Genomic DNA, 80907 nt, shown 5'->3' with positions numbered 1-80907 from the left:
AGCCTAAGTGCCCTGCAAACCCAACTGACTGCCGTTACTGCCATCACCGCTGTCCAGACGGGGCCCATCGACGATGCCCGCTTAAGCGAAAACGTGGTCAAAACCACCGGTTCCTACACCAACCCCGCCTGGATCAGCGCCCTGGATCCCACCCGCATCACCCAGACCAGCCTCCACCGCTTTGTCTCCGAGGCCGAGAAGGAGACCTGGAACCAGAAACCCGATCTGGCGCAGGTTAAACTAGCCATCAAAGACAGCACCCGCACTTACACCTTCGTCAATGCCGCCGTCACCAGCTCCGGCACCTCCACGACCGTCACCATTCCCGCCGGTGGCGGAACTTCCATGCCGGTCGATACTGTCCTGAGCACGGCATCGCCCAACGCCATTGCCAATGCCGCTGTTGCCAAAGCCATCAACCAGACCAATGCCAACGTGGCCACTAACTCGGCAGCCATCAGTCAGGCCAACGCTAGCATCGCCACCAATACGGAAGCCATTAATCAGGCTAATGCCAACATTGCGACAAATACGGCAACCATCAATCAGGCCAATGCTAGCATTGCGGCCAATACAGCGGCCACGGCTACCAATACAGCGGCCATCAATTTGGCCAACACCAATATTGCGACGAACACCATTGGTATCGCTACGAATGCGGCCAGTTTAAGCGCCTTACAAACGCAGGTGACGGCAGCCACCGCCACCCTATCAGGTCCGGTTGACGATGCCCGCCTAAGTGCCAATATTGTTAAAACGACGGGATCCTACACAAATCCGGGCTGGATAAGTGCCTTCGATGCTACCCGCATTACCCAAACCAGCTTATACAGGTTTGTCACGGATACAGAAAAAGAAGCCTGGAATAATAAACCGGATCTCTCGCAGGTTCGATTGGCGATCAAAGACAGCGTTCGCGCCATTACCTTCGTCAATGCAGTGGTCACCAGCAACGGAAATTCACTTACCGTAACGATTCCGAACGGGGGTGGCACTGGCAGTCCGACAACGATTGACAATGCCCTGAGTCCAACTTCGACCAACCCGCTTACCAATGCCGCCATTACATCGGCCTTTAATCAGGTCAATACCAATATAGCGGCCAACACGACCGCCCTGGCGAATAACACGACCGCCGTCAATCAGGCAAACGCGAACATCGCCAATTTATCAACTACCGTTGCAGCAAACACAGCTGGTATTACCAGCAACGCAGCTAGTGTCACTACCTTACAGACACAGCTATCCGTGGCTATGGCCCAGGTAGCCAGCCTGTCTGCCTTAGTCAGTCAATTGCAGCAGCAGATCGCCATTAGTTCAGGCACATTCACCATATCGACACCAACACTTACCGCATCTATTTCCAGTAATTCGTCTATTGTGCTTTCCTGGCCAGCGTCGACCAATGCGACTTCATATACGCTAGAGTCGGCGACGAATTCCAGCTTTACAGACAATCTGGCTCTGCTGTCTGTACTATCCGGTACCAGCTTCACGGCAACCGGGCTAACGGCAGGCGTAACCTATTATTTCCGAATAAAGGCGTCGGGCGGCTCCAACACGTCTCCATCCGGTTACGGCACCGTTTCGGCGACCATTTCAACCGTTCAGCCAACGCTCGATCCACCCACCAACGTGGTAGCAACGCCACTCACTACCTCGACGATTGCCATTTCGTGGACGGCTCCGGCCAATGCCACCGGTTACTCGGTCCGTTATGCTACGAACAGTAGTATGACCTCGGCCACCAGTATAACAACATCGGCCACCAGTACGACCCTGACGGGGTTAAGTCCGGCAACATCTTACTTTATTGATGTGTCGGCAACGGCTTCCGGCTTCACGCAATCGGCTACCAGCTCCATCGCCACGGCAACCACGAATGCACCCGTACCAACGCTGGCAACACCGACAAACATCGTGGCATCGGCAACGAGCGAATCAGCGATTGCAGTTTCCTGGACGGGCTCACTAAATGCCACCAGTTACTCGGTTCGCTACGCCACCAATAGCAGTATGACCTCGGCGACCACGGTTACCAGTGCTACCAATAACATTACGCTGACAGGCTTAACACCGGTAACGACCTACTTCATTGACGTGTCGGCCAGTGCTTCTGAATTTATGCCTTCAGCGCCCAGCCCCGTCGTCACGGCAACGACCAGTGCGATTACTCCAACGCTGACCGCACCCACCAACGTGGTGGCAACCCCACAAAGTACCTCAACCATTGCCGTGTCGTGGACGGCATCAGCCAATGCCACCGGTTACTCGGTCCGTTATGCTACGAACAGCAGTATGACCTCAGCCACCACCGTAACCACCAACACCACCAGCGCAACCTTGATGGGATTAAGTCCGGTAACGACTTACTTTATTGATGTGTTGGCCAGTGCCTCTGGCTTTATCTCATCGGTACCCAGCGCCGTCGTTACGGCAACAACCGGCGCGACGACCCCAACGCTGGCGGCACCCACCAATGTCGTGGCAACGCCACAGAGTGCCTCAACGATTGCCGTTTCCTGGACGGCCTCGGCCAACGCTACCAGTTATTCGATCCGCTACGCGCTCACGAGTTCGATGAGTTCAGCGACCACCATAACCACCTCCACCACCAACGCAACCCTAACGGGATTAACGCCAGCAACGACCTACTTTATCGACGTATCGGCCAGTGCGTCGGGCTTTGTTACATCGACCACCAGTGCAACGGCTTCGGCGAGAACCAATGATGCGCCGGTAACGCTGGCGGCACCCGACAACATGGTAGCAACCCCACAAAGTACCTCAACTATTGCCGTGTCGTGGACGGCCCCGGCCAACGCCACCGGTTACTCAATCCGTTACGCGACGAACAGCAGCATGACCTCGGCCACGACCGTAACCACGACCGCCACTAGCACGACACTAACGGGCTTGAGAGCATCAACGACTTACTTTATTGACGTGTCGGCAACGGCTTCGGGCTTTACCTCATCGGCACCTGCTTCGGCTACCGCACGCACCAGTGATGCTCCCGTAACACTGGCTACGCCCACCAATGTGGTGGCATCGCCCCTGAGCACTTCAGCGATTGCCATTTCGTGGGCAGCCTCTACCAGTGCCACCAGTTATTCGATCCGCTACGCGCTTACAAGTTCGATGAGTTCGGCCACTACGGTAACCAGTACCACCAATAGCTTTACACTTACGGAACTATTGCCCGGAACGACCTACTTTGTCGACGTATCGGCCAGTGCTTCGGGCTTTGTTACATCGGCCACCAGTGCAACGGCTTCGGCAAGAACGATTGGTATTCTGACACCCCCCACCAATGTGGTGGCAACGGCCCTGGGCGGATCGGCCATCAATGTTTCGTGGACGGCCTCTCCCAATGCTACCAGCTATTCGGTGCGTTACGCTACCAACAGCAGTATGACCTCGGCGACCACGGTTACTACTTCGACTACGAGCACAACAATTACGGGGCTAACAACCCTGACGACCTACTTTGTTGACGTATCGGCAACGGCTTCGGGCTACATCACATCGACCACGAGTCCAACGGCTTCAGCAACGACGACGGCGGCCTTTGTTGCTGAACGGACCTTCAGGCTGGCCTTCCAGGGCGCAACCTCCGGTGTTGCCACAGCGGGCTGGAACCAGATCAAGCCAACGGCCGCTCAGTTAACGACGCCCAACTCATACACGTCGGGCATGCTTCTGACAGAAAGCGGGGTTAGTTCGACAGTTTTTGTAACCCTGGAAAGCCCCTATACCCAGGCGACAGCCAGTAGTTTTATCGCCACGGCGGGAAGCATTTACCCACAAACAATCATGCAATCAGCCTGGCAGGTATCCTCTTCCAATCTGGCTGGCGGCCGATACAGCATTAATGGACTCACACCAGGCAAATATTATCAGTTGTACTTTTTGAGTGCCACCACCATAGCCAGTAACGCCACGGTGAGCTATACCATAAACGGGGTGGTTAAAACGATCAACGCAGGCTTTAATTCCGGTGTTGGCGGGGGAAGTGAATTTACGCCAAACAGGGCTCTGGTCACTTATTTCAACGTTCAGCCCGACGCCAATGGCCGAATTACCGTTTCCAATAAGTATGTTTCGGGAACTATATCTCCGTTTACCACCTGCGTAATTCGCGAATCCAGTGTCCCCCTTTAACCGTATGAAAAAATTCATTATCCTGTTCTTGCTCCTGGCTACTTTTAGCCAGGGGCAAGCCCAATCGATAAGAGGTTTGTTTAGTGTATCAGGTAGCCGTTATGGACGGAGCACCGTAGCGGGAGTAGCGTCCAATACCGTTACTATTACCGTCACTTACGCATCCGCTCCAACCTCCCCATCTGCCACATTTGCCGCTCTCAAGTACAATAAGCAAGCCTGGTTCCAGTACGAACGGGACGATTTGCTCTCCGGCACCTGGACTGACTATATTTTCTTCAACGGCGGGACAACGCCGGACGGACGAACCTATCCGGGCAAAACGTTTACGGATGGCTGTGGCAACAAAGTCAATTGGCGGGGCTCCGCAGTGGCCAATGCGCGGTCTAACTTCAACAATATGGACTTCTGGGGTGTAACGGGAAGACTAACGACGCAGCAGGTAGCCACGATGGTTAAGGTTGGGAAATGGGGAGTCATGAACCACGGCTACTACCACGAGCTTGCCACAACCAATAACTTCTACCCGCTTTCCGGCCCTACCTTTTCTCAGGCGGGCTGGAACATTGCCGAGAATCAGAAGTTTACGTACGCCAAGCTAAAGAGCCAGGATGTCGAGTACCTGATGCGGTGCGTCGTTGTGCCAACCAACTACGCCGGTTTCACCAGAGGAGCCGATTCACTCAAATACCTGGGATCGACCTCAACAAACGCCCTTGATGGCTACGAGGGATTTCCGCGTTTTTTCGATCTGAACACCGCCAACAATGGCGGTAACTTTGCTCAGGAAGAAACACTGCCCGTTACCGGCTACAGTAAATTCAATAACGCCGGTTTTATACAGTACACCCGCAATTTTCAGGACTCGTGGACACCCAATGTCATCAATACCCTCAAGGCCCAGTTCGTGGATTTACTGGCCAAAAGCAATGCCAACAAACATCTGGGCATGCGGCTCGGTACGCACACGGGCACCTACCCGGAAATGAGTAATTTCTTTAATTATGCGGACTCCATTGCCGCCGACCGAGTCTGGTTTGTAGGCATGACCGAACAACTCGAATACCGGGAAGTGAAACGACTGGCCCAAAGAACCCAATCCCTGAATGGAAATACACTGACCGTCCGGGTCGACCTGAGCGCCGTGCCGGACGTTACCCGCTTTCGCGACATAAGCCTGCTCATAACGGGAGGCCCCATTGCCCACGTTACCGTATCGGGTGCCGATGCATTCAGTTATGACACGGTAACGGGGCTGGTGAATGTATTTACCGAAAAGACAAAAGGGTTTCCAGTACCCCAATGATCACCTGGGCGTGTAGGTCAGCTGGACAACAACGCCCTGATTACCATCCTGATTGGACCGGCGCCAGCCAAGGGCCAGAGGCAAATGCTCCTGTAGATAGACCTCTACGCCCAGCACCAGTTGCCCGTACTCGTGCGTACCGGTGGCCCAGTCGCCCAGAAAGTGTACTTTCTGATACCATACCCCCGCATCGAACCCCATATGCCCACCCACCGTCGACCCTTCGGCCAGGTAACGCCGGTTGCCAGCATATCCACCAACGACTACCTGGTAGTGATCATCATGCAGGCCCGCACCCAGGTTGGCATAGCCCCAGCCTTCCCAGGAACTGCGCTGCCCGGTTGGAAACAGGTTGAGGCCCGTTTGTCCACCCAGCCCGATGTGCAACGCGTCGGTCAGGTTAAAGGTACGCTGGGCGTTGATCAGCAGCAGGGGGGCGTAGGGCACCTGAATGGTCGTGTCGTTGCGTAGCCAGGTACGCTCCTGCCGCTGGTAGTCGACATTGTACAGGTTTACACCAACCTCCCAGTCGCGGCCCAGACCATAGTCGACCGTTGTTGAGAACCGCATCTGTTCGCCGTTAATATCGACCTGCTGCTGCGCCATGATTTTATGTTTGGGCACAATGTCGGACGATGGAACGCTGAAAATAGTCTGTTGCGCCAGACCAGCCAGGCTCGAGCCGAGGAGTCCGGAAAGCAGAAAAAGTTTTTTCATGTTGAGCGTATTGAGAAAAAAACAGCCGGTTATTCGCCTGTTTCGGAGTGGGGAGCGTCCACCGGTTTGGATTCGGGCGAACCTTTCTGCCGTAGAAAAATGGATAAGACAACGATCGACAGTACCGACAGAAATTCGCTCTGCCAGTTTTGTAGGGATTGAAACCAGAATTCGCTGGTGCCCAGAAACTCCCAGAGCGAAAGCACTTCTGATTTCCCTTTCAAGGCCGATTCGGTATTATACTCCCGAACGCCCCCGTAGGCATGCAGAAAAAAGGAAATGCCAAAAAGCAGAAAGAAGGCGATGCTGAGCGAGTTTTTGTACAATTTCAGCACCAGACCGCCCTGCCGAACGGGCCAGGGTGCCCCGGCGCGGGTTGGCGATGGCTCCCGGTCCACTTCCTCCGGTTCGTCCAGACTCTTTGACTCCGACGATCCTTTCTGCCGGAGCCAGACCGTTAGCAGCACATACAACCCCATCTGTAGAAACTCACTTTCCCAGTTTTCGAAGACGGCTTCGATACAATGACCGCTGGTCAGGTAGGCACGAAACGGAATTTGTGGCCGCCCGTAATCGGTCAGGTCGCCGTTGAACTCGTGCCAGCCCACAACGATCTGCCCCGCCAGCGTAAGCAGGGTAATAAAGAGAAACAGCAGAGAAAGACCATTTTCGCGCAGGAATTTCTTCATCGACTGGTGGTTTGTTGAGCAGTGTAACAAGTGGCTAAAGCGGTTGTTTGTTTCAAAATATTCACCTCCGACATTCTGTTCGGCCTGTAAAGGCGTCTATATACGTTCAGACGCACACATCTTGCGCTTCCCCTCCAATCTAATCGGAGGCAACGTACCGAACCAATCCGTTAGCCCGTTGCCTCATTTCCCCCTGTTCAGAACAGGCCGCGGCTCATACCCGGCTGTTAAAACCACTAAAGAGGCTCTGAATACGCCTTTATTGAACCTTTCTCAACGATAAGAAAACGAATTTAACGTATGACACACCTCGTAGACAGCGGCCAACGCTCGCTGGGCGTCACGTTCCCCAATGAGCACGAAGCCACCATACAGGTATGGGCACCGCTGGCCAAATACGTAGCCATCAAAATATACGGACATCCAACAGCACTCCCCCTCACCTGTGAAGAACTGGGGTACTGGAGCCTGACCACCAGCCAGATCAAACCCGGCGACCTATATACCTTTAAGCTCGACGGGCAGGAAGAATATCCCGACCCGGTATCCCTTTGCCAGCCGCAGGGCGTACACGGACCCTCGCAGGCGGTCGATACAGGGATTTTTCGGTGGACGGATGATAGCTGGAAAAATCCGGCGCTGGAGAGTTATGTGCTGTATGAACTTCATACCGGCACCTTCACGGAAGAAGGCACTTTTCAATCGCTGGAGAGCAAGCTGGATTACCTGAAAGCACTCGGCGTAACGGCCATCGAGATCATGCCCGTCGCTCAATTCTCCGATTCGCGCAACTGGGGCTACGACGGCGTGTATACCTATGCCGTTCAGAATTCGTATGGGGGTGCCAATGGCTTGCAACACCTGGTCGACACCTGCCATAAAAAAGGCATTGCCGTGGTGCTGGACGTAGTTTATAACCACTTTGGGCCGGAAGGCAATTACCTCGGCAACTTCGGCCCTTACCTTACGGATAAATACTGCACGCCCTGGGGGAAGGCCGTTAACTTCGACGATGCGTGGTGCGATGGCGTTCGGCGGTATGTGCTCGAAAACGCCCTGATGTGGTTTCGGGATTTTCACATCGACGCCCTGCGGCTGGATGCCGTTCATGCCATCAAAGATTTCAGTCCGGTACATATCCTTCAGGAACTCCGTCAGAAAGTCGATGAACTCATGGCCGCCACCGGTCGCCAGCACTACCTCATTGTTGAAAACGACCTCAACGATCCGCGCTACATCGACCCGCTTTCTGAGCATGGTTACGGCATGGACGCTCAGTGGAACGACGAATTTCACCATGCCCTCCGGGTAGCCGCAGGCGAAGCGACAACCGGCTACTACGCCGATTTCGACGGGCTGAACCACCTGGCGAAATCCTATAAAGATGCCTACGTCTACGATGGTCAGTATTCCGTTGTCCGTAACCAGTTTTTCGGGGGTAAAGCCGCGAACAATCCCGGCAAGCAGTTTGTCGTCTTTTCGCAGAACCACGACCAGGTGGGCAACCGTAAACTGGGCGAGCGGTCGAGCCAGTTATACAGCTTCGACGCGCTCAAGCTGCTGGCCGGTGCGGTGCTGGTGAGTCCGTACATTCCGCTGTTGTTCATGGGCGAAGAGTGGGGCGAAACGAGTCCGTTCTTCTATTTTGTGAGCCATACGGAACCGGAACTGGTCGAAGCCGTTCGGCAGGGGCGCAAAGAAGAATTTGCCTCCTTTCACTCCAACGGCGAAGACGTGCCCGACCCGCAAAGCCGCGAAACCTACCAGCAGGCCAAAATCCAGTGGAAGCTCATCGACCAGAAACCGCACCGGATTTTACTGCACTACTACCAGACGTTACTGGCCCTGCGCCGGGAGTTGCCCGCCCTGGCTCACCTGGACCGGACCAGACTCAACGTCGATACCGATCCCAAAACCGAAACGCTGGTGCTGCATCGCTGGCACGACGACCAGCATGTGGTGTGCCTGATGAATTTTTCCAAACAAGCCCAATCCATCACCCTGCCAGCGGTTGGCGAACCCGACGCAAACTGGCAAAAATTACTGGACTCGGCCGATGAACGCTGGCAACCGGAATCCGCATCCGGCACCAGCGAGGCACCAGAATCGGTAACGAGCACCGGCACCGTTCTCTGTCCGCCCGAGTCATTTATTCTTTACGTACAACCTCATGAAAAATCCCGTTTCCACCTACCGGATCCAATTTCACAAGGACTTTACCTTTCGTGAATTTGAGCGAATCATCCCGTATCTGGACCAACTGGGTGTCCGTACGCTGTATGCTTCACCCATCTTTGAAGCCGTACCCGGCAGCTTGCACGGCTATGATTCGGTAAATCCCCAGCGCATCAACCCCGAAATTGGCACCGAAGAGGAACTGCGGGCCATCAGTCAGCAACTGACCCAGCGGGGCATGAGCTGGGTACAGGACATTGTGCCCAATCACATGGCCTTCGACCCGCACAACAAATGGCTCATGGACGTGCTGGAGAAAGGCCAACTGTCGCCCTACGCACCATTTTTCGATATCGACTGGCAAAGTCCCATACACAAAGGGCGGCTCATGGTTCCATTTCTGGGTTCTCCGCTGGATGAAGTCATCGACCGAAACGAACTCACTGTCGATTATCAGCAGGAGAAATTCGTCATTACCTATTTCGATACGACTTATCCGCTGAACTTACGGGCGTACACGACCATTCTGAAAGCGGGCAATGCCAACCCGGACAAGGACGTCCGGCAATTACTCAATAAAATTGAGAAGAGCCTGTCCGCCAAAAACCCGGACAAGTACACCCGACAAACGGACGAGTGCGTACTGGCCCTGACGGAATTAATGACCGGAAAAGACGGAAGATCGTATGTCAAAAGCTGTCTAAAAACGGTCAACAGCACCCCATCCTGCATCCGGGAAATCGTCGATCAGCAAGCGTACCGGCTGTGCTTTCACGGCGAAACCGATCATCAGATCAACTACCGGCGGTTCTTTACGGTCAACTCCCTTATCTGCCTCAACATTCAGGACCCGGTGGTTTTCGATGCGGTGCACCAGCTGCCTAAAATCCTGCTCGAAGCGGGCGTCTTTCACGGTCTGAGGGTCGACCACATCGACGGACTTCAGGACCCCAGCCGCTACCTCCGGCAACTGCGCCAACTGGCGGGACCGGAAGCCTATATCGTGGTCGAGAAGATTCTCCAGAACGACGAACCCCTTCCCAACAACTGGCCGGTGCAGGGTGCTACGGGCTATGCCTACCTCTCGATGGTCAATAACCTCTTCACCCGAACCGAGAGCGAAGCCAGCTTTACCCATTTTTACCACGCGCTACTAGGCGAAAAAATGGCCGTTCGGGAGGAGCTGCACGACAAGAAAGCCTACATTCTCTACCAGCACATGAATGGCGAATTGGAGAACCTGTACGGGCTATTCGAAAACCTGAAGCTGCTGGATGCGTCCGTAATGGCGAGCGTACCGGAGGGCAGCCTGAAAACGGCCATCGGCGAGTTTCTGGTTCAGTGTCCCGTGTACCGCTATTACGGGAATCAGATGCCGTTGAGTGAGGAAGAAGCCACCGCTGTACGAACCATTTTCAGCCGCATCCGGAAGAGCAAGCCCGAACTGGCTCCAGCCGTTGGTCTGCTGGACGAAGCCCTGTTACAAAATCCGGCCTCGGGTTCGGACGACTATCGGCAGCGGGCTTTACGTTTCTACCAGCGGTGCATGCAGTTTACGGGCCCGCTAATGGCGAAGGGCGTGGAAGATACGCTCATGTACACCTACACCCGCTTCATCGGGCACGACGAAGTGGGCGACTCGCCCGAGTATTTCGGTCTGACGGTGGAGGCCTTCCACCAGAAGATGCTGGACCGGCAGTCGCATTGGCCCCTGACGCTCAACGCTACTTCCACCCACGATACCAAGCGGGGCGAAGATGTGCGGAGTCGGCTGAATGTGCTCACCGATTTGACCGACGAATGGATTGCGGCCGTGCAGGAATGGCAACAGCTCAACAAAGACCTCAAGTCGACCGATACCGCCAGCGAAGCCATACCAGAAGCGCCCGACGCCAACGACGAGTACTTTATTTACCAGACACTGATAGGGGCCTACCCCATGCCGGGTCAGAAAGACCCCGATTTTGCAGACCGACTCAAGGAATATCTGCAAAAAGCCATGCGGGAAGCCAAACGCAACTCGACCTACGACGCTCCCAACGAAGCGTACGAAACAGCCACCCAAACCTTTGCCCGGCAACTGCTGGACCCGAAACGACCTTTTTGGGCTAGTTTCCAACAATTTCACCAGCGCATAGCCGACTTTGGCATCATCAACTCGCTGGCGCAAGTGCTGCTCAAATGCACCAGTCCGGGCGTACCCGATATTTACCAGGGTTGCGAAGGCTGGGACCTGAGCCTGGTCGACCCCGACAACCGGCGGCCGGTCGACTTTGCGCCCCGTCGGAAGGCACTGAACGAGTTGGCAACCCACGACCCGGAAACCCTGTTGGCTGACTTGTGGGACAGTCGCTACGATGCCCGGATCAAGCAGTGGCTGGTGCAAACCCTGCTCACCGAACGCAACCAGCACCCCGAGCTGTTTGCCCACGGGCATTACGTGCCGCTACAGGTAGCTGGTCACTACAAACAACATGTGCTGGCTTTCGCCCGCCGGTATCAACAACTCTGGTACGTGGTGGTGGTGCCGCTGGGTCTGGCGCGCCTGTGCCGACAGCAAAAAAAAGATGCCCTGGAACTGGCTTGGCTGGATACACGGGTCATTCTACCCGATGGCGCTCCCGCTTCCTGGCAGCACCGATTGACAAACCGGAAGGGCAAAGCCACCGATGGCATCCTCGTCGCCGATTTATTTGATAAACTGCCGCTAGCCGTACTCAAGCTGGAAAAACGACCAACGGAGCGCAGTGCGGGAATTCTGATGCCCATCACGTCGCTCCCCTCGCCCTTTGGCATTGGCGATTTCGGCCCCGAAGCACTGGCATTTGCCGACTTTCTCAGCCGAAGTCAGCAAACGTACTGGCAGGTGCTGCCCCTCAATCCGGTGGCGGGCGAGTGTGCCTATTCGCCTTATAGCGCCCTGTCGAGCATGGCGGGCAACCCGTTTTTGCTGAGCCCCGACTGGCTGGTTGAGGATGGATGGCTAACGGAGGCTGACCTGCAAGCCTGCCATCTGCCGCTTACCGCTGAAGTGGATTATAATGCGGTTTACCGGACAAAAAAAGAACTGCTGAAAAAGGCTTATAAAACGGCTAAACATCAGCCGAGTGATACCAACGACGACGCCTTTCACCGGTTTTGCGAGCGGGAAGCGGATTGGCTCGACGACTTTGCCCTTTACATCGTTCTGAAAGAACACCACGATAACCAGCCCTGGCACCGCTGGCCAAAACCGTATAAATCACGTCAGGCGAGAGCACTGAACCAGTTCAGAACCGAGCAGGCAGAGGCCATTCGGGAGGTAAAATGGCTTCAGTTTATGTTTGCCAGCCAGTGGGACAGACTAAAAACGTACTGCAATAGCCTGGGAATTCAGCTTTTCGGGGATTTGCCGTTCTACATGAATTACGATTCGGTGGATGTGTGGGCGAACCCGGAATTCTTCAGCCTTGATCAAGACAGCAACATGATTGGGGTAGCCGGTGTGCCGCCCGATTACTTCAACGCCAACGGCCAGCGGTGGGGGATGCCCGTCTTTCGGTGGGAAAACCTCGAAAAACAGGGTTACTCCTGGTGGATAGAACGGCTGCGGAAGAATCAGGAACGGTACGACTTGTTGCGGCTGGACCACTTTCGGGCCTTTGCCAGCTATTGGGAAGTACACCCTCACGAAGAGACGGCCATCCGGGGCGAATGGAAACCGGGGCCGGGAGCCGACTTCTTCCGGACGGTGCAACGTGAACTGGGCGAACTCCCTTTTGTGGCCGAAGACCTGGGCGACATCGACGCCGATGTGTACACCCTGCGCGACGAGTTCGGATTGCCGGGCATGAAAGTCATTCAGTTTGCCTTTGGCGAGGACATGCCCGAAACCGTGAACATCCCGCATCACCACACGCCCAACGCCATCGCCTATACCGGTACGCACGACAATAACACCAGCGTGGGCTGGTATCGGCAGGACAGCAGCCACGAACACCGCAGCCAGCTGGAACGCTACGTCGGGCATCCGGTATCGCAGCTCGATGTGCATCTGGTACTGGGTCGGCTGGTGTATGCCTCGGTGGCGAATATCGCCATTTTGCCCCTGCCCGATGTGCTGGGGCTGGACGAATCGGCCCGGCTAAACACCCCCGCTTCGGACGCCAGCAACTGGACGTGGCGGCTTCTTCCCGGACAGTTGGACCGAACCATAGAACAGCGCCTACGCGAGTGGACCAGCGTGTACGACCGATAGTTGTCCGGCACTTACCTGATCGTATTTACCTCATACACAACGTTATGTTAAAAATAGGCTATCACGCATCGCACGAGCAATTCAAACCCAGCACCTTACTGGACTATGTTCAGCGGGCACAGCAGGCGGGTTTTACGGCGGGCTCCTCGTCCGACCATTTTCATCCCTGGAGCAACCGCCAGGGCGAAAGCGGCTTTGCCTGGTCATGGCTGGGTGCGGCTTTACAGGCCACCTCACTGTCGTTCGGGGTAGTCAACGCCCCCGGCCAGCGGTACCACCCGGCCATTATTGCCCAGGCAGCCGCTACCCTAGCCGACATGTTTCCGGAGCGATTCTGGGTGGCGATGGGTACCGGGCAAGCCCTCAACGAAGCCATCACCGGCGACAAATGGCCCGCTAAAGCCGACCGGAACGCCCGTCTGAAAGAATGCGTCGACATTATCCGGGCGTTGTGGGACGGCGAAACCGTCACGCACAAGGGGCTGGTAACGGTTGAGGAAGCGACACTGTATACCCGACCTGCCGTAAAACCGCTGCTGTTCGGTGCCGCTGTAACCAGCAAAACCGCCGAATGGGTGGGGAGTTGGGCCGATGGCTTACTAACTATATCGCAGCCACTCGATCAGCTCCGGGAAGTTGTTGATGCCTTCCGGCGAGGGGGTGGCGTGGGTAAACCGATGCATTTGAAGGTACAGCTTTCCTACGCCAATACCCTGGAAAGCGCCCGGGCAGGGGCCTACGACCAATGGCGAGGCAACATTTTCCCGAACGGGATGCTCACCGACCTCCGCCGACCCGAGCAGTTCGATATGGCCGGTGAACTCGTCAATCTGGCCGAAGTCGATAAGATGGTCAACATTTCGGCGAATACAAGCCAGCATATGGCGTGGTTACAGGGGTATATCGACCTGGGTTTTGAACAGCTTTTTCTGCACAATGTTAACCTTGAACACGAACGATTTATCGACGATTTCGGCCAGTATGTACTGCCTGATCTATTGAGGCCGAGTTATGCCAGTCTATAAGCAACTTTAGCACTGACATCGCCTTATTATCTTAAAATCAATCACTCTATGAATTATTGGTCAATCAGAACGGGAATCCTTTGTCTGGGTTTGCTCAGCAGTTGCAAAACCGGTACCCGGGATATTGATTTCGTCAGCAAGCAGTTTGCGGCTACGTATAATATTGATTCAACGAAAGGCATCGACAGTACCAATCTCGCCAACCTGATGGGTTCCAGGGCCGTCTATAGCTTTGGCAAAGACGGCAAAGGCATGAATCACCTACAGATGGGCATGGTATCGAGAGATACGCCTTTCACCTGGAGGGTTCAACAGGACAGTCTGTACATCGACAAAAAAGGGTATTCCATCGAGAAAATAGATAAAGGATTCACGCTCCGCTCCGACTCAGCCAAGATTTTCCTCAGCCAGCAGCCCTGATTTTCGTGGCCTGTACCCGACAGCAAGATGCTGTCGGGTACTTAATTTGACTACCAATGGATTCCCAACAACTCAACGACGCAACGAAGTACAAAAACTGGCGGTCTCAATTGCTGAACAACCAGATTGCCATTAACCACATCAACCCGCTGTACATTCATCGGGCGCAGAAGGACGGCAGCATTTTGTACGCCCTGCTCGATCTGGATGCCACCCCCCCGGAAGTCACTACCCTTAACCCAATCTGCTTTCTGAAAGGCGATGCCGTTTCGATGCTGGTTGTCCTGATTGCCGAAGAGACGAACGAGAAATACGTGCTGCTGGTGAAACAACGGCGCATCTGCAACGGCGACTTCACCTACGAACACCCCGCCGGGATGATCGATGAGGAAGACCCGTCGCCCATTGAAGTGGCCGCGCGGGAACTGGGCGAAGAGGCCCAACTGGACGTTGACCCATCGGAGTTGACTCCACTCTTCAACAAGCCACTCTACTCGGCCACCGCCACCAGCGACGAAGCTCTGCACTTCTTTTACCTCGAACGATGGATGTCGCTGGCCGATATTCAGGCCATGAACGACAAATCGACGGGGGCCGAAGGAGAGAATGAGCATACGCAATTGTACATCGCCACCTTCCCCGAAGCGCATGGGCTGGTTAGCAATATTCATGGCGTGATGAGCCACTTGCAGTACCTGCAAAAAGTGGGTGATTTCGAAACGATGAAGAAGCTGCCCGGCTGATGATGGGTTTCGTGAGGTGTCAGTTTCTTAAAACCGACACCCCAGTTAAAAAAACCCAATTAACCAAGTAGCCCTATAAACATAGAAACAATACACATGAAATATGTTTATTTTGTCTACTGTATAATTAGGTGCCAGTACTACTCAACGTTAAAAAATTCATTTCACAACCATGACGGCATCGAGCCTATCAGGTAAGCAATCGCCGAGATACTCCACTTCAGCGATACTCGTAGCTACTATAATTCTGGCTTACTGCCTTTTCTGCGCCGTACAAGGTGGCGATTTCGATGTATTTTTAGATGCCGGGCATAAACTGGCCGGGCATCAGAATATCTATCGTCCCCCATTTGCCAAAGGACTTCAATACTATTACAGCCCATTCTTTGCGCTGGTATTACTGCCGTTCAGCTACCTCCCTTTTGTGATTCCCGAGGTAGCGTGGCTGCTGTTGTCGACCTTTCTTTTGTACAGAATATGGCTGTTGACGACCCGGTATTTGAACGTAACGGTGTTGACGCAGAAAGAAACCAAAATCTGGATATTCGTCGTTTTCTTTTTGTCGCTACGTTTTTTGCTGTACAACTATTCAATGATCCAGATGACCATTTTTCTAATGTGGGCGACATTGGAAAGCCTGGCCCTTTTTGAGAGAAACCGCCCGGTCGTTGGAGGAATATTGTTCGGGTTTGCCTGCACAACCAAGCTATTACCCCTTATTTTTTTACCGTACCTGATTTACCGACGGTACTTCACGGGCTTTGCCTACACCCTGCTGTTCTTTGGTTTCTTCCTGATCGCTCCTGCCCTCGTTTTCGGGTTTGAGTTCAACACCTTTCTGTTGAAAGAATGGTGGCTCGTTATCAATCCGGGAAATGCAGAAAACTCCATCGAAGCCGATTTAGGCACCCATAGTCTGGTTAGTTTGATTCCCGTTTACCTGACCGAAACGCACAACAAAATCAATATAGACCGGAATTTCCTAAGCCTCACGGCCGATCAGGCAGTGTTCGTCACCAACCTTATCCGGCTGGTTTTTGTAGCCGTAACCCTGTATTTTCTCAGAAGCCTTCCGTTCAAACGGAATACAAATAAACTTCAGACGGTTTGGGAGTGTTCGTACCTGTTTCTGGTCACCCCGTTATTGTTTCCGCATCAGCAGAAATACGCCTTTCTTTACATAGCTCCCGCCATTATTTATCTGGTGTATTACCTGCTTGTCTCATTCCGGATAAAGAGTCAAAACCGGTACCTTCTCCTGACTATTTTTGCTGTCAATGCGCTTGTTTTTACCCCGTTCATTTCGAGTGACCTCATGGGCCGGTATCCGTACGATGTACTGCAACATTTCCGGATACTCACCGTATCGACCATTGGGCTTTGCTTTATTTTAGCGTTTTGCACGGCACAAAAGCTCCGGCAGAAGCTGGATGTTCTGCAACCCGGCTCCAGTTTAACCCGCCAGCCGAAACCCATTGAAAGCCACCTGCGGGCCTAGGTCGCTCCTGCATGGCGGTATCGTTAAACTACGGGAAGGTATACGCTAAAGGTAGCCCCTGCTCCCGGCCGACTTGTTGCAGTGATATCGCCCCCGTGATTTGCTACCACTTTTTGGCAGATAGCCAGACCAACCCCCGTTCCGGCAAACTCACTCTTGCCATGCAAGCGTTGAAAAACCTGAAAAATGCGATCCACGTACTTTTCATCGAAACCGATGCCGTTGTCGGCTACGTCAATACGGTAGTAATTTTTGGCCGTACGGGCGGGCCTCACCAACAGCGGCAATTGGTTAATGGGCACCGTCTGAAGCCAGATGCCAACTTGGGGCCTACGTTCGGCATCCCGGAATTTCAGGGCGTTACTCAGCAGATTCTGGAAGAGTTGCTCCAGTTGCGACCGGTCGCCCTGGATGGTAGGCAAGTCGTCGACCTCAATGACCGCCCCTGTTTCTTGGATGCGTAAGTCGAGATCGATCAGTACGGTTTCCACCACATTGGCTAAGGAAACGGTTACCGTACTGGCCTGCCCGGTAGAGATGCGGGAGAAGCTCAGCAAATCCCGGATCAACGTAGACATCCGGCCCGCTGCCGACTGCATACGTTCCAGATACATAACGCCGGTGCCTAACTCGGCCCGGCACTGGTCTTTCAGCAAATCGCCAAACTGCTGAATCTTTCGAAGAGGCTCCTGCAAATCGTGGCTGGCCACGTAGGCAAACTGTTCGAGATTATTGTTCGACCGCATCAATAGTTCGTTAGACTCGGTTAGCTCTTCGTTGGAAGTTGCCAGTTCTTCATTGGCTGCAGCCAGTTCTTCGTTTACACTGGCCAGCTCGCTGGTACGCTCATAAACCTCCAGCTCCAGATGGGCTGACAACCGGCGGTAACGTTCCTCACTTTCCAGCAGTGCCTGCTGCACTTTTCGTTGCTGGGTAATGTCCTGACTCACGGTTGCAAAACCAATAACTTCGCGGGTCGTTTCATTTTTATTGACCACTGCGTTCCATTGCAGCCAGAACGGTTCACCCTTTTTGGCATTCTTGAACCGAAACTCATACGAGGTACGGCCTGTATGCAGCAGTTCGGCAAGGATTTTCCGGGCGGCTCCCCAATCTTCCTCATACAACATATCCCATATTGTTTTTCCCTCGATGGTATCCCACCCCAGCATCCGTAACGCTGCGGGGTTAACGTATTGAACCGACCCATCCAGGCCTGTCATGCCAATAAATTCATTGCTAACATCGAGGATGCCGATCAGTTTCTGCTGCTCGTTGAGAGACTGGGCCAGTTGCGCACGACTTTCTTCAACTTTCTGGCGGTCCATTACCTGCTCGGTCACATCCTGACAGAGCACCATAACGCCCGTAATAGTACCATTCTGCTCCCGATAGGGCTGGTAAGTCAGATTGAGAAAAGCTTCTTTTATACCGTCTTTGGTATAGATGTGGTAAGGATGCCCATAGAGGTAAAGTGGCTCGCCAGTTTGCCGCACCTGCTTTATAATGGGGCCAAAAACAGCCTCAGCTTCCGGTATACTCTCAAAAATAGGTTTGCCGAGTAATTGCTCGGACGTGCGGTCAATGAGTTGGGCATACGCTTTATTGACCACTTCCACCCGCATGTCCAGACCGGTCAGTACAACAATACCCACGGAGGCTTCCCGGATCAGGTTCTGAAACCGTTGTTCAGACAGCTTCAACTGACTGACCATTTTGAGCTGATTGGTGGTTTCGGTACAGGTCACCAGCACGCCCGCCACCTGGTCCGATTCATCTTTCACGGGACTGTAGCAAAACGTCCAGTAAGCTTCATCCAGCCGACCGTTGCGGTAGATCGGGATCAGCTGGTCTTCGCTCCAGACGGCCTCGCCCCCGTCGAGAACCTGATCGATCAGGGGCTTGATAACGGGCCATGTTTCGGGCCAGTATAACTCACCGGCTTTTCCGAGCGCACCGGGGTGTTTACCATTGTTGCCCAAACTGGGGCGGTACGCATCGTTGTAAAACTGAATCAGCGACTTGCCCCACCACAAGAGCATTGGAAACCGGGAGTTGAGGAGGATACTCACCGTTGTCCGTAAACTCTGCGGCCATTGCTCAGGCGCGCCCAGTGTTGTGGTCGACCAATCGAACTGCCGGGTGAGTTCACCCATTTCACCCCCTCCCGAGAGAAAAGGGTAATCGTCAGTTAAATTATACTTCTTCAATGGACTAACTTATAAAAAACTGCAAATTAATCGAGAATGAAAATAGGGAGAAAATAAATAGTCAATAACTGACTGTCTGGGATTAACCCACCAACCATAAGGTTTGATTAAACAGCAGACCCGAATGGTCTTCTTGTGAGGATTTGGGGTAGTTTCCGCTCAATAAGGGTCAACTTATCGTCGCCACACCGTGCCTAAAGCTGTAGTCAGACCCGAGGAAATACCCCCTGAAACCTGTCCCACTGGCTAAATAATCAACCGTAACAAAAGAAAAAGGATTGCAAAGCAGTTGTCAGCAGAGTGAGGCTGGTGAGTCCCTGCGCCGTACCCAACGGTATTCGTCGCGAAGTGACCAGCCGTCAACCCCTCACGGCTATTCAACTATGAGAAACACATACTCGCATCGCTGGCTGATTCTGGCCAGTATTTTCACCTTATTTATTGCGTTTACCACCTACGCTCAAACAATTAGCGGTCAGGTAACCGATGCCACCACGGGGGCCAGTTTGCCGGGTGTTTCGGTGCTGGTAACCGGCCAGACGGCCGGGGCCATTACCGATGCCAACGGGCTTTACAGCGTGTCGGTCAGTCCGGGTTCGTATACGCTCCGCTTCAGCTTTGTGGGCTACACGACCCAGAATATACCGGTTCAGGTTACCGCCGGAAACACTTCTACCGTGAGCGTAAAACTCGCGGAAGGGCTGGCAAGTCTCAATGAAGTAGTGGTGGTAGGATCGCGCTCGACCCAGGCCCGGACCAGCACCGAAACGGTAGCCCCGGTCGATGTTATTCAGTCGCGCGATTTACAGGCAACGGGCCAGATTGATTTGACCCAGCAGTTGAACTTCGTGGCTCCGTCCTTCAACTCCTCCCGCCAAACCGTGTCGGATGGTACGGACCACATCGACCCGGCTACCCTGCGCGGACTTGGCCCCGATCAGGTGCTGGTACTGCTCAACGGCAAACGGCAGCACAATCAGGCGCTTATCAACATCAACGGCACCATTGGTCGTGGCTCTGTCGGCACGGATTTAAACGCCATTCCGAGTTCGGCGATTGAGCGGATTGAAGTGCTGCGCGATGGCGCGTCCTCGCAATATGGTTCCGATGCCATTGCGGGCGTTATTAATCTCCGGCTGAAAGAGCGGCCCGGCACAACGGTCAATGCGCAGGTGGGGCAGTACTACAAAGGCGATGGTCAGGTGGCGCAGATTGGCATCAACCATGGCTTCAAAATAGGCGAAAAAGGCTTTTTGAGCCTTACGGGTGAATTTCGCCACCGGGGAGCCACTAACCGGGCGGGCGATTATACCGGGCCGGTTTACGTAAACTGGAACGTAGGGCAGCAAACGGGCGAAAGTGCCGCAGCTTACGTAACGCGTCGGCAGAACCTGTATCAGCAGGACCAGGGGCTGATTCAGCAGAACAATTTCAGCCTGAAAAACAACCTTCAGGTGGGCAACGCCCGCGTCGACAACGCCGGTTTCTTCCTGAACGCCCGCGTCCCGATTGCCAACAGCAATGCCAGTTTCTACGCATCGGGCGGGCTCAACTACCGACGCGGACTGGCAGCCGGTTTCTACCGCTATCCGTACCAGACCTCGCAGGTAATCACGGCCATTTACCCGAACGGATTCCTGCCTAATATTCAGTCGAGCATCAACGACCAGTCGTTGATGGTGGGTGTCAATGGCGAAACGAAGGGCTGGCGCTGGGACATCAGCAACGTGTATGGCGGCAACTCGTTCCGCTTCGACGTAACCAACTCCAACAACGCGTCGCTGGCGTATCTGGGCACGTTCAACAACCCGACTACATTCTATGCCGGTACGCTGAGCTTCTACCAGAACTCGGCCGATGTGAGTGCAGCCAAGGATTTCGGGAAGCAGCTGGGCCTGACGTCCTTTAACGTAGCCACCGGCCTCACCTACCGCAACGACCAGTACCGGATCAACCCCGGCGAAGCGGCTTCGTACCTCAACTTCAGTCCTACATCGGGGCAGATCGGCGGCTCGCAGGTGTTTCCGGGTTATCAGCCCGCCAACGCGGTCAACGCCACCCGGAACGTGTACGGCGGCTACATCGACCTGGAGTCGGACGTGACGACCCGTTTGCTGCTCAACGCAGCTGGTCGGTACGAATATTACAGTGACTTTGGCGGGAACCTCGCCGGGAAACTAGCGGCCCGTTACCGGTTCAGTGAAGCGTTCTCGCTGCGGGGCTCCATCAGCAACGGCTTCCGGGCACCTTCGCTGCACCAGCGGTATTTCAGCGCCATCAGCACGGTCTTCGTCTCGAACGGCACCATCCTGGAACCTCGCCAAACGGGAACCTTCCGCAACGACAGCCCCATTGCACAGGCCTTTGGCGTGCCTCCGCTGGGTGCCGAACGTTCCACCAACTATAGCATCGGCATCACCTCGCGGCCGTTGCCCAACGTGAGCGTTACGGTCGATGCGTACCAGATCAACATTACCAACCGGATTATTTACAGCAACCAGTTTTCGCGCGGCACGACAGGGGCGGGTTTGATCGTGGCCAATATCCTGAACGGGGCCGGGCAGACGGACGTGAACAGCGCCCAGTTTTTTGCCAATGCGGTAAACACCCAAACGCAGGGAATCGACGTGGTGATTGCCACCAACCCCCGACTCAGAACGGGTACGCTGGACATAACCCTGGCGGCCAACTTCAACCGGACGAAACTCGTAGGCGACATTCAGCGGCCTGCTAATGTGCCAACAGATGCCACCTTCGGCAATTTCCTGTTCAACCGGCAGGACAGCGCCCGGCTAACGGTGGCCCAGCCCAAGAGCAAAATACAGCTAGCGTTCAACTACCGGCTCCGTAAGTTTGGCGCCGTGCTGCGTTTCTCGCGCTTCGGTACGGTACAAGCCTACGACCCGGCCAACCCCGCCCTCGACGAGATTCAGAATCCGAAGCTCATCACCGACCTGAGTTTGTCGTACCGCATCCTGAAAAACCTCAACATGACGGTTGGGGCCAATAACCTGTTCGATATTTATCCTGACCCGCTGCGCGTAACCAACTACCCAACGCCGGAGCGGTACGGAGCCGCAGCGCTGGACAACTCATCTTTCGGGCGGTTCGTCTACAGCCGAAGTGCCACCCAGTTCGGGTTCAACGGCGGGTATTATTTCGTAAACCTGTCGGCAAATTTTTAAGCGATGTCTGTGGTGTCGGGTCTGACCGGGCTGGCGCTCCAGGACCAGACACCACTCAAATGAAAAAGGGTCTTAGCGTTCGTCACGTTAAGACCCTTTTTTCGTAAAAGTGGGGTCGGCGTGTTTCCACCCCTCAACGCGTTCGCGACTAACCTCATGAAACAACATTAACACGTCTTTTCCTCTCACGATCCTACCGGATGCTACGGGCCAAGACTCATTCGCTCTTATCAGTTATGACAATCGGGCTGCTGTTACATATGGTATTGAGTTGTACAAATCTGGTATCGCAGGAAGACGCTGTCAGGCGGGTCAGGCAGGGCGAAGTGTTTGTTATAGCTATCCCTTCGTCCATTGGTACGGGCTACACCTGGCAACTGGCCAGCCCTGCCGACCGCGCTTATCTCATGTTCATGTCGAAGCACTATAAAGCCGCCAATGACCTCGACGGAGGGTCCGGAACCGATCAGTTTACGTTTAGAGCGGTGAAAAAAGGGCAGGTCAAATTACGCTTCCAGTACGTACGCCCCTGGGAAAAGACGCTACCTAAAGACACACGCTATCAAACCTTTTCCATTACCATTTTTTAACCCAGTTTTTTAACCATAATCCATCTCATGAATTCTGTCTCTCTTCGCACCAGCTTAGTGGTTGCCTGCCTCCTGGCAACAAAAACCCTCTTTGCGCAGGCTCCAGCCGAGCTACCCCAAATATATAAGGCCCGTGAAGTTCAGGCTCCGGCCCAGCTCAAGGCCACACTTGCCGAACAGCGAAAGCTGATTGCCAGTCGCAGGCTTACCTTCCAGGTAGCCAACACTGGTGTATCGACGATAAGCCTGGACGTACTGGCGGGTGAAAAAAACGAACTATCCGATGCCGAACGCGCCCGAATAAAAACACAGGTGACCAGTGCGCGGCTCGATCCACGGTACAGCACGCTCCTCCAGGCCCTGCAAAAAGTTTGTTTTGCCACCAAACCGAAATACGATGCCCGGGTGGCTAATCTGGTATCGCCGGTTCGTAGGCAGCGATGCGGCAACTGCTGGGCGTATTCGGCCGTTGGGGCATATGAGTCAAGCTACATTAAAGTCAACAACACGGCCAGTACCGCCATCGATGCTTCCGAGCAGTACGCCGTCAGCTGCTCTGGTGGTGGCAGTTGTAGCGGTGGATTTGCCTACAAAGTGATGGAATGGCTGGTGAATCAGAATAAACGACTGGCTACAGAAGCTAACATTCCCGATACTGGCACCAACGGTTCGTGTCCGGCCGCAACACCCGTTACCGATTACCGGGCAATCGCCTGGGGCGTCGTTGACCCTTCCGGCGACATCAACAAAATTGCCTCGGTCGCCCAGATCAAAGCGGCCATCTGTAAGTATGGCCCGGTAGCGGCCAGTGTGAATGTGACGCCACTTTTTCAGAACTATGCCGGTGGTACGTTCAATGAAATGCCCAGCAACCCCGCTAACCCATCAACGAACCACGCCATCCTGATCGTAGGTTGGGACGACGTCCGCAAGGCTTGGCTCATGAAAAACTCCTGGGGCACCAACTGGGGAGAGAACGGGTACATGTGGATCGGCTACAACAGCAACAACATTGGCCGTCGGGCCGCCTGGATCGTAGCCAAAAAACGCACCCTGGTACTGGCGAATCCATCGGTAGTCGCTCAGAAATAGCGGATTGGTTATTCTTAACTAATGAACCTGTTTAAATTTTTATAGAATATGTCGAACGAAGAGTGGCTTCGAGGCTGTAGTACCGACCGGGACGGTCGGGTGAGAAGCGATTAGACACACGCCCGACCGGGACGGTCGGTACTACAGCCTCGAAGCCACCATTTTTGATAAAACAAAAAGTTTAAACGGCGTCAATAACTAATAACCATTAACCAAAAAAGCAGGAATGAGGTAGCCCGAACCGCTACCTCATTCCTGCTTTTTTTGCCAAACGATTTAGGAAGTACCGGGTATAGTATAACGTATTGGCAATCCAAAAAACAAATACGTTATGAATCCAGCTTCCCAAAATTTCGCATCGACCCAGCAGGACCCGCTGACAAAATATCCGCAGCCACCTTACTCCAACCAGGAACAGTCGGTACCCGGCACCGAAGCCGAAATGCAGCCCAAAGCCGATCATGGCGAAGAATCGTACCGGGGTTCCGGCAAGCTGACGGGCCGGAAAGCCCTCATCACCGGGGGCGATTCGGGGATTGGCCGGGCTGTAGCCATTGCCTTTGCCCGCGAAGGAGCCGATGTATTGATTTCGTACCTGAACGAAGACCAGGACGCCCGCGAAACGGCCCGATTCGTGGAAGAAGCCGGTCGGAAAGCCGTACTCGTTCCCGGCGATATCAGCGACGAAGCGCATTGTAAACAGCTTGTTCAGCAGGCAGTCAGTGAACTGGGCGGGCTGGACATTCTGGTCAACAATGCCGCTTTTCAGATGGCGCACGAATCGTTGCAGGACATTAGCAGTGAGGAGCTTGACCGCACCTTCCGCACGAATATCTTCTCGATGTTCTACCTCTGCAAAGCGGCCGAAGAACACATGAAGCCCGGCAGTACGGTGGTTAACACGACTTCCGTAAACGCGTATAAGCCCAGCCCGCAGTTGCTGGCCTATGCTGCCACCAAGGCCGCTATCCAGAATTTCACGGCCAATCTGGGTCAGGTATGGGCTGAGAAAGGCATCCGGGTCAACTGCGTAGCGCCGGGACCTATCTGGACCCCGCTCATCCCGTCGACCATGCCTCCGGAAAAAGTAAAAAATTTCGGGCAGGATGTGCCGCTAAAGCGAGCCGGACAACCCGCCGAGCTGGCCCCCATTTACGTACTGCTGGCCTCCAACGATTCCAGCTACATGACCGGCAGTACCGTTCAGGTAACCGGCGGTTCCCCAACGATCTAATGGTAGAATCGGCATGAGTTAATCCGTTTATTCACAAAGCGATTAGCTCATACCGATTTTAAGTCACCGTTAATTCTGGTTACGATGAAAATAGGCGAACGGTTGCTCAAACATCTCAACAAAAAGTACGAACCATCCCGAATGATCGCCTTTAGGTTTGGCCGATACGACGTTGCCACCAAAACGGATGAGGCAGGAAACCCTGTGCTTCTGTTTATCGGCAAAGCCGACGACCGGGGCATCATCAAAGGCGATCAGTTTACCCGCCGATTGCTAAAAGATGCCAGCGGAGCCATTGTCAAAGACCATTGGGACTATAAAGGGAAGGTATAAAACTGTATGTCAAGGCCGCATCGACCAGAACAGTCGATGCGGCAAAACAGGATCAATTGTATGAACATAACATTGAAAGTCTGGCGACAGAAAAACACCAGTACCCCGGGTAAATTAGTGGAGTACAAACTGGCGAATATTGACCCGGACATGTCGTTTCTGGAAATGTTCGACATTTTAAACGGCGAATTGACGAACAAAGGCGAGCAGATCATTGCCTTTGACCACGATTGTCGGGAAGGCATCTGTGGCTCCTGTGCCATGTACGTGAACGGACGAGCGCACGGTCCTCAAACCGGCGCGGCCGTCTGCCAGCTTTACATGCGCAGTTTCAACGATGGGGACACCATCATCGTGGAGCCCTGGCGGTCGCGGGGATTTCCGGTCATCAAGGACCTCTCCACCGACCGATCGGCTTTCGACCGGATTGTGCAGGCGGGGGGCTACATCTCCGTCAACACGGGAGCCGCTCCCGAAGCCAACGAAATTCTTGTCTCCCACGAGATTCAGGAGACGACGATGGATGCCGCTGCCTGCATTGCCTGCGGTGCGTGCGTAGCCGCCTGTAAGAATGCATCGGCCATGCTGTTTGTGAGTGCACAGGTCTCGCGTTTTGCCTTACTTCCTCAGGGGCAGTCGGAACGCCGTACACGGGCTGAGCGCATGGTAGCCCAGATGGATTCGGAAGGGTTTGGAGCGTGTTCGTTTACGGGCGCGTGTGCTGTAGAGTGCCCGGCATCCGTCTCTCTGGAGAATATAGCGCGGTTGAACCGGGAATACCTCGGCGCTAAAATCAGCTGATCGTACCGGGGCCAACCCAGCGTTTGACCCACCCGGCCGTTCCCTAACACATGCTTATTCTTTCTGGAATTTCTCAGCACCAGTTGGTTAGATCAACGAGTACACAAATAAACCATAAACCAATTCAACGTATGAAAACTTCAGTAATGACGGTCGCTCTGCTGGTAGCAGTAGCCATCGGCGCACAGGCCCAATCGGGTAGTAATACAGCCAATACCTCGGGCGGCACAACCGGCTCTGGTACTCACAAAACGAGCGGCACCAACTCGGGTCGTGGTACGGCGTCGGGTCAAACCGGTACATCAGGCACAAAAGGTCATAGTGCCGGATCGACCGTTGGAGCCGGAACGAGTGGTTCGGCATCCGGAGCCGGGATTGGCAGCAACAACGGCCAAACGGGCGCGGGTACTTCAGGGCAGGGATCGATGAGCAAAGGCAGTAAGTCGGGAAGCAAGAGCAAAGCCCACCAAAGCAGCGGTAACGGCAACGGCAGCACGTCGAGCGGTTCCGGCTCAGGTACGGGTAGCAACGGCAGTAGCCGTAAAAACAATCAGTGATCCTTACCCGAATCGACATGTTCTATCACGATAAGAAATTACAATACAAGGTTCGGGTCGACAAGCCCAATCCACAGTTTGCCCGAGCCTTGCAACAGGCCATTGGCGGCATTGAAGGCGAAATTCGGGTCTGCCTGCAATACCTGTTCCAGTCCTGGAATTCACGCGGTCCGCAACGTTACCGGGATATGCTGCTAGACACCGGCACCGAAGAAATGGCCCACATCGAGATGCTGGTTACGGCAGTGTCGCTCAATCTGGAAGGTGCCTCAAGCGGGGTGATCGAGAGCATTGTAGGTGGCGATTCGCTGATGGAGAAAATTGTGGGCGGTGGTGATCCCCGTCATTTTTTATCGGGTGGCCTGGGAGCGCTGGCGGCCGATGCCAACGGTGTACCCTTCAACGGCTCCTGGGTGGTAAGTTCGGGTAACATAGCCGCCGATATGTATGCCAACGTCATGGCCGAAGCAACCGGCCGTACGCTGGCCACGCGGCTCTATGAATTGACCGACGATGCGGGTATGAAAGACATGCTGGCGTTCCTGATTGCCCGTGACACCATGCACCAGCAGCAATGGCTGGCGGTGCTGGAGGAGCTGGGTAACGGCGACATCCGCAATGTGCTGCCCATTCCGAACAGCTTCCCGCAAAGCCAGGAGCACCAGGAGTTCAGCTATGCTTTCGTCAACACGAACATTGACCCTGACGAGCCCTCGGCGGGCCTGAATCGTCGCTGGACGCAGGGCCCCTCCTTCGACGGCCGCAGTGAGTTCCGCGAAATGAAAGCCCAGCCCATCGGTGGCGAGCCCAAACTAGCGCCCCCCATCCCGGAAGGCCACGCACAAGTAGAACAGATTGAGAAAGCCAACGTGAAAAGCTAGGCAGTTTCTTAGTAAACGCCAAAAGTCCCAATTGTCCAGCTTACCACTGGGTAATTGGGACTTTTGGCGTTTGGAGGAAACGTGTCTCGTTCACTATAGATGAACTGGGGGCGACAAAGGGAACGCCCCGATTAGGCTACTTAGTGCGCGTCAAAAAGAGCACAAAACCATCATGACTCTAAAATGAGCGTCTCGCGAAATGGAGCATTTTAATGAGATGAAGCTTTTCGATAGTAATCCAAAGCAAGCCGTAACATACGAGACAAAAATAGTCAGTTCAAACCAAATTTTGGTCAGTTCAAGTCACGTCTATTGAAGTAGCATAATTGATACTTTAATATTATAGGTCGTTTCCTTGTGAAGGACAGGAATATTGAATATATCCACTATTCCTGTCCTTACAGCTCACACCGGCGACCCGGCTTAAAGTCGGATGACACAGGTCACCCTGTGCCGGTGCGGCAAAGCATTGCGAAATGCAACTGTCCTGAACCCTTAAAAGTGAGCCAGTGAAAAGTAGAGTAAAAAACCTAAATTTCACTAGTAATTGGAAAGGGAAATGAAAGCAACCGCATCGGCGGTCCGAACGATTCACTGAATCGCAGATCGTAGCGATTCTCAAACAACAGGATAGCGGCCAAACGGTCGCCCAAATCACACGCGAACACGGTATTAGTGAGGCTACTTTTTATAATTGGCGAGCCAAATATGGGGGCATGCAAGTCTCTGAAGTCAAGCGACTCAAAGATTTAGAAGATGAAAATCGGCGGCTTAAAAAAATGTATGCTGAGCTAAGTCTACAGCACGAGATCACGAAGGAGGCCTTACAAAAAAAGTGGTAGGGCCTGCCGAACGTCGGGCATTGGTTAGATGGATGGTCACCGAAAAGAAGATCAGCCAACGCCGAGCCTGTCGTTGGGTAGGCCTGAGTCGCAATGCGGTCACCGAACCAGCAGTCGTTAGAGCGAAGGAGAAGGCCCTACAAAACCAGATTGAACAGATTGCCAACCGCTATAAACAATGGGGCGTGTTGAAAATATATCATAAACTGCGTCAAGGTGGAGAACGGGTTAATCATAAACGAGTCAGGCGGTTATATAAGCTCTCTGGTTTGAGTTTGCGACGTAAGATCAAGAAGCGATTGCCTGAAGCAATCCGTCAGCCATTACCTACATCAACGATCCGGAATGGGTGTTGGTCGTTGGATTTTACCGCACCGATTTCTATGGTTTAAGCAAGGGCTGGTGCATAATTTTTGTCATATTTTTCACCGCGACGAACCACCGCGCAAACCCGATGAATCAGTTTGTTGCGTGCTGCATTAATGACCAGCATCTTGGGCTTGCCTTCCTTGATCTTGCGGACGTAGTATTCCTGAAGGTCTCCCGTTATCTGAATCGCCGACATAGTACGGCACAGGCCGCCCTGCTAAGTGGATCAAAGATTTCAGGCGTTTACGGGCCTGATGACTCACCTTTGTTCGGCCCCGGATGCTACTACCGGAGCGGTACCGCACAGGCGGCCCTGTCAAAAGGGGCCACCCCGGCATGGCAAGCCAGCTTTTTGGGCTCACTAATGGCCTGCATTTCGTTGGTGGCCAACAGTAATTCAGTAGCAATGACGGGGCCAACGCCCGGTACGGAGACCATCAAATCAAACAACTCTTTCAGGTGAGCATCCGCTTGGATCAGGTCATGAATCTGCACGTCAATCGCTTTTTGTTCTTCTTTGAGAGCGGCTAAGGACTTTTTAACATTGCCTTTAAGTGTCTTCTGGAGCGACTTGCTGATGAACGTTTCCTGCTCGGTAACTGGAACTGCCAATAGGTTGTAAGCCTGATTAAGTCGTTGACGAGTCGCGCTTAGAAAGGCCAATTTCTGCATCACCTGGCGAGGTGGTGTCCACAATCGGACCTGATCGCGGAAGCGATAGGCGTATTGGGCGATTCGCTGAGCATCGACTTTATCGGTTTTGCCCCGTTGCATCCCACCAGCCTGCTTAATCTGAAGAGATGACTCCAACCAGATGGACAGCTTCGACTCATAGAGTAGTTCTAACAAATGAGCGTTGTAAATTCCGGTATGCTCCATACAAAACACGGCCTGGGCTGAGTTCCAGCCCGGTAATGCCTTTAGCTGAGTCAGAGCCTCCTTAATACCTTTAAGAGTGTTGTCGGCCACTAAGCACAATGCCGTGTTGCTGAGTGTACACGGCCCAATCCAGAGTGTCTTTGGCAATGTCAATACCAATAAAATAGCAAAAGTCCATGTTGCTGTTTAGTTTTGAGTATGTAGTCAACAACTTGCTTTTCCTCGAACCCTTTTGTGGGCCTGAGAACCCTGATTTCTATGGCTCGGGCCACCCCGCCGAGTCTTAGGCAGGTTAAAACAGAGTGGGGACTGAATCGGTGCATAGGTCTGACTCCTTGGCGGCCCGTTAGTGTACCCCACTCTGGTTGACTACTGGTAAAAGACTAAATCTTAGAATATTACCAGCCCACAAACCTAAAGGGCGGACCGGCTCGGATAGTTTACGGAGTGGTCACAAGTTCAGAACCTTAAACGTGATTGATGATTATAGTCGGGAAGCCCTGGGTATCGAGCGGGGCCGCCCGTGCGGTGGATTACTCCTTGCCTGCCCAACGGGTAATCCGATTACTGGATCGACTGGTAAAATGGTATGGTAAACCAGAACGCTTACGCAGTGATAATGGTCCTGAGTTTATTAGCCAAGATTTGCAGGATTGGTGTAGCAATCAGCAAATCGAATTGCATCATATCGCGCCGGGTAAGCCTACTCAAAATGCGTATATTGAACGGTTCAATGCGGGGCCGCCCGTGCGGTACATTCAGACGGGAAGTACTAAATGCCCATACGTTTGGGAGCTTGCCACAGGTACGCCGGACGGTGGCAGCCTGGTTGGTGGAATACAATACGGAGCGGCCCCATCAGGCCTTAAAGTTCATGACGTCAGTTCATTATCAGTTGGTTAGTTAAAGTCCAGTCAAAACTGGCTCACAAAAGGGGGTAAGGACAGCACTACGGAATGGCTATACCGATTTTGCACATATTGTCGAAAATGAAGACTTAACGAATATTTGACAGACTGAGAATTTTAAAAATCTCATGAAGCAATATGGCCCTAAATAGCTTTGGTCATGATTAGCTGTATTCTACAATGGCCGCTTTCACCCAAGCGGCCATTCTTTCTATCAACGACTCAAAAACAAAAGTAAAATAGAGTTGAAAGTAATTTTTCAATAGTCGGGGTAACCTCAACTGTATTTGGCAATAAAAGGGCGAAACAATCGAACAATGTAACTCGCCAAGCCAATGAAAACGTTCTCGAAATTTCCACTGCTTTTTGCTATTGCCCTTATTTTATGCTCCATTAAGGTATCAGCCCAATTCCAGTTAACCTGGACACCTGGAGTCAACATGAAAGCTTCTGTGGTGAATATGATGGCTATTTCACACAAATTAGAACAATCCAGTCAATTTGGGTTTACAGGTGGAGTTTGTCTTCTCGGGGCTTTCCTGCGTGAAGGTAAACAAGTTGGCTGGACGGCTACGTTCGAGGCTGGCACTCAATATGTGATTATTGCTCCCCAATTAAAATATATTCCATTTGCAAGTACCGGGGCCGAACGAAACTTCGGCATAGCCAATCCGGAAGCTGATAGTTCTTTGGCTATTTTGATCTATTCACAAACTGACTCTCAAATGAAATCTTACCAGTTTGATGATACCCTCCGCTTATACGGAAACTTCGATAACTCTAAGCTTCGATTGATTTATATTCCTGCTACAGGAGTATACCTTCTTGAAGATTCAACTAGCATCTTTACATTAAAACGCACGAAGACTATTTTGCCGATAGAAAAATAGTGAAGCCTGCCCATCTCAAGTTGTCCTTGGTATTTAGCGATATCTACACAATCGGATGATTCCCGGACGGGTCAACTACAATTTCGTTTATTTGAAAGGGTGCGGGTGATCATTTAATGAACGCACAAACTCTTATTAATCAACCCATAACAGATATTTTCTTTAAGGAACAAAAGCGTTCAGGAAAACCCCTTCGACGAATGAACCCGTTTTCATGGTTTCCAGATCAGTTCGCTTAATGGATTTTAAACCTGAAATCGTTCACGAAAAAGTTCTTTATTTAACAAAATAAGTTATTGAAGCACAGGCAATAAGATCAGCGGCCTACATTAGTTTTACAAGTAATCACGCTGCGAATGATATTTATAAAGTGGAACAAATTGATCTACATCAACATATTTAATTATCATACCTCATCGGCTTGCCCTGCCGGCTGCTAGTAAGTTTGCTCCTCCATAAAAAGAGCAAACGTTATGATACATAGGACTGTCTCCAGCTTATATACACCAAGAAACGAACGGGGCTTTCTGGGTGCCGGTCATGTAGCTCGTACCGTTTTAACGGGCGGCTTCGCCAAAACCGATCCGTTCATTTTTCTGATGGACGATATGCTGGACAAAACAGACGACGAACCCGCTGGTGGGCCTCATCCTCATGCAGGCTTTGAAACGGTCTCACTTCTGATCGATGGGGAAATTAAAGAAATGCTGGAGTCGATGAAAAAGGGTGACTTCCAGCTCATGACGGCCGGTAGCGGGACGGTTCACACCGAAACCATAGATGGCTCAACTAAAGGGCGTTTGTTTCAACTGTGGTTGAACCTGCCCCGGAAGGATCGCTGGGTTACCCCCCGTATTCAAATCCTGCCCGCCGAACAGGTGCCGGTATTGGAGAAAGATGGTGTCAACATGCGGCTCTACAGCGGTACGCTGGCCGGTATTCGCTCCCCGGTAAAGAATTATACACCCCTCATTACTGCCGAGTTTACCATGAAAGCAGGCGTTGACACCAGCGTCCAGCTTCCGGCCCGTTTCAATGCATTTCTGTATGTCATCAGCGGTTCAGTCCAAATCGCGGATACACAAATAAACCACGATCAGGTAGCCTGGCTGGATATATTCGACACCCAAGAAGCGAGTGACCTGACAATGCAGGCAGGTGAAAACGGGGTGCGCTTCGTGTTGTATGCGGCAGAGCCAACCCACGAACCCATCGTTTCCTACGGGCCTTTTATTGCCGATACCCAGACGGAGATTGCCGACTTGTACAAATACTACAGAGACGGGACGATGAAACACATTGCCACCGCCCCTGAAGCCCAGAAACTGACCTTTTAATTTTTAAATGAAACGAGCATGAGTTACACCATTGGCATCATCGGTTCAGGCCATATTGGCCGTGGACTGGCTACGCATCTGGCCAAAACAAACTACCCGGTGTTGATCACCAATAGCCGGGGACCGGCATCATTGACAAATCTGCTGTCTTCAATTAGCGGATCATTAACGGCCGCTGACTTGAGCCAAACCATTGCCCGGGCCGACGTTTTATTTATCGCCGTTCCCTGGGCACAGATACCGGATGTGGCCAGGGAATTACAGAATTCTAGCGGAAAGATCATTGTCGATGCTTCCAATAATATTGTCTCCGTCAGTCCTTTCCGACTGGCCGATACGGCGGGCAAATCAACGGGTGAGTACGTAGCAGACCTGTTCCCCACGCACCGGGTTGTTAAAGCATTTAACACCCTCGCAGCTGCCACGCTCGCCGAGCCCTCACAAACCAACGTAGGCAGTACGGTCATTTTCATGAGTGGTGACCATGTCGACGCAAAGAAAGAAGTAGCCGACATCACGAAAGCAATGGGCTTCGAGCCGATTGATCTAGGCACCTTCAAACAGGGCGGTCATCTTCAGGATGTGGGCGGGGCTTTGTCTGGGTTTGAACTTATTAAGGTAAACCGGTAAACATTGGGCTACGCTGCCAATAGCCCAATGCCTTTTGACGGCGCAAACGAACACAAACAAAACATGGACATTCAGCATAAGGACAACGGACAGAAGGGGATGTTTTACGTAGCGGTAGACGGTAAAACAGAAGCCGAGATGACCTACGTATGGTCGGGCGATCAACGAATAATAATTGATCATACCGCCGTAAGCGAAGCCCTGAAAGGCCAGGGTATTGGTAAGCAACTGGTACAGGCCACCGTCGTTTTTGCCCGCGAAAAACAGCTTAAAATTTTACCGCTTTGTCCCTTCGCCAGATCGGTATTTGATAAAACGTCTGATTACCAGGACGTGCTCTTTTGATGATAAAAACCATGTGGACAACCCAGAATATTCCTGATCTGGACGGGAAACAGGCCCTGGTAACCGGGGGTAATTCCGGGATAGGCTACGAAACGGCGTTGGCTCTGTACAAGGCCGGGGCCACCGTGACCATTGCCGGACGTGATGCCCACCGGCTAAGGCAGGCTGCCGACCCAATAAAGGAGGTGGCGGGTAAAGGCAACGTAGAAACGGCGGTCCTCAACCTGGCCAATCTGGCTCAGATAGAGCAGTTTGCGCAGGAATACGTCAGCACCCATACCCGTCTGGATATCCTGATCAATAATGCCGGGGTAATGATGCCGCCCCAACGTCTTACCGATGATGGGTATGAACTGCAATTCGGAACCAATTTTTTAGGTCATTTCGCCTTGACGGGCCATCTCTATTCATTGCTGAAACAGACGCCGGGCGCTCGGGTCGTTACCCTCAGCAGCGGGGCCTACAAATGGGCAACGGGCATTGACTACAACAACCTGCGTTCCGAAAAATCGTATGACCCCACGCGTGAATACGGGATCAGTAAACTGGCCGATATGTGGTTTGCGCTGGAACTGCAGCGTAGGATGGAGAATACGGACTCAGATCTGTATTCCCTGGCTGCTCATCCGGGTATTGTACGAACGGGATTGCAACGGCATATTGATGCCACAGCTCTGAACACCTACAACGATGTGATGGAACCCTGGCAGGGCGCTTTACCGGCTCTCTTTGCGGCCACCTCGCCCGAGGCTATCAAGGGAGGGTATTATGGTCCTGATGGCGAAAAAGAACTGACGGGTTATCCGGCACCCGCCTTCATCAACGAAACGGCTACCAATAAAGTGGAAGCCAAAACCTTGTGGACCTACGCCGAAAAAGAAACGGGAGTTTCGTTTGAAAACGAATAACACACATGACAAAAGAATATAGCAACGGCGAAATCACCATCATCTGGCAGGCGGAAAAATGCATTCATTCTGCCAACTGTGTACGGCTGTTGCCCAACGTGTATCACCCCGTGGGTTAAGCCCGAAAACGCCACTACCCAACAGCTTATCGACCAGATTAGTCAATGCCCATCCGGTGCCCTTAGCTACCGCGTCAGTACCGATGACTAACGTCAGGTAACGAGATTGCTCCTGGCTTTGCCTCCGAAAGGGAGGGGCTCCGCTGCCAACATTCGTTGATGTACATCAACGGCGTTTTTTATCATACATCAATGCCTTCTGCTTTCCTGGAGCCTAGTTTTGTCGCGTCCCTGAAGGAATATGCAGGATTCATCAATTTAAAACTTAACGGTTATACCCCATGAGCAGCACGGCACAGGAACGTCCTTTTAAAGGCGAGCAGGATCCACAGATTTTTTCGGAGGTCAGGACTTTTTTGCAGGGGCTAAATTCAGGCGATGGCAAGCCTGTGGAAGCCTTGAGCCCTGCCGATGCCCGGCAGGTATTGACCGGTGCTCAACAATCGGTTGAAGTCGATTACTCCGGTATCACCGAAACCGAAAAGACGATTTCGCAGAATGGCTATCAGGTAAACGTCCATATCGTAAGGCCCGAGCAAGTTCAGGAGGGCGCAGCGGTGTTCATCTTCATCCACGGAGGTGGCTGGGTGCTGGGCGACTACCCCACGCACCGACGACTCGTGCGTGATCTGGTGGTGCACAGTGGAGCCGTGGCCGTCTTCCCCGATTACACGCCTTCGCCCGAAGCGCAGTACCCAACGGCCATCAACGAGATTTATGCGGCTCTGCAATGGGTAGCCGAAAATGGCAGCGAGATAGGCGTGGATGGCAGTGAGCTGGCAGTGGTTGGCAATAGCGTCGGCGGTAACATGTCGGCGGTAGTAGCCTTGATGGCTAAGCATAACAACGGCCCTAAAATCAACTTGCAGGTGCTGTTGTGGCCCGTTACGAATGCTGATTTTGATACCGACTCATACAACTTGTTTGCCAGTGGCCGGTTCCTGACCAAAAACATGATGGAGTGGTTTTGGGACAACTACCTGCCCGATACCAGCAAGCGGAACGATATCTATGCATCGCCCCTACAGGCAACCCTAGATGAGCTGAAAGGCTTGCCACAAGCTTTGGTACAGACCGCCGAAAATGATGTATTACGGGATGAAGGCGAAGCCTATGCCCGTAAGTTGAACGAAGCGGGTGTACCCGTAACCCACACCCGGTATAGCGGTCTGATTCACGATTACGGGCTGCTAAACCCCATTGCCAATGTACCGGCGGTACAAACGGCCCTGTTGCAGGCGGCTGCGGTGATCAAAGCGGCTTTAAAAGTATAACCGCTGAAAACACACCCGATTATATAAACTAAAAGAGCCCTTAGCCAGATGCTCTTTTAGTTTATGCTAACTTTTATTCCACATTAATCAATCAAAACTACTTCCCGGGTTTTGTTGTCAACCAATACGATATGTGTATATGGGTTCGAACTTGCCTTTTTTTCGGTTGAATGGACCAGACCGGTAGACTGGCCCATATATTTCCCCTTGTCATCCGTCATAAACCGGTTTATCTCATAATCGGCCGTGTAAGGCGCTGTTTGAGAGTGGGTAAGCGCCAGCGTATACGAGCCGTTGGGTTGCAGATTTGAAAAAATCTGCTCTACCAGATCGGCCAAGCCCACTGGGCGCACCGCCAGCCTTCCCAGTCCATGAAAGTTATTGCCAGCTGGCTTAAGCATAAAAAGCTGAGTAGCGGACGAATCGGTTAGTGATGTCAGGTTGGCTCTGTTCCGGGCATCGTTTACGGCATTCTCCGCATACACTAATGCCTGCGGACTTTGCCCAATTTTCACCGGCGGCAGCGGCTGCATGGTTTCCAGGTTAATGCCCTGCACTTCATCGGCATACTCCAGCCCTACGTACGCCAGCTTGCCATCGGGTGCCGCCCAGATGCCATGCGGCAGGGTTCCTACATTGAGGCTATCAGTCTGTTTGAAATTCTGCGCCGGGTCAAACACACGTACTTTATTTTCGCCACCTACGGTCACCAGCATCAGCAGTTTTTTGCCGAGGTACGTAAACGTTACGTGGTTGGTAATGGCACCCGTGTTCAGTACGTTGGCGATGGTTTGGGTGCTGGTATTCAATACCGTTACCTTCCCGACATCTTTGTGCGTGAAGGCAACCCATTCGCCTTTGGGGCTGGTGAAGATATTGGGCGAAAACGGACTTACTACAGGTATCTTTTTGACGGGCTTATACGTAGCGGTATTAATAATGTCGAGTTCAGGCGTGAAGCTGGAGCACACATACGCCAGCTTGCCATCGGGCGAAAAGGATACCATTCCCGGACCATCAGCCACCGGTACCTGCTTTACTTCGGTCAGGGTAGCTACGTCGATCACACTGATATACGCTTCGCCCCGCACCGAAACCCACACCTGTTTGCCGTCGGGTGTAAAGGTTGGCTCATGGGGCGAGCGCCCAACGTAGACCGTTTTTATCACCTTGTTGGTTTCGGTAGAAACAAAGGTAACGGCATTGGAACCGATGGACACCACCGCCAATAGCTTTTTAGTAGGAAGATAGCGCAGGCCATGTACCAGTGCCTGCCCCCGGTACAAGGGCGACAGAACGTTGGGATACGGTTTACCCAAGTCGATTTCACCCAACACGGTATTGGTCGAGGGATCTACTACCGATACCGTGTTGGATACCTGATTGGCTGTGTATACCCGGTCGCGGGCGTAGCGTGGCTGGGCGTGAGTAATGGCGCTGCTTACCAGTAGCATGCCTAAAAGAAAATGTTTCTGGTCCATTGTATTACTTTGGGAAAGCGGTCATCTGGTCAATCTCAATTTGTTGGTTGGCCATGAGTTGTTTAGCATACGCGGTTACTGGCGCATAACCGCTGTATCGCAACAGCACTTTAGCCATATCAATAGCCGCCTGATGGTGGGGCTTCATGACGGCGGCAAACGCTTTATCGGTATCCGTCAGCGCATGGGTTAGCGGCATCGTATTCATCATGACGGCCATTGTTTGGTCCATTGCCGGTTGAAAGGTGGGCGGTAGGGGTGTACGATCGGCATCAGCTTGTTTCAGCCATAGGCGCATCTGTTCAATTTCGCTTTTTTGTTCCACCCGGATGCTTTTGGCCAGTTGAATCATCTCCCTATTTGTCCCATGACTAATTTCATAATTCGCCATGGCAATAGCCCCCTGATGATGGACTATCATTTGGTGCAGAAAAACAGTGGCCAGACTATTGCCAATCGGTGCTTCTGCCATGCGTACCATCATCGTATCCATCATGGTCAGATAAACCTGTTTAGGAACCTGCTCAGGCGTTCCGTGATGAAGGTGTTGCGCCGGTAAACGTTGCGCATACACCATGAAAACGATAAGAAACCCGTATTTTTTCAGTCGTATCATTGCATTTCACGATGCTTCAAGTATTCTCGAACAGAAAAGCGCTATGGCAACTCATTACCCATTACCATTACAAATGTAAAACAGGCCTGCACTGTCATTTGTTGATGTATGATAACTAAGCGCTTTACCCGTTGCAGGGTTCATTAGGAGACTGGCCTAACGGACAGCCTTTGGCTGATACACCGATCTTTATTGATATACATCAACGTTTGGCACCGAAGGCGAGCCTTACTTTTGAGCAGCCAAACCAAATCGTTTTGGGAGAACAATCAGCCAGTCTACTTATGGATGCCCAGTTAATGACTACGCTCCAGCAAACCCATACCGCTGTCTGGAATGAAAAAGACCGTACATCGCGTGATGCATTGATGCAGACCATCTATGCTGACGATATAAAAATGTACGACAAGGATTTTATCCTTACCGGCACTACCGCCGTTTCTGATTTTATTGATAAACTTTTCGCGGGCGATGACAATTTCAAGTTTACGACAGCAAAACCCATGGAGAGTACGCAAAACGGAGCCCGGCTCTACTGGGATATTCGTACCGGCCCCCAGCCGAATGTGTTAACCGGTATGGATTTTTTTGTGCTGGAAAATGGAAAAGTAGCGCATCTGTTTGTGTTCATGGATGCTCAATAATGGCCTACAGCAGGCTAGCGCAAAGCCATTTTCTCGTCCTCAAAACACATTTACAACATGACTGTGAAGCCCGTTATTCTGGTTACCGGTGCTACCTGTAACCAGGGAAGTGCTGTAGCGAAAAGCTTATTGGAGCAAGGAACGTTTACGGTTCGTGCGCTGGTCAGAAATAAAGCGAGCGAGAAAGCCAAAACGCTCCTCACAACGAGACGGACGAATCTTCATATATCTACTCCTTAAATAGGGTGTTTAACTGGATGGCTTATTTTAATAACTGTCAAGTGGCCGGCAGTCGGTGCTGCATCGGCGGACCATGCCCACCCGAGTCTGCCCGTCGCCACCGCGGTACTATTCGTAGTATACGTTTCTCAAATCCCCCATCAAACAATACAAAAAAGCGCCAGTGACAAGCGCCGAACTAGCGGGCTTATCACTGGCGCTAAACCTATTCAGTTGAATCTACTTACTTGACCAGATTCTTGAAGGCTGATCCAAAAATCAAATAGCTGGTGTTGCCGGCAATCGTGCCTTCGTTCTGTCCCCAGAAGAACGGCCAATCGTCGTAGTTTTCGAAGTGGTCGGGTTTTCTGAACAACAAACCGGGAGCCACGTTGCCCGGAATAAACGAGAAATCAGCCCGGTTATTCCCGTAAAAGACGGCTTTGGGACGTGTAGCACCTACCGTGGCCACCAATGAATAATTATGATAGGGATGGCAGCCAAACAGGTAGTTGCTCGCCTTAAACGCATGACTGGCGGCAACGATATCCGGGAAATACTTACTGGCAAAGCAAACTGTGGTACCAAAGTTGATGACTTCGCCACTACCGGCCCAGTTGCCCAGGCCAATGGGTACGCCGTATGGATTGTTCTTCTCAAGCCCTTTGATGTAGTCATTGTACTTCACTACATACGGCCGAAGCTTTTCCTTATAAGCTGCGTCCAGATGCGGAATGGCGTCCAGAGCCGTCAACAGGCCGAAGTTTACGTTACGATCAAGCGCCGGCCACAGAAGCTCCTGAAACTTATCGAGGTACTGTTGCTCCCCGGTCGAGATGTACAACTGAAGGTTAGACGAAGCGCTTGAGCCAAACCGTCTGGCAAAGCTGTCCGGCGGCAGGTTGGCTATTAATTCCGTTGACTCTTTGAGCAGTCGTTTCGACTGCTGCAACGCCCTCGCCGACAGATCATCGTTGTATCCCTTTAATGCCCGGCTTGCAGCCGCCATCATGGTGGCTGCGTTCATGTCAAGGCCGGGATTACGGGTGGTAAAGGCCCAAAGATCATCCTTAACTCCGCTGGAACGGCCGTCTGGGGCCACCTCATAAGGGGCCAGGTTCGGGTTGTACGGCAGGCCATCGGTCAGCGAGGCCGCATCGCCCAGGTGGTGGTAATTGTCCAGCACCGCGTTCGAGAGCGTTTGCGACATGTGGCCGATTTTCTCGGCCTGCGCTACCAGGTTCAGGGTGCCGTGTTCAATAAATTGCAACACGTCGGGCGTGCCATCGGGCCGGTGAAGATCAACATAACGCTGCTTCTGGCTCACAAATGTTTGATCGCGCTGCGGCTTGAAATACTCCCAGGTTCGTACAAAGTTTTGCACTACGCTGATATTCGCCCCCGTCTCAATATCGAAATCACCGGCGTCGAAGAAGCCCCCAACGTTCAGGCCGGGAATCGATTCGAGCGCTTTGTATTTGGTGTCGGTGGTGGGTCCTTGAGCGTGCAGGTCAAAGTGGTCGGTGTTCGGTGGTGCCTGCCGATAGCCTTCCTTGAACGGCTCTCCATGCCATACCCGGTAGGCCTCGTTAACCGTCATATGGTTCATGTGGATTGGAATCCATATGTCGCTGGTGGCATCGGTGATCTTATCATAGACGCTGTTTTCGATCAGGAAATTATTCGTCTGGAAATTACCGTACTTAATAAAGTAGATACCTGGCTCTTTGACAGACGTAAAATCGAACTTCACGTAGTGGTATTTATAATAGTCACCCCAGTCCTGTATTTTACTACTGTATACCGAAGCGGCATTTCCGTCGGCCCCAATCTTATAAAGCGAGACAGTGGCCAGTGGCTTGTCTTTCTTGTCAAGCTCGATGACCGCCACTTTTTGCTGAGCCGGAAGGTAGCCAACCTGCGAAAAACCAATGTTGGGTTCACGTACCCAGCCTTTAATCGCATTGGGCTCGACGGTCCAGCTCAAGACCTTACCCGTTTTTCCCGCCGGCAACAGGCTGCGGACGACGAACCAGCCGTTTTGAGCCAGCACACGGCCGTCATACAGCATGAGGTCAGCATCCTGCGATGTGATTTTTATCAGGCGTGAAGGCTCGTCGGGTGCCAGCAGAAAGGTACGTCCTTTTTCGAGGGGCAGCGGATCGACAAACCGGCCGGTTCCCCGGTCGTCCGACGTGTTGTAACCCTTGAATTGTTTCGGTTTTTCGCTGTTGGGATTAGTCGTGCTGTTACCTACCACATAGCGCGGAAACCGATTGTAACGCCCATCCATCAGATAGGCCTTGCCCCAATACTGAGAAGGCAAAAACTCCAGGTTGAATCCGGCAGCTTTTTCCAGGGCCTTAGGGACAGGTTTGTCGAGATAAACAGCGATTTCTATCCCTTTTCCCTTTGGCGTTACGACGACTTTTGACTCAAAATCGTAGTCTTTATACCGCAAGGTAGCCTCAATCGTGTTCGACGCACGGTCTACCTTCCGGTTGGAAATGTCCGGCACGAGGTCCCACTGCTCCGGTGTATTGGAAAGCCGTATGGCACCGCCCTGCGCGGTTCGGACACCATGATGAATCAATTCGATACCGGCGTTCTTCTCATCGTTGAAACCTCCCGTAAACAGGTTGTTGTACACGAGTACGTTGACGCCCTGCGTCTCGAAATACTCAAGGTTGTTGAGTTTTAGATCCTGACTCGAAGCATACTGGTATGCCCCAAGTACGAGCAGGATTACTGATAAAATAGTTGTTTTTTTCATGTTGGTTAAAAGGGTTTTCACAGGAAGTCACTCGTTTTAATATGGCTTTATCCATACTTTATACCCTTTATGTGCTGTATTTTTTTACCATCTCATAAGTAGCTTTTTGTGTACACCTTCCCATCAATCAACGCAACGACTCCGGGGGCTAAGATTCTTTTTTCAAGCTCATTCAGTAGGTCGCCAAGCTGTTAGTAAGCCGAAGCTGTTTTTTGATCGGTTGACATATTGGGGCTTTCGATGTGTGTTTTCAGGGTAAGCAGGTGAGGGTGAGTTTAGTGCGCCTTTAAATTCCACTTGGAATTATCGCTGCTAAAATCAAATTCTGCCAATGTTGGTGTGCTGTCTCCTGACGATATCAGCGCCAGCTTCTTCCCGGAATTAGGTACTACCTTCGGCATAATCCGGTAGGTGCCGTCCGTCAACTGGTCGATTCGCCACAATTGTTCGGGTGCGCCGGTAAAGTTTGGAACCGTGGTTAATTCAGCGTCTGCCGTTGCTGCCAGCGCTCGCTCTGTTCCCGCAATTACGATTTTATAATAGGGGCCGCCCAGATACCCGCCTGCGTTAGGAGCTGCCGTAATTGTCCATCGTTGATGCGGACGAACCATATAATCACCCATTCGCACACTAATATTTCCGGTTGGCCAGGTCTTTATTACATCCGTTAATTCCTGGGATGGTACGGGTTTTATAGGCTCATCAGTAGGGCGGGGTCCGCGAGGGATACCGGGCATTCTGGTGAAGTCAACAATCAATTCCAGCGCATAGCCTCTTCGTTCAGACTCAATCTCGTATGTTCCTTCTTTAACGTTATCACCCGCAGCAGGCCATTCTTTTTTCCATAGCAACGGTCGGATACCTAACACACTACGGCCACTTTGGTCCAGATCGGCTTCGTAATGGCAGGACATTTTTTCAACCCCGTCCTCCAGCACGTAACGGCCGAAATGCCCGGGGCCGATCAGTCGTTCACCGGCAGCAAGTACCATTTTTCCACCACCTTTCAACATGTCTCTTCCCATATTATCCAGATACGGACCGGTAACTTTTCTGGAGCGGCCAACCACAATGTTATAGGTTGAGTTGGCGCCGTCGCAGCAGGTTCCGTGGGTGCCAAGGAGGTAATACCAGCCATCCCGATACAGTAAATCGGTGGCTTCACAGTCAATGGCGATATTGATGGCTTTATTTCCTTCAACCCGTTTCCCGGTTTTAGGGTCAAGCTCGATCAGGCGGATGAACCCAAAATAAGTGCCATACGACACCCACAAACGACCATCTGTTGGATCAAGAAGCAGACCTGGGTCAATGGCATCGTTATCTTCAACACCATCGGACGAGGCCACTACAATCGCTTCCGAAAACTTAAAATCGGGCGACTTAGGGTCCAGGGTTTTGTTCCACATTGTCAGGATTCGGCCATTGTGTCCGCCCCCTAAACCGCCACCGGTTGATCCATATATGACCAGGTAACGATCCCCAATTTTGACTACATCCGGCGCGGCTCCGCCACCCGGTCTTTCGGCGCCACCGTTCCAGGTCCAGCCATCTTCGGATATCAACCCCCCTCTACCGGTGCCAAACGTAAAATACTTTCCTTCGCATTCGGTGATGGTTGATGGGTCATGGATAAATGGTTTGCCAACTTGTGCCAGTAGGGGGCCGGTTGAGCACAGGGAAAACAGGGCTATGGCGCCCAATAGGTTAGTACTGAAGTTCATGGTAATATCAATGTGTGAAGAGTCGAACGTTTATTACAGGTTGTTGAACGGATTTACTCGTAACTAATCGTGAGGTTCTTTACCGGCCTTCCGTTTTCGTCCAGGAAGCGAACACAGAAATCACTCATGCCAGGGCCATTGATAACGGCTCCCCGAATGATATTCTTCCCCTGGTTCAGGGTTAACCGAGTCGAAACGCAATCATCCATTACCATACGCCGATCGCCAGCAAGGAGGACGGCTTCCTCACCGTTCAGCCACCACATCGATGCTGAATTTGAACCAACCGCCATTCTGACATTTTTCAGCTCCTGCGGACTGTTGATGACCGTTACTGCCCAAAACAGAACACCATAAACTGGTTTTCGTAGTCCATAGGCGAACCGAAACAGCTTGACATTGTAATTTGTGCTTTCCAGGGCGTGCCAGGTCAGTTCCTGATCGCCTGCTTTTACTTTGTCGCCACCTTTGGGAATAACCGTAAATTGATTGGGAAAATAGTCGGTGGTAAAGGCTGTTCGGAGATAGCTATCCGTAAAAACAGTATTGGTACGATTAGGCTTATTGATCGGCTCCAACAGTAGCCAGCGTTGAATGAAGCCATCCGCATCCGGTGTCTTTTTGGCTTTTGTAGCCTGAGTGAAATACGGGGCGATACGTCGGGTGGTGTCGGTTTTAGCAGCACTTGTGATTTGACTCTTTGAGGTGGTGGAACAGCCTTGTAACGCTAGTCCTGCAAATAGGACGAACCCGGCTGCCAGCGCCAATTTTTCACGATTCATAGTCAGAGTTGATTCTTATAAGTTGATTTGCTTGTTTAAAATGAATTTGCGTCAAAACGATACCCCTGATGAGCCCTAAAATTTTGTTTCGAATTATCGCTGTTGACACCAAACTCGGCCAGGGTCGATGTGCTGTCGCCGGAAGATACCTGGCGCACCTTGGCTTTCATGAACGACTCATACGCTTTCATACCACCCGCAAATTCGGTGGGCTGTTCGACAATCGTAAATAGCTCGCGCTAGCGAGCCAACTCGGTTTGTGCCTGAGCTGGGCTCAAGAACGTACTCAGCACGATAGTCAGCAGCTCATAGGCTGCCAGTCAAATCCGATGAAAAAGTGAGTTAGTGTTCATCTGTAAAGATGTAGGTATCAATGGTAAGACAAGAGTACGGTAAATCCTACTTAGTTTAGCAGGTAGAACTACGAATTATGAACTGAGTACCTCTTCTAAAACCGTTTGCTTGTTGATAGAGCCGCGGTGGCCGGTCGGAATGCCAGTCCAGGCCGGGCCAGTCCAGGCCGGGCCGCACCACCGCCTGTGCGGGACCACTAAACAGATAGTAAAAAATACTTTCTTGTAAAACGCTCTTATGCGAGATGGATGAGCTTTCATGGCTCCGTTTTTTGAATAGGGCCTTGATTGGAAGCTTCCCTGTCGGCCCAAGGTGATCCTTCGTCTACCGACCCGCTCAACACACGATTCCTCAACAGGCTTTACTCCGACGGGCCCTTACCAAACCCTTTGACAACATCCGCATGGCCGATGGCTTTCCCTCTGGTCGGATAGCTAGGCAGGTCACGCAGGCCAAATCACCAGCCAAACGCGGGTAGTGCCCGGTGGCTCGGCTAATTTACCTACTTTGTCTATCTACCAACTCCTTGCTTACATTTACCTGTGGATAGCCGTCCTACCCCTTGGTTAATAAACTGCGTTATGGAACTTGCTTATGCCTTGTTAGAGACGTTGCCTCAAGCCTCCGTGCTTTACCACCCCCTGATTGATCAGCAAGGCCGGCTGACCGATTTTACCACCCGATATGCCAATCAGGCCCTGCAAGCCATCAGCCCCGGTACGGACCCACAAGGGCATACCCAAACGCTGTTTCAGCGCCACCCCTTCACCCGCCAGCACCTCGACTCATTTAACGCCTTACTGGTAAGCCGTCAAGCATTTCGACTGGACTATGAGGCCCCTCATCGGAGCCTGGGGTATGCCTTGAGTTTTCACTATGTGGAGGGCGATATGCTTTGCCGATACGACGACATCGCCGACCAAAAACCAGCTCAAGGGCTCAATCACCCAACGGTCGACCTAGTGAAGGCACTCCAAGCGACGAATCAGCAATTGCGCCAGCAGCAGGGTCTTCTGGAAGGCATCCTGAACGGCTCTCAAAACGGACTGCTGAGCTGTGCGCCCACCTATAACGAGATGGACCAGATTGTTGATTTACGCATTGAGCTGGTGAATCCGGCCGCTTCCCTCATCAACGGCCTGGCCAGCGAGCAACTGGTGGGCAAAACCCTGTTAACGGCTTTTCCAGCCCTGGCCGACTCGGCGCTCATGGCGGCTTACCTGCATACGGCCCAAACGGGCCAGCTTCAGCGACTGGAAGCCCATTATCAGGATGATAACCTGACGGGCTGGTTCGAGGTGATCGCTTCCCCCCTGCCCCAGCAGCGCGTGCTGATCTCCTTTCTGGACATTACCGACCGCCATCAGGCCGAAGCGGCTCACCTTCATCAGGCTGGTTTGATGCAGCGCATCAGTGAGTCAGGTCATATTGGCATTATGACCCACAAACCCATCTGGGATCAAACCGGTCACATCCACGACTTTGCCTTCACCTATGTCAATGAACAAGCCCAGCGCTGGCTGAACGTGGATCTGGGGCAGGTCACCCGGCAAAGCGTACGCTTTCTGGCGGCTGGGGATGATAAAGAGGAACTAGTCCGTCAAATGGCCCGGGTGGTTCAAACCGGGGCGTCCGCTCGACGCGAACTAACGCTAGCTGACGGGCGAGTGCTGTTTTTGGTTATTTCCCCGCTGGAGACAGGGTGTGTCACCACGTTTATGGACGTAACCCAGCAACGGCAGGTCGAGCAACAAAAACGCTACAATGCCGAACTGGAACAGCAAGTGGTGGAACGCACGCTGGCGCTGCAAACATCCCTAGCCCGGCTGGAGCAATCCAAAGCCGACTTACAGGGGGCCCTGGCCAAAGAAAAACAGTTGAGCGAGCTAAAGGGGCGCTTTGTGGCTATGGCTTCCCACGAATTTCGAACGCCCTTGACGACCGTGCTGAGTTCGGCGAGCCTGCTGGAGATGTATGAGGGTTCTCAGCAGTCCGATAAGCGGCAAAAACACATTCAGCGCATTCGACTGGCCGTCAAGCAGCTCAATTCCATTCTGGAAGAGTTTTTATCCAGTGATAAGTTAACCGAGGGCCTGGTTAGGGTTCGCCCTGTTTTATGCGAGGTGCCCCGTCTGGTAGAGGAGGTGCTGGTGGACCTGGCCGACAGCTTGAAGGCGCAGCAAACGATCCAGCTTAGCCTGTCGTGTCCGCAGCCCGTGTGGGTGGATGAATCCCTGCTGCGGAAAATCCTGCTTAACCTGCTCTCGAATGCCATTAAATATTCCGGTCCTGGCTCGGTTATCATCCTGGAGGGCGACAGTAAAGGTCATCTTCTTAGCCTAACCGTATCGGATCAAGGCATCGGTATATCCGCCGAAGACCAGCTCCGCCTGTTCGAGCGCTTCTTCCGGGCGCGCAACGCAACCAATATTTCGGGCACGGGGCTGGGACTGCACATCGTTGGTCAGTATGTGGCGTTGATGAATGGGCAGATCCGTCTGGAAAGTGAGCTGCACCAGGGTACCCGCATCACCCTGAGCTTACCCCTAGCCAAATCCGGTCAAGAGCCCTGAGTGTGGGGGTGGCTTTGGCCACCCGGTTGACCATGATTTTTGAGCTTGGAATTTGACTGCCTGATTGGTTGGTTTGCGCGTGTCCGAGCGATTAGGTTTGACAAATGAAAGCACAGTCTCACAAACCGCTCCATAGTGAGACGAGGAAACGTTCATGAATAAGCTCACGCCTGAGACGACGAAGTATTCATACATCTGCTCATTAATTCGGGCGTTTGAAAAGACGCTTTCCTAACTGTATCGTCCTAGAAAAAGTTGAACCATCCTATACACTGGGTAAAACGAGTGGCTGATTCAGCCGCTCGTTCATGTAATCAATACAAATTGTATTGTCAATCATAATCTTTATCGGCAACTCGAATAGTAGGCTGCATAGTGACCTTAGCACAAATCGAGTTGGTAATAAGGCAGGCTTTTTCAGCTTTCAATAATACTTTACCCGCTTTATTAGTATCACTTTCATGCCTCAGGAGCAATTTGGGCAAAAGTTCAATCTCGGTTATCTGTAGTCCTTTGTCGGTCTTTTCCAGTTTACCGACGGCCTTGCAGTCAAAATCCTCGAATTCAAGCTGAAAATTCTCCGCAATGGCTAAAAAAGTAGTCATAAAACAACCCGAAACGGCAGCGACCAGTAAATGCTCCGGCGACCAGACGCCAGCCATCCCTTTAGGAAATTCGGGGGGTGTAGCTACATCAATCGTATCGGTTAAACTGGTCGAACTCAACTGGCCCAGCCGGTCGTACTGCCATCCTAAATTAACTTCATAATAGTGTGTTTCCATCTTGTATAGTGGGCGTTGCGAGCTTGTCATGCCCGCGATGATTGAATCGTACAATTACAGCAGCGTACTGGGGCAAACGTAGTTGGTCAGCGGGAGTTTGTTGGTTTGCTTGATGGCAGAGAAGCCACCCGCTACATCGATAAGGTTCGTAAATCCCCGTGCTTTAAGGATAGAGATAGCGACCATTGAGCGGTAACCACCCGCACAATGCACATAATAGGTTGTGTCTTTGTCGATACGAGCCATGTTTTCATTGATAGAATCTAAGGGCAGGTTCTCAACACCAACGATATGCTCCGAATCATATTCGCTTTTTCGCCGAACGTCCAATACGGGTAAGTTTGGATTTTGCTCAAACAGCGTAGCAAAGGTTTCCGCAGTAATCGACTGGATTTTGTCGACCTCCCAGCCAGCCGTTTGCCAGGCAGTGAACCCACCATTTAGATAACCAATGCAGTTATCATACCCTACGCGTGCCAGTCTTAATACAGCTTCCTCCTCTTTCCCTTCTGGCACTACCAATAAAATAGGCTGTTTTAAATCGGGAATAAGGGTGCCCACCCAACCGGCAAACTGGCCTTCCAGACCGATATTGATCGAGTTTGGGATAAAGCCTTTGGCAAACAATTGGGCTTCACGAACATCCAGAATCAATGCATTCGTGGCATTGGCTGCGGCTTCAAAGGCAGCTGGTGACAGCGACTGAGTACCCTGCTGCATGACCTCATCCAGATTACCATATCCCAGTCTGTTCATCACCGCATTTTTGGGGAAGTACTGGGGAGGAGGCATGAGTCCGGCAGTAACTTCCTCAACGAACGCTTCTTTGCTTTGGGCGCGCAACGCATAGTTAAACCGCTTCTGATTGCCAAGCGTATCGGTTGTTTCGGTACTCATGTTCTTTCCGCAGGCCGAACCGGCACCGTGACCGGGATAGACGATCACCTTGTCGGGCAGGATCATGATTTTCGATTGTAGACTGTCGTAGAGATACCCGGCCAAATCTTCGCGGGTGAGATCGGTTTTGACGGCTAGATCGGGGCGGCCCACATCGCCGATAAAGAGTGTGTCGCCCGTAAAAATGGCCGTTTCCTTACCCGTTTCATCGAGCAATAAAAAGGTCGACGACTCCATTGTATGACCGGGTGTATGCAGCACCCGAATTTTGACTTTACCCAACGTAAATTCTTCGCCATCCCTGGCAACGCAAGCCTCATAACCAGGCTGAGCAGTAGGGCCAAAAACGATGGTAGCCCCGGTTTTAGCCGCTAAATCCAGATGCCCCGACACAAAATCGGCGTGAAAGTGGGTCTCAAAAACGTATTTAACGACAGCGCCACCTTCGCTGGCCCGGTCAATATAAGGTTTCGTCTCGCGCAAAGGATCAATAATGGCCGCTTCGCCATCCGATTCAATATAATAGGCAGCCTCTGCCAGACATCCCGTATAAATCTGTTCTACAATCATGACGTTTCAGAACTTAAATGATGAGTCAAAGTTGGCGGTATGGCAGAGGGCGTTCCGTGATATTTGTTACAGAAACGAACTGATTATCATCATTTTTTCAGGTCTTACTGAAAGCTCATTTAGGCTTGATCGTTTTTGGCAGGTTTACGTCTTTTTTTCATCTGCTACTGGAGAGTCAGCACTTGTTTAGCATCTAGCCTACTGGTCAACTTGGAAAAATGTGGCTCTTTCGGCCCTGTGTGACAAATGTTGCAGAACGCCCTTTTTCATCCCTCTAGTTTTGCAGGGTAGATCTTCATCGACTCACCAATGAGCGCCACAAGTGATGAAGAGTTTGTTAAACATTTGAACAGATAAAACCATGAAAGCTTCCAAACAGACCATCGTTGACGTAAGAACGCCCGAAGAATACAATAGCGGACATGTAGCTGGCAGTATCAATATTCCCTTAAAGGAAGTACCGGCTCGCCTGAATGAATTTACCGATTTACCACAACCCCTCGTACTCTGTTGCGCCAGCGGAAACCGCAGCGGACAGGCCGTAGCTTACTTACGGGAACAGGGCATTACTTGTGAAAATGGAGGCAGCTGGCGGTCGGTAAATGAATTAGTGAATCAGTAAACGTATACGACTACACGTTCGAGGTTGTGACTACTTATCTTTTTATGAAAAAAACGGCAATTGCGCTTTTGTGGACGGTTACCAGTTATGCCGCTTTCGCCCAGGATGGGGTTAAAACCCTGACCTTGGACGAAGCGCTGACGGTCTCACTGACAGCCAATAAATCCATACAAATGGCCGAGCTGGATCGAAGCAAGTCCCAGTCCTATTATAAACAGACCAATGCTATGTTTCTGCCTCAGGTGGGCATTTCCTATACCGCCATAAAAGAAGACAAAAAGCCCTTACCAAACTGATGCATCAGGCAGGTATTCAAACGTTTAGCATCACAGGAACCGTTGGATTCAAAGGGGACGATTCACCTATTTTGCTGGACAGTTGGTTTGCCAATGGAAGCGAGCAGGTAGATTCTATTTTCCTGATTAGCTTTACCGAAGACCCAAAAGCGGAGGCTACTATGACTGTGATTCGGGAGTATAATGAGAATGGGCATTCAAAATTCCCGATTCATGCGTTTATACTACCCGTCGAAAGAACGTTGCATTGACACATCCCAACTATACTCATTTTGAATTCAGGTGGGCAGATGGCAAAGCGTATTGAAGGCATGGCCAATTACGACACGGACGAATTTCGGCAGTACTTGCTATCTCTTTATCATCCCGCTCGATAAGGCTACGCGGAATAGAGAGAATTAATGTACGATTCGACAGCTAGACCCCTCCGGGCAGTACATAAAAAAACACTACAGGTTTAGGGGTAGCGTTTTTCGAACGATAATCTATATACGATTTACTTCTTTTTGGCAACCAGTCGAATAACACAGGCCGAACCGTGGTGAAAAGGCCCTTCGTTTAAATCAGTGTACACTTCTTCCAATTGCAGGATGTTCAGTTCGTTAAAATCTTCCAGTAAGTCTGTCCGGTTATAAAGCATATCTGAGTCTTTAGGACCGCCCGACGGGTTCCCAAGCTGCTCTTTATGAAAGGCTTCGAGAATGACAAAACCACCCGGTTTTAAAAACGAAATTAGTCGTTTGTGAACTACTTTTCGTTCTACAGAAGGCATGTGTGCATAAATCAACCCTATCAAACCATACGTATTTTCAGGAACATCAATTTCGGCAAACGTGTCAATCGTGTAGGCAAATTTGATACCAAACGTTTCGGCCAGTTGCAGAGCTTTCTGGCGGCCTGCTTCACTAAAATCAAACGCATCAACCGCCCAATTCTGTCTAGCGGCATATACGGCGTTGCGCCCTTCGCCTTCGGCAGGCAACAGTACACGACCCGGTGGTAAAGTATCAATACACTGCTTAAAAAACTCATTCGGCTGAGTACCGTAGGCGTAAGTCGGACTGCTGTAGCGAGTTTCCCAAAATTCATTCATTGAGTTATGTCTTATTAATTTAAGCTCTTTTCTGCCTGACTGACAACCTGTTCCAATTGTTGAGTAGACACTACACCCGACTGACGCCAAACAATCTGTCCATTTTTAAACAGGATTAATGTGGGTACGCCCTGAATTTTGTAGCCACTGGCGGCTAATGGACTCTTGTCCACATCAATTTTCAGGACGCGTACACAGTCGCCCATCTGACTTGAAAACGCTTTCAGGATCGGGGCCATCGTTTTGCAGGGGCCGCACCATTCGGCGAAGAAATCGACCAGGACGGGTTTTCTCCCTGAATAATGTCATTAAACGATTGTCTTTTTTGCGTTTCCATTTCGATTTCTACTTGATTGTATAAACGGATGCAGTAAATCAGCTACTAAAAACCCCATAGTAGCACCCCAAATCGTCATGGTTTGCCAATGGGACTGTATGGGGCAATGCCCGGTCTGGCAACCGACTTCATGCCAGTACAGATAGCCGCCAAATGCACCCAGCAAGGCACCCCCGATTTTCCAGACGTTACTATACTTCTTCATACTCGATATTTTTTGTCGATTTCTGCGTGGAATGCTGCGGTTTTTGCCTGGGCGCAGCTACGCCACAACCACCCGCTCCGCAACCGGTATTCAATACTGCCTGAATCAACAGAAAACCACCCATTAGACCCAGTAGCGGCTGATGATCGGCTATGGCGTTCCACAACACAATGCTACCAGCCGCCAACCGGACAATGCGGATAAGCCCCCAATTTTGCAGATTAATCATGATAGATAATTTATTTCAAGGAGCCTACGCGACTTAACGATAAGCTACTTATTGAGCATCTTGTGAATGCGATTTGTCCGAATGCCAAAAGGCAGGTAAAGAGGGCAAGTACTCACCAGACTCGTCAACACAAAAACACCTGCCAGCACCAGACCAACAATCCCCCAGACTCCGGTAAGGGTACCTGTTGCATATAGAGCAATCAGCACAAGCGCGACAACAACCCGGACTGCGCGGTCAATTGAACCCATGTTCTTTTTCATATTAGTAGTTTTTTTGGATAAAGAACTCACTTTTTTCAAGACATTTCTGTGATATAAGTCACAAACCATCCTGATTTTAAGTGCATTACTATAGCTTTCCTCTTCGCTGCGTTCAGGCTTTTACGTTACGTTGGTCAGGATTGTAGCTAACGAAAAAATTAAGCCAGGTACGGCGGGCCAGCCGAAAGAAGAATGGCGTCAGGATAAGCAGGGACGGTAGTAATACCATCAGATAATAGTCCAGATCAATGTCGAGTATAACGTTAAAGAGAACAAACGAACTAATAATAAAAGCCACGTAATAGGCATAACTGACATACATGGCTCCTGTAAAAAAGCCCGGTTCTGGTGAATATCGAAGGTGGCAGTGGCTGCACTGCTCGTGCATCTTGTCGAACTGCTTCAGATTGTAGGCGCTTTTGCTAACAAAAAAATCACCTTCCTGGCAGCGCGGACATTTATTGAAAAGAATGCTGTATAGTTTCGTCCCTTTTAACATGGTTGTCAGTTGTTAAACCGGTTTACTCTCCGGAAGATTATACTAGGTAAGTATCTATAAAATAGTCTCTTTCGCGATAATGTACAGGCCCATCACCAGCACGAAGTAGCCGAATGCTTTTTTTAAGTGTTGGCTCGGAACAAACCGGGCTACATACGTCCCCAGGAAAATACCCGCGATGGATAAGGCCGTAAATTCAAGCAGGAAGGGCCAATCAATAATCTCGTTCGATAAATCGCCCAAAAAGCCAATCAGCGACTTCGCGGCAATAATGAGCAGGGAGGTTCCTACGGCCATTTTCATGGGTAAACGAGCCAGCAACACCAGGGCCGGAATAATCAAAAAGCCACCACCGGCACCTACGAGCCCGGTCAGGCACCCAACCAGCAAACCTTCAAGAACAATGAGGGGTAGGTTGAATTGAACGGGGCCATCTACGTCACCCGATTTATTTTTTTTGTCCCGAATCATGCTAGCCGATGCCGCCAGCATGATCAGGGCGAAGAACACCATAATGGCCATGTTCTTGCCAAGGCTAAATGTATCCGTTGCAAAAACAGGGTCTGGTATGACCGGAACAATATATTTCCGGATTAGAAAAACTGCCAGAAAAGAAGGGATCGCAAACAGTAAAGCCGCCTGGTAATTGACCTGTTTCTGCCGCATATAGTTGACAGAACCGACCAGTGAGGTTGCTCCTACGATGAACAGGGAATAGGCCGTTGACATGACCGGGCTGACTCCCAATAAATAGACCAGCACGGGAAGGGTTAATATACTCCCACCGCCCCCGATTAGGCCTAGACTGACTCCGATAAAAATGGAAGCCGAAAAACCCGCTAGTTGTAATGGTGTCATATACGCTTAATTTTTAAGCGAAATACGACAGTAGCACTCAAGGCTTCCGTGACAATTGTTACATAGGCTGGTAATTAGGCCAGCATGGTTATTTTATTTCGCGTAAGTTGAATCTGGCCATTCTTTTCCAGTTGTTTCAGCAAGCGGGAAATCACCTCCCGCGAGGTGGCCAGCTCCTGTGCAATTTCTTCGTGGGTAATGTTGAGGACCGTGCATTGGCAACTGGCTACTTTTTTCTGCAGGTAGGCCAGTAAACGTTCATCCAGTTTATGGAAGATCACTTCATCAATGGTCATCAGTAAATTATCGAAGCGTTTTTGATACGTTTGAAACACGAACTGTTTCCAGGTAGAGTACCGGCACAGCCAGTCGTCAATTTTCTCTACCGGAATGGCGATCAGTTCCGTTTCTTCCTCGACCACAGCCGTAATTTCACTTCGTTTACTGCCTAGACAACACGTGAGCGACATCGCACAGGCATCTAGTCCACCCAAATAATAAAGTAACGCTTCCCGGCCTTCCTGATCCGGACGCATAATTTTAACCGATCCGCGGATAATAAAGGGAACGGAACGGATATACTCCCCAGGTCGAATCAGGTAAGAGCCAACAGGAGCCCGCTTGAATTGGCCCACCTCTACCAACTCCTGAAGTAGCGAAAGTTCGAATCGGCCTTTCAGGGTTTCCTGTAAATACTCAATCGTTAATTTCATGGTCTAGTGGTTGGTATGTATTAGTTATGGGGTGCGAATCGGTATGGGAAAAGCATTGGCACCTGACGATGATACCGCCGGTACGGTTCACCAAAGGTTTTAACGGGTTTTCGTTCTTCAAAGTAAATACCCACCCGCAAATAGACGAATGCCGATACCCTAAAGAGGAGATGTTTCCAGTCAGGTTGATTGGCAAGTAAGCCAAGTAGAGCAACAATTGTTCCCTGGTATAATGGATAACCGAGGTACTGAAGTAAGCCCTCCTGCCGAAGACACCTGATTTCTTTAAGCTGTTTGTATTCGTTCTATCTATGAAGCTTATAGAAACCCGTCATACTGACTACGCCGGCAACAAAGTACTTATCCCGTGAGCGTAATAAGGCGTTAACGGCCCTGGTTAAACTTGTATCGACTCATCCTCTAATACGTCCTGTATATAAAGCATCTTCACCAGCACAAGTATAATGGCCATCACAGGTGTCGCCAGAATCAGACCTATACCACCGACAAAAACACCCATAACCAATTGAGAGATCAGCACCAGCGCGGGCGGCATAGAAATCATTTTGTTCTGTACCAGTGGCGTTAACAGATTACTCTCAATTAACTGAATACCCGTGTAGAGCAGCACAACATAAAGAGCCTGCTGCGGCCCATCGGAAAAGGCAAACAAAACCGCCGGGACTAACGCTAGGATAGGACCAAAATTGGGTATAAACGTAATTAATCCAGCGAAGAGAGCCAGCGCAGCGGCCAATTTCACGCCCAGCAACCACAGGCCCAGAAAGCTCAACACCCCAACGACGATCATCGAAAAGAGTTTACCGATTAGCCAGCTAAGCAGGGTTTGACCAAGTTTGTCCAGCACCTCTGCCCCCCGCTTCCGTCCCGGCTTGGGTATGAGCAGGAGCAATCCTTCCTGATACAGGCTGGGCTGAGCCGCCAGAAAAGCGGCCAGAAAAAAGATAACGTACACATCCGCCAGTACGCCAATCGTGGTGCTCACGGCGCCAAATACCCTGCTCAAGGACCGGCTCCTGCCCTCGAACAGGTTGTCCAAAGAGGGTACAGCATCAACCAGCCGCTGACCCCACTCCGAACCGGTGAGTCGGTCGCGGGCTTCTTTGATGGCGCTGGATAGCTGCTCGGTCAGCCCGTTCATCTGCCCACCAATGGACGACGACAACGCCCAGACTAGTGCTGTCAGCAGACCTAGCGTTAAGATAGACACCACCGCCAGACAAATGCCTTCTTTCCAACTCGTCTTCTGACTTAACCATCGAGCGCCCGCCCGCAGCGGCAGCGCAATTAGTACAGCGGCCAAAACGAGCATCAGGATATCGATGATGGCACCCAGAAGGCCCAGCACCAGCAGGAAGGTCAGGGTGATGGCGATCACGACGCACACCCGCTGAATGAATGCCCGAGAGATGACCGGCCGACTCGGTTGATTAGGATTTGTCATAGGGGTAGCTTGAGGCTAAAAAACATCACTCTTTCACCGGTTCCCGGCCGTGGCAAAACAAGTAAGCGTTTACTAAACCGAAGGAACCACGACCGTCCGTGCGGAGTAGGTGCCGTTCGCGCATTTGACTTAGTAGCTGTTGCATACAGGCATCGTCTTTACAATAAGCTCTGGTGGTGCGTTGATCCAGATCGTAGAGGTCACCATTCGGCGTTAAGCTAAAGTAAAAGTGTAGCCAGTGTGAATCGCCTGCCCATTCATCAAGGCAATAGACGGTCAGTAGTCCGCGTTGCAATACCTCGTAAAAGGTATCTTTATACAGTCGATACAGCTCATTGCGCCGGGTGCGATATCCCCAGATAGACGAACCGGCCAGGCGCTGCTTGTCCCCGGCCTGATCGACCACCATCACCTGATGCCGGCGGGGCTTTAGCCGAACGGCCCGTACCCAGGCCGTCTGGTTCGGACTGGCAATGTCGGTGGCCAAATCCAGAAGCTGAACGGCCCGATTCATGTAGCCCGATAACGCTAACATACTCAGCATGATGCTGATCACCCTGAACAGCCAGCTTCTTCTGCGAACGTATTGGCGCATGCTCATCACGTTGACGATAGGTACCCGGTTGGTTAACGAAGGGCGACCCCTTCTTTAATGTCGTCACGGGCATTGACCACAATCCTGTCGTCAGGCCGTAAAGCGCCAAACACTTCCGTCATGCCGCCCGCTTTCTGGCCTTTCCGCACCGGTACGTACTGCGCCCGTCCGTCGGCTACCCGAATCACGTATTGTCGCTCGGTGGAGGTAACCACCGCCGTCGTCGGTACGGCTAAGGCACCGGGTGTACCCGTGGTGGGCAGCGTAATTTCCGTGAACATACCCGGCCGTAGCGTCCGGTCGCCGTTGGGTACGTCTATTTCAATGGTCTCGGAACGGAACTGTTGGTTCATGCTGCCCGACCGGCGGCTGATTTTACCCGTAAACGCCCGGCCCGGCATGGCGCTGACCGTGAAGCGAACCGAACTGCCTTCGCGAAGGCCCACGCTGTAGGTTTCGGGAACGTCGGCCACCAAACGCAGGTGGTTCTGCTGCTGGAGCACCAGCATCGGGCTTTCCTGCTTGGCTCCCGATCCCACCAATGCCCCCGGATGCACGTTGCGTTCGGTAATGATGCCGTCGAAGGGGGCCCGAACCGTCAGGTAATCGCGAAGCTTGGTCAGAGCCCGGTAATTTGCCCGCTCACCCAGTACGGAGGCCGAGTCGGCCCGCAGCCGGGCCTGGGCCGTTTCGAGGTCAAGCGCCGAGACGGAGCCGGGAATTTTGTTGCTGGCCAGTAAACGCCGGTAATGTTCGCGGCTGGCCGTCAGCATCGCTTCGGCCTTGAGCGTATTGGAGCGGGCCCCTACCAGCCGCTCTTCGGTTTCGGGCGCGTCGAGTACCATCAGCACCTGCCCCCGCCGAACGGCCGTGCCCCGGTCTACCAATACCCGCTCCACGAAACCGTTGGCCCGGGGAAAGATGCTCACCTCCTGATAAGCCCGGAACTCGCCCGGCAACTGCACCGACTCACTCACCCGCTGCCGCGACACGGGGGCGAACTGATAAACGGGTGCCGAAACGGCAGCCTGTGCGTTGGTTCGGTTGGCATTCTCTGCCGACTCCGAAGACCGGGACGCAGGACTATTACAATTTTGCAACCATACACTCAGCCACAGCAGGGCCAGGATACGGCTATATCCGGTGATTTTCATACGCTTCAGTTTGAGCCTGTTCTTTGGTGAATTGATCGGCGGTATCGTCAGCCATTTGTATAGCATAGGCTGACTCAGTGGGGAGCAGCGAGGGATCATGGAAGGGTGTACTGCGCTGCAGCCAGACATATACCTGCGGTACGATGTACAGCGCAGCCAGCGTGGAAGCAATCAGACCACCGATCACGGCCCGACCCAGCGGAGCGACCTGTTCACCGGCTTCGCCCGTGCCCAGTGCCATCGGCACCATGCCCGCAATCATGGCAAAGGTCGTCATGAGCACGGGGCGCAAACGCACGCCCACGCTGTCGACGGCCGCCCGGTTTACGTTTCGATACTCCCAGCGCAGCCGTTCGGCATTGGTGACAATCAAAATGGCATTGGCCACCGAAATACCCACCGACATGATGATGCCCATGTAGGATTGCAAATTCAGCGTACTACCCGTCAGTAGCAGCAGCCCGATGGCTCCCACCAGTACGGCAGGCACGGTGGACAGCACCACGAAGGAGAGTTTGAACGACTGGTAGTTAGCCGCCAGCAAAAGAAAAATAACCAGCACCGCGATGCCCAGTCCCGTTTGCAGGCTGTCCAATGTTTCAGTCAGCAGCGAGGACATACCCTTAACCTGGGTCACCAGGCCTTTCGGTGTTTCGCCCAGGTCAGTCAGGGTTTGTTCGACGGCCCGCGTGGCCGTGCCCAGATCGCGCCCGTGAATGTTGGCCGAGACGGTCACGAACCGACGCGGTCCGGTGCGGTCATACTCCCCAGGCAGCGTATCGACGGAGAATGTCGCCACGTCGCTCAGCACGGGCCGTACCTGACCCGCTACCAGCGGAACCTCTCCCAGCTGGGTCATATCGCTCATGGCGTATTCCGGAATCTGCACCTGTACCTGATAGGTATAGGCCGAACGGGTATCGAGCCACTGATTTTTTTCGGTGAACCGACTTGACGACGTTGAGGCTGTGATGGAGCGGGCAACCTGCTGCAGGTTCAGGCCCATCATGGCGAGTTTCTGCCGGTCCAGCGTAATGTTGATAACCGGGAATTTCAGCGGCTGCACGATGCGAACATCACGCAGGTAGTCCACCTTCGCCAGACCCGCCATCACCTGTCGGGCGTAACCCTCGATCTGCTTCATGTCGCGCCCGGCCACCTGCACCTCAATCGGGGTGGCGGCCCCGCCACTCATGAGCTTCTCGGTCAAGTCGGCAGGTTCAAAGGAAAGGGTCAAATCAGGAAACTGCTTTACCACAGCCTGACGAATCCGTTCTTTTACCGCCTGCATATTGGCGTGATAGTCCGTATTCAGGGCCACCTTGATGACGGCATCATTGGGCCCCGTGGTGCTCACGTACAGATTGGTCGTTGCATAATTGGTCGGCACCACGCCCACGTAGGCCGACGATACCGCCAGGTTTCCATCGGTAACCTCGTTGACTAAGGCCGTCAGCTGCTTGACCCGCTCTTCAGTGCGTTCGAGCCGGTTGCCATCTGGCGTTTTCATCCGGATCACCATCTGGCCGGCGTTGAGCTGAGGCAGCATATCTTTCCCGATAAAAACGAAGCCCAGACCCGCCAGCACCAATACGGCCACAAAATAGGTGGCGATAATAAGCTTATTACGTTGGAGAAGCCTCTCTGTCTGCTGCACAAATCCGCTGCGTACCCGGTCGAACAAACCGGGTTTTTTCGCAACCGTAGCGTCACCATCTGGTACGTCATGTGATGCGGGTACCACCGGGTGAGGATGGCTTTTGAGTAACCAGTTGGCCAGCACGGGCACCAAACTCTGGGCCAGAAAATACGACACCGTCATGGCAAAGCCGATACTCAAAGACAGGGGCAGAAACATGGCGCGGGGCACGCCCGTCATGATAAACGAGGGGGCAAACACAGCCAGAATACACAGGAGAATCAACAAAAGGGGAAGAGCCACTTCTTTACAGGCGTCGTAGATGGCCTGCTGCTTGCTTTTACCCATTTCTAAATGCTGGTGAATATTTTCAATCGTCACCGTGGCCTGATCAACCAATATACCGATGGACAGCGCCAGCCCCGACAGGGTCATGATGTTGACCGTCTGATTGACCAGCCCCAACAGCAAAACGGCGGCCACGACCGAAATGGGGATGGTGATGATAACAATAAGCGAGCTTCGCCAGTCACCCAGGAAAAGCAGCACCATCAAACCGGTCAGGATAGCCCCTAGCCCGCCCTCGAACAGTAAGCTTTTCACCGCATTAATAACAAATATCGACTGGTCGAACTCATAGCTGACGGCAATGTCGTCGGGCAGCAAACTCCGCATTTCGGGCAGCTTGGCCTTGAGCCGCGTCACGACGTCCCAGGTAGACGCATCGGCGGTTTTTACCACGGGAATGTAGGACGATCGGCTGCCATTGACCAGCGCGTAACCCGCCGTTACGTCCGAAGCATCCGCTATTGTGGCCACATCGCGCAGGAAGACGCTACGGTGGCCCTGGGTCACGACGGGTATTTTCCCAAAGTCCTCAACCTGATCTTCCAGGGAGTTCAGCGTGGTGATATACGTTGAATTACCAATGCGGATGTTTCCTGACGGGGTCATGGCATTATTAGCCGCTAAGGCTTCGACCACCTCGTCGGGCGAGATATTCAGGCTTCGAATCTTTTGCGGGTCAAGATTAATGACCACCGTACGGGCGTTGGTGCCAATGGGGGGCGGAGCGGTCAGGCCCGGTACGGTTGAGAACAGGGGCCGAATACGCGTGGAGGCCATCTCATGAATTTCCCGCAGCGGCCGGGTTTTACTTGAAAAGACCAGATCGCCGATGGGCACCGACGACGCATCGTAGCGCACGACCTGCGGGGGCAGGGCACCGGGCGGAAAAAACTTCATGGCCCGGTTAACTTGAATGGCTACTTCGGCGGAAGCCTGCGCCATATCCGTGCCTTCGTAGAAAGCCAACTTCACAATGGTTAGCCCCTGGGTATTTTTGCTCTGAATTTCCTTAATGCCGCCGATGTACAGGAACTGATCCTGCATTCGGGTCGCGAAGAATCCTTCCATCTGAGCGGGCGACATCCCCCCATAGGGTTCAATAACGTAGATGGTAGGCGAGTTCAGGCGGGGGAAAATGTCGATGGGGATGCGCATGGCCGCCAGCACCGAAAAGACGACCATCCCGGCCACTACCACCAGCACCGCAATCGGGCGCTTCAAAGACGTTGAGAGTAAAGACATAGCGCGTTGGGTTAGCGTCGGAACAGGGTATAGAAGTCCTCGAAATTATTGGTGGCCTGAGCGTATTGAAAGCGAAGGCGAACGGCCTCCGTACGGGTCTGTACCACCTCCCGCTCGACGGCAATGAGTAGGTTAAGCGCATCCGTCAGGTTCAGAATCGTCTCAACGCCGTTGTTGTAGAGCGATAACCGCTGGGCGTAGGCATCGCGGGCGGCCCGCAACGCGTTCGGTAGTTCCGCTAGTTGCTGACCGACTACGACCAACTGCGCGTCGGCACCAAGCAGTGTGTTTTGCAGGTCGATTTGCTGGGCGGCCAACTGCGACCGGGCCTGCTCGATGCGAAACTGCTGCTGGCGAACCCGCGCCCCGGCTCGCTTAAAATCGGGCAGGTTTACTGTGGCGGCAACCCCCAGCAGGTAGTTCGTGCGGCTGTAGCCAAGCCCCGACCCCAGCGATCCGAACTCATTATCGACGCCTAAGCTCGTTCCCCGCGCCCAGGTTGCGGCCAGTACCGACAGCCGGGGTAGGGCCGTTTTGCGGATCAAATCGATTTCAACAGTTTGCCGACTCACCAGCCGTTCGGCTACCCGCAGCAGCGGGTGGTTCAGGGTTGACTGGACGGGCGGAATACTTGTCAATAGCGGGTCAGCCCGAAACGTCGTATCAATTTGGAGCGTTGCTACGGATTGGCCGGTCAACGTACCCAGCAATACCCGTGCCTGCTGATAATCGGCCTCCACACGCTGATAAGCGAGTTTCGCCCGCGAAAAAGCCACATTGGCCAGCGAGGAGTCGAGGCCGGGTTTTATGCCATTGCGAACTAGGTTACCAATGATCCGGCGCACCGTATCGACGCGGGCCAGGTTTTGGCCCTCCAGGCGCAGCGTCTGCTGGGTCCAGAACACGTCGAGGTAGGCCCCCACAACCGATTGCCGGAGCGAAAACTGCTCACGGTCAAACTGCGCTTCGCCGACTGCTACGTCGGCCCGCAGGAGTTGATCTTCAGCGCGGAACCGACCGAAGTTGTAAAATTCCCAGTCGGCAGTAGCCAGCGCGATATTGCCCGTAGCCAGACTGCCACTGTTCTCCGCCCGGCGTGCCCCGGAGGTGGGGACGATCAGGCCCAGCGAGAAATAGGAACCCGACAGGCCGTTGGCCGTACCGATGTTCGTCTGGCTATGCAGCCGCAAATTCGGCAGTCGGTTAGCCTGCAACACCGCGACATTCGCCCGCAGGGCTTCGATGGCGGATCGCTGGGCCGTTAGGGTTGGAAACTGGCGGAGCGACTGATCAACGGCGGCTTCAATCGTGAGTGGCTGTGCCTGTAACCCGCCCCACAGACTCAGGCTACACGCCAGCCATCCCGCATACCGGAACCATTTCGTTCGATGAAAAGTCATACCAATGACGTTAAAGAAGTGCCGCCGAGGGCTAAAGACCCACCGGCCAACTCCGTCAAAGTAACCATCCAACTTATTAGAAACCTCTGAGAAAGATATTACAATCTCTTAAGTAGATCGCACCAGGCTATTCAAAACGCGCCTAATGCCGTATTTTCGGCTCAGCAACGACGCAACGCTATGCATGTATTGGTAGTAGAAGACGACGCAGAAGTCAGCCAGTTCATTCAGAAGGGACTGACTTCGGAGGGAATTGGGGTATCGGCCGCCTACGACGGCGTCATTGGCCGCTCCATGATTAACGAGCATCAGTATGACGTGGTCGTGCTGGATGTGAATATGCCCGGGATGAACGGCTACGACCTGTGCCGGTTTGTGAAACAAAACTGGCCCGCCATTCCGGTGATTATGCTCACGGCCCTGGGCAGCTTAGAGAATAAAGTGATGGGGTTTGAATCGGGGGCTGATGACTATTTAGCCAAGCCGTTTGCCTTCAAGGAACTGGTTTTCCGGCTAAAGGCGCTGGCCCGGCGGCACCCGGCCCGCGCGCCCCTGCCTCAGCGGCTCGAGTTGCTGGATTTAGTCGTTGATACCAGTTCCCATCAGGTTTGGCGAGCGGATGAACGCGTTACCCTGACGGCACGGGAATACGCGCTGCTCGAATACCTGCTTCTGCGCCAGGGCAAGGTTGTGAGCCGGGCTGAGTTGCTGGAAAACGTCTGGGATGTGCATTTCAACACGAATACAAACGTTGTGGACGTGTACGTGAATTACCTTCGGCGCAAAATAGATCGCGTTGAACCCAAGCTCATCCACACCATTTTCGGCGTAGGATTTATTCTTAAAGCAGAGCCATGAGCATCAAGCAGCGGATCACCGTTGGGTTTACCGTACTGGTGGCCGCCCTGCTACTGCTTTTTTCGGTATTCATCTACCAAACCTACGAATCGTACCGTCGCTCGCAGATGCGCACCCGACTCCAGCGACGCGCCCTGTCGGCCCAACTCTATCTGCGCGACCGGCAGGAGTTTTTGCGTTACAACTACCTGACCCTGCCCGAGCAGCACGAGTCGCTAATCGACACGCTCAACCGACGTATCTACTCCTCCTCCGGCCCGGACGACTACCGCATCACCCGCGACATGCTAAACCGGGCTCGCCAGCGCGAGGTCTACTTTACCTACGTGAGCCGCTCCTGGGAGGATCCCAAAGAAGGCATGGCCCTTTCGTTTACCGTTAACAACCAGCCGTATGTGGCACTGGTCACCGCCTACGATCTGGCTGGCCGACAAACCAGCCGCAACCTGCGGCTCATCCTCATCTTGGGCAATGTGCTGCTGCTGGTAGTGATTGCCTTTGTCGGGTTCCTGTTTGCCCGGCGGGCCATGCGCCCCTTCGACCAGCTGATCAGCCAGCTGGACACGACGACTGTCAATGATTTTTCATTCCGGTTAACCGAGGGCCGTACCGCCGACGAAGCCCGTTACCTGGCCGTTTCCTTCAACCAGCTGCTGGGTAACCTGCAGCAATTAGCCGTCAGTCAGGAAACCTTCGTTGCCTATGCCTCCCACGAGATACGCACCCCGCTCACGGTCGTTAAAGGCATGCTGGAAACGTCACTGGCTTATGACGGCGATTTGCCAACGACCCGCCAAAGTATAGAAAAGGCCTTAAGCCGATTGGAAGGGGCAATTGATCTGGCCAACGCCCTGCTGCGGCTGGCCGAGGTAGAAGGACTTAAGGCTACCCAATTGCTGGACGATGTCAACCTGGTGGACACTATTCTGGACACAGTAACGTATTTCGGGGAGAAATACCCACTTCAGGATATTGAACTACAGCTTACCGACGAATTCACCGAGCAAAGCTCAACGAGCCGGGTACTGGGTAATGCCACGCTGCTGCGCACGGCCCTGATCAACATTCTGGACAATGCGGCCAAGTACTCCGCCTTTAAGCCCATCTCGGTTCGGGTCATGTACGAATCGGCCTGGGTGGTGATCGAGGTCATTGATCAGGGCATCGGTATTCCCGATCATCAGCTGACCCATGTGTTTCTGCCCATGATGCGGGCGAATAATGTAGGCCGGATTCACGGCTTTGGGCTAGGGCTGACCCTGGCCAAGAGGATAGTTGATCTGCATCAGGGATCTTTAGCGGTAAAATCACAGGCGGCAACCGGTACGCGGGTGTCGCTGCGATTACCTGCCCGGCCGCTTTAGACAAAACCATCCGGCCTTAACGGTTCTTGAAGAAGTGAAGGAAAAACGACATACGCCAAAGTAGTTAACCCTGACCCAACAAGGGGTAATCGACCGGACAACACGTTCTACCAACGGCATCGTTGGTGTCCAGGTCGATGCTCTCAGTTTTTTGCCGCCTTCTTTGGGAGCCGCCCAGCTACTGAGGTGGGCCGTCACGACGTTAATCCGTTGCTCATCGAGTTTATTGTTTCCTAACCGGTATGCGTCCAAACGAAGAGGTAGTTTTATTTTTTAGTGTGTTGAAATGTTAGCTATTGAATTGTTCGGGGCAGCCGTAGCCCCCTACGCGGCCGTATCCTGCGTCATTAGCTTTTTGATGTCGGGCCATCGCAGCCTCTATTCGTCTCAGCTGCTAGCTATCAGTAAGTCGCGGGGGCTGGAGACCCAACTGGGCCGGAAAATTAAGGAGACCAGCACCGTGGTCCGGCCGATTCGCCTTCGCTATAATTCTGATTGTCAACCTATTTGCAAATACTAAAAACTTCTAATGGTAACGCCTACCGCTCACTAATTCTCCGAGAAGGGAGTTGGAGTTCAGATAGTTGTTGCATTACTTACAACAAAGTTACTATGGAATATTAACTGTTTCTCAGGCTAACACCAAAAGGCGCAGGCCCGGTCAGGTGGCTCAAGGACACAGTATCCTCATAAATACCCCTTTGGGGCGTTGTGTGAACCGATTACTCCGTTTTACAAAAAGCATTCACCCGTTTAACCATTAAGTACTCATGAAAAAGCAATTCGCTACCTCCGCACTAGTCGCACTATTTCTGAGCACCGCAGCGCTGGTATCATTTACCGGCAAGCCCGCTTCCACCCCACCAAAGAAAGCCGTTAAAAGCGTCCCGTATACGAAGGCGCAACTGGAGAAAGGCAAGTACCTGGTTAAAATTATGGGCTGTGCCGATTGCCATGCACCTAAAGTCATGACCGCCCAAGGCCCCGTTCCCGACCCCCAACTGGGGCTCTCCGGCCACCCGGCTAAAATACCGGTGGGTAAAGTCACCAAAGATGCCCTGAAAGACTGGGTATTGTTTCATCCGATGAACACCATTGCCGTAGGGCCGTGGGGCGTGTCGTTTGCGGCCAATCTAACCCCGGATGCTACCGGCATTGGCAACTGGACGGAAGAACAGTTTATTGTTGCCCTTACGGAAGGTAAAAGTAAAGGGCTTCGCACGGCTCGCCCATTGCTGCCCCCCATGCCATGGCCCAATTACGCAGGCATGAAAAAGGAAGATCTGGTAGCAATTTTTGCGTACATGAAAAGCTGCAAACCCGTCGAAAATCTGGTTCCACAGCCCATCGGCCCCGATAAGCTGTAGTATCCGAACAGGGCCACTGGTTTACATACCCGAACAAACGTCTCCCGAAAACACATCTTAAGTCGACGGGAGACGTTTGCCATATACTACCGTTCCCTCAAAAGACCATTTATTCATATCCGTTTACCCATTACTTGTTTCCAATCGGTTCATTATCCGCTACTATTCAGGAGTTAAAGCCAATCGACTTTAAACGATCGTTAACTCAAGTGATACCATGCAGATTCAATTAACCGGCGCCGTGCGCGATCGCGCGACTAACACCTACTTAGCCACGGGACTGACCGTTCAGGCTTTCCAACCAAACGCCCCTCAAACACTACTAGGCTCAACACTGACTGATGAACGGGGAGACTATGAATTGTTGCTCGATTTTCCCCGCGCCATTCGGCCCGTTGCGGTAATGATACAGGTGCTACGTACTCCCAATGCGCGCCAACCTCTGGCCGATACGACTATCACCATCAATCCGACCCTCCCGACTCAAAGCGCCGATTTGTTCGTCGATGCCCGGCAGGCGTATACCTGGGTACGTCAGCGGCATCAGGGGCGGTCCAATGCCGATCAGGCTCGTTTACGGATTCGACATGCTGATGGGTTCGACATTCCCGAACTGGCCAACTTTTACCCAAGCACACAACCCGGCGAACCAACGCTGCCGGAACAATTACAGTTTATTACGTTGCCCAGCGGTAGCCGGATTATTGGGCTGACTGTCGAGCCGGGTGAGCCGGTACGACTGCCGGAACGGGTAAACCCCAAACCGGTCCCGACGGTTTTGTTGGACGTACCCGACACCAACCCAGTACTCCGGGCCAGTGTGCTGGCCGCCAGTAGGCAGCGGGCTACGTTGGCACCCCATGTTCTTCGGGGATTACCCGCGCCAACGGAACTGGCACTGATTCAGCGTACCGAAGAGATAAACCGCACCCTTACGGTAGCCATCCGGGTTCGGCCGATGCAGTATGATCCCCGGCAGCAGCAATACCTGCTGTATCCCAACCTGAGTTACACCCTGGAAGTAGAGCAACCCGACATACCGCTGCCTGCCGCGCCGGTTAGAGAACTACGTAAACTTAATTTCCCCCTGGGTTATCAGTCGGCACTAACCCAGTTTAATAAAGGGATCACGAATTTCAAGCCGGGCGATTTCCGTATTCCCGGAGGACTTCCTTTTTTGTTTACAACAGCGCCCTACCTGATTATTACGGACGACCGGCGGTGGACGTTCCAAAATGGAAAACCGGTTCCGGCCAATGCGCTCCCGCTGGATTCGGCGGGCAAGACAGCTACCAGTCACTTTCTGCGGCTGGCCGAATGGAAAGCCAAACGGGGCGTAGATGCCAAAGTGGTAACAGTATCCGAAATTGTGCAGGGAGCCAGTTCGACGGGTGCAAAATGGGGCGACTTTACGGACTGCGGCCAGGGGCTGAAAGCGCGTGATCTGGCCGAAATCATCCGGAACTTCGTAAAGTATGCCTATAAAAACTGGAAAACCCGGTATCTGCTGATCGGGGGCGATACCGACATAGTACCCATGCGCAACATGGTTAGCTACGTGAGTGATAAAGGGAATTTCGGCTGGGACTTTGTCTATGTGTCAGACCCGGTGCCGTCCATTCGTAAATGCTTCAAGATTCCCGGCCAGTCGATTGCCAAGCTTCGTAACGATATGAGTACGGGCGTCTTTTCGCTCAGGACCGTACCCGACCCTCAGAATCCGGGCAAAACCAAACAGGAGTTTGACGACAAGCCACCGTTCCGGACGCTCTGCAATGCCACCTCGGGTAAGCTTATTCCATTCAATTTGACTGCTTCATCGCAACAGGCTGGCTGGTATTTCACGAAGAAATCGGAGTTTGTCGATACCAAGAAAACGACAGGGTTTACCCGGCTCGGCAAACCGGAAACGGACGACCTAAGCGAAATTTATATGATTGTAGAAGGTCCCAACGACAGCGTTGCCAGCACATACGGCTTTTACTGGCTGGGGAACGACCGCAACATTCCCACCGATTTCTACTACGCCAGCGTAGACGGCTCCTGCTATTCGGTGCCGGGCCGGTACGATTTCGACCCGCTGGGGTCGGGCTTGTATGGCATGTTTGCGCTTAATCCAACCACCAAAGAAGAGGAACCGCTGCTGAACAGCTACAAGACAACGCAGGATATATGGGTTGGTCGCGCGCCCATTACCAGCGGGGCCGAAGCCGCAGCCTTCGTCGATAAGGTTTTAGCTTACGAAGGACTGACCATCAACAACCCCGCGGCCGAGCAATCTCTGAAAACAATGGTGTTTGCCGCCGATTACTTTGGTGGCGTAGTCAACTATTGGCCGGACAACAGCGGGAAGGAGAATCCGGAAAAGGAAGGGCTATTCAGCGTAACTAAGAAAACGAGTCCAGCGGCCAACAGCATTCGTATGCGGTTGCGGTTGCTACCGGCCACCGGTGCGTCTTTGGAAAGCTCCTTTACGCCTAATTTTAACCTGAAAGCCTTCTACGTCGACAAAGACCTGCTGATCCCATATAACCCAATCAGCCAGATTGAATCGCCCCGGTTTTATTTTATGGACGAAACCTTCAGCCAGAAGGTGGTTGATAAAGCGACGAATTTCATTGAAATCACTGGCTTCACCACCACGACTCAGCCGCCACAAATCCAGACGGATGCCAAAGGGCTGGAGTTTGCGGCTTTCGAAGCGGAAACGAAGCGGAAACTGATGCAGGACATGTTCCCTGATTTTACGACCATCCGCCGGTACTACGCCGATTACACCGAAACACTGGCAGAGCCACAACCTGCCTTGCCACTCCGTACCCAGAGTTTGCTCACGGGTATTAGTCAGGGAACGCACTTTTTAAGTTTAACCGGACATGGGGCTCCCTGGGCAATCTGCTGGCTCGACACTGGCTCTATCGACGCCCTCACCAATACATCGGGCTACTTTATCGCTTATGGCGATGCCTGCCACACCTGCGCTCCCGAAGAAAGTACCAAAACCTTTGGCGAGAAGATGGTTACGATGGCGAACAAAGGGGCGGTGGCCTACATCGGTCACACCAATATGGGTTATACGGGGGTTACTTACCTCTACGAACAGTTTTTCTGGATGATGGCAGCTTTTGGTGCTCCTTTAGGGCAGGCGGCCGGGCTCCGGCAGTCGATCGATGGCTCCAAAGGCATGTGGTGCCTCTTTACTCAGGCCCTGTACGGCGACCCGGCAATGACCCTCTGGCAAACAATTCCCCAAAAACTCATCGTTACGCATCCGGCTACGGCCAAAAAGGGAAGCACCGTGGTCGTAACCGTTACTAATGCGAAACAAACGCCACTGGCGAATCAGACGGTTACGCTGGTTGGTGGCTGGAATAACGACCGCGCGGTGCTTAGCAGGGTCAAAAAGACGGATAAACAGGGACAAGTAACGTTCACCATACCAGCGGAGTTAACACTCAAGGATGTTACCCTGACCGTTACAGGAACCGCCAATAAGCCTTATCAGGCAGTTCTACCGGTTAGCTGAGACAAGGGATTGGTTGCGACAGTGATGCTTTTTGCCACTGGTAATGCATGGTAAATGAATTACCCGAATGTCTTCAAAGTTTCCAATCCGAAAAGACATTCGGGTAACAGACAACCGGTTCAGTAGCTTTCGGCCGGGTTATCGTAATGGTTTGCTGGAGCCACGTGCAAAGCATTGGGTCATTTGACCGTAATCGCACTATGTTTCCGGCGATATCTTTCTCAAACTCGATCTGGCTCCAGTCGATCCCCGATTTAATAGTGTTTATATTCGTCTTTATAATGTCAATTAATCTGGTATCTAAAAGATTATCTGATTGATTTTCAGATGACTTCATACTAATGATATGTATAAGTGGATAGAAGCCGTAGACGCCCCTTTTACTTAAACGGATACGCGCATTCCCTTGAGCAGGCGATATCCATTCGTAGCGGGTAAAAACGACTTGTCGGAGTGTCTACGGCGGGTAAAAATTGACAATTTGCCTTAAAAACAAAACAGTTATATATAAATAAATTTTCATAAAGGCCAATTCATGCTTACGCTGTCTTCAGGTAAAGACAGGAGTCCACCAGCGGTGCGGCCAAAGACTTATACTAGTTCAGTTATCGACTAGACTAGCTTGTTGTAAACAGAAAAAGCCTGCTTTGTAGGGCAGGCTTTTTCTATGCGTATAGTCTACTCAGTCACTGTAGTGGGACTGCCTTTTTAGCTAAGTCCTTCCGGACTTTATCGGCGGCAGCCAGGTCCATCAGTGTAATGTTTGCTTTCTTTCTGAGTGTTGGTGACGCGGTTAAAATTTCTGTCGCCATTTGAATTAGCAAGGCTGCCGTAGCGTGGCCGTTTCCCTTGCGTCGGCTGGTGCGTGTGGCGGTCGTTTCCGTAGAATGACGGGTCAGCTTAGGTAAGTGAATAGACTCCATTTTTCCTGTCTATGAGTTGTTTACGTTCTATATAAAGAACAAAATAAATGAGATTTTATGCATAGAAGAAGACCTTTTTTCGGCAAAAAGATGAATTATTTTAACCAGTGGCGGAAGCCATTCGAACGAATTCTGTTTACGGCTTCTGAAGGCTTATCATAACATAAGTACGATCCTCGCAGTTTATTTCATCTGACTTTCACTATAAGCTGTCAAGTGACCACCATCGCAAGAATCTCTACTAAATCAGGCCGGGTAATTTGTTCAATAATACTTTTTGCATCGGCCTCGCTGGCTCAGACACCCAAACCCTGGCCTGCACAGACGGGCATCTACTTTCCGCAGGCGCCCCCGCTCCAGAAGTGGCGACGATCCATCGGCGTCGTCTTTACCACCACCCCACCCGAAATTACCGAAGAGGTACGGATTAGTGTCCCGGCTGTTGATTTCAACATCCAGCGCGCATTGAGCAAACGATTTTACCTGACGGGCCGCATTCAAACCCAGTTCGTACAAAGCAACCTGGGCGTAGGCCTGCGCTGGGCCACGCCCCTTACAGAGCGACTGTCGGTAGGGGCTGGTTATGATGTGAGCGGCTGGTTCGGAGCCCTGCGCATTAAAGACGTGTTTAACAGCCAGGCGTACGGTGTTCAGACGTTTCCAAGTCTGTCTGTCGGGTATCGACTCACGCGGGATCTGCAACTAACGGTTCGGTCGGAGGCCATCATCGACCTGTATTACCGGTCTCAGGTGGGTTCGCTGGCCGTCGAGTACAATCGCCGGGAAGTGAACGGTGTGGCCTTTGCGGCCGTCCTCGAACAGCCTTTTTACCACCAACGCCGTGTATCGGTAGGAGTGCGAATGGCCTATTCTAATTTCAACTGGCAGCTTTGGTCACTCTACGACACCTTCGACAGAAACTTGTTATATCCTCAACTCATTTTCGGCTTTATTCTGTGAAACTGACCAATCTTTTATTCCTGGGTTTTGCGCTCATAGCCATTAGCAGTTGCCGGAAGGACTACGAAGCACCAGTACCCTATGATTTCGCCGGTACGCCGGGCGCGGGCAAGTTTGTGCCGGGTGTCCGGCGAGCCATGGAAGGTGTCTATTCTGTTAGCGATGGCGCTGCTCAGTTTGGCGATCAGGTAGCCGTAAAATGGACGTACACCCTGAACGGGGCCGACACGACTCACTATCTGTCCATTTTTACGGGGCTGGATGCGGGATTTTTCAATCTCGAAGCCAACCAGAAAGTCGACAGTCTGGTAGTTGATGGCTACTGGCGAAGGCTGGTCAACACCAATACGGGGCTGGTACAATTAACGGTCAAAACCAAACGTAACGGGCAGTTACAACCCTTTCCGGGCACCCTGCTTTTGGGCGATACGCTGGTGTTAACGGGCGGTTACGGCACTGGAACAGCCGAGCCAACCCAGCCACTTACGCTTACCTATCAACGCCCGCTCAACCAGAGACCGTTTTCTATTATGGCCCACCGTTCTGGCGGACGTACGTCGGATTTGCTGCCTGCCTCAGAAAACTCCATCGAGATCATAAAGCTGGCATCACGCCTGGGGGCCAACGGCATAGAGATCGACGTGCGCTATACGAAAGATGGCGTACCGATTTTATACCACGATAACACCCTGAACCTGCGGCTTATTCAAAAGAGCGGGCTTACCGGTCCCATCGAAGCGTATACGTATCAGCAACTAAATGCGCTGGTGCGGCTCGTCAATGGCGAGAAGATACCGACTCTGGAGGAGGCACTAGAAACGGTTCTTACCAATACGTCGCTGAATTTTGTCTGGCTCGATACGAAATACATTGGCCCCATGGACAAGGTTCAGCAGATTCAGCAGAAGTACCTGCAAAAAGCGGCTACAGTGGGCCGCGACCTGCGCATTGTTATTGGTCTACCCAGCACGGAGGCCGTGTCCTCGTACGAAGCATTACCCAGTAAAGAAAATACACCCATCCTTTGCGAGCTGGATACCACGATTACCCGTAGTCTGGGTGCCCGTATCTGGGCACCCCGCTGGACGCTTGGCCCCCAAATCGAGGAAGTACGGGCCATGAAAGCAGCTGGCCTGACAGTCTATGTCTGGACGCTCGATGAGCCGGAGTTTATCCGTGAATTTATCAGCCAGAATAACTTCGATGGTATTCTGTCCAATTACTCGCCGGTTGTGGCCTACTATCATTATGTTGAACAGCAATAAGTCTATGCGAACATTTTTATACATCCTACCGGGGTTGATGGGCCTGTTTTTCATCACCTCTGCGACCATCGCCCAGCCGCTTCAGCAACTCGAAACTGACTCTACCGTCACCAAACGTGGCCCTTATACGATTGTAGTAACGGCGGGGGGCGGCCTATCATATTACGCATCCCACCTCGGCGTGCCGCAAACGATTTCCGAACCCCGGCTCAATAAGTTGGGTACACCGGCCTCTTTGCGGGTTATGTGGTATCCCGACCATCGGCTGCGAATCGGGCTGGAATCGGGCTGGACAACCATGTATCGCTACCGGGGCCGGATAGCGGGCGAAACGGCCCGGATGTACGTGTCGGCCATTCCGGTGTTGCTGGTGTTCTCCATGCCGCTGGCCTGGCTGCGGGGGACAGATCGGAGCCTTACACGCCGGTTGTCGGTAACGGCCGGAACGGGTATTTACATAAATTATTCGCACCTTGAGTATGCCGGAACAGTTAATGCCTATACAAATAGTCCGGGCTGGATGGCGGCCGCTTCATACACATACCCCATTGGCCGTCGTTTTAGAGTAGCTGGCGAAGTAAAATGGTTTGATGCCGTAGCGGTTCAAAACGCTGCCTTTACGGCCGAACTTCAACTCGTCTGGCGACCCTATTCGTGGTAGTTGATAGTGAGTAGTGAAGTGAGTAGAGTAAGTGAAGTAGGTGAAGTGAGTAAGGGACTACTTCACTTACTTCACTCACTCCACCAAGTATAAATAGAAGTTATGAATCAGGAAGAGAATAAACGGGAGCTTTTGTTTTTAAGTGATACGCAGGCACCTATGTGGGTAGAGCGGCTGGTGCTGCGAACGCATCAGAATACAAAAGCAACGACTACTATTTTTAATGAGATTATCCGACTCAAACCGGCTGTTCTCTATTGGCTGGGCGATATCGTTTCATTAGGCTACCGGAACAACAAGTGGCGGATCATTGACCAGTTTCTGGCGAATTGTACGGCGGTCGGCACGGCGGTATATGCCATTATGGGCAACCACGATGTGATGGGACGCCCCCGGAAAGGAGCCAAAAACTTCCAGAAACGCTTTCCGGAGCACATTCCAACGGGTTACGTTAAGGTAACGGACAGCATTGCGGTGGTTATGCTCAATTCCAACTTCAGCATTCTCTCCATCGCCGATCTGGTGAAACAGCAGACCTGGTATGAGCAAACGCTCAACGAACTGGACGAAGACCCGGCGGTAAAGGTCGTTATCGTTACCTGCCACCACGCGCCTTACTCGAACAGTAAATTGGTTGGCTCATCCAAACTGGTCCAGCAGCGGTTTGTTCCGGCCTATACGCGCTCGCAGAAGGGCCGCCTGTTCATTACGGGGCATTCGCACGCCTTTGAGCGCTACGAATTTGAAGGAAAAACGTTTCTGGTGATTGGCGGTGGTGGTGGACTGAGGCAACCGCTGAATGTATCGCCCACCCGCTTGCCCGATCTGGCAACGGACTACAAACCCCTTTTCCACTACCTGTCGGTCCGGCGCGATGACGATGGGCTTTCGCTGACGTCGTATTGTCTGAAAAACGACTTTTCCGGCTTTTCAATAGGCTACCAGTTTGAAATACCGGGACAGGAAGTTCTGGACGAGAAGCCGGATTGATTCCTCTACTGCTCCTCCACCACTCCCGCACCCAACTCAGCAAACAGCGTTTGCCAGTACTGCGTTACAGCTGGGTTGTTCTCCCGGACCGATGCGTTGGGCTCGAAGGGAAGTATCATCGTGATATCGGGGGTGCCGATGGTATGGCGTTTGAGCTGTTCGGCATCGGCTTTGGCCCACGCATCGGCCTGGGCGTTGTCTTTGGGGGGGGTTACCTGAAAATCGCGTCGGCCGGTTCCCTTTACGCTCTCGATCATATCGCTGAGGTAGTAAACTTTCACGGTCGCACCCGATTCGTTGGCTTTGGCAATGACGGGCAGACTGGCCCATATATCGGTTTCCCGATTCGAACTGCCCGTATTTTGCGCTACCAGCTGTTGCAGCACCCGCTGCCGAATCTGGGCTTTTTCGCGGGTGAGCAGGAGATTGAACTCTGTTTCGGCGGCTTCCCGGTCGGTCTGGCTGGCGGCCGATACATCTTCCATTTCGGAGCGGACGGTAACGTTCAGGGCGCGGGCTTTGGATGTATTCTCGTGAATGAAGTAAACGTCCAGCTTATCGCCTTTCTGCCGGATGTTCTGTTCGATGATCTCGTTGACTGCCTCCTGGTACTTCTGGCCCACAAACGCCTTGTTCACATCGACGCTGCGGGTTTTATCCAGGAAAATCAAGGTGTAAACGGGATCGTCAGTCGGAGTTGGTTTATCGGGAGACGACGAGCAGGCCGGGAGTAAAGCCAGCGCGGCCAGTGTACCCAACGTCCAGAGAAGGGCGTAAACTGTTTGTCGAATAGCCCCGTAGTTCCGGGTATAGCAATGAAGCAAACGAGGCAAAACAGATTGGTGCATAACGATCAGTTCAGTAGTTCCGCCCGTAAAGAGGTATCGGCGGGGGCGTTGTGATTCCAGTAGTCAGATTGAATAGTCTTTTTCAGAACAGCACGGGATGTTAGCAGGTTATTTTTGCTCGGGTACGTCTCGGCCCACCCTACAATTCTATGCGGAAACACTCCCTCGAAAATAATGCGTAACGACCGGTCGTCGGTTGGGTATTCGATAATATACGCTTTTAGCAGCTTTCCCGGATACAACACCCCTTCGTAGGGTTCGAGTTTGACCTTCGCGGCCAGCGGCTCCAGTTTCCGGTGCCGTAGCCGGGCGGTCATGGTACCCGGAATAAGTTGTATTTCTCCAATTGGCAATTTATCGGGAGCAATCCGAATACGGCTCCAGAGTTCATCTTCCAGCAGGGCTTTGGGTACCGTATACGCTTCGTCGGCTTCCGGCTCAACGTACGATTTGCCCGTTACCTGATATTCATTCGTCCGGTAATTGAGCTGACGATAGCTATGACCGGACCAATCCTGCGCCGATGTACTGACTTTCAGTGTATTGAGAAATACAAGGCTGTTAATGGGCGTAAATACCGATGTGTGTAGCGCATAATCCTGCATGCCCACGACAAACTGCCGGGACAAGTTTGCCCGTAGTACCGGAATAGATTTGTCGCGACTGGCTTCAGTTTCTGACCGGACTTGTGTATCCGTTCGAAAGTCTTCGACGGCGAAGATCAGCCGGGCTTCCCCTTTGTGTAGCGCCCCGGCTTCGGCCTGTTCGAGACGGTAGGTATTTACTTCCGCTTTTCCGGTCTGCCAGTACGTCGTGAAGGCTGCGGGTAAAACGGCGGCAACAGCCGGTGGCGTGGCGGGTGGCGTCTGGAAAATGGTCACCTGCATGGCAAACGCAAACCCGACAGCCAGTATGAGGATGATCAGCAGGAAGTTTTTTGTGACGAACTGTTTCATGGTGAGGCAGTCTGGTACCGGCTGCATTGCAAAAGTCTGGCAGATTCGCTTATCTTACAACTGTTTACCGAAACGATTTTCCTGATCATGATACGACCTCTCACTCGCTTAGCCTTTATTTTTCATTTTACATTCTTCATTCTTCACGCTTTATCGGCTCAGGTGGAAAAATCTCCGCCCCGGCACGAAGGCGATGGACCCTTTGGTAAACTCATCATCCGGGGGGTTACGCTCGTCAATAGTACCGGTGCGCCACCGGTTGGGCCGATGGATATTGTGGTCGAGAAGAACCGCATCACGCAAATCAGGCAGGTGGGTTACCCCGGCGTTCCGATCGACCCAAAAGGGCGTCCGCAGGCATCGCCCGGCGATAAAGAGCTGAACTGCGAAGGCATGTACCTCATGCCCGGCTTTGTCGATATGCACGGCCACATCGGCGGACAGGCCCAGGGCGCCAGTGCCGAGTACGTCTTTAAACTCTGGCTGGGGCACGGCATTACCACCATTCGCGACCCATCGTGCGGTAACGGCCTCGACTGGGTACTGGAGCACCGCGCCAAAAGCGACCGAAACGAAATTACGGCACCCCGCATCAAGGCGTACACCGTTTTCGGTCAGGGAGCCAAAGAGCCCATCAGCACCGTGGAACAGGCCCGCGCCTGGGTACAGCAAAATGCCAAAAAAGGGGCCGACGGGATCAAATTTTTTGGTGCCGAACCCAACATTTTTCGGGCAGCCCTGGAAGAAAACAAGAAACTTGGTCTGCGCTCGGCCTGTCACCATGCCCAACTGGAAGTGGCCCGGATGAATGCCCTGGCAACGGCCAAAGCCGGTCTGACTTCCCTCGAACACTGGTACGGCCTGCCCGAAGCTTTGTTCGACGACAAGACCGTTCAGAATTACCCCGCCAATTACAACTACAACAACGAACAGAACCGCTTTGAAGAAGCCGGCAACCTCTGGCAGCAAGCCGCCAAACCCGGCACCGATCGCTGGAACAAGGTAATGGACGAACTCATTTCGCTGGATTTCACCCTCGACCCCACCTTCAACATCTACGAAGCCAACCGGGAGCTGATGCTGGCCCGGCGCGCCGAGTGGCACGACGACTACACCCTGCCGAGTCTGTGGCGTTTTTACGGCCCAAGCCGGATTTCGCACGGGTCATACTGGCATTCGTGGGGAACGGAACAGGAAGTGGCCTGGAAGAAAAATTATCAGCTCTGGATGGCGTTCATCAACGAATACAAAAACCGGGGTGGCCGCGTGACGGCGGGTTCCGATTCGGGCTTCATTTACCAGCTTTACGGCTTTGCCTACATCCGCGAACTCGAACTGCTGCGCGAAGCCGGTTTCCACCCCCTCGAAGTGATCCGGGCGGCTACCCTGAAAGGGGCCGAAGCCCTCGGTATGGCCGACCAGATTGGCTCGGTTGAGGTCGGTAAACTCGCCGATTTCGTGATTGTCGACCAGAATCCGCTGGCTAACCTCAAAGTATTATACGGCACGGGCGCGATCAGTTTGAACGACAAAAACGAAGTGGAGCGCGTTGGGGGCGTTACGTACACCGTAAAAGACGGTGTGGTCTACGACGCCAAGAAACTACTAGCCGACGTTCGGAAACTGGTAGCCGATGCGAAGCAGAAAGAGAACTTCGAGATTACCCAGCCCGGCGTTCCGGCCAAAGCAGGCAAAGTATCGGGCGGGGCGAAGAACTAGGAAGTGGTTAATAGATGCAGTTATGCTGCTTTCCGCTTAAAATCGGCCCTGTAACAGAAACTGATCGGTACGGGCGAAAAGGATCGAGAAGAAACTGAAATCGCTCTTGTTGGTGTCGATGCGTTTTTCCAGCCGCAAAACCGGCTGTCCCGGCTCCACCCGAAGCTGATCGGCTATTGGCTGCTCAACGGCCAACGCCTGAATTTTCTGTTCGCCACCCGTTACCACCAGCCCGTATTTTGTGCGGAGCAAATCAAAAAACGAACGGTTCTCCAGTCGCTGACGCACCAGATTTGGCAGATACCGATTCGGCAAGATAAGCTTCTCGTAAAATACGGGCGTATTATTGACAGACCGGAGCCGTTCCAGACAATAATAAGTAACCTGCGGGTTTTCGTTGGTCGGATAAAACAACAACTCGCCGGGAAACGGAGCCAGGTGCGGCTTAACCAGAATCGCGGTCCGAATCAGTTCCGAAGGCAGTTCTTCGGAAGCTGTCGTTTTTTCATCTGTATGCACCGCGTGTGTTTTCAGGGACATCACCCCCAGGCCAATTGGAATGGCCTGTACGATACTACCTTTTCCCTGGTGCTTCTTTATATAGCCATCCTGCACCAGCAACGACAGCGCCTGCCGGATGGTCGGCTGCGTTAGTCGGTATTGCTGTTGCAGCACACTTTCGGACGGCAATAGATCACCCGCCTTGAATACTCCCCGGATTATATCCTGCCGGAGCGTTTCATACAAATACTGGTACTGGGGAATGCGGGTAGCTTGGTCGGTCATAGCGTCCGTAAAGATAAGACAACCCAGTCTATTCGGTTTTCTGACAGGATTGACATGATTAACAGGATTGTTGTGTAGGATAAATCCTGTCAATCCTGTCAGAAAGTAGACACGCAAAGCCATACTCTTAATAATATAGCAAATTCAATATTATCTATATTATTATAAATCAGTTTTTTACAGTAAAAATTAGCTACTTATTATAATAAGTTGTTTGATTAGTAATGCATTATTTATACCTTCGGACTCAGGAAAAAGAAACGTTGAATCCGTTGTTATGAGCCAATGGTTAGAACAGAAACGAATTGTCATTATCGGCGGAACAACCGGTTTAGGATTATCGGCGGCCAAAGCGTTCGTTCGGGAAGGAGCGCAGGTAGTTGTGGTGGGGCGCGATGCAGAGAGTGGACGGCTCGCCGAAGCCCAGCTACAGGGCAGCGGGATCGCTCTAAGTGGCGATGCCATTGATCCAACCACCGCCCCAACGGCAATTGCCCAATGCCAGCAGCATTTTGGCGGTTTCGATGGACTTTACCACGTGGCGGGCGGCAGTGGTCGGCGGTACGGCGACGGCCCGCTGCACGAACTCACCCTCGACGGCTGGAATCAAACCTTTGCCCTCAACCTGACATCCCTCATGCTATCGAATCAGGCGGCTGTGCAGGCCTTTCTGGCGCAGGGAACGGGCGGCACCATCCTGAATATGGGTTCCGTTCTGGGTTATTCACCCTCCCCTACCCATTTTGCCACCCATGCCTATGCTGCTACAAAATCGGCCGTAATTGGCTTTACGCGCTCCATTGCGGCTTATTACGCTCCGAACAACATACGCATCAATGTGCTGGCCCCCGCTTTGGTCGAAACACCCATGGCCCAACGGGCCGCTCAGGACGACACCATTCTATCGTTCATTCAGACCAAACAACCCCTGGCCGGTGGCCGAATCGGGCACCCCACCGACCTCGACGGAGCCGCCGTCTACTTCCTCTCCGACGCATCGCTGTTCACCACCGGTCAGATCTTGTCAGTTGATGGGGGTTGGAGCGTGAGCGAAGGGCAGAATTAGTAAATGGTTAGTGGTTAATGGGTGATTGGTTATTGATAATCGGCATCCTGCAACTAATCATCCAATAAATTATTAACTCAATAACCAATAACCACATTGAGTCAGGCAATAGGCATTGATTTAGGCGGCACACGCATCAAGGGCGTTTTGATCGACACGACCACCGGCAGCGTTCTTCAGCAGTTGATTACCCCAACCGGCGATGGAGAAGGCAGTCACTGGCAACGAGCCGTAGCGGATACGGTTCAGGCGCTGAGTGAGTCCGCTACGGAACCGGTGCAGGGGATTGGCTTGTCGGCACCGGGACTTCCCACGCCCGACAATACCGCCATTGCCTGTATGCCCGGCCGGTTGCAGGGACTGGAAGGTTTCGACTGGTCGGCTTACCTGGGCAAACCGGTCCGCGTACTGAACGACGCCCACGCGGCCCTCATGGCCGAAGCCCGCTTTGGTGCACTGAAAGGCGCTCAGCACGGGCTGATGATCACCCTCGGTACGGGCGTTGGCGGTGGCCTGTTGCTGAATGGCCATTTGTACCAGGGCTTCTTCCAGATGGCGGGGCACCTCGGCCACATGACCGTCAACGCCGATAGCGTTCACCCCGACATCACCAACATGCCCGGCAGTCTGGAAGATGCCATTGGCAACGTAACCGTTGGCCAGCGGTCCTTTGGTCGTTATAAAACCACCCACGAACTGGTCGACGGGCACCGGCAGGGCGAACCCCTCGCCACTCTGGTCTGGCTAACGTCGATCCGGCATCTGGCCGTTTCCATTGCCTCGCTGGCCAATGCCTTTTCGCCCGAGATCGTGGTGCTGGGCGGTGGCATCATGCAGGCCGATGAGGCCCTGCTCAACCCGCTTCAAACGTTCCTGAACCTGTTTGA

The 80907-nt window shown here is 52.5% G+C and carries 71 protein-coding genes and 3 pseudogenes (1 of these 74 only partly in view); 45 read left to right on the top strand and 29 right to left on the bottom strand.

Features of this window, described 5'->3' with window-relative positions; all coding sequences use genetic code 11:
- Both CRO74_RS26290 and CRO74_RS26285 read left to right on the top strand, forming a co-directional pair.
- A partial coding sequence (locus tag CRO74_RS26290; RefSeq protein WP_144035984.1) for a beta strand repeat-containing protein occupies positions 1 to 4164 on the top strand: 4164 nt, incomplete at its 5' end.
- Positions 4165 to 4168: 4 nt separating this feature from the next.
- Complete coding sequence (locus tag CRO74_RS26285; protein WP_097130417.1) at positions 4169 to 5470, top strand: hypothetical protein; 1302 nt, start codon at positions 4169 to 4171, stop codon at positions 5468 to 5470.
- On the opposite strand, the gene CRO74_RS26280 is transcribed toward CRO74_RS26285, so the two are convergent.
- Positions 5471 to 6187 (bottom strand): hypothetical protein, encoded by a 717-nt coding sequence (locus tag CRO74_RS26280; protein WP_097130415.1) that lies wholly within the window; start codon positions 6185 to 6187, stop codon positions 5471 to 5473. It abuts the gene before it with no gap.
- Between the two features lie 29 nt (positions 6188 to 6216).
- Entirely contained in the window at positions 6217 to 6876 is a 660-nt protein-coding gene (locus CRO74_RS26275) for a DUF6766 family protein (protein WP_097130414.1), read from the bottom strand.
- Between the two features lie 300 nt (positions 6877 to 7176).
- Here CRO74_RS26275 and treZ point away from each other — a divergent pair, with 300 nt between their 5' ends.
- The 6 genes from treZ (at position 7177) to CRO74_RS26245 (ending at position 16974) form a co-directional block, all read left to right on the top strand.
- Complete coding sequence (gene treZ / locus CRO74_RS26270) at positions 7177 to 9105, top strand: malto-oligosyltrehalose trehalohydrolase (protein WP_097130412.1); 1929 nt, start codon at positions 7177 to 7179, stop codon at positions 9103 to 9105.
- A complete protein-coding gene (treY, locus tag CRO74_RS26265; RefSeq protein WP_097130411.1) occupies positions 9047 to 13288 on the top strand; it encodes a malto-oligosyltrehalose synthase in 4242 nt (1413 codons plus the stop codon). The genes treZ and treY overlap by 59 nt, the downstream gene beginning before the upstream one ends.
- A gap of 44 nt (positions 13289 to 13332) precedes the next feature.
- Positions 13333 to 14313, top strand: coding sequence for a TIGR03885 family FMN-dependent LLM class oxidoreductase (locus CRO74_RS26260; RefSeq protein ID WP_097130409.1), 981 nt, complete (start codon positions 13333 to 13335; stop codon positions 14311 to 14313).
- A gap of 48 nt (positions 14314 to 14361) precedes the next feature.
- Positions 14362 to 14733: a hypothetical protein gene (locus CRO74_RS26255; RefSeq protein WP_097130407.1), complete on the top strand. Its 372-nt coding sequence runs from the start codon at positions 14362 to 14364 to the stop codon at positions 14731 to 14733.
- 56 nt (positions 14734 to 14789) lie between these two features.
- Positions 14790 to 15476: an NUDIX hydrolase gene (locus CRO74_RS26250; protein ID WP_097130404.1), complete on the top strand. Its 687-nt coding sequence runs from the start codon at positions 14790 to 14792 to the stop codon at positions 15474 to 15476.
- A gap of 172 nt (positions 15477 to 15648) precedes the next feature.
- Positions 15649 to 16974 carry a glycosyltransferase family 87 protein gene (locus CRO74_RS26245; protein WP_097130403.1) on the top strand — a complete coding sequence of 442 codons (1326 nt, stop codon included), beginning with the start codon at positions 15649 to 15651 and terminating at the stop codon, positions 16972 to 16974.
- Between the two features lie 23 nt (positions 16975 to 16997).
- Here CRO74_RS26245 and CRO74_RS26240 read toward each other — a convergent pair whose 3' ends face one another.
- Complete coding sequence (locus CRO74_RS26240; RefSeq protein ID WP_097130401.1) at positions 16998 to 19130, bottom strand: PAS domain-containing sensor histidine kinase; 2133 nt, start codon at positions 19128 to 19130, stop codon at positions 16998 to 17000.
- A 437-nt stretch (positions 19131 to 19567) separates the two neighbouring features.
- Between CRO74_RS26240 and CRO74_RS26235 the strand changes: the two genes are divergently transcribed.
- The 10 genes and pseudogenes from CRO74_RS26235 (at position 19568) to CRO74_RS32440 (ending at position 29091) form a co-directional block, all read left to right on the top strand.
- The gene (locus CRO74_RS26235; protein ID WP_097130400.1) at positions 19568 to 22369 is read left to right on the top strand and encodes a TonB-dependent receptor; all 2802 of its coding nucleotides are present in this window, start codon (positions 19568 to 19570) and stop codon (positions 22367 to 22369) included.
- 236 nt (positions 22370 to 22605) lie between these two features.
- A complete protein-coding gene (locus CRO74_RS26230) occupies positions 22606 to 22959 on the top strand; it encodes a protease inhibitor I42 family protein (protein WP_179830308.1) in 354 nt (117 codons plus the stop codon).
- A gap of 27 nt (positions 22960 to 22986) precedes the next feature.
- Complete coding sequence (locus CRO74_RS26225) at positions 22987 to 24051, top strand: C1 family peptidase (protein ID WP_097130396.1); 1065 nt, start codon at positions 22987 to 22989, stop codon at positions 24049 to 24051.
- Positions 24052 to 24382: 331 nt separating this feature from the next.
- Entirely contained in the window at positions 24383 to 25285 is a 903-nt protein-coding gene (locus CRO74_RS26220; RefSeq protein WP_097130395.1) for an SDR family oxidoreductase, read from the top strand.
- Positions 25286 to 25369: 84 nt separating this feature from the next.
- On the top strand, positions 25370 to 25618 hold the full coding sequence (locus CRO74_RS26215; protein WP_097130393.1) for a hypothetical protein: 249 nt from the start codon (positions 25370 to 25372) through the stop codon (positions 25616 to 25618).
- Between the two features lie 60 nt (positions 25619 to 25678).
- The gene (locus CRO74_RS26210; RefSeq protein ID WP_097130392.1) at positions 25679 to 26419 is read left to right on the top strand and encodes a succinate dehydrogenase/fumarate reductase iron-sulfur subunit; all 741 of its coding nucleotides are present in this window, start codon (positions 25679 to 25681) and stop codon (positions 26417 to 26419) included.
- A gap of 131 nt (positions 26420 to 26550) precedes the next feature.
- Entirely contained in the window at positions 26551 to 26976 is a 426-nt protein-coding gene (locus CRO74_RS26205) for a hypothetical protein (RefSeq protein WP_144035982.1), read from the top strand.
- 17 nt (positions 26977 to 26993) lie between these two features.
- Positions 26994 to 27857, top strand: a complete 864-nt coding sequence (locus CRO74_RS26200; RefSeq protein ID WP_097130389.1) for a manganese catalase family protein — start codon at positions 26994 to 26996, stop codon at positions 27855 to 27857.
- Between the two features lie 587 nt (positions 27858 to 28444).
- A pseudogene (gene tnpA, locus CRO74_RS32445) lies at positions 28445 to 28699 on the top strand (IS66 family insertion sequence element accessory protein TnpA); the annotation flags it as partial.
- Between the two features lie 32 nt (positions 28700 to 28731).
- Positions 28732 to 29091 carry an IS3 family transposase gene (locus tag CRO74_RS32440; protein ID WP_144035981.1) on the top strand — a complete coding sequence of 120 codons (360 nt, stop codon included), beginning with the start codon at positions 28732 to 28734 and terminating at the stop codon, positions 29089 to 29091.
- On the opposite strand, the gene CRO74_RS32135 is transcribed toward CRO74_RS32440, so the two are convergent.
- Together CRO74_RS32135 and CRO74_RS26185 are read right to left on the bottom strand one after the other, a co-directional pair.
- Positions 29088 to 29264, bottom strand: coding sequence for a hypothetical protein (locus CRO74_RS32135; RefSeq protein WP_245877992.1), 177 nt, complete (start codon positions 29262 to 29264; stop codon positions 29088 to 29090). The two genes, CRO74_RS32440 and CRO74_RS32135, sit on opposite strands and share 4 nt — an antisense overlap.
- An 89-nt stretch (positions 29265 to 29353) precedes the next feature.
- The gene (locus tag CRO74_RS26185) at positions 29354 to 30094 is read right to left on the bottom strand and encodes an IS110 family transposase (protein WP_245877991.1); all 741 of its coding nucleotides are present in this window, start codon (positions 30092 to 30094) and stop codon (positions 29354 to 29356) included.
- Positions 30095 to 30378: 284 nt separating this feature from the next.
- On the opposite strand from CRO74_RS26185, the pseudogene CRO74_RS32435 reads away from it, so the two are divergent.
- The 8 genes and pseudogenes from CRO74_RS32435 to CRO74_RS26145 all read left to right on the top strand — a co-directional run.
- Positions 30379 to 30854, top strand: a pseudogene (locus tag CRO74_RS32435) (integrase core domain-containing protein); the annotation flags it as partial.
- A 336-nt stretch (positions 30855 to 31190) separates the two neighbouring features.
- Complete coding sequence (locus tag CRO74_RS26175) at positions 31191 to 31745, top strand: hypothetical protein (protein ID WP_097130382.1); 555 nt, start codon at positions 31191 to 31193, stop codon at positions 31743 to 31745.
- Positions 31746 to 32218: 473 nt separating this feature from the next.
- A complete protein-coding gene (locus tag CRO74_RS26170) occupies positions 32219 to 33082 on the top strand; it encodes a pirin family protein (protein ID WP_097130380.1) in 864 nt (287 codons plus the stop codon).
- Between the two features lie 18 nt (positions 33083 to 33100).
- Entirely contained in the window at positions 33101 to 33712 is a 612-nt protein-coding gene (locus CRO74_RS26165) for an NADPH-dependent F420 reductase (RefSeq protein WP_097130378.1), read from the top strand.
- Positions 33713 to 33775: 63 nt separating this feature from the next.
- A complete protein-coding gene (locus tag CRO74_RS26160; protein ID WP_097130570.1) occupies positions 33776 to 34057 on the top strand; it encodes a GNAT family N-acetyltransferase in 282 nt (93 codons plus the stop codon).
- An 11-nt stretch (positions 34058 to 34068) separates the two neighbouring features.
- Positions 34069 to 34965, top strand: coding sequence for an oxidoreductase (locus CRO74_RS26155; protein WP_097130568.1), 897 nt, complete (start codon positions 34069 to 34071; stop codon positions 34963 to 34965).
- Positions 34966 to 34970: 5 nt separating this feature from the next.
- A pseudogene (locus tag CRO74_RS26150) lies at positions 34971 to 35175 on the top strand ((4Fe-4S)-binding protein).
- A gap of 190 nt (positions 35176 to 35365) precedes the next feature.
- Positions 35366 to 36358, top strand: a complete 993-nt coding sequence (locus tag CRO74_RS26145; protein WP_097130376.1) for an alpha/beta hydrolase — start codon at positions 35366 to 35368, stop codon at positions 36356 to 36358.
- Between the two features lie 83 nt (positions 36359 to 36441).
- Here the strand turns inward: CRO74_RS26145 and CRO74_RS26140 are convergent, their stop codons facing one another.
- Positions 36442 to 37839 (bottom strand): YncE family protein, encoded by a 1398-nt coding sequence (locus tag CRO74_RS26140; RefSeq protein ID WP_097130374.1) that lies wholly within the window; start codon positions 37837 to 37839, stop codon positions 36442 to 36444.
- Between the two features lie 4 nt (positions 37840 to 37843).
- Complete coding sequence (locus tag CRO74_RS26135; RefSeq protein WP_097130372.1) at positions 37844 to 38455, bottom strand: DUF305 domain-containing protein; 612 nt, start codon at positions 38453 to 38455, stop codon at positions 37844 to 37846.
- 284 nt (positions 38456 to 38739) lie between these two features.
- On the opposite strand from CRO74_RS26135, the gene CRO74_RS26130 reads away from it, so the two are divergent.
- The gene (locus CRO74_RS26130) at positions 38740 to 39099 is read left to right on the top strand and encodes a nuclear transport factor 2 family protein (RefSeq protein WP_097130370.1); all 360 of its coding nucleotides are present in this window, start codon (positions 38740 to 38742) and stop codon (positions 39097 to 39099) included.
- Positions 39100 to 39156: 57 nt separating this feature from the next.
- Positions 39157 to 39339 (top strand): NmrA family NAD(P)-binding protein, encoded by a 183-nt coding sequence (locus CRO74_RS26125; RefSeq protein ID WP_245877990.1) that lies wholly within the window; start codon positions 39157 to 39159, stop codon positions 39337 to 39339.
- Positions 39340 to 39562: 223 nt separating this feature from the next.
- On the opposite strand, the gene CRO74_RS26120 is transcribed toward CRO74_RS26125, so the two are convergent.
- From CRO74_RS26120 to CRO74_RS26110, 3 genes are all read right to left on the bottom strand, one after another.
- Positions 39563 to 42091: a glycoside hydrolase family 9 protein gene (locus tag CRO74_RS26120; RefSeq protein ID WP_097130368.1), complete on the bottom strand. Its 2529-nt coding sequence runs from the start codon at positions 42089 to 42091 to the stop codon at positions 39563 to 39565.
- Between the two features lie 275 nt (positions 42092 to 42366).
- On the bottom strand, positions 42367 to 43815 hold the full coding sequence (locus CRO74_RS26115; protein ID WP_097130366.1) for a family 43 glycosylhydrolase: 1449 nt from the start codon (positions 43813 to 43815) through the stop codon (positions 42367 to 42369).
- 53 nt (positions 43816 to 43868) lie between these two features.
- Positions 43869 to 44597 carry an acetylxylan esterase gene (locus CRO74_RS26110; RefSeq protein ID WP_097130365.1) on the bottom strand — a complete coding sequence of 243 codons (729 nt, stop codon included), beginning with the start codon at positions 44595 to 44597 and terminating at the stop codon, positions 43869 to 43871.
- A gap of 68 nt (positions 44598 to 44665) precedes the next feature.
- Here CRO74_RS26110 and CRO74_RS31715 point away from each other — a divergent pair, with 68 nt between their 5' ends.
- Complete coding sequence (locus CRO74_RS31715) at positions 44666 to 44830, top strand: hypothetical protein (RefSeq protein ID WP_179830307.1); 165 nt, start codon at positions 44666 to 44668, stop codon at positions 44828 to 44830.
- Between the two features lie 702 nt (positions 44831 to 45532).
- Positions 45533 to 47524 (top strand): sensor histidine kinase, encoded by a 1992-nt coding sequence (locus CRO74_RS26105; protein WP_097130363.1) that lies wholly within the window; start codon positions 45533 to 45535, stop codon positions 47522 to 47524.
- 332 nt (positions 47525 to 47856) lie between these two features.
- Here the strand turns inward: CRO74_RS26105 and CRO74_RS26100 are convergent, their stop codons facing one another.
- Positions 47857 to 48306 (bottom strand): OsmC family protein, encoded by a 450-nt coding sequence (locus tag CRO74_RS26100; RefSeq protein ID WP_097130361.1) that lies wholly within the window; start codon positions 48304 to 48306, stop codon positions 47857 to 47859.
- A gap of 54 nt (positions 48307 to 48360) precedes the next feature.
- Complete coding sequence (locus CRO74_RS26095; protein WP_097130360.1) at positions 48361 to 49773, bottom strand: MBL fold metallo-hydrolase; 1413 nt, start codon at positions 49771 to 49773, stop codon at positions 48361 to 48363.
- Between the two features lie 361 nt (positions 49774 to 50134).
- On the opposite strand from CRO74_RS26095, the gene CRO74_RS26090 reads away from it, so the two are divergent.
- Genes CRO74_RS26090 through CRO74_RS26080 form a run of 3 tightly spaced genes read left to right on the top strand, consistent with a single transcriptional unit; the run spans position 50135 to position 50942 of the window.
- The gene (locus CRO74_RS26090; protein ID WP_097130357.1) at positions 50135 to 50395 is read left to right on the top strand and encodes a rhodanese-like domain-containing protein; all 261 of its coding nucleotides are present in this window, start codon (positions 50135 to 50137) and stop codon (positions 50393 to 50395) included.
- Between the two features lie 44 nt (positions 50396 to 50439).
- A complete protein-coding gene (locus CRO74_RS26085) occupies positions 50440 to 50691 on the top strand; it encodes a hypothetical protein (protein ID WP_097130354.1) in 252 nt (83 codons plus the stop codon).
- A complete protein-coding gene (locus tag CRO74_RS26080; RefSeq protein WP_097130352.1) occupies positions 50691 to 50942 on the top strand; it encodes a hypothetical protein in 252 nt (83 codons plus the stop codon). The genes CRO74_RS26085 and CRO74_RS26080 overlap by 1 nt, the downstream gene beginning before the upstream one ends.
- 245 nt (positions 50943 to 51187) lie before the next feature.
- Here CRO74_RS26080 and CRO74_RS26075 read toward each other — a convergent pair whose 3' ends face one another.
- From CRO74_RS26075 to CRO74_RS26015, 13 genes are all read right to left on the bottom strand, one after another.
- The gene (locus CRO74_RS26075; RefSeq protein ID WP_097130350.1) at positions 51188 to 51784 is read right to left on the bottom strand and encodes a class I SAM-dependent methyltransferase; all 597 of its coding nucleotides are present in this window, start codon (positions 51782 to 51784) and stop codon (positions 51188 to 51190) included.
- 14 nt (positions 51785 to 51798) lie between these two features.
- Positions 51799 to 52023 carry a thioredoxin family protein gene (locus CRO74_RS26070; RefSeq protein WP_245877989.1) on the bottom strand — a complete coding sequence of 75 codons (225 nt, stop codon included), beginning with the start codon at positions 52021 to 52023 and terminating at the stop codon, positions 51799 to 51801.
- Between the two features lie 69 nt (positions 52024 to 52092).
- Positions 52093 to 52326: a DUF6132 family protein gene (locus CRO74_RS26065; protein WP_097130349.1), complete on the bottom strand. Its 234-nt coding sequence runs from the start codon at positions 52324 to 52326 to the stop codon at positions 52093 to 52095.
- Positions 52313 to 52555: a hypothetical protein gene (locus CRO74_RS26060; protein WP_097130347.1), complete on the bottom strand. Its 243-nt coding sequence runs from the start codon at positions 52553 to 52555 to the stop codon at positions 52313 to 52315. The genes CRO74_RS26065 and CRO74_RS26060 overlap by 14 nt, the downstream gene beginning before the upstream one ends.
- 44 nt (positions 52556 to 52599) lie before the next feature.
- On the bottom strand, positions 52600 to 52818 hold the full coding sequence (locus CRO74_RS26055) for a YgaP family membrane protein (protein ID WP_097130344.1): 219 nt from the start codon (positions 52816 to 52818) through the stop codon (positions 52600 to 52602).
- A gap of 112 nt (positions 52819 to 52930) precedes the next feature.
- Positions 52931 to 53317 (bottom strand): DUF983 domain-containing protein, encoded by a 387-nt coding sequence (locus CRO74_RS26050; protein ID WP_097130342.1) that lies wholly within the window; start codon positions 53315 to 53317, stop codon positions 52931 to 52933.
- Positions 53318 to 53371: 54 nt separating this feature from the next.
- Positions 53372 to 54175 (bottom strand): sulfite exporter TauE/SafE family protein, encoded by an 804-nt coding sequence (locus CRO74_RS26045; protein WP_097130339.1) that lies wholly within the window; start codon positions 54173 to 54175, stop codon positions 53372 to 53374.
- A 74-nt stretch (positions 54176 to 54249) separates the two neighbouring features.
- Positions 54250 to 54888 (bottom strand): Crp/Fnr family transcriptional regulator, encoded by a 639-nt coding sequence (locus CRO74_RS26040; protein WP_097130337.1) that lies wholly within the window; start codon positions 54886 to 54888, stop codon positions 54250 to 54252.
- 397 nt (positions 54889 to 55285) lie between these two features.
- A complete protein-coding gene (locus CRO74_RS26035) occupies positions 55286 to 56353 on the bottom strand; it encodes an AI-2E family transporter (protein WP_097130335.1) in 1068 nt (355 codons plus the stop codon).
- A 25-nt stretch (positions 56354 to 56378) separates the two neighbouring features.
- Positions 56379 to 56948, bottom strand: a complete 570-nt coding sequence (locus CRO74_RS26030; RefSeq protein ID WP_097130333.1) for a hypothetical protein — start codon at positions 56946 to 56948, stop codon at positions 56379 to 56381.
- Positions 56949 to 56980: 32 nt separating this feature from the next.
- Positions 56981 to 58102, bottom strand: coding sequence for an efflux RND transporter periplasmic adaptor subunit (locus tag CRO74_RS26025; protein WP_179830306.1), 1122 nt, complete (start codon positions 58100 to 58102; stop codon positions 56981 to 56983).
- Positions 58083 to 61331 (bottom strand): efflux RND transporter permease subunit, encoded by a 3249-nt coding sequence (locus CRO74_RS26020; protein WP_245877988.1) that lies wholly within the window; start codon positions 61329 to 61331, stop codon positions 58083 to 58085. The genes CRO74_RS26025 and CRO74_RS26020 overlap by 20 nt, the downstream gene beginning before the upstream one ends.
- 11 nt (positions 61332 to 61342) lie before the next feature.
- The gene (locus CRO74_RS26015; protein WP_097130330.1) at positions 61343 to 62731 is read right to left on the bottom strand and encodes a TolC family protein; all 1389 of its coding nucleotides are present in this window, start codon (positions 62729 to 62731) and stop codon (positions 61343 to 61345) included.
- A gap of 180 nt (positions 62732 to 62911) precedes the next feature.
- On the opposite strand from CRO74_RS26015, the gene CRO74_RS26010 reads away from it, so the two are divergent.
- From CRO74_RS26010 to CRO74_RS25990, 5 genes are all read left to right on the top strand, one after another.
- Positions 62912 to 63589 carry a response regulator transcription factor gene (locus CRO74_RS26010; protein WP_097130328.1) on the top strand — a complete coding sequence of 226 codons (678 nt, stop codon included), beginning with the start codon at positions 62912 to 62914 and terminating at the stop codon, positions 63587 to 63589.
- The gene (locus CRO74_RS26005; RefSeq protein WP_097130326.1) at positions 63586 to 64953 is read left to right on the top strand and encodes a sensor histidine kinase; all 1368 of its coding nucleotides are present in this window, start codon (positions 63586 to 63588) and stop codon (positions 64951 to 64953) included. The genes CRO74_RS26010 and CRO74_RS26005 overlap by 4 nt, the downstream gene beginning before the upstream one ends.
- A gap of 286 nt (positions 64954 to 65239) precedes the next feature.
- Entirely contained in the window at positions 65240 to 65473 is a 234-nt protein-coding gene (locus CRO74_RS26000; RefSeq protein ID WP_245877987.1) for a hypothetical protein, read from the top strand.
- Positions 65474 to 65723: 250 nt separating this feature from the next.
- Positions 65724 to 66320, top strand: a complete 597-nt coding sequence (locus CRO74_RS25995) for a c-type cytochrome (protein ID WP_097130324.1) — start codon at positions 65724 to 65726, stop codon at positions 66318 to 66320.
- Positions 66321 to 66537: 217 nt separating this feature from the next.
- Positions 66538 to 69846, top strand: coding sequence for a C25 family cysteine peptidase (locus CRO74_RS25990; protein ID WP_097130322.1), 3309 nt, complete (start codon positions 66538 to 66540; stop codon positions 69844 to 69846).
- Positions 69847 to 70532: 686 nt separating this feature from the next.
- Here the strand turns inward: CRO74_RS25990 and CRO74_RS25980 are convergent.
- The gene (locus CRO74_RS25980; RefSeq protein WP_097130318.1) at positions 70533 to 70769 is read right to left on the bottom strand and encodes a hypothetical protein; all 237 of its coding nucleotides are present in this window, start codon (positions 70767 to 70769) and stop codon (positions 70533 to 70535) included.
- Positions 70770 to 70985: 216 nt separating this feature from the next.
- Here CRO74_RS25980 and CRO74_RS25975 point away from each other — a divergent pair, with 216 nt between their 5' ends.
- The 4 genes from CRO74_RS25975 to CRO74_RS25960 all read left to right on the top strand — a co-directional run bounded on the left by CRO74_RS25975 (position 70986) and on the right by CRO74_RS25960 (position 74645).
- Positions 70986 to 71729: a hypothetical protein gene (locus CRO74_RS25975; RefSeq protein ID WP_245877986.1), complete on the top strand. Its 744-nt coding sequence runs from the start codon at positions 70986 to 70988 to the stop codon at positions 71727 to 71729.
- Entirely contained in the window at positions 71726 to 72994 is a 1269-nt protein-coding gene (locus CRO74_RS25970) for a glycerophosphodiester phosphodiesterase (protein WP_097130316.1), read from the top strand. Before CRO74_RS25975 ends, CRO74_RS25970 begins: the two co-directional genes overlap by 4 nt.
- A gap of 4 nt (positions 72995 to 72998) precedes the next feature.
- Positions 72999 to 73655: a hypothetical protein gene (locus CRO74_RS25965; RefSeq protein ID WP_245877985.1), complete on the top strand. Its 657-nt coding sequence runs from the start codon at positions 72999 to 73001 to the stop codon at positions 73653 to 73655.
- Positions 73656 to 73757: 102 nt separating this feature from the next.
- Positions 73758 to 74645, top strand: coding sequence for a metallophosphoesterase family protein (locus CRO74_RS25960; RefSeq protein WP_097130312.1), 888 nt, complete (start codon positions 73758 to 73760; stop codon positions 74643 to 74645).
- Positions 74646 to 74650: 5 nt separating this feature from the next.
- Here CRO74_RS25960 and CRO74_RS25955 read toward each other — a convergent pair whose 3' ends face one another.
- Both CRO74_RS25955 and CRO74_RS25950 read right to left on the bottom strand, forming a co-directional pair.
- Positions 74651 to 75493 carry a hypothetical protein gene (locus tag CRO74_RS25955; RefSeq protein ID WP_245877984.1) on the bottom strand — a complete coding sequence of 281 codons (843 nt, stop codon included), beginning with the start codon at positions 75491 to 75493 and terminating at the stop codon, positions 74651 to 74653.
- 5 nt (positions 75494 to 75498) lie between these two features.
- Positions 75499 to 76449 carry a hypothetical protein gene (locus tag CRO74_RS25950; RefSeq protein WP_179830305.1) on the bottom strand — a complete coding sequence of 317 codons (951 nt, stop codon included), beginning with the start codon at positions 76447 to 76449 and terminating at the stop codon, positions 75499 to 75501.
- A gap of 87 nt (positions 76450 to 76536) precedes the next feature.
- Here CRO74_RS25950 and CRO74_RS25945 point away from each other — a divergent pair, with 87 nt between their 5' ends.
- Positions 76537 to 78168: an amidohydrolase family protein gene (locus CRO74_RS25945; RefSeq protein ID WP_097130306.1), complete on the top strand. Its 1632-nt coding sequence runs from the start codon at positions 76537 to 76539 to the stop codon at positions 78166 to 78168.
- Between the two features lie 36 nt (positions 78169 to 78204).
- On the opposite strand, the gene CRO74_RS25940 is transcribed toward CRO74_RS25945, so the two are convergent.
- On the bottom strand, positions 78205 to 78954 hold the full coding sequence (locus tag CRO74_RS25940) for a GntR family transcriptional regulator (protein WP_179830304.1): 750 nt from the start codon (positions 78952 to 78954) through the stop codon (positions 78205 to 78207).
- Positions 78955 to 79231: 277 nt separating this feature from the next.
- Here CRO74_RS25940 and CRO74_RS25935 point away from each other — a divergent pair, with 277 nt between their 5' ends.
- The gene (locus CRO74_RS25935) at positions 79232 to 80020 is read left to right on the top strand and encodes an SDR family NAD(P)-dependent oxidoreductase (protein WP_097130303.1); all 789 of its coding nucleotides are present in this window, start codon (positions 79232 to 79234) and stop codon (positions 80018 to 80020) included.
- A gap of 96 nt (positions 80021 to 80116) precedes the next feature.
- Positions 80117 to 80907, top strand: partial view of an ROK family protein gene (locus CRO74_RS25930; RefSeq protein ID WP_097130301.1) — the 5' portion only. The gene runs 94 nt beyond the window's last position; only the first 791 of its 885 coding nucleotides appear in the window; it begins with the start codon at positions 80117 to 80119; its stop codon lies off the right edge, out of view.

The sequence above is a fragment of the Spirosoma fluviale genome, from assembly GCF_900230225.1.
GTDB classification, from domain to species: domain Bacteria; phylum Bacteroidota; class Bacteroidia; order Cytophagales; family Spirosomataceae; genus Spirosoma; species Spirosoma fluviale.
The sequence above is the reverse complement of the archived record's forward strand: the minus strand, read 5'-3'. Positions and strand labels throughout refer to the sequence as shown.

What these genes read in the sequence shown, in the direction of transcription:
- CRO74_RS25935 (WP_097130303.1), top strand. Translation starts at nt 79,232, where the DNA reads ATGAGCCAATGGTTAGAACAGAAACGAATTGTCATTATCGGCGGAACA.
- CRO74_RS26135 (WP_097130372.1), bottom strand. Translation starts at nt 38,455, where the DNA reads ATGATACGACTGAAAAAATACGGGTTTCTTATCGTTTTCATGGTGTAT.
- CRO74_RS31715 (WP_179830307.1), top strand. Translation starts at nt 44,666, where the DNA reads ATGAGCCCTAAAATTTTGTTTCGAATTATCGCTGTTGACACCAAACTC.
- CRO74_RS26145 (WP_097130376.1), top strand. Translation starts at nt 35,366, where the DNA reads ATGAGCAGCACGGCACAGGAACGTCCTTTTAAAGGCGAGCAGGATCCA.
- CRO74_RS26040 (WP_097130337.1), bottom strand. Translation starts at nt 54,888, where the DNA reads ATGAAATTAACGATTGAGTATTTACAGGAAACCCTGAAAGGCCGATTC.
- CRO74_RS26080 (WP_097130352.1), top strand. Translation starts at nt 50,691, where the DNA reads ATGCATCAGGCAGGTATTCAAACGTTTAGCATCACAGGAACCGTTGGA.
- CRO74_RS25990 (WP_097130322.1), top strand. Translation starts at nt 66,538, where the DNA reads ATGCAGATTCAATTAACCGGCGCCGTGCGCGATCGCGCGACTAACACC.
- CRO74_RS26215 (WP_097130393.1), top strand. Translation starts at nt 25,370, where the DNA reads ATGAAAATAGGCGAACGGTTGCTCAAACATCTCAACAAAAAGTACGAA.
- CRO74_RS26005 (WP_097130326.1), top strand. Translation starts at nt 63,586, where the DNA reads ATGAGCATCAAGCAGCGGATCACCGTTGGGTTTACCGTACTGGTGGCC.
- CRO74_RS26260 (WP_097130409.1), top strand. Translation starts at nt 13,333, where the DNA reads ATGTTAAAAATAGGCTATCACGCATCGCACGAGCAATTCAAACCCAGC.
- CRO74_RS26125 (WP_245877990.1), top strand. Translation starts at nt 39,157, where the DNA reads ATGACTGTGAAGCCCGTTATTCTGGTTACCGGTGCTACCTGTAACCAG.
- CRO74_RS25955 (WP_245877984.1), bottom strand. Translation starts at nt 75,493, where the DNA reads ATGCACCAATCTGTTTTGCCTCGTTTGCTTCATTGCTATACCCGGAAC.
- CRO74_RS25940 (WP_179830304.1), bottom strand. Translation starts at nt 78,954, where the DNA reads ATGACCGACCAAGCTACCCGCATTCCCCAGTACCAGTATTTGTATGAA.
- CRO74_RS26095 (WP_097130360.1), bottom strand. Translation starts at nt 49,773, where the DNA reads ATGATTGTAGAACAGATTTATACGGGATGTCTGGCAGAGGCTGCCTAT.
- CRO74_RS26170 (WP_097130380.1), top strand. Translation starts at nt 32,219, where the DNA reads ATGATACATAGGACTGTCTCCAGCTTATATACACCAAGAAACGAACGG.
- CRO74_RS26060 (WP_097130347.1), bottom strand. Translation starts at nt 52,555, where the DNA reads ATGATTAATCTGCAAAATTGGGGGCTTATCCGCATTGTCCGGTTGGCG.
- CRO74_RS26000 (WP_245877987.1), top strand. Translation starts at nt 65,240, where the DNA reads ATGTTAGCTATTGAATTGTTCGGGGCAGCCGTAGCCCCCTACGCGGCC.
- CRO74_RS25965 (WP_245877985.1), top strand. Translation starts at nt 72,999, where the DNA reads ATGCGAACATTTTTATACATCCTACCGGGGTTGATGGGCCTGTTTTTC.
- CRO74_RS26050 (WP_097130342.1), bottom strand. Translation starts at nt 53,317, where the DNA reads ATGTTAAAAGGGACGAAACTATACAGCATTCTTTTCAATAAATGTCCG.
- CRO74_RS32135 (WP_245877992.1), bottom strand. Translation starts at nt 29,264, where the DNA reads ATGTCGGCGATTCAGATAACGGGAGACCTTCAGGAATACTACGTCCGC.
- treY (WP_097130411.1), top strand. Translation starts at nt 9,047, where the DNA reads ATGAAAAATCCCGTTTCCACCTACCGGATCCAATTTCACAAGGACTTT.
- CRO74_RS25950 (WP_179830305.1), bottom strand. Translation starts at nt 76,449, where the DNA reads ATGAAACAGTTCGTCACAAAAAACTTCCTGCTGATCATCCTCATACTG.
- CRO74_RS26165 (WP_097130378.1), top strand. Translation starts at nt 33,101, where the DNA reads ATGAGTTACACCATTGGCATCATCGGTTCAGGCCATATTGGCCGTGGA.
- CRO74_RS26130 (WP_097130370.1), top strand. Translation starts at nt 38,740, where the DNA reads ATGGATGCCCAGTTAATGACTACGCTCCAGCAAACCCATACCGCTGTC.
- CRO74_RS26010 (WP_097130328.1), top strand. Translation starts at nt 62,912, where the DNA reads ATGCATGTATTGGTAGTAGAAGACGACGCAGAAGTCAGCCAGTTCATT.
- CRO74_RS26235 (WP_097130400.1), top strand. Translation starts at nt 19,568, where the DNA reads ATGAGAAACACATACTCGCATCGCTGGCTGATTCTGGCCAGTATTTTC.
- CRO74_RS26140 (WP_097130374.1), bottom strand. Translation starts at nt 37,839, where the DNA reads ATGGACCAGAAACATTTTCTTTTAGGCATGCTACTGGTAAGCAGCGCC.
- CRO74_RS26075 (WP_097130350.1), bottom strand. Translation starts at nt 51,784, where the DNA reads ATGAATGAATTTTGGGAAACTCGCTACAGCAGTCCGACTTACGCCTAC.
- CRO74_RS26210 (WP_097130392.1), top strand. Translation starts at nt 25,679, where the DNA reads ATGAACATAACATTGAAAGTCTGGCGACAGAAAAACACCAGTACCCCG.
- CRO74_RS25960 (WP_097130312.1), top strand. Translation starts at nt 73,758, where the DNA reads ATGAATCAGGAAGAGAATAAACGGGAGCTTTTGTTTTTAAGTGATACG.
- CRO74_RS26275 (WP_097130414.1), bottom strand. Translation starts at nt 6,876, where the DNA reads ATGAAGAAATTCCTGCGCGAAAATGGTCTTTCTCTGCTGTTTCTCTTT.
- CRO74_RS26280 (WP_097130415.1), bottom strand. Translation starts at nt 6,187, where the DNA reads ATGAAAAAACTTTTTCTGCTTTCCGGACTCCTCGGCTCGAGCCTGGCT.
- CRO74_RS26245 (WP_097130403.1), top strand. Translation starts at nt 15,649, where the DNA reads ATGACGGCATCGAGCCTATCAGGTAAGCAATCGCCGAGATACTCCACT.
- CRO74_RS26085 (WP_097130354.1), top strand. Translation starts at nt 50,440, where the DNA reads ATGAAAAAAACGGCAATTGCGCTTTTGTGGACGGTTACCAGTTATGCC.
- CRO74_RS26070 (WP_245877989.1), bottom strand. Translation starts at nt 52,023, where the DNA reads ATGGCCCCGATCCTGAAAGCGTTTTCAAGTCAGATGGGCGACTGTGTA.
- CRO74_RS26020 (WP_245877988.1), bottom strand. Translation starts at nt 61,331, where the DNA reads ATGTCTTTACTCTCAACGTCTTTGAAGCGCCCGATTGCGGTGCTGGTG.
- CRO74_RS26055 (WP_097130344.1), bottom strand. Translation starts at nt 52,818, where the DNA reads ATGAAAAAGAACATGGGTTCAATTGACCGCGCAGTCCGGGTTGTTGTC.
- CRO74_RS26255 (WP_097130407.1), top strand. Translation starts at nt 14,362, where the DNA reads ATGAATTATTGGTCAATCAGAACGGGAATCCTTTGTCTGGGTTTGCTC.
- CRO74_RS25980 (WP_097130318.1), bottom strand. Translation starts at nt 70,769, where the DNA reads ATGGAGTCTATTCACTTACCTAAGCTGACCCGTCATTCTACGGAAACG.
- CRO74_RS26250 (WP_097130404.1), top strand. Translation starts at nt 14,790, where the DNA reads ATGGATTCCCAACAACTCAACGACGCAACGAAGTACAAAAACTGGCGG.
- CRO74_RS26220 (WP_097130395.1), top strand. Translation starts at nt 24,383, where the DNA reads ATGAATCCAGCTTCCCAAAATTTCGCATCGACCCAGCAGGACCCGCTG.
- CRO74_RS26065 (WP_097130349.1), bottom strand. Translation starts at nt 52,326, where the DNA reads ATGAAGAAGTATAGTAACGTCTGGAAAATCGGGGGTGCCTTGCTGGGT.
- CRO74_RS26200 (WP_097130389.1), top strand. Translation starts at nt 26,994, where the DNA reads ATGTTCTATCACGATAAGAAATTACAATACAAGGTTCGGGTCGACAAG.
- CRO74_RS26025 (WP_179830306.1), bottom strand. Translation starts at nt 58,102, where the DNA reads ATGAAAATCACCGGATATAGCCGTATCCTGGCCCTGCTGTGGCTGAGT.
- CRO74_RS26115 (WP_097130366.1), bottom strand. Translation starts at nt 43,815, where the DNA reads ATGAACTTCAGTACTAACCTATTGGGCGCCATAGCCCTGTTTTCCCTG.
- CRO74_RS26225 (WP_097130396.1), top strand. Translation starts at nt 22,987, where the DNA reads ATGAATTCTGTCTCTCTTCGCACCAGCTTAGTGGTTGCCTGCCTCCTG.
- CRO74_RS26240 (WP_097130401.1), bottom strand. Translation starts at nt 19,130, where the DNA reads ATGGGTGAACTCACCCGGCAGTTCGATTGGTCGACCACAACACTGGGC.
- CRO74_RS25945 (WP_097130306.1), top strand. Translation starts at nt 76,537, where the DNA reads ATGATACGACCTCTCACTCGCTTAGCCTTTATTTTTCATTTTACATTC.
- CRO74_RS26110 (WP_097130365.1), bottom strand. Translation starts at nt 44,597, where the DNA reads ATGAATCGTGAAAAATTGGCGCTGGCAGCCGGGTTCGTCCTATTTGCA.
- CRO74_RS26230 (WP_179830308.1), top strand. Translation starts at nt 22,606, where the DNA reads ATGACAATCGGGCTGCTGTTACATATGGTATTGAGTTGTACAAATCTG.
- CRO74_RS26175 (WP_097130382.1), top strand. Translation starts at nt 31,191, where the DNA reads ATGAAAACGTTCTCGAAATTTCCACTGCTTTTTGCTATTGCCCTTATT.
- CRO74_RS25995 (WP_097130324.1), top strand. Translation starts at nt 65,724, where the DNA reads ATGAAAAAGCAATTCGCTACCTCCGCACTAGTCGCACTATTTCTGAGC.
- CRO74_RS26045 (WP_097130339.1), bottom strand. Translation starts at nt 54,175, where the DNA reads ATGACACCATTACAACTAGCGGGTTTTTCGGCTTCCATTTTTATCGGA.
- CRO74_RS26035 (WP_097130335.1), bottom strand. Translation starts at nt 56,353, where the DNA reads ATGACAAATCCTAATCAACCGAGTCGGCCGGTCATCTCTCGGGCATTC.
- CRO74_RS26090 (WP_097130357.1), top strand. Translation starts at nt 50,135, where the DNA reads ATGAAAGCTTCCAAACAGACCATCGTTGACGTAAGAACGCCCGAAGAA.
- CRO74_RS26285 (WP_097130417.1), top strand. Translation starts at nt 4,169, where the DNA reads ATGAAAAAATTCATTATCCTGTTCTTGCTCCTGGCTACTTTTAGCCAG.
- CRO74_RS26015 (WP_097130330.1), bottom strand. Translation starts at nt 62,731, where the DNA reads ATGACTTTTCATCGAACGAAATGGTTCCGGTATGCGGGATGGCTGGCG.
- CRO74_RS26105 (WP_097130363.1), top strand. Translation starts at nt 45,533, where the DNA reads ATGGAACTTGCTTATGCCTTGTTAGAGACGTTGCCTCAAGCCTCCGTG.
- CRO74_RS26120 (WP_097130368.1), bottom strand. Translation starts at nt 42,091, where the DNA reads ATGAAAAAAACAACTATTTTATCAGTAATCCTGCTCGTACTTGGGGCA.
- treZ (WP_097130412.1), top strand. Translation starts at nt 7,177, where the DNA reads ATGACACACCTCGTAGACAGCGGCCAACGCTCGCTGGGCGTCACGTTC.
- CRO74_RS26030 (WP_097130333.1), bottom strand. Translation starts at nt 56,948, where the DNA reads ATGCGCCAATACGTTCGCAGAAGAAGCTGGCTGTTCAGGGTGATCAGC.
- CRO74_RS26160 (WP_097130570.1), top strand. Translation starts at nt 33,776, where the DNA reads ATGGACATTCAGCATAAGGACAACGGACAGAAGGGGATGTTTTACGTA.
- CRO74_RS26205 (WP_144035982.1), top strand. Translation starts at nt 26,551, where the DNA reads ATGAAAACTTCAGTAATGACGGTCGCTCTGCTGGTAGCAGTAGCCATC.
- CRO74_RS26100 (WP_097130361.1), bottom strand. Translation starts at nt 48,306, where the DNA reads ATGGAAACACACTATTATGAAGTTAATTTAGGATGGCAGTACGACCGG.
- CRO74_RS26155 (WP_097130568.1), top strand. Translation starts at nt 34,069, where the DNA reads ATGTGGACAACCCAGAATATTCCTGATCTGGACGGGAAACAGGCCCTG.
- CRO74_RS32440 (WP_144035981.1), top strand. Translation starts at nt 28,732, where the DNA reads ATGGTCACCGAAAAGAAGATCAGCCAACGCCGAGCCTGTCGTTGGGTA.